The sequence below is a fragment of the Nostoc sp. 'Lobaria pulmonaria (5183) cyanobiont' genome, from assembly GCF_002949795.1.
Taxonomy (GTDB): Bacteria; Cyanobacteriota; Cyanobacteriia; order Cyanobacteriales; family Nostocaceae; genus Nostoc.
Genome location: NZ_CP026692.1, coordinates 6,742,501 through 6,830,000, shown reverse-complemented (window position 1 = coordinate 6,830,000; position 87,500 = coordinate 6,742,501). Strand labels below are relative to the sequence as shown.

The following is an 87,500-nucleotide window of genomic DNA, read 5'->3' as shown; positions in this document are numbered from 1 at the left end:
CGACAATTAATGTATTACCCAAATCGCGCAACTTAGTTAAAGTTTTGAGTAACCTATTATTATCTCGTTGATGCAAACCAATACTTGGCTCATCTAAAACATAGAGAACTCCTGTTAAACCAGAACCAATTTGCGTTGCTAGGCGAATTCGTTGGGCTTCGCCACCAGAAAGGGTCATGGCGGGACGATCGAGGGTGAGGTAATCTAAACCGACATCCAACAAAAATTGCAATCTAGCTTTGATTTCCCTTAGGACTAAATCAGCAATTTGTAACTGGCGATCGCTCAACTTGAATTGCTCAATTCTCTCTCGACAATCCCGAATTGATACTCCAGTTAATTCTAAAATTCCATATTGTCCCAACTTCACCGCCAAGGCTTCCGGTTTTAACCGTTTTCCCTGACAAACTTCACACGGTTGATCGATCAAATACTGCTCTAATTTTTGCTTAATTAACTCAGAACCACCTTCATATTGCCGTTGCAAAATTGGAATAGTACCTTTAAAATTTTGTTTTTTATCTGTTTTTGTAGTTTCTTCTTTTTCTCCATACAAAATAGTCTGCTGCTGTTCTTCTGTCAGCTTGCTCCAATTTGTCTGTAACTCAAACCCATAAATCTGTCCGACGCTATAGAGTAATTCCAAATAATAAGAATTATCTTTTTCTGACCAAGGCGCGATCGCAGCATAAACTGGCGCTTCTGGGTCAGGAACTACCAAATCTGGCGAAAATCTTCTTAAAGTCCCGATACCGTGACAATGCGGACAAGCACCATAAGGTGAGTTAAACGAGAACAATCGCGGCGACAATTCCTCCATTACTGCGCCATGTTCTGGACAAGCAAAATTTTCGGAAAATACTAATTCTTCTTCTTTTTCTTGTCCGTCGTCACCAAGCAGACTCACCAGAATGGTCGCAATACCACCCGATTGCTTGAGACAGGTAGAGAGGGAATCAACCAAACGCTCCTGGATATCAGCCTTTTTCACCAAGCGGTCAATTACCACTTCAATGGTGTGGGTAAAATTTTTATCCAATTCAATCGAATCTGACAGATCGCGCACTTCGCTATTGACACGCACGCGGACAAAACCTTGGGAAGCCAGACTTGACAAAAGCTTACGCTGTGTGCCTTTTTTACCTCGGACAACAGGTGCCAGAATTTGGAAACGAGTGCGGTCTGGTAATTCCATGATGCGATCGCACATCTCATCGATTGTCTGGGGTGCAATACAGCGATCGCATATCGGACAATGGGGTTCGCCAGCCCGACCAAATAACAGCCGCAGATAGTCGTAAATCTCTGTCACTGTACCCACAGTAGAACGGGGGTTATGAGACGTTGACTTTTGGTCAATAGAAATTGCTGGACTTAAGCCTTCAATCGCTTCCACATCCGGCTTATCCAGTTGTCCTAAAAATTGCCGTGCGTAGGCGCTGAGGGATTCTACATAGCGACGTTGCCCTTCAGCAAAAATGGTGTCAAAGGCCAGGGAAGACTTACCAGAGCCAGAAACGCCAGTGAATACGATTAGGCGATCGCGTGGCAATTCCAAGTCAATATTTTTCAGATTATGCTGCCTTGCACCCCGAATCCGAATGGTATTCTGGCTGTTGTGGCTGGGGTAGGGAAGATGTCCATTCAAGGATGCTGCTAGCTGTTGGTCTGACATATTGGGCGGCAAAGAAGGAGTTTCTGATGAAACAGTCCTTAATAATACTATCTTTAATCAGTTTATAGTAGAACAATCGTACTGTTATAGATAGTTATTACTCCAGATTCATGGCGCAGACATCCTTAAGAGTCTGCTAATTTGGAAGCATCCCGATTAAATATTCTTCTGAGGGCGAAACTATGGTATCGCAAATCCAACCGCCGACCCAGCCAAAGGTCATCTATCCAGATAGTGACGGACAACCAGTGGCTAATAATACCATACAGTTTGGCTGGATTGTAGAAATTAAGCAGAATATAGACTGGCTATTTGCTGACGATCCAAATGTATTTGTTGCGGGGGATTTGTTTTGGTATCCAGTAGAGGGACGCAATAAAATTGTTAACGCCCCAGATGTGATGGTGGTATTGGGTAGACCAAAAGGCGTAGGCGTAGCCCGTCGTAGACATCGCCTGTGCTACCAACAATGGAAAGAGCAGGGAGTTGCACCACAAATAGTGTTTGAAATTCTTTTTCCCAGCAACACCCAAACTGAAATGGACAAGAAATTACTGTTCTACGACCGCTATGGGATGGAAGAGTACTACATTTATCCCGATCGAAATAATTTGTGCGGTTGGTTGCGTGGCGAAGACGGTTTAGATGCCATCCCCCAAATAGAGGCTCCGCTACTATATAGCTACGTTTCTACGTGCGATCGCAGGCTCCGTACTCCTGCCAAAGCAATTTTAACTATGTGTGACAAATCCTTGCCTGATAGTGTAATAGAGTGAACTGTAGGCATCGCTTTTCCTGATCTACAATACTTAGGGTATTCGGAAGTTTTGCACAATTGTTAGTAATGTCAGTTTTTATGTTTGAACAGCAACCTGAAGATTTACGATTTTATATTAAACAGTTAGCAAGCGTTGCTTTATAAAAATCAGAACCATCGGCATGGTTTGAAGTGTTATATACCGAAGCTAAAGGTGATACAGCAAAAATTCCTTGGGCAAAGTTAACTCCTCACCCTTATCTACAAGAATGGTTGACGAATCATCAACCATTCGCTTCTCGGCAAAAGGCGCTAGTCATTGGTTGCGGCTTGGGTGATGATGCCGAAGCTCTAGCTCATCTGGGATTGGAAGTAACTGCCTTTGATATTTTACCGACAGCGATCGCTTTTCCTCTAAGAATTGGGGCGATCGCTGTACTGTTAATGAATTTACATTAATTACTCAAGAATCAATATCAATACAAATCACTGTAACGTATGGATTAATTACTGATTCAGGTACATCAATTGTTAATTCTCCTAACGGATTAGAATTGAAGATAGAATCAATAATTGCACAGCGAGTTGTGTAGCTTAGTGCTGTGCCGTCAGCAAGAACAAACACCGATTTTACTTGTTTGATTGGTATACCCCTAACTGATATTGTTTCGTAAGGTTTCATTAATAGGTGTAAATAAATGCGATCGCCCTTACGAGTTGAGGGGCCATAAAATTGCCACGGTTCTAATCCTGGGGTTGTATCAAGTATACTTTCAGAGTGGCTCCCCATCCAATCTGCTATATATTTGAGACGCTCTAACTGCTCAGGAGGGATTTGTCCATTACCCATTGGACTAACATTAAGCAAGAGGTTGCCCCCTTTGCCAGCTACTTCGCAAAGGGTATGAATCAATTGACGAGACGATTTGAAGTTGCAATCATCTGAATTATATCCCCAACTCTCGTTAATAGTCAGACAAGTTTCCCAAGGATGATCGGGTGGGTGAGGCGGAATAAACTGTTCAGGAGTCTCAAAATCTCCACAATTCGGAAGACGATCGTTGATGAGAATATTAGGTTGTAAATCACGAATCATTTTTGCTAATTCTTGAGCCTGCCATTGCTCAGGAGTGCGTTCCCAACTTCCGTCAAACCAAATGATGTCAATTTGACCATAGTTAGTCAATAATTCTCGTATCTGATTGAACATAAATTGGATATATCGCTCCCACTGTTGCGCTGTAGGTTGAGGTAGCTGGTCAAAGCGATAAGGTTTATCTGCTTCTGTAAAAGCTGGATAGTCTGGATGATGCCAGTCACTAAGCGAAAAATAAAGACCAATACGCAATCCTACAGAGCGCATCGCTTCGATATATTCACGCACAATATCTTTTTTATAAGGTGCAGATGCAATTGAAAAGTTTGATTCTTGCGTATGGAATAGGGCAAAACCATTATGATGTTTGGCTGTTAATATGGCATATTTCATTCCTATACTTTTTGCTAAATCTGCCCATTCTTGAGGATTGTATTGCTGTGGATTGAAAGTATTAGCTGTGTAGTGATATTTCTCAACTGGAATATCTTTGCAAAAAGGTAGACTGAATACACCCCCAACTAACGGCCAAGATAACTCACATCCTTGCTGGGAACTATGTCCCCAATGAATAAACATCCCCAATCGAGCTGTATCAAACCAGTTATTCATCATGGTGAAATTTGGCAATAATTCTGCTTAATAAAGGAGAAATAGCTCCCAAGAGCATATTAGTACATATACAGATTTTAGTTGTTATTATTTGTTGGCTGAGGTGAAAATGCGTAGGCGTAGCCCGCCGCAGGCATCGCTATAAAGCGGGGCGTAGCTCATCGCCCCCTTTTCCCCAGAACTAGAGACAAGCGCTTGCTTGGCGTGGGCATAGTCTAGGGTGTTATGTAAAGATGTATGCCTCAAAGTCTGCCGTACCAATTGCACCAAACATTACAGCAGAATTCAAGTATTTAAACCACATCTGTTGTAGAGGCGCAAGGCCTTGCGCCCCTACCGCGTGGTCTATTTACCTGAAAATAGCTGTAAGCTAGACAAAAAATTCACGAATGACACAAATAAAGATGACATAGTTTGATAAACAATATCATCTTTAAAGCTAAGTACATCAGTTGAATGGAGATCACAACGTCTGTCTGGGAATTTTGCTATTATTTGCTACTTTAAAATATATGCAAATAATTGAGATTTCTCCATTCCAAGCATTTCGCCGGAGTGTGGCAACAGTGATCTAGGTAGTTCCAAAGGAGCTATGCTATGTAACAATCCTGACATTACTGGGTGGTGCAGGCCCAGCAATCGCCATTTGGCTCAACAAAACGATCGTTGATGAAATTACCCGCTTATTGAGTACAGGGACAACGCAGAATGCCATCACCCTGATACTTTCGCAACCGCTGCTACTGTACAGCATTGCAGGTTCGCTGCTGGTGAATTTGCTCAGTGATGCGATCGCTAACATCAATGCCTTTGTGTATAGTTCTCTGCGCGATCGCATTTTCGGCTTTGTCCAAGGACAAGTGATTTAAACTGATACCATTTCTTTATGAGGCTCTGCTAAACCTTTGAAAATAATTGCCTACTCTTATACCGATCCGCTATTAGAATCTTCTCCCGATCGAGCCGATTGGGGATGGGAGGTGGATCGGGTTTATGAAGATTTGGGCAAGCCAGACTCTTCTGAACGATCGCAATTACAACAATTATTTACCGATTGTCAAACTGAACCAGCAGATTATCTCCTGATTCGTCGGTTGGAAGAATTGGGAGATACTGTAGAAGAAATTAGCCATCGCCTCAATCAACTCGAAGTCATGGGAATCGCAGTAATCGCCACTGAACAACCTTACACTTCCGAAAATTACCCTCTGGGCGCTGACTTGCTGAATTTGCTACACGCAATCCAACGTCAGCAACGTAGTCGCCGTATCCGCCAAGGACACGCCCGTAATCGTCTTGAGGTTGCACCGCCACCGGGCAAAGTTCCCTACGGCTATCGCAGAGGTAAGGGAAAATATACCATCGATCGCAGTACTTCACCAGTAGTCAAAGATTTTTTTGAACACTTTTTACTCTATGGTTCTCTGCGGGGTTCAGTGCGTTACTTGGCGAAAAAATATGGCAAGAAAATCTCTGTCACCACAGGAAGACGCTGGCTGACTAATCCAGTCTATCGCGGCAATACAGCCTACCAAAATGGTGAAATTATCTCCAATACCCATATTCCGATTATTTCTAAGGAAGAAGCTGCCCAAGTTGACCGACTTTTACGCCGTAACAGCCGTTTACCATCTCGAACTGCTAGCGCACCCCGTTCTCTGGCTGGGTTGGTTGTTTGTGCTGAATGTCAGTCGCATCTGACAGTTACCCGTGTTACTCAACGTAACCAAGATAAAGAGTATCTTTATTTACGTTCTACTAGCTGTCCCCAAAGCCCTAAGTGTAAGGCTATTTCCTACCAAGAGGTGTTGGAACATACCATTGAAACGGTTTGCCGTGATTTACCTCTGGCGGTAGCAGGAATGAATTTTCCCCAGTTGGATGCAGTCAAGAATAGTTTAGGGCAAGCGATCGCTCGTCAGCAAGAAATACTTGCTCAGTTACCCGCTTTAATTGAAACTGGAATTTTAGATGCCCAAACAGCAAAGTTAAGGGCTTACAAACTCCGCACAGAAATTTCTGCACTCGAAGCAAAGCTAGCAACTCTTCCCCCAGTTAACTTGCGTTCTGTTGCTCAAGCTGTTTCTATACCACAATTTTGGTTAGATTTATCGGAAACAGAACGACGATTTTACTTTCGAGAATTTATCAGGCAAATTGATATTACTCTTCAGGATAAAGAATTAAAACTCCAAGTTATTTTTATTTTTTGATTTAATTGAAACGCTATTTTTGAGACGGTTGATCCTTAGTATACGCAACAGGTTTTGGCCCTGCATTCCGCACATTGATAATTTTATTGAGGATATCAAACCAGAAAGGCGCACCCATAGCAATAGCAAAACCACTCACTATCCAACCGCAAATTAATTTAAAAACCTGTGAAATTCTGATATAAACTCTATTCGATTTCGTCGGATCTAATAACTCAAACTGTTGATTAATATTTTGCCATCCAATTGGTATAGAAGAATTTCCTAATAGTTTCTCAATATTCCTTCTGTCTGTTTCATTATTGATATAATCGATTCGTTGACTTGCACTTTGAGTAATGGTAGAGCGGATAACCGAATCTTCCGATAGTCTTTTAAGCAAGTGAAATGTATCAGTATTGGTTAAAAAGGCAACTGATATTCCAATTAAAATAGCAACTCCTTTGGCATTGCGCTTATAAACACCGCTTGCTCGATCCATAGAGCGATCAAACCATGTTTCTACTTCATTTTTAAATTGATTCGCTTCCTCTGTGAGATCGCCAATTTTTATTCTGCTACGTTGAGCAATTACACTAAGGCTCTTGATTAAATTATTAGGGACTTCATCAGGTAACTCATTATTAACAAAATCTATAAATTTCTGGTCAATTTCTCCATAAATTTCTTGAATTTTTGTGTAACTTGGACTCGTTGGATCGTTTATACCTTTTTTCAGTTCTTTATAAGAGGCTAATATCATGTGCAAGTTGGTTTTTGCTTCTTCACTAGGATATTTAACATGATTAATTAGCTGGGGAATTTTTAAGGTATCTAATAAAGTAGTTGCAAATGTTTCAGAAGGAAGATAGGAAGGGCCACTTTGTTTTTCTAGTATTCGTTTATCAGGGTTTTTAGTAATTTCCTGGAAATGCTTTTCTATTTTACCCTTGGCTTGATGGTTCAATGTATTAATCAAAGGATCGTTGTAAAGTTTCTGTACCAAATGGATTGCATTAATAATATCTGATTTTTCACTTTCACTACCACCTGATAAAAGTAATTCAATCGAAGTTCTTAAATGTTTAGCTCTCCATTGTAATAATGTAGCGATTAGTTCCTGGATTTCCGAAGCTAGCAAGCTCAAAATCAAGTAAATAAAAACCAAGCCAAGAGTAACATCTACAACTACAGGTAAATTCATTGACGGTCTCCAATAATTTTTTAGCTGTTTATTGTTATCAAAATTGCTTAAAAAATTGTATATCATAAATATTGCAATTCAATAATTACTTAATTAAATTTAAAACATCAAGGTTCCTTATTTAGATAATTTTATTCAACGATAATAATTTTTGATTATTAATTATTAAATAGGTTTTCAATAATAAATAATCGCATTTTTCGTAAAATTTATATTAAAAATATTATATAATTTCTTAAAGGATTCGGCACAGTATTGAATTAGTGTAGCGATCGCTTACTAAATTTGGGAAATTAGCTAGATAAAAACTAAGTAAATAAAATTGAAACCAAGCGTCCCATATAAAATAAAATACAAGTTTATTTACGGACTATCTAACAGGTAATAAATAATTTATTGCCTGTATTATTTTTATCATTTGTTGGCTTAAATGTTATTTAAATAACCAATATAAATTTTTCAAAAAACAGCGCTAATTAGAAAAATTTGAGTTAATCTGGGAAACTAGCAATTGTTAAAAACATACGTTGTTACTGGGTGGCAACATTGGAGATTCGCTAGATGTCTCTATGTAATCAAACCAGCAAGTAAAATGATTACCAGAGAATATGCAAGAAGGAAGCTTTATTTGGAGTCATCTGGAAAAACAGCATCGCACGGTTGGAAAATGGATTGATTGGGTATGGCTAATAGTATTGCTGTTGGCAGCAGTATTACTGTTTAGCATCAATCTGGGAGGGTTGCCGCTGCGAGATTGGGATGAAGGTACTGTGGCACAGGTTGCTCGTGAAATTTGGCACGCCCCAGCAGGTTCAATGCCTTGGCTTTACCCAACTCTAGGAGGCGAACCATATCATGACAAGCCACCTTTGATGCATTTGCTAATAGCTTGGGCTTATTCTCTAGGAGGCGAAAATGAGTTGACAACGCGCTTACCTGGAGCAATTTTAACAGCAACATCTGTACCTTTACTGTATTGCATTGCTCGAGAGATATTTCGCCAACGTTGGGCTGCTATTTATAGTGCCTTGATTTATCTAACAATGCTACCTGTGGTGCGTCATGGGCGGCTGGCAATGTTGGATGGGGCGATGGTAAGTTTTTTGATGGTGATGATGTTGTGCGTGTTGCGATCGCGCCGAGATTTACGTTATTGTCTTGGTGTTGGTGTTAGTTTTGGGTTTATTTGTTTAACTCAAGGACTGTTAGGCGTATTATTAGGTGCGATCGCACTTGTATTTCTGTTTTGGGATACACCACGACTGCTCACCTGTTACTATCTTTGGATAGCAATCTTAATTGGCATTCTACCTGTCGCTGCTTGGTATAGTGCCCAACTAATTCACTATGGTTATATTGTCGCTCAAATTGGCCTTGCAAACCCATCAACAGGCCGACTTGGCTCAGTTCTAGAAGGAAATTCTGAACCACCTTGGTACTATGTGATTGAACTTCTCAAATACACATGGCCGTGGTTATTATTCTTACCACAAACTGTCCGCTTAACCTGGGAAAATCGCAACCTTAGTTGGGCAAAACTAGTAATGGCGTGGAGTGGGGTTTATCTACTGGTAATTTCCTTCATGATTACCAAAGTTCCCTGGTATCTATTCCCGATTTACCCTAGTTTAGCTTTAGCGTTTGGTATCCAGTTATCAGATACGGAAAATTCGCCTTTACTCTCATCTTATCCCCGTGCTTGGGTCGCTGGTTTGGCAATACTTGCTGTGGCTGCTTCTGCTGGTAGCATTTATTTCAGTGCAGGTACAACACCAAAAACAGACTTACAACTGATTTTTGCCGCCGTAGCTTTAACTATGACCTTGGCAGCTATTTTGGCAGAACGAGGCGACGGGCAATTTCTAAAGATTTTGTTTTGGGGAAGTTATATTTCGCTGCTGCTGTTAATGAAATCTAACTACTGGGTTTGGGAATTATCTGAAGCCTATCCAGTTAAACCAGTCGCCGCCATGATTGTACGAGCAAATCCAGCGACGAGGAAGATTTACACATCTTTTCCCTACCATCGTCCCTCGTTGGATTATTATAGCGATCGCACCATCATTCCTGCTTCTGTTGGTGAACTAGAATATTATTGGCACTACAACGGCCAACCCTACTTCCTGCTTCATGCATCTGCTTTCAACAATCTTGAACTAGAGTCGATGAAGTTAGTTGACCAAGCTGAAGGTTGGAAGTTAGTCACAAAAGATACTAATCGGCTGTAAATATGGGGCATTGGGCAAAAGAGGCAGAGGAGCTGAGGGGCTGAGGGGAAAAACTTACTGTAACTTCTCCCCTGCTCCCTTGTGCCCTCGCTTTCCCTGCGATTAGGGTACTTAAGCATACTAAATACTGAGAAATTTCAATTACTTCAAAATTTTAATAGGCAATTCGACCTCAGCATTGAAGGAAACATCTGCCTGTTGAGCCATATTTACCGCTTTGGTTCGCGCTTCTATAATTTGACCTATCTCACGCCCCAAGGTTGGTTGACGTTCAATCATTAGATTTACAGCATCTGAGTAGATAACAAGAACTTGCAAATCACCAACAGCGGTGATTGATACCGGACTCGCTTCCCCAGTAAATAGTGCCATCTCGCCAAAGAACTCACCACCCAAGATAGTCATTACCTCCAAATCCATGCCAAACTCGTTCGTGACCGTGACTAGAGCCTGACCCGCAATGATAATGTACAAAGCCTTACCAGGCTCACCCTGCCGGATGACTTTCTCGCCAGCACCGAACTGTTGTAAAATAGTTCCCTTTGCGGTTGTAAAGGGTATAAAAGAAGATTTATCTTCCCTTATACCCCCCTTTTACCTGCTTAAGCCTGATGATGGAACGGACACTTAGCAGCAGCAGATTCTGTTTGCCAGGGATCACGTTGATAGAAATAATTAGGTTTCAGAAGACGATTTTCAAACTCTACGGTATACACCGGAGTCGTAGAAGCTGATATTGGTGGAATCAGCCAAATGCAATATTCCCTTCCTTAGATAGTTAGCAGTTGCAATTCCTCCTGAACGGCGGCTTGACTATCAGCAGAATCCTGCACACGCTCAAGCCATTTTTCCGCTTTCGAGTAGTTGTCATGCTGTACCTCTTTAATCGCTTCCTTGAAGTGCAGCACCACGCCCCAAACATCACTGAAAAAGCGTTTTTCTTGCTTCATTTTGTTGAAGAAACTAACAGCTTCAATATGCGATAGTCCCCCTTCCGTTTTAGCGATCGCCATAAACACTTCAAATACATCGTCTGCCATCTTGGCATCGCCACAGACATAGTAGTGACATTGCGGATGGCTGAGTATTCGCCAGAGTTCTTCAGCTTTTTCTTGCATTAAGCCTTGCACATAGACTTTCTTGTCGTTCAGACGCGAGAAGGCAACTTCTAACCCTGACAGCACGCCTTGATTCTGCCAGCTTACAAGTTGCTCTCCATAGAGGAAGTCACTGCGATCGCGACAGCCAAAGTACAAGCAAGCATCACCTAATTGTGTTTCCTGCTGCAATAGGACTTGCCGATACTGGAGGAAGGCAATCAGCGGCGATACCCCCGTACCCGGCCCAACCATCAGCATTGGCGCGAGTGGATCGGTGGGTGGACGGAAGCTAGAGGTGCGAACACTGATGCGAACCTTTGCCCCCGCTTCAAGTCCGGCAAGGTAGTTGGAGCAGAGGCCCTGACGGGTTTTACCTGCATCCGTCTTAACTTGCAACACTCCAACTGTGATTTGGATGTGCTGAGGATGAAGCAGAGGACAGGAGGAAATGGAGTAGAGGCGTGGTTTTTGCTTCGGCAACAACTCTAGCAGCACTTCTAATGTAATTTGGGCAGAAGGAAACTCATTGAACAGATCGACAACGCTGATGAAGTTGTCCGTGATCGTTTTTTTGAGCGTGATGCTGTCGGGATGCTCATCTCCTTGCCGCAGAATTTCCAACCAGGTTTCCAGGCGTTGTTTATCCTGGGGATTTTGTGCTGCTGAGTACAGGTAGGTCAGCACATCATTGAATGGTTCGCGCAAAGTCAGATCAAGGTCTTCCAAGAGAACCTGTCCGATGCTTGTGGGAACGGAAACAGGAGGTTTTTCTTCTAATTCCGTACCATCGGGCATTAGATAACGAGCTGTGAAATAGGTGTTGGGGGATACTGAGAGGCGATCGCACAACTGATTCACCAACTCTGCCGGATTGCCAGGATAAACTGCAAGATGATCACCTGTTTCATACTGCAAATCGCTACCAGAAATATCAAAGACAAGATAGCGAGTAGAACGGCTACCAGGAATCACTTCTTTGAGTAGTTCGCTATTGGCAACCAGAGGTACTTCCACACCTCTGTCTCCACTCACTTTTACTGGTGAAATATTTGCCGCTTCCGTCTCACTCAAAAACGTAACGTTTAGTTTAGGTGCGGCTTGGGCTGTTGCATCGGCGGAGGTCGCATCCTCACCCAGAATGCGGGAAACCAGTCCTAACCATTGTTTGAAGGTGTCGGCTTGTCCCTTGATTTCATCGCCTTTGTGAAGTGGCACAATACAGTTACCTCCCGCCTTGGCAAGTCCCTTATCTACCGAAATTCCGGCAGCACAGAAGTTTTCGTAAACGGTACTACCAATGCCCAGAACGGAGTAATTCAAACCGTCGAGGGAACGTGCAGGTTGTTTTTTCAACCACTGGAGGAACTTCTTGCCGTTTCCAGGTATTTCGCCATTGCCGAAGGTGGACGTGACAATGAGTAGGAGTTTCTCCGATGCCAGGGTGTCAGTGTTGTATTCATCCAGCGCCATCACCTGGGGACGGAATCGCTGGAGTTGACGAGCGGCTTTGCGCGCCAAGCCTTCAGCAGTAGCTGTTTCGGAAGCGTAGAGAATCAGGATGCGGTCTTGCTTGTTGTCGTCCTCGTCGATAGTGGTGATGAATTTTTCCAGGTCAATACCATCTTCAACTGCCCAGCGATCGGCAGCATGGTGATAGGCTGGCTCTAGGTAGAAGTCCCGCATCTGGTGGTGCCAGACCGGACAAGCACTTCCCCCCGATGCGGGTACGACCCAACCCCAATCCCCCGGACACTCGCGTCCTGCTTTCTTCTCGCGTAAGTCGTGCGCCAGGAATTGACGAGAGGCAGATTGATGGTCTACCATCGTCACCTTTGCTTTTTGGAAGGAGTACAGGATAGCAACGTTGAGTTCCAATGCGACGCGATCGCGCCACAATGTCTGTTCGGAACTGGTATCCAGTTTGAGAACTTTGGCGATGTCCTCCATCTTGTTGTAGCGGTACTCGTCCAAGAAATCCCGCATGATTTCAGTGCCCATGTACCAGCCATTGAAAGGAATGCAGGCATAATTGATGCCGCCAACGTGCATTGAGAAGTTGGTAATGGCAGGGACAGCGTACCAACGGAAGCCCAATGATTTGAATTCAGGAATCGCGGGATGCTCGATTTCCACTTCCAAAATCTCATCCCGATCCCAGTGGTACATCTTCGGTTCCATACCTGGAGCTTCAATCACTAGAGGCAAAATGTCGTACTCTGTGAGTGGTTGGGGGGGTTGCCAGCCCAATTTTATAATCGCTTTGGTGACGTCCAAGTTGGCAGGATCGCCTAGAATCCTACCATCCGGTTGCTCGTATGCTGCATAACGAGCTAATTGTGGATTCCAGATGCGTGGCCCCCAGCGTTCTTTAGGATGTTTGGGACGAAAGACGGTCATGGTAATCTGGAGGTTACCGCCGTTTGTCGCGGACTGTAAGTGTTCTTGGAGTTCACGGAACATCTCATCAGGGTCGCTAACGTGGCGGCGATCGCGGATCACCATGTTATTCCACTGAATCCGCCCCACACACTTAGAAGCATTGCGCCATGACACTTGTGCCCCATACGCCACTTCTTCATACGTGTGGGTATAGGTTCCGGTAGCGTGTACTTCCTCTTGAATTTCTGCCCAGCGTCGTGCCTTGTCCTCCGGTTCCCATGCCTGCTCTGTGGCGATTAGCTCTAGGTACTGCTTGGCTTTTTTGAGCAATCGTTCCTCATTCAGCTTGGGCAGCTTGATGACATTCACAGCGCGATCGATTAACGTCTGCCATCCCTTGCGTAACTCTGGCGTGAAATCTGGTACGTGCCGCTCAAACAAGGTAAAGATAGCATCGTTCATTGCCGGATAAGCACAGGATGGCACCCCTGCACTGGTATGCACCTGCCCTAAGAAGCGCAACTCTCGGATCATCTCATCACTGCTGCCGCTTCTTAGGGATTGGACGAGAAATTCCAATGCCTGAAACAGGTGTAGAGACAGGTAATCCATGTCTGCTCGTCCAAAAATCGGCAATACAAAGGGATATTTCTCAAACAGGATTTGATAAAACTCCATCCCCATGACTTGCTTATTCTGGCTGAACACCTGCCAGGATTCCATCATCTTTTGCAGCATTTCTGGGGGCAGAGCCGTATTGTAGCGGTGAACTGCCTCTACCATCGGCACAATTACATGGGTATTGAAGAAGCGGTAGAGGGCAGAGTTTGCGCCTTTTGCTAAATCCTGGTGATCGTACTCTTCTAGGTAAGGAATCGATGGTAGCATCCACATCCACACCTGCCGTGCCTTCAACCAGTGCTGGGGACGCATCCCGATATCGGCAAACAGCGCCCCGTAATCTTCAACCGTGTCAAACGAATCGCCTTTTTCTGGAGGTACGCCCATTAAGGGTTCTCCAATTACATTCTGAGTTTCCGGCTGAAGCTGGTGTACGCAGCAATCAAACAACTCAAAGAAAAAGTCATTGATGCTGTTAATTGCTTCCCCGAAGATGTACTCCAGTTCAGGTGACTCTAGCAACAGCCGCTTCAAGAACTTTTCCATCTGTAATTCTTTCCACGCCCGCAGCTTGTTCCAAGCGTCTTTGACAATCACTTCTTCTTGGGGCGAGAGAGGAACAGATTCTGGCATCTCGAACTCGCCCTCTGTGTGAGTCCCTTTGCTGTGAGTGCGGCGAGTACCGTTCTGATTCCCCAAGATTGTAAAGCTGCTGCTACTTCCCTCAGTGCTACTCTGAGTCAGGCGAGTTTTCAACTTCAATTGGGGTGCCTGGTTCCAAGTTGTAATCGGAAATTCTAACTCGGCGCTGCGCTCTCCATTCAGGCACTCCTGGGTGGCAAATGCAACTGTTCCAGCATCCTGCCAAGGTTGAGTAATGTCCCCTTCCCGGTAACGCAGAGTAATGGCGATCGTGCAGTCTCCCTTGTTTTTCAAATCTACCAACCAACTGGGTTGCGTACGGTTCAGCAGATCCCTTTCTAACAAGCTTTGTCCCTCTTCGGAAACTACCTGCAAATGGCATTTATACTTATAATTATTGTCAGCCGGGAAATCGAGTGCAGAAATCTCGGTTAGGTGGATAATTCGTTGATTGTCATTCATGCTTTAAAAGTCAATGAGTGAGAGGAGTGTGTAGTTAAATGTACTGAACGCCAGAAATTTTACATTTTTTTTAATTTATCCTAATTATTTAAAGGTAGATAATAAAATTTGATTTGTAAAGTAAACATAAAGACGCGGTTTGAGAGTTTAAATAATACTCAAGAGGCGATATGACAGAGTACTAGTCGCACTCTAGCTGCATAAATTATTAACTCATTACCTCTGGCAACAAGTAAGTTGGCATAATAAAACCAAACTATGTAAACAAAGATAAACTAGGCTAAAACCCTCTTCCCTCGTGGCTCCTGGCTCCTGGCTCTTAGCTTATCCCAACGACGAATTTTTACACCAACCTACTTAGTTTGTAATTCTTACTCAGGCGTCGATAGCGTCCTAACCAACCAAAAGTATATTCAACTACCCGTGTGTTGGTAAAATCTGGAACCCAATTTAAGCGATGGTGAGTGTCATCAACTCCAATAGTTGATAAACAGACACAACACATATAGATACGACTAAAAATAAATGTAAAGACGTAGCAGTGCTACATCTTTACAAGAGTTATGGATAACCCATATTTAATTTCATTAAATGTCTAATAGGCGATCGGTCTTTAAAGGGACATAATATAAAACCGTGTCCTATTTGGGGCAATAAGACACGGTTTTATAAAAGTATTTAGTTATAATATTACAAAAATCAAAGTAGAATTTGATTTATACCAAAGTAATCGATTTACTGGGATTTGTTTCCTGGTTCATTAACTTTTTCTGTTGTGGGAAGTATTTGGCGATCGTAACTTGTCTTTTCTTGGGTCAAAGCGATCGCACCAAAAAAAATGGCACTACCTACAGCCAAGGCTACCATAGGACGCTTGAGTAGGACAAAATCTCTGATAATCCTCGCTAAAGGTCGGCTTTGACGACGTAGCGAGGAAGACATCATCAATTGTCTCCAAGTAAACGGATCGCGGACATAATGACCACTTTGGCAAACTACTAGCCTTTCCTGGCAATAGGGACAGCAAAACAAGCCCATGCGCGTTTTAACTGGTTTTGGCGTAGCATTTCTTTGGCAAATTGGGCAAGTAACATAATGATTATCAAAAGTGTGTATATTCATTTACCTCGTCCGCCTAGTCCATTTCTCGCTCTATAACCATAGCTATATTGAATTGGGATCAATGTACGATCTAACATCAGGCATCAATCATACATACATTCTATTACTACCAAGGATGGCTTAATGGTCGCAACACGAGTATAGCTAGATTTAAGCAAGGATGACTCATAGTTAATGTTTACGGGTGCGTCCACCCAGCCGAAAAAACTTTGTTGTCTCTAGAAAAAATAGCGTTGGCGATCGCTCGCACCCCACTAACCGCAGCTACACCTAATTTAGGTATCACTGACCCTTAAATAATAATTCTCTCTCATTTGACCATTCTCTCCACAAAAATTTTGCACAATGACATTTTGAGCTAAAGCCTTGTAAGTTAAGCAAATAAAGTCTACTTGTCCGGTTGCTAAATAATGGCTCACAATGATAAGTAACAGATAAAAATTTAAATTTTTTCTTACATTTACCCCGCCTCTTAATGACTCTCTTGCCTCCCACTCAACTAAGGAAGGTAACGGAACAACCTGCCTTTCCTACACCTTCCGCTCATCTAGCTCACCTAATTAATCGTTTTCAACCATCCCCAGAAACAGTTGTGCTGTTTTTAGCCATGCTCATTGGCGGTGGTACTGCTATGGGTGTAGTTACCTTTCATTATTTAATTCAGCTAATTCACCAGCTGATGCTAGAAAATTTAATGGGTCAAATTGGCGTCTGGGGTGCTTGGACTTTAGCTTGCGTTCCTACCCTTGGGGGATTAATTGTTGGCTTGCTGCGTTGGCGTACTCAAGACTTTGGCCCTGGACTTTCATCTCTAATCGCCGCTTCTCAGGGAACAGAGATTAGGCGACCACTGCGACCAGTGACAAAAATGCTGGCTGCATCTGTTTCTTTGGGGAGTGGTGCTTCTTTGGGGCCAGAGGGGCCGAGTGTGGAAATTGGCGCAAATTTTGGAATGTTGTTCTCTGTGATCCTCAATGTATCTCAAGAACGACAACGTTTGCTATTGGGTGCTGGCGCGGCGGCTGGACTGGCGGCGGGATTTAATGCTCCCATCGCTGGAGTCTTTTTTGCCCTAGAGGTGGTGATAGGAGCTACATCTTTTGCTACTTCTGCTGTCAGTGTGGTGCTGCTAGCGGCGGTGGTAGCAGCATTAATTGCCCAAATTTGTTTGGGGGCACAACCTGCTTTTGATTTACCTGTTTATCAAGTTCGCAGTCCTTTGGAATTACCTCTTTATCTTGGTTTGGGTTTAGGGGCCAGCTTAGTTTCTTTAGCTTATACTCAATCAATTCGTTTAGCAAAAGCCTGCTTTGCTGGGAAGGTTCCAGGTTTTGATTTTTTGGGACGAATTCCTCAGCCAATTCATCCAATTATTGGCGGTGCAATTATTGGCGCTGTTGCTTTGCACTTCCCCCAAATTCTGGGTGTCGGTTATGAAACTGTAGAAGCAATGCTTCAAGATGTGGAGTTTCCACTCTACTTATTGGTGGTGTTGTTGGTGGTGAAGTTATTGATGACTGCAATTAGTGCGGGTAGCGGTTTCATCGGTGGTTTGTTCGCACCAGCAATGTTTTTAGGTGCTTCTTTTGGATCGGCTTACGCCAAAATGTTAGCCGTAGCATTCCCGACAATTTGCGATCAAATGGCGGCTCCTCCAGCTTACGCAATGGTGGGAATGGCAGCAGTGCTGGCTGCTAGTGTGAGAGCGCCGTTAACGTCTATTTTGATGCTGTTTGAATTAACCCGCGACTATCGAATTGTTTTACCGTTGATGGCAGCTGTAGGTTTGAGTGTTTGGTTAGTAGAAAGGATTAAACCAACTTTTAACTCTAACTCTAATCTACAACAGATTGGGCTTTCGGAATTGAAAGATGAACAAGCGGAAATTGTGCAGCAAATTTTGGTAGAAGATGCCATGTACCCTTGTCCCAAAAAGTTACCTGCAACCCTGGGAGTATTAGATGCAGCTGTGGAAATGATCCGCGATCGCGTTCGTAGTGCTTTAGTATTTGATCAAGCAGAACAATTAGTTGGTATACTTTCTTTGGAAGATATTAACCGTGCTCTTGCTATTTGGCAAACATACCCAAATTCCCTAACTGAAATTCCAGATAATTTATCTAGTCAAACCCTCATAGACATTTGTACTACTGAAATTCTCTATGCATGGCAAGATGAACTTTTATCTGAGGCATTAGACCGGATGAGTCTTCGAGGTTTACATCAATTACCAGTGGTAGCACGAGATAAACCCGATCGCATTTTAGGTTTATTAGAAAAAGAGCAAATTGCATTAACCTGTAATTTAGCAGTAACACGCAAGGCACTTCGCCACTATTACCAGTCTTACCCACTACAGATATAGTCATTAGTCATTGGTCATTGGTCATTGGTCATTAGTCATTGGTCATTATTTTTCACAAAGGACAAATGACACTTGACTAATGACTGTTTATAGTCATTGTTTTTCACAAAGGACAAAGGACAAATGACAACGGACAATTGACTAATGACCATTTATTAAGCCGTGGCTTCTATGGCTTCATCATCTTCGCGATCTTCTGGATCTACCTGTCTCAGACGAATGTGCTTTTTGCCTAAAGTGATCAGAAACTCATCTCCTGGTTTAAGATTCATCTGTTTTGTATAAGCTGAACCTATAAGTAAGTTACCATTCGATTGCACACTAATTCTATAGCTAGCACTACGTCCACCACGCCCATTAGCACTGGGTGTACTGTCTAACTGAATGCCTTCAGCATCAATTAGGGCATTTAAGAACTTCATCATATTGACGCGCTCTATACCATTTTTGGTCACGGTATAGTAGCCGCACTTCTTGGCTTTGTCTTCTTTGCTCTCGTTTTCTAGCTCTTTGACTTTTTTGAGCAGTTCTTCGCCGAGTAGGGGTTCAATTTTTTTCTGTTTAGGCATCAACTTAGGTCGAAAATGAATGTTTGAAGTGTTTGAATCGATTTTATTTTAGCTGAGGTTGAGCTAACAGGAACATAATCCTTTAGTTTTTATCTCAACCTAGCCAAGTATATTACACTCAGATGCACAATTGTTATGCCATTACCAATATTGCCAAGACAATCTATTTTAGAAAATGCTGGCAATGCTGATAACTATATATATAATTTGTGAATTACTGCTAGACTATATAAGTTTTAAGTTTTCTAAACTAACGCTCTAAAAGTTGTCTATTTCTTAAGGATGAGAACTGAGTCACAGAATGATAAGCAAAACTGATCCTTAGTCATTGGTCATTGGTAATTAGTCATTGGTTATTTAGAAACGACAAACTAAAGAAGTCTAAGAGTCGGAAGCCAACTATCAGAATTTCTTTTCAGGGAGATGCAGTGCTAACGAAGACAAAGGACAAACAACAAAGCTTGCCAAAATGAAATTAACTACCAGAGGACACTATAGTGTGAAGGCGTTGCTAGATTTGAGTTTACAACCAAGATATGGGCCTGTATCTGTGAGAACGATCGCTAAACGCCAAGATATTCCAGCTCCTTACCTCGAAAAACTACTAATAGAAATGCGTCGTGCATCTTTAGTGAAATCAATTCGTGGTAGCATCGGCGGATACCAATTGGCAAGAGAGCCTGCACAAATATCTATAGGACAAATTTTAGAAGCTGTTGGCGAAACTAGCCATTTACCTCATCACACCCCAGCACCTACACAAGCTGAAGATTGGGTAACGTTTAGCCTTTGGCAGAGACTCAACCAAAAGGTTAAAGAAGCTTTATACAGTATTACTCTGGCAGACCTTTATTACGATGCTCGAAGTTGGCAAGCTTCCCTTGGAGAAGAAGCTAGTTTTGTGGTTTAGTCAAGAGTCAATAGTCGAAATATTGACCCTTGACTTTTAACCCTTGACTCGTGATTTATGACTAATAATATCTATATCTTAATAATTGCGGCATTTTTAGATTATTTAATTGGCGATCCTTGGGATTGGCCCCATCCAGTGCAAGTTATGGGGTGGGTAATTTCTCGCCTGACCAAGTTTTTTCTCCACTTGTGTCAAAATTCTCTAACACAACGCCTAGCTGGAATTTTACTAGGTATTATCTTAATAATTGGTAGCGGTCTTGTTGGCTTTTTGATTATTCAAATTGCCAGATGGGTTCATCCACTCTTAGGAATTGCAATAGATAGCATTCTTTTGGCTAGTTGTTTTGCTGGCAGAAGTTTGCGAGCAGCAGCGGAGGCTGTTTTACAACCTTTAACAGTCGGAGATTTGGAGAAGGCTCGGAAGATTTTAAGTAATTACGTTGGTCGAGATACGCAAAACCTCTCACAAGCAGAAATTTCACGAGCCATTTTAGAAACGGTTGCAGAAAATGCCACCGATGGGGTGATGGCTCCGCTTTTTTATGCAATTGTTGGTGTCTTTATACCAGTTGTGGGGCCAACTCCCTTGGCTTTAGCATATAAAGCCAGCAGTACTCTTGATTCAATGGTGGGCTATCGGGAAGCACCCTATACTTATTTAGGATGGTTCTGTGCGCGGTTAGAAGATTGTTTGACTTGGCTACCTTGTCGGTTAACAGTGGTGACTCTGTCGCTGCTATCGGGTAAACCGATGCATATTTGGCAAATTTGTCGTCGGGATGCAATTAACGATCCTAGTCCCAATTCTGGCTGGAGTGAGTGCGCCTATGCGGCATTTTTAGGTGTGCAGATGGGGGGTACAAATTGGTATCGGGGGGTAGCTAAGTACAAACCACTGCTAGGAGATGCTATTTATGCCATTACTACAAGTTCTATTCAGAATGCTTTACAGCTGACTCGATATTGTTTTTTGCTATGGTTAGGGATAGCGATCGCTATATTCTTAATGCTCGCAAATAGGTAATTGTAAATATAAAGTTAGAGACGCGATTAATCGCGTCTGTACAGGAGTTAAGAATAAAAACTCTTAACTCTTAACTTATCACTCCTAACTTATGACTCGCTATGTCTGCCAAAGTAGTTGAAATTCTCTCATCTGAAGAAATCCGTCGTACCTTGACTCGCCTTGCCTCTCAAATTGTCGAAAGGACGCGTGATTTGTCTCAACTGGTGCTTCTTGGTATTTATACTAGGGGTGCGTTATTAGCCGAATTATTGGCGCGTCAGATTGAGACGCTCGAAGATGTAGCAGTGTCAGTTGGTGCTTTGGACATTACATTTTATCGAGATGACCTTGACAAAATTGGGTTGCGGACTCCAACGAAAAGCGAAATTCCTTTTGACCTTACCGGGAAAACGGTTGTACTCGTGGATGATGTGATTTTCAAAGGACGGACGATTCGCGCTGCTTTGAACGCAGTCAACGATTATGGTAGACCAGAGGTGATTCGTTTAGCTGTGTTAGTAGACAGAGGCCATCGAGAATTACCAATTCACCCAGATTTTATTGGCAAGAAGTTGCCTACAGCTAAAGAAGAAATTGTCAAAGTTTACTTACAAAATTGTGATGGACGAGATGCAGTAGAGTTAATTGCAGATTAGGCTATGGAGTTAGGAGTTAGAAGAATTTATACAGCAGCTTTCTTTTGCATGAAGTACAAAGTTACAGGTTTTGAGGCAGGAGGTAGAAACTCTTTGTGTCTGATACGTGAGTCCTGCATTTTGTACCTCATCTACTTGAAAACTGCTGTAAGTAATCAAGCGAACATGATATTACGGGCAAGGGTAACTGCAAGAAGTCTGTAAAACTCTGGTTAAAAAATAAAGATTGTTTGGCTATCTTGTTAGAAAACCAGAACTCCTAATGAGAAAATAAGATATTCTAACCAAGCGATCGCCATAAAATTGTTGACAAACCTGTTAATCAGATCCAATTTTTTCGAGTTTAAAGGAAATAAAAACATTATGGGACATGACCTAGAAGATTAGTGCTTCAAAATACTCCTGAAAGCCAGTCCTTATTTAATAAGGTTTGTGTAGAATTTGGTGGTGAGGTTATTTACTTGATTCTCAATTGCAGCAATCCAGGTTTCATTTATGAGTCAGTCTTTTTCTCAAAACCAAGCAAAACGAAATCGTCAACAGAGACTCTGGCAACAAAAATGGAGTTTAAAGACTAAAGCAATAGTTTGGGCACTAAGTATTAGTGTGCTGCCTGTAGTTGCAATTGGAACAGCTACTTACAACTATGGCACTAATTTAATTAATACAGAAATTCCGCAAGTAAGACTTGAGAGTACAAAAAGTTTAACAGAAAGTGAACTTGCTCTACAAAGAGAATTGTCACTCTTGTTAGCTGGTATGGGAGTGACAGCAATTTTAGCAGGTGCGATCGCTGTTTTTGTGGCAAATCGAGTTATTAATCGAGTCCGCAAGGCTGCTGCAACTTCTAATATTATCAAAAATAAGCTACGTCCAGATAGTGAGTTTACTCAATCTTTCATCGCTAGCCAAGATGAATTAGTGATGTTAGAGAGTAACATAAACTTATTCACAGAGATGATTTCGGGTTTGCTACAACAAAAAGAAGCTGAAGCTGATTACTCCCAGCTATCGATAAAAATTACCCGCTGGGTTCGAGAATCATTCAATGAAGAAGATGTTCTCAAAACTACCTCAGAAGAAATTCGTAAAGCTTTAAGCATCGATCGCGTAACCATCTTTTGCTTCAACTCCAACTGTAATGGAACCTTTATCACCGAATCAGTAGCACCTGGTTTACCGAAAATGTTAGGGGTTACAGTCTCTAACACTGGGTTTGAGGCAGGATATATAGAAAAATATCAGAATGGTTGCATCCGGGCTATTGATGATATCTATCAAGCCAATCTCAGTGATGGTGATATTGAGCTGCTAGAGCAATTTGCTGTCAAATCTAATTTAGTAGCACCGATTCTCAAAGGCAAGCAGCTATTTGGTTTATTAATTGCACATCAGTGTTCTAGAGTTCGCTTTTGGCAGCAGTCTGAGATTAATTTGTTCGCTCACATAGCTATACAAGTGGGATTTGCTCTTGACTACGCTAGGCTTCTAAAACAGGTAGATTCAAAGGCAGATCGAGCTCAGGTATTTATAGAAACTACCCGCAGCATTCGCCAATCGCTCAACGAAGAGGATGTCCTCAAAACCACCGTAGAAGAAGTTCGCAAAGTACTGAGTACTGACCGAGTGCTGGTTTATAGCTTTAACGCTAATTGGGTTGGAACTGTGATTGCCGAATCAGTGGTTCCAGGTTATCCAAAAGTTTTGCGAACCGAAATTCAAGACATCTGTTTCACTCAGGGCTATATAGAAAAGTATCAGTCTGGTCGCGTTCAAGCCACAAATAACATTTATGAAGCCGGTTTGACTGATTGTCACATTAACCTGCTCGAATCCTTTGCTGTCAAAGCAAATTTGGTCGCCCCCATTCTCAAAGATGAACACCTATTTGGCTTATTAATTGCACATCAATGCTCCAGACCCCGTGATTGGCAAAAGCCTGAGATTGATTTATTTGCCCAGATAGCGATGCAAGTGGGATTTGCTCTCGACCATGCAAGACTTCTGCAACGAATCGATGCTGAAGGTGTGCAAAGTCGGTTGCTGGCGGATACTATCGGCAGCATTCGCCAATCGCTTAACGAAGAGGATGTCCTGAAAACCACCGTAGAAGAGGTTCGTAAAGTACTGGGTACTGACCGAGTACTGGTTTATAGTTTTAACGCTGATTGGTCTGGAATTGTGATTGCCGAATCAGTTGTTCTCACTTACCCAAAAGTTTTGCAAGCTGAAATCCGAGACCCATGTTTTGGTCAAGGCTATGTAGAACAGTATCAGTCTGGTCGCGTTCTAGCCATAAACAACATTTATGAAATCGGTTTAGCTGATTGTCACATTAGCTTACTCGAATCCTTTGCTGTGAAAGCAAATTTAGTAGCCCCCATTATTAAAGATAAGCAGCTATTTGGCTTGTTAATTGCACATCAGTGCTCCAAGCCCCGTGATTGGCAACAATCTGAGATTGATTTATTTGCCCAGATAGCGATGCAAGTGGGATTTGCTCTCGACCATGCTAGGCTGCTGCAACGAATCGAAGCTGAAAGGATGCGAAGTCAGTTATTGGTGGATATTATCCGCAAAATTCGCCAATCACTTAACGAAGAGGATGTCATCAAAACCACAGTGGAAGAGGTTCGCAAAGCACTGAGTACTGACCGAGTGTTAGTTTATAGCTTTTACGCTAATTGGTTTGGAATTATCATTGCTGAATCAGTGGTTCCAGGTTATCCCAAAGTTTTGCGATCTAAAATCCATGACCCCTGTTTCACTCAAGGCTATGTAGAAAAGTACCAGTCTGGTCGCGTTATGGCAATCAACAACATTTATGAGTCTAGTTTGGCTGATTGTCACATTAAACTGCTCGAATCTTTTGGTGTGAAAGCAAATTTAGTAGCACCAATTATTAAAGATGAGCAGCTATTTGGCTTGTTAATTGCACATCAGTGTTCTGAACCCCGTGATTGGCAACAATCTGAGATTGATTTATTTACCCAGATAGCGATGCAAGTAGGATTTACTCTCGATCATGCTAGGCTCCTACAAGCGTATCAAACTGCTGAAGCTAACTCTGATGAATAGTAGAGGCGCACAGCTAGATGTGCGCCCCTACTTGATATATGTATTTTTACGACAAGCTTAGTGTAACTTTTGACGAATAAGCTGCTAGAGCGATCGCTAATGGTAAAATTCGATGTTCCTGAATTTGAATCCTGGCGTGGAGTGTTTCTGCTGTATCATCGGGCAGTACTGGTACTGCGGCTTGCATTAATATTGGCCCACTGTCCATTTCTAAACAAGCTATATGCACTGTACAACCAGTGATTTTTACCCCAGATGCCAAGGCTTGTTCTACAGCATGGATTCCCTTGAAACTAGGTAACAAACTTGGATGGATATTTATAATCCTCTCAGGAAAGGCATCAATGAAAATTGATGTTAACAATCGCATCCAACCTGCTAAAATCACCCATTCCACATCATAGCGCTGCAATGTCTGCACAATTTGCTCATCAAACTCTTCTCGGTTTTGATAGTTGCGGTGATTTAATAAGACAGTTTCTACACCTCTATTAGCTGCTCTGACGGCTGCTTTCGCCGAGGGGTTATTGTAAATTAAAACTTGAATTTGGGCATTTAGCTGCCCATCTTGGATAGCTTCGGCAACTACATCAAAATTGCTGCCATTCCCAGAAGCCATAATTCCCAGTTTTAAAGGGGCGATTTGTTGGCAAATATTGCTAATTCTAGGAGAAATTAAGCTCAGGGTAGAATCAGGGCACAGGGTCATAACAGCTAAGAGGAAAAATTATAGATGCCAAAAATATATACTAAGTCGTGGGTAAAGATTTAGCTCATAACTCGTCCAATTGATATATGTGATATTTTAATACTTGGTATGAAGGGAACAACACAGAGATTAAAACCGCACAGGATTTGATCGCAGCATAGGTGAGTTAAATGGCGAAGGTAGCGTATGAGCCGGGGCTGAACCCGTTACCCAGTGCAGTTAGAGATGTAGAGGCAGTGTGCGAGGTACTGCTGCATACTGAGATGGGCGGATTTGCTGCGTCAGATATTACCCTGCTAAAAAATCAAGATGAATTTATCTCCATTGATGAACTCCATGAATACGCCAGTCAGAAGGTACGAGAACTTCAATCGGCGATGAAGCCGGAAATTTATGCAATTCGAGAAGGCTTTAAAATTCGACTGGCAAAGGTGGCTCCAGGCGATCCTAGACAGCGATATTGTAAGGAGGTAGCGCGATTTATTCATCGAGGCGAAATTTCCCTTGTTGGTCGTCGCACATTAGATTATCAGAGGACTCGCTTGGGATTGAAGACAACTGAGGCGAAGGCGATCAAAGATGATATATTAGAACCTTACCGCAACGAGTTCCGCGAAAAACTCCAGCAGTATCAGCGGGTGTTTACTGAACTACTGGAGCAAGACGAGACAATTACCGATAGCGATCGCCACGAGCTGCAAAATCTCCAGCAAATTTTGGGGCTGCGCAATGAGGACACGATATCGATTGAGGCACTAGTGACTGCACGGTTTAAGACGCATGAGCAAAACCTGCAAATATATCAGCAGGAGTTTACAACGGCACTGCGACAGGAGTTTCCCCTGAGTACGGCAAACCCAGCAGCAATTAGAACTTATGGATGGAGATATTGCCGCGATTGAATCTCAGATTACGGCCAAGCCCTGCTCAACCTACTCAAAGGAGTGCCCAGTGATGGAAGTGCATGGATAGATAATGATAATTAAAATCGGATGCTGCGAGGCGGTTCTTGGTTCGAGATTCCTGGACTCTGCCGTTTTGCGTCCCGCCTCTTCAACGATTGGGCGGGGCGCGACGGTATCAACGGCAGTGTTGGTTTTCGTGTTGTCTGCGCGGTTGGGAGGACTCTTTAGCCCTTTATACCTAGCTCTCTTGTCCTCTGCCCTTCTTTTCTTTATCGTTTTTCAGTGTAGCGGAACGATCTAATTTTTTTCAAAAAACAGAATGGATCAAATTATGAACCAAGAGCTTACGCAAGCGATCGCCTGTGGGAAAGTGCGTAGTTTACCGCCGTAGGCATCGCACCTGCTTGGCTTTGAGATTAAGCTAGTATATTAGTAGGAATTATTTTTGCTACTAATTGGTACGAAGATGAATGTAGAAAAACTCTCTATTTCCTTGCCACCGTTTTTAGTGGAGTTTGTCGAAAACTACAAGCAAAATAAAGGATGTAAATCTCGTTCTCAAGTAATTGAAGAAGCATTAGAATTGCTGCGAAACCGAGAATTAGAGGTAGCTTACCGAGAAGCGTCTGCTGAAGTTGATAACGATTGGAATGTGACAGTAGCAGATGGTTTAACAGATGAAACGTGGTGATATTTATTACGCAAATCTTAGCCCGACGATGGGTTCAGAAATGGGTAAACGTCGTCCGGTGCTAATTGTCAGTAATGATATAAGTAATAGTGCTGCTACTACTGTGACAATTTTACCGATTACTTCTAATGTGAGCCGTGTTTATCCCTTTGAAGTTCTACTTAATCCAGAAGTTAGTGGTTTAACGAAGCCTTCAAAAGTACAGGCGCAGCAAGTGCGAACAATTTCTAAGCAACGAATTACTGGTGAAGTATTGGGTAGTTTAAACGAAGATATGATGGTACTAATTGATGCAGCGTTAAAATTGCATTTGGGATTGGTTTGAGTTTGCAGAAAAATAGCGATGTTTAAGTAAAGACTCCAACTAGAGATAATTATAAACCAAAAGCTTACCCAAGCGATCGCTAATAATAGGAGAAACCAAGCTAAGGGTAGAATCAGGGCGGAGGGTCATAACAGCTAAGAGGAAAAATTATAGATGCCAAAAATATATACTAAGTCGTGGTTGGATAACGATACAGTAGCAGCCTGGATTTTTCTCACACCAGCACTAATTTTGCTCGGTGTTTTTATCATTTGGCCGATTGCCTATTTGTTCTACCTCAGTTTCACTGCTGGTAGTTTCACTTTAAAAGGTATTTATTGGATAGGCTTAAAAAACTATTGGCGCTTACTACTCAACCCTGACTTCTGGCAAGTTCTGGGTAACACCTTTTATTTTACGGTTGCCACCATCATTCCCAGTTTAGTTATCTCCTTGGGATTGGCAGTACTATTAAACCGCTCCATTCCCTTGCGAGGCATCCTGCGAAGTGCTTATTTTTTACCCTCAATTATTTCAATTGTGGCAGCGGGTTTGGGATTTCGCTGGCTGTTTCAGACATCAGGGCCAGTTAACGGACTTTTAGTTTTTTTTGGTATTTCAGACATACCCTGGTTAGGAGATACATTTTGGGCAATGCCGATAATTATTTTAATGAGTATTTGGAAACAACTGGGTTTCAATATGGTGGTTTTTTTAGCAGGGTTGCAAACAATTCCTCCCAGTCGTTATGAAGCAGCAGATTTGGATGGAGCAAATGCTTGGCAACAATTTTGGTATATTACTTTGCCCGGATTGCGCCCGACTGTCATATTTGCAATCATCACTACCGCAATTTTTACATTGCGGAGTTTTGAGCAAATTTATGTGATGACTGGCGGCGGGCCACTGAATTCGACTAATCTGCTGGTTTACTACATTTACCAAGAGGCTTTTGGTCAATTTGATTTTGGTTATGCAGCAGCAGGAGCAACTGTGTTATTAGCAGCAACGTTGGTACTCGTTTATTTGCAACTGCAAACTTGGGGAGAGGAGTAAGGGAGACAGGGGGGAATTTTGGAAGTTGCTAAATTATATCGCAAGTATGCAATGCCAAAAAATGTTGTGCATTCAATTAGAAACAGTTAGAGTTTCTACTTTTTATATAGGCTGCGATATTCCCAAGGATTTATAAATTTAGTATCGCTCCAAACGCCGAGCCGTTGTGCCTTCGCCTCAGTTTCAGCTTTTTGAACTAAGTCTTTACTAGGACACTTGTTTAAATAGGGACGATACACTTTTGCTAAACCTTCTTGCAACAATACCTGTTGTACAAAAGTGCCATTTTTTAAACGGACTTCGGCAATTTTACGCCCATAGCGATCGCTATCGGTGATATTCAAAGTCACGCGCGAGCCTCCTTGTTGCACCAGTTGTTGCACCCGTTCTCGTGCTTTCACACCCCAAGTAAATTGATTGCGATCGCTAATGCGTTTACTCTGCTTTTCTTTATTAGTATGAGCTATCTCTGGCGCATCTACACAAGCAAAGCGCACGGTTAAATTTTTGCCGTCGGTATCTTTCACTACTAAAGTATCGCCATCACTGACTCGCTCAACTGGTTCTCCAGAATTACCGATAAAGCGATCGCAGCCGATCAAATTCAAAATTATGATAGTTGCACAAAGCCAAAATCGCACTGGTTTAGTTAATTTCTCCATCCAAACTTACCTGCATTACCTCTGTGGGATGATATTAGCAAAATACAAAGATATATTTGTTAACTGTTGGCATAGTTCCACAGGTAATTCCAAATTCCAAATGGTAATACCAATTCTGTATGAAGAATGCGCTAAACCACATTTAAGTGCAAGAAAGAAAAACGAACCGCAAAGTCCGCAAAGGACACAAAGAAAGAAAGAAAGAAGTTAAAAGGGTTTGGCGCAGCCTCACAAAGAAATGGTATAAGACCTTCTGGCGGCAACCAAATAGAAAATACGGATTAGTATAAGAATTGTAACCTTCCAATTGTCAGCGGTAATTTCTGATGAACTTCTTGACTAACCTTTTGCATCTAGCTGGTTCAAGTGTTTTTGCCTATTACTCTGCTGCTCAAATTCGTGATTCTAAAACCCGTCCCAACATCCTTGCGGGGTTTCAGTTGGCGGAATCTGGCTCTGTGCCATTTTTATCCGCACTTAGCGATCGCGCAGCTAAAGAAGGCGATACATGGTTAGCCGAAAAACTAGCAAAACATGCATCAGATGAAACTAGGCATGGTCAAATTTTTGCCCACGCCTTACAACAGCTAAATAAACAAGTTATAGATTTCAAGCATCAACCCCAAACTACATCTACAAAAAAATCACAACAGCGTAGTCCCTTTTTCGCAGCATTTTTTGAAGGCTACACCCAAGAACAGCTAAAACCGGCTGTGATTGATTGGGATGTGTTTATGGCTAGCACATACATTCTGGAGTTAGATGCTAGTAAAGACTTTGCGCGAATGGCGAAAGTATTACCTGATAATGAGCCAACCGCTCGGAATTTGAAGTTAGGAATGCTTTGTATTGCCCAAGATGAAACTGGACATGCTGCTTATCTCTACGAAGCGATGATGCGACGGATGTCTGCGACTAAGGTAGAAAAACTTGTAGATATGTGGCGAACTCGCAAGGTGAATGCCTTGTTGGGAATGATTGGCGGTATCCTCCAGCGCAACGGCGAAACGCGATCGCTAGTCCAAGATAGTGCGCCGTCGGAAATCGATTCTGAGTTGATAGCTACGTAATTAATATCGGACTCCTATTTGATTTTTGAACAAGACTACAAGATAATACGTAGGGAAATGAAAGTCTAATAAAGGACAATCATAAGCCAGCATTTACAAACTGCCACACTTGCACTCTCAGTATCGCGCCAACAGTCAACAGAGGGAATAACATTTCATGCGATCGCGGAACTACAAGATTTTATAGCTTTTAATGTGGGGAGGTTTAAGCGGCTATGTATTGGCATTTGTTTTATGTATTTCATCAACTTTTGACGTTGAGGTATTGTATCCTCTAATGCTTCATAAGGTTGCGCCAAAAATCTCGATCGGCCAGTTGGTAAAGTACTTCCGAAAAAGGATCAACCTTTTTTAATATTGTGGCAGGATAATTTTGATGGTGATGTCTCGATTAAGTTGTACGATGGGAACAAACTTATCCAAAACATTTCTTCCCGTACTGCTAGCGATGAAGTTTATGAGTGGACACCACGTATTTCCGTAAAAGAAGGCTATTTTAATTCGTATTTATAGCTGGAAAGACCGGAATATTTTCGGAGAGTTGCAATTGTAGCAAAATGGGAAAATGAAATGGATAACTAGCTAAACGCAAACCTCTCAACAAGGTTGACGGTGTGGCCGCGATCGCAATTGTTATCGTTTCTCACAGTAAACAACTAGCTTTGGGTGTGCAGGAACTCGCCGCACAGATGGTTCAAGGCCAAGTTACCATTGCTGTTGCAGCAGGTATTGAAGATCCTGAAAATCCATTGGGTACAGATCCGATTCAGGTTTATGAGGCGATCGCTTCTGTTTTTTCTGATGATGGTGTCTTGGTGTTAATGGATTTAGGTAGTGCTTTGCTGAGTGCGGAAATGGCAATCGAGTTTTTGCCAGAAGCACAGCAGGAGAAAGTGTATTTGTGTGAAGCACCTCTAGTAGAAGGCGCGATCGCTGCTGTAGTGGCGGCGGCGGCTGGTAGAGATATTCACCAAGTGATGGCGGAAGCACGCGGCGCACTCCTGGCAAAAGCAACTCAATTGGGTGTAGTTAGCAGCCCATTGTCAGTTGTCAGCCCAATAACGACCAATATAGAATCGCCAACGCCAGAAATCCGGCTGATTGTGAGCAATCGTTTAGGATTACACGCCCGCCCCGCAGCGCAGTTTGTAGCAACCGCAGCCCGGTTTCAATCCCAAATTCTGGTACGGAATTTAACGAGAAATACTGAGCTAGTCAGGGGTGACAGTATTAACCAAGTTACAACTTTAGGGGTGCGTCAAGGACACGAACTGCTGATTACTGCCACTGGTTCTGATGCAGATGAGGCGCTGGCAGCATTACAGGGATTATTCGCAAATAACTTTGGTGAAGATAATGTTGCTTTGAATTCTCCACCAGCATTTCACCATGAAGTTACACCAACAACTTACGGCGAACTTTCGGGAATTGCAGCTTCTGGTGGAGTAGCGATCGCACCTGTTGTTCATTATCAACCCACTCACGTTGCGATTACGGAATATCACGTAGACGATCCAGATGCAGAGTGGCAACGAGTACAAACAGCAATCCACACCGCCAGACAAGAAATTCAAGCAGTTTTCTCACAAGCATCTCTGCAAATTGGTGACGCTGAAGCTGCCATCTTCGATGCGCAACTACTATTTTTAGAAGATCCAGTACTGTTGTCAGCGGCTCATCAGCGCATTTTAGATAACCATATAAATGCTGAAGCAGCTTGGCAAGCTGTAGTCGATGAAGTAGCGACTTCCTACCGCGCACTTGAGGATTCTTTTCTGCAAGAGCGAGTTGACGATGTTGTAGATGTCGGACAAAGAGTGCTGCGATTACTAGCTGGGAATGCTGCGGCTAACCTGCATCTTGAAGAACCTGCGATTTTGGTGGCGACTGATTTAACCCCCTCAGATACGGCTGGACTAGATCCAACCAAAGTGTTGGGAATTTGTACTACTTCTGGTAGCGCCACCTCCCACAGTGCAATTATCGCCCGGACGTTGGGTATTCCCGCAGTTTTGGGAGTGGATGCCCAGGTGTTGCACTTGGCTGATGGTACACTAATGGCACTTGATGGTGAAAGTGGCAGAGCTTGGGTAGAACCAGGATCGGATATCCTGGATTTACTGACAGCAAAGCAATCAGCTTGGCAAACTGCCCAACAGGAAGCACGAGCTACGGCACATCAGCCAGCGATTACTCGTGATGGTCGGCAAGTTAGCGTTTTCGCCAATATTGGTAGTATAAATGATGTGCAAGTTGCTGTGGCTAGCGGTGCAGAAGGTGTGGGACTACTCCGCACTGAGTTTCTGTATTTAAACCGAACAAGCGCCCCGACTGAAGAAGAACAATTATTAGTCTATCAGGCGATCGCCCAAGTTTTAGATAATCGGCCGCTAATTATTCGTACCTTTGATGTCGGTGGTGATAAGCCACTTCCCTATATCAAAGTTGGGTTTCCAGAAGCTAACCCTTTTTTAGGTTGGCGGGGAATTCGTTTTTGTTTAGATCATCCAGAACTCTTCAAAACTCAGTTACGGGCAATTTTGAGAGCTAGTGTTGGACACCAAATTAAAATCATGTTGCCAATGATTGCGACTGTAACTGAAGTACGTGCAGCTAAGGTAATTTTGGGTGAAGTGCAGACTGAACTAAATCAAGCTGGTATTTCCTTTGATGCGGCGATGAAAGTAGGAATTATGGTGGAGGTTCCGTCAGCAGTCGCGATCGCCGATCAATTAGCTGCGGAAGTAGACTTCTTTAGTATCGGGACTAACGATCTGAGTCAGTATGTCATGGCTAGCGATCGCACTAATCCCAGCGTGGCAAATTTGGTTGATGCGCTACATCCAGCCGTATTGCGAATGGTGCAGCAAACTGTCCAAGCTGCCCATACAGCCGGGATTTCGGTAGGATTATGTGGAGAATTGGCAGCAGATACTTTAGCAACACCAATTTTATTAGGTTTAGGGCTGGATGAGTTGAGCGTAAATCCCCCAAGTATACCTGGAGTCAAGCAGGCGATCGCTAGGTTAAGTATAGTTGAGAGTGCAGCGATCGCGGCATCAGCATTACAACAAGATTCCGCAGAGCATGTTAGAGAACTAATCTCAACTTCAATTACTCCCCCTGCATAATTAGTTATCTAACCACAGTCAATACACCCCACCTCCAGCCCCTCCTGAAGAGCCTACTGTGTATATACAAGTCCTAAAAACCTAGCTTGATGAGGCTTAACTCATTCGTTATACAAAGTATGGGAACGAGAGAAATAGCATTGTCAGTCGATGCAATGCCATTGTTAGTCAATGCAATGCCATTGTTAGTCAATGCAATGCCATTGTTAGTCAATACAATACCATTGTCAGTCGATGCAATACCATTGTCAGTCGATGCAATGCCATTGTTAGTCGATGCAATACCATTGTTAGTCAATGCAATGCCATTGCAGTCCAAGAAACTTGTGTGTACACAGTAGCCCGAACGGTGAGGGGAGACAAAGCATAGCTTTGGCGGGGGTGGGGTTCTACAGGTTTAATAAGTAATTAAGCGGATATGATATTAGTTAAAATATTACACCTCTACAACGTCGATTATTAGTTTCGTTAAAAGCTAGGTTATACAATTTGCAAAAAAAATCTACAGATTCAAAGCTGAAAATCCCGATGAATCTAACCCCTCTTAATTACGAATTACTAATTACGTAGCTTACTTCTTACCTTTGGAGGGTATGACGAATTACAAATTGGTATTATTATCTCAACAATTTGCTAAACTCCAACTTCGTGGAGAGCAAATAAAAACAATTTGAGTATTGGGAATTTGGAGGGGGTTGCAGAGTGGCTGATGAACGCATAGTCAATACACAACAGATTTATCCAAAGGATTTTTCCTGGGGATTATGGCCTGTTGTGCCTCTCTACCCTTATGGTAGGCGGCAGACAATTCGTCAAGAAGTGCTTAAAGACACAATCTGGAATTTTGACCAGATTCAGGGCATTTTCTACGTTGTTGTACCGATTCGTATGACTGTTGTGAAGCTGGAAACTGGGGGTCTTCTCGTCTATGCGCCTGTTGCACCAACCCCAGAGTGTATGAGACTTGTGAATGAGTTGGTGGTAAAGCATGGCAACATTAAGTACATCATCCTGCCAACAATCTCTGGTATAGAACACAAGGTCTTCGTTGGCCCCTTCGCCAGATACTTTCCGACTGCACAGGTGTTTGTGGCTCCGCATCAGTGGAGTTTCCCGCTAAATCTCCCCCTTAGCTGGCTTGGTTTACCCTCAAAACGAACTCAAGTACTTCCAGAAGATAGCAGCAAAACTCCCTTTGCTGACGAGTTTGATTATGCAATGCTAGGCCCCATCGGACTTGGCCCCGGTAGGTTTGCGGAAGTTGCTTTTTTCCACAAGCGATCGCATACTCTTTTAGTCACAGATTCTGTGCTTTCGATCCCAGAAGATCCACCTGCGATCGTTCTCTTAGATCGATATCCTTTATTATTCCATGCCAAGGATGATGCTTCTGATCTTGTTGTAGATAGTCAGGCAAATCGCTGTAAGGGTTGGCAGCGCATCTGTCTATTTGCTTTGTACTTTCAACCAAGGGCATTAGATATACGCCGATGGGGTCAGGTATTACAAGATTCCTTGAAAGCCCCAGAACGCTCAAGGAAAGCTTATTTTGGATTGTATCCCTTTAAATGGCAGTCAGATTGGCAGCGATCGTTTGATGCCCTGCGAGGGAATGGGCGTTTGTTTGTCGCACCAATTTTACAGACACTGATTCTCAACCGCGCCCCGAAGGAAACCATTGACTGGGCTGATAAAGTTGCAAGTTGGGACTTTGAGTGGATTATTTCTTGCCACTTTGATTCACCGATTAAAGCGCAAGCGCATCAGTTTCGCCAAGCTTTCTCTTTTTTGGAAAAGCAGCCTGTCAGTGGAGGTTTGTTCAGCAGTAGCAGCTATCCTTTACCAGAGGAAGATTTTAAAGCACTTAGAGAAATCGATACAGGTTTAAATAAGTTTGGCATTGTGCCAGCAGCAAAAGAGAAGGTGTAGGAGAGTGGTATGCAACCCATGCTTTGGTAGTATGGCTGGCTGTGCTACCCTATGAGTTTTTCACAAATGATTAAGGGACTTTGCAAAAAATAAATTATCCCAAATTATTTCTAGATTTGTAGGGGCGCAAGGCCTTGCGCCTCTAAGTTCGCGGAGCGTCCCGCATGGATGGGATATTTGTTTAACTTGGAAGTCCCTAAGTAAAGTTATGTCCACCGTAGAATAATAAATAAACTAGCTCAGGTAAACCTAGAAACCTATGCCACAGGCAATTCTTAATCAAATCCTCAATCAGCTTGAAATTTTAGAGCCAGAGGAGTTACAGCAGTTGAATCAGGTTATCCAGAGATATATTGTTGAGCAAGAACAAGTTACTCAACGGACAACATTTCACAAAGTGCTGTTAACTTCTGGGTTGGTAAAACAACTCAAGCAGCCAGTTTATATTCAGCAAACTAAACAACGACTGATTCAGGTACAGGGTAAAACTGTTTCTGAAACAATCATTGAGGAACGCTGCTAAACTGCGTCCACGTTGAAAACCGTAATTCTGTATGAATAGAAAAACCCTCATCCCCCAGCCCCTTCTCCCAATATTGGGAGAAGGGGAGCCGGAAAGAAGTCCCTCTCCCTACTTGGGAGAGGGATTTAGGGTGAGGGCAAAAACTACGGTTCTCAACATAGATGAGGTTTAGATGGCAGCTTATTATTTAGATAGCAGTGCGCTGGTCAAACGCTACGTCAGTGAGATAGGTTCAGCATGGGTTTTGAGTTTATTTGAGCCGCGACTAAAAAATGATCTACTGATTGCTGCTATTACTAGTGTTGAAATTGTCGCTGCCATTACACGGCGATCGCGTGGTGGAAGTATCATTGCTACTGATGCGATCGCAGTATGTAATCAGTTTAAAAGCGATCTCCGGTCTGAATACCAAGTCATCGAAATCACAGAAAGCCTCATCAACTCTGCAATGGTATTAGCTGAAGCATACGGGTTACGAGGCTACGATGCAGTTCAGTTAGGGGCTGGTTGTACGGTAAATGCCCTCTGCATAGCTAACACTTTGCCTCTAGTGACATTTGTATCTGCCGATTCCGAATTGAATGCAGCCGCAGCAAGTGAAGGTCTACTTGTGGAAAACCCCAACAACTACCCCTAAGGTTTGATTCCCTTAAACCGTTCTTGCGCCGCCTGAAATGCTTCTTGCATCACCAACTGAATTTTCTCTCTATCGGGTTTCTTACCTCCCATTAAATCGCCAAAGTAAACACAGGCTGCTTCCCCTAGTGCCCAAGTGTAGGCGGCTGCCCAAGAGGCGGCGATCGCACTACCAATACCTGGTATAAATTTAATTAACTCCCGCGCAATTGCCTGTGCTAAAAAACCACCTGCGATCGCACTCACAACGCCTCCCGCCTGAGATGGCGTAAGTGTCTGCCCATATAATTTACCCAACAGACCCACCATTGATACTTGCAAGGCAGTGAGTACGGGCATTGTAGTAAATGGCAGAGGTACAGCGGCCAGAGTTGCAGACATAATCGCAAATGGCAAAATGTAACGGCGGGCAGCATCTCGGTAAAGGTTGCCAAGTTGCTTCCCAGATTCTTCTCGATCTAATAGCTGATAAATCGCCTGAGCTTCTGCTTGTGGGAGTAGTTCTGCCAAGGAATCTCGTAGTGCTTCTAAGCCATAAAATACCGGAGTGTAGCCATCTTCTTCTAAGGTAAAGTCAATGAGTACAGAGCGATCTGTTATTTTTGCAAAAGCTTGTTGCATGGCGGTAAATGCACGATTGACTTCCTGATAATCTGGCGGATAAATGGGATGATCGACCGTATCGTTAGGATAAACTTCGTGCAAGCAAGTCACTACCAGCAGACAGGGAATGTCTGGATACTTCTGGCGCAGCTGTTGAGCAATTTGTCGCAGCGTGTCAGTTGCAAAATCATTGATTTTAACCGTCAAAAGCAGGATTCTGGCGGAACGAGTTTCCTGTTGTAAATCGCCAATTAACTCCTGAATAATTGTTTGAGTATCTTGTTTGACATCGCCCAGCCCCACTGTATCAGTAAAAATCAGTAACGGCAGGTCATTGGAAGGATAGGCATAGCGCTGGGTGTGTTGCGTGTGTGGGCGAAATCCTTGACCGACAATCTCGGCAGAAACTCCCGTCAATCCCCGGACAATTGAACTTTTTCCGGCTTGGGGTTTACCAATCACCAGCGCTTCTGTAGTTGGTAGTTCAGCTCGGATTTTCTCTAAAATCTCTGCAACCTGAGTTTCGCTGACACTAAACCATTCGACAACTGTCTGTGCCAGTTGTTCTACGGGTAGGATTTGCGTTAGACGTGTTGTTGCTTTGTTCCAGACACCAGCAATCTGATTTGTCCAGGAATTATCGACCGACTGGGTAATCGTTTTGTCGGTCGGTTCGCTCAATTGCTGAGAATCAGTTGACGGTGAGTCAGCATCACGTTGCTCAGTCATTTTCATCCAAACATAGAAGACCCTTTTAGTCATCTTATAGCGATTCTCAAAGGGATAACTAGTACCGCAAGGCGGAAGTCAAAAGTCAAAAGTCAAAAGTCAAAAGTATTATGAAATAAGCTCTTTAGGGCTTTTCAATGGTCTGCTTATTTACGCCGTGCTGTACTAGTACCTTTAGTAGTGTTCCTGAGCGATCGCGTTTTGCGGGCTGACAATGCGATTGTTTCGACTGACAATGCGATTGTTTCGACTGACAATGCGATTGCATCGACTGACAATGCGATTGTTTCGACTGACAATGCGATTGCATCGACTGACAATGCGATTGCATCGACTAACAATGTGATTGTATCGGCTAACAATATTGATAATACAAAACTAAAGTTATGGAAAGCCTCTCAGACGCTTATTTATATCAGCTTGGTTGAATCAAATCAGCGATCGCTTGCACCAGTACATCTGGATCTATTGGTTTGGAGATATGCATTTGAAATCCTGCTGCTAGCGCTTGCTGTTGATTCATTTCCCCTGCATAAGCTGTCAGAGCGATCGCTGGTACGTTTCCTCCTTGCCCTGGCGATCGCGATCGCACTTCACGCATCAGCATATAACCGTCTGTTTTTGGCATTCCAATATCGCTAATTAAAACATCTGGTATCGACTCAGCCAGTGCGTGTAGTGCTTCCTGTGCTGATGATACGGCGGTTACTTGGACACCGTAGTCTTGCAAAATAAAGGTAAGTAAATCGCGAATATCTGGTTCATCATCCACTACCAAAACTTGAGTGTCCGCAAGCAGCGAGGATACCGGCTCCGAATATGAAGACTGATTCTCTTCACCCCGAACCTGTTCGCTTCTAACCAAAAGCGGTAACTCGACAGTGAAGCTTGCACCCAATCCTTCTCCAAGACTTTCGGCTTGAACATTTCCCCCATGCATTTCTACAACCCTACGCACGATCGCTAGTCCTAAACCTAGTCCACCAAATGTCCGGGTAGTTGTGCCATCAGCTTGGCGAAAGTAATCGAATACATAAGGCAAAAAATCTAGGCTAATTCCCTTACCTGTATCACTAACCTGAATTTGAGCCTGATTACCAGCTTCCATGAGTCGAATTTCTACTCGTCCTCCTGTTGGTGTAAATTTTACTGCATTTGAAAGCAAGTTCCACACAACTTGTTGCAGCCGATTTGGGTCGCCCATCACTTGTCCCAAATTGGCATCAAATATGGTCTGAATTTGAATTGACTTGGCTTGTGCTGCTAGTTGTACCGTTTGTAGTGTTGCTTCAACTACCATTACCAAGCTGACAGGACAGGTATTCAAGTTTAATTTTCCTTGCAGGATGCGCGACACATCCAACAAATCTTCAATTAGCTGGGTTTGTAACTTAGCGTTGCGTTCAATGGTTTCTAAGGCGTGGTGAGTAGTTTTTTCATCAAACTTGCGAGTCCGCAGCATTTTCGACCATCCCAGAACGGAATTGAGTGGGGTTCGTAGTTCATGGGAGAGAACCGCCAGAAATTCATCTTTAACTTTGTTGGCGATTTCTGCTTGTTGTCGTGCTGTCCTTTCGCAATCGAGTAGGCGATCGCATTCTTGTTGAGCCAATTTGCGCTCGGTAATATCCAGTACAAAAGCAACACCATGTTCTTGGGAGTCATTCAGCAAAGCCATTCCCAAAACAATCGGTACTCGCTTACCGTTGCGGTGGATGTATTCTTTTTCGTAAATTTTGGAAACTCCAGTGGTTTGCACCTCCAAGAGGATGCGATCGTCTAAATGCTGATACTCAACAGGAGTAAGTTCTCTCCAATTAAATCTACCTAAAGTAGCAAACTCATCACGAGTGTAGCCAGCTAGTTGCAGAAAGGCATCATTGGCATCAAGGATGAAACCATCCACAGTCCAAAAAGCGACCCCAATCAGATTAGATTCAAACAAACGCCGAAATCGTGCTTCGCTTTCACGTAATGATTTTTCTGCCCGCTTGTGTGCGGTAATATCGCGAGCAACAGTGATTACGCCTTCAATAGTTTGGTTTAAATTCCGTAATGGTGTAAGGATGTATTCATAATAATGCAACGCATCGGCAGTAAAATATTTACACTCATCCTTAATCGGCTGCCCACTTCTCATGACAGCTTGTCGTTGACGATCTACTTGCATTATTAAGTCTGCGGGTAAATCCATTTCTGGCAAACTTTTACCGATAATATCTTCGGGATTTAAACCTAGTAATGTTGCTCCATCACGGCTAACATACTGATAACAACCTTGGCGATTAAAGATGTAAATATGATCGACTGAGGCAGTTAGGATGGCATTTAAAATATTTGCCTGTTCTTGTACTTGTGTCGTCAGTTCGCGAGTACTTTCTTTTGCCTGCTGACACACAGTAGTTTCCATACAAACCCCAATCATTCGCACCGCTTGTCCCCGCTCGTCGTAGATAAATTTTCCCTTGGCAGAAATCCAATGCGTGCTTTGGTCTGAGCGAACTATGCGAAATTCATCATTGTAGTCAGTCTTTTGTGTTAAAGCGTGGGCGATCGCTTGCATTACAGATTGGCTATCTTCAGGATGAACGCACTTTTGAAACGTCTCATAAGGGCTGTCAAAACTACTTGGAAGTAGACCAAAAAGCAGTTGATAATTTTCCGACCAGATGACTTGATTGGTAACAAGATTCCAATCCCACAAGCCCATTTGGGATACATCTAGAGCTAGTCTCAACCGTTCTTCAGTCTCTCTGATAACTACTTCTATCTGCTGTCGCGCTGCGATTTCTTGTTGGAGTTGCTGTAAAATTACTGTCATATCTGTTGGCAAATTGAGATTTACAGAGGTTTCGTTCTCAATCTGCCAATCAACAACTTTAAGATGAGAATTTTCAACTTCTAGCGGCAGCTTTATTTTTAGTTCTGTTAATTGTTTCTCAAGCGCTGTTTGCCTTTTTTGATAAAATATCTCTGATTGCTCTAACTCAGCTACACGCTGCCGCAAAACTGCTAATTCATCAGTGAGTTTAATGTTAATTTTATCAATATTTTGCATTTTATACACCGCTAATCTTTAATAATATCGACTTGAAGAGTAGGTATCCCTAGTTCGATCTATGAATTTTTCAACTATCTAATGTAATCTATCAAAAGTTAGATAAAAAATCAAAAGATTATTGCAGTAATTATTTTTTTTATATATATAATTTATTAGGTAGAAACATTTTATGAATTTCATCCAAAAGGTATATATGAGTTTTGATGATTGTAGGGTAAGGACTGCTAAAAATATTAAAATCCAAATTGAGCTTTTTGACATTCACTCTACAAAATAGCTCAATAGCTAAATAAAATTTATCTCTTCAATCGGATGAAAGCTCCACCAATTAATAATCCCACAAATTGCCCTAAGAAGACAACACCCGATTGATTTACGCCGACAGGAGGAATATTTAAACTACCTATACCATAAAATAATTGTTGCACAAACCACCAAAATATATAGAAAAAGGCTGGAAGTTGAATGGGGATATACAAGATTATTAGCGGCAAAACAGTGTCAATTTTAGCTTTAGGAAATTTCATCACATAAGCTCCTAAAATAGCTGCGATCGCACCATTTGCGCCAATCAACGGAACTGTCAAACTCGGTTCAGCCAGAATTTGTATTACCCCTGTTATCACGCCAGCAACCAGATAAAATCCTAAATAGCGTCTGTGTCCCAGAATATTTTCTACAGTTTTCCCAAAAACCCACAAAAATAGTAAATTTCCTAATATTTGACTAAAACTGCCGTGCAGAAATATGCCAAAAAATAGGGTAAATACCCGCCAAATGACAACTATCCAAGCAGCAGAGTTGAAAAAAAGAGCATTGGTAACTGCTTCACTAATCTGTGCTGGTATCACACCCCAACTATTGACAAAATAGCCTAATTGACCGCTAAACTCTAGTTTAAGTTCCCATAAAAATACAGCTAAGTTAATGCCAATCAACCAGAAATTAATAATTGGCTTACTTCGACAACGAATATTATCACTAATAGGAATCATATATATTTGTCATTTGTCATTGGTCATTGGTCATTGGTGGTTAATTATTAGTTTTCTCCCCCTGCCTCATCTGGCTCCTCTACTCCTTCACTCCTCCTTAACCTGTGGCAAGATTGAAATCAGATCGCATCGCACTTAACTAGGCAAACGAGATGCTAGGAAACACACTTGTAGGAAGATACCAAATTATTAGTAACTTGGGAGGTGGGGGTTTTGGTGAAACTTTTGTGGCTTGTGATACCCAATTACCCGGTTCACCTCTATGTGTCGTTAAGAAACTCAAACCCCAGGCAAGCGATCCAGTAACTTTGGAAACAGCTAGGCGTTTATTTGATACAGAAGCGCAAGTTCTGTATAGATTAGGAACTCACGATCGCATTCCTCAACTTTTAGCTTACTTTGAGGAAAATGCCGAATTCTATCTTGTACAGGAACTGATCGAAGGTCACGATCTGAGTCAAGAATTAACATCAGGTAAAATCCTCAGTCAAGAAGAAGTTATTTCACTTTTACAAGAACTTTTGGCAATCTTAGAATTCGTCCATCAACAGAATGTAATTCATCGTGATGTCAATCCCCACAATATTCTTAGACGCCAACCAGATGGCAAATTAATTTTAATTGATTTTGGTGCAGTGAAACAAATTGCTACTCAAGTTATTACTCCCCAAGGTCAAACTTTAGCAACAGTAGCTATTGGTACGCCTGGATATATTCCTGGCGAACAAGCTCATGGTACGCCAAAATTAAGCAGTGATATCTATGCTGTGGGAATAATTGCTATTCAAGCTTTGACTGGATTATCACCAGAAGAAATAGTAAAAGATGCTGATACTAATGAAATTATCTGGCATGATAAAGCTACAGTAACACCAGAATTTGCTCAATTCTTAGATAAAATGGTGTGCTACGACTTTCGGCAACGCTATCCTTCGGCAACTGTGGCATTACAAGCGCTGAAAGAGTTAAGACAACCACCTGTTCAGACAATAGCGTTAACTCCTCCTCCACCAAAAAATATCAACAAACCTCAACCTAAAAAAGGTATATTAGGTAAAATTTTACTAACAATATTTTTCTTGACTATTGGCACAGTAGCATCAATATTTATTTGGAGTTACATTAATTCAAATAATGCCATAGAATTATCTAAACAAGGAAATACGTTTTTTGATTTGCAACGTTATCAAGACGCGCTAGAAGTATATGAAAAAGCCGTTAATCTTAGACCAGATTATGCTCAAGCTTGGAATGGTCAAGGCAAAACGCTAAATAAATTAAGAAAATACAAAGAAGCATTAGTGGCCTATGACAAAGCAATTCAAATTCAGCCGGATTATTTAGATGCTTGGATTGGACGTGGCACTGTATTGGGAAATTTACAGCGATATCAAGAAGCGATCGCCTCTTTTGACAAAGCCTTAGAATTAAAGAATGACAACTCAGAAGTCTGGAATGCTAAGGGTGAAGCCTTCAGTAATTTAAACCAATATGACCAGGCAATTAAATCTTATGAAAAGGCGATTGAACTCAAACCAGATAATTATGAAGCTTGGTATAAAAAAGGATTAGCTTTGCAGAATTCTAAACGATATGAAGAAGCGATCGCAGCCTATCAAAAAGTCGTTGATTTAAAACCAGACTACGAGCAAGCCTGGTATAATTTGGGAAACGTACTAGTCAATTTAAAACGCTATCAAGATGCATTTACAGCTTATGATCAATCGGTGCAATATCAGCCAGATTATTACCAAGCTTGGTTATCTAGAGGTAATATACTGCTGAATTTACGGCGTTATCCAGATGCGATTGAATCTTTTAATCAAGTAATTAAATACAGTCCCAGAAACTATCAAGCCTGGTATAATTTGGGATGGTCGCTGCATCAAAACCAACGCTATGAAGAAGCAATAAAAGTTTATAATAAAGCGGCAACGATTAAGCAAAATGACTATCAACTCTGGTATAATTTAGGTAATTCGCAATACATATTGCAAAAATATGAAGATGCGATCGCGTCTTATAATAAGGCAGTTCGTTATAAACCAGACCATTCTGAAAGCTGGTTTAGCAGAGGCAATGCTCTATTAAATTTGAAACGGTATCAGGATGCGATCGCTTCTTACGATCGAGCAATAAAATACAAGTCTAATTACCAACAAGCAATAGACGGTCGCAATCAAGCCCAAATTCAACTGCAAGGCGAAAAACCAAAGCCTGTAATTGTACCAACTCTTCCATTTCCTAATTCCACCAATCCACCGCAGACGACACCCTAAGCAACCTATCAAATTGACGGGTTAGGATTGAGAAGCTGTTACGCATTTAAGTTGTATATTTACTCGTGTACCCCTCTGGGGAAGCAAGCTACGTGCAGCGTCTCCTTCAGAAGAGGGTTGTCATTAGTCATACCTTGCGGGAAGGCAAAGTGCCTATGTCATTAGTTATTTGTATTTCAAAGGACAAATGACCAATGACAAAGGACAATCTTAAAGGCTTAGTGAATGAAACAGCCTTGCTCCTCATTCAATAGGGATTTGAATCAATCCGTCCCCTTTTAACACTCCTGAGATAGTACCCAGAAGTTGGTCTGTTTCTCAAGTTGAAGGTGTCGCCACTGCGAACTTTCCAAATTTTGTAATTGGAAAAGGTCAAAGGCTTTCGGGGTTCGCATACTTCCGGCAGATGATTGCCAAGTACAAAGTATACCGCACCCCTACCCATAACTTTCACCAAACCGTTTTTATCCACAAGAACCGATGTACTTTCACTAACCGCTATACCTAAAACACTGCTAGATACACCGTCCTTAATTTGACGAGCAATGAAAGTCATAATTCGACCCATTCGTTCTCGTCTATCGAAGTGCGTATCTACGATAGTTCCCTTCAAATTACTCCAATTGAAAAAGTTGTAAGTAAAAGTAATGTCTCGGTAGGGATCTTCGAGTGCGTCTCTAGTTTCAATGCCTTTTTCGGAAGAAGCGCAAGCATCATAGACACAATCACTTTGGATCATTGCACCCGCACTAGTGCCACCAACACCACCTCCCTTAAGGTAAACTGACTTAACAGCAGCCTCAAGCTTGGTATCTTTCCAGTTGCGGATGTATTGACATTGATCCCCGCCAGCAAAGAAAACTACATCAGCATTTCGGATTTTTTCATAAATCTCAGCTTTGTTTGCTTCTTGTCTATCCCTAACCAGAAGAGTTTCCACAAAATTTACGCCCTTCATGGCATAAATTAGCCGATTGTAATCGTGATTACCATTAGTGCGGAGAACTACAACATTAACTTTAATGCTGGAGTTACTACCTCCTCTAACTTGGTTAATCATCCACTGGATAGCATCATCGACATCGGGGCCTCCCCCACCCAAACTCAGGACCGGGCCCGCTAAGGAGGAACGGACATCAAAGGAGGGAGTGGAGGGGCGAACATCAACAGTGTCACCCAGGAAGAAGCGTTTCCAGCTTTCAATAAAACGGGTTATTAGGAAGGTTCCCATCTTCAACAACTTGATTCCTGTACTTTTCAAGCGCCTTGCTTTGCTTGGGAATGCCTTTGTCATACTAAACTTCTGGAGCAAACTGCAATTATTGCTAGGCTGTTACGCATTTTAATTACTTATTTATTCGTGAAGTTTGTCCTTTGTCATTAGTCATTTATCAGTTGTTGTGAATAATCAATGACAAATGACAGTCTTGACGAAAAATGTGCAATTTAGATGCGCACTAGCTTAACTGTGGCACTAGATAGGGTAGAATTTCCAGCGTACAGGGCTTGTACTGTTTGTTAACGCAAAATAACGCAGAGTAATCATTAATTCTCTGCGCTACTGTGCGAAAATCTCTACATTGCTTGTAGCGTTTAATTCTGGCCAGATGAAATTTAAAATAGATTAGGTATTGGTTATTACTGTCCAGATACTTCCGTAGTTGCTGGGAATAGTTACCCAATATTCTAAATAATTGGGAACGCCGATTAAATTGTTTTCACCATTGATTTCTTCTTGATAATTGCCTTGTTTCAATCCCCTAGTTTTAACTATGAGTTATACTCAGCACTCAGTACTCAGCACTCAGTACTCAGCACTACTGAAGTTCTGCTAGTGGTAAGGCCATGTTGTTAGCAAATCCCCATTTGCCTTGGTCAGACTTATGTTTATGGTATGAAGCGCAAATGACTGCTCCAGGGTTTGATGCCTATGGAGCCGCACTTGTGGGCATTCCCATGTTAGCGATCGCCTTCAATAATAATTTAGGCTGGACTCATCCCTCTTCTAAAAAACCTGATTATTTAGGCTTAAACTCTGTATACTTGCCTCCTAAACCTTCTACAATCGTGCGTGTATTGGCAATCAACATTCCTTGGTAAGTCTCACCCTCTGTCCCCTTTTCTCCCAAACCATCAGCAAACAATTCTCGGTCTGAAACCTTAACTTTTGCCTCTTTTGCCACCGCCTGTATGAGTTTAGGGTTAATCGTCGTCTCTGCAAAAATTGTCGGTACACCCTCCTTTTTTATATCCTTTGATAATTCACCTACCCGCGCAGGAGTCGGTGCTTCTTCCGTACTAATACCACCTAGCGCCCCTTCAATAGGAATTCCATAAGCTTTGGAATAGTAACCGAAAGCATCATGGGTGGTAACTAATTTGCGTTGCTTGGGTGGAATTGTGGCTACTTCTGATTTAATCCAGGTATCTATCTGACTGATTTCACTAGTTAGTTTTTGCGTGTTGCTAGTATAAGTCGCAGCATTATTTGGGGCTAATTTCCCTAACTCTTGAGAAATCGTCATGCGGGTGCTGTTGCCCAACTATCCTAAAATTATTGATAATGATTTTTTTGCGGCAATTCGGTAAGCAAAGCTATACGTCAGGTTTATTACCTATACTTGTAACTCAAATCCAGGTAATATATCTTCTCCAGAAATAATCGCTGGCATTTGAATAACTTCTACAGCTTTCAAAAGTTGGTAAATTTCCACTTGCTGATCTTGAGGATTAATTAGCCAACCCAAACTCAAACCATTTTCTATATATTCCTTCATTTTCGCTTGGATAGGTGCAAGCCGGTCTGTCTCGGAACGCAGTTCAATTGCAAAATCGGGTACAAGTGGCGGAAATTTTTTTCGCTGTTCTAGTGTTAAAGCTTCCCACCGTTCCAACTTTACCCAAGCCGCATCAGGGGAACGTTTTGCACCATTTGGAAGTATAAAGATAGTTGAAGAACTAAAAACTTTCCCTAACTTAGCTTGACGATTCCAGATTTCTAAATCAGTAATCAGTCCAGCTTCTTGATTTCCGCTTTCTCCTCCTACTGGTGGCATAATAATTAATTCTCCGGCTGCATTCATTTCCAGGCTTAAATCGCTATTGGCAATACACAATTGATAAAATTGCTCATCGGTCAAATGAGCAATCGGTTCTAGATTAAGCACAACAGTATTCATTGAATCTTTCCTCGTGCCTTTGTTGCTAAGATTCCGTTATACCAATTCTGTATGAAGATGCATATAACAAGACCCCTCTGTAGTTCCCTCGAAGTTCCCCTGATGCCTTGGGAAATGTAGTCGGGGGGGGTAAATATATACAGCTTCACAAAGAAATAGTATTACCTTTATTTAAAAGTTTAGCAGGAGGAAATTAACGTGAGTTCTCATTGCCAACATCAAAGTTATTTTCCTCTGATTTTTGCTGAGAATACTGCGGCAGATAAGGATTTATGATGAACTACCAAACTCATATCTGGCATTTCCTGCCGACAATCGACACAAAACCAGTAAATTTTACCACTACGAATGTGTCGCAGTAGTGTTCCATTACAGCAAGGACATTCACTCATATTTAAATTAATTATCGATGTTGTTGAATTTAAGAATGAAATATTCTTTGTACCTACCTTTCACTTAAGAAAACTGTCTCTAAATCCCGATAGCCACTGACAATACGTACAACTTCTACACCGCCATCAATAGGGCTATATCCTAACCAAAAGGAGTTGGAACAAAGTTAAAATAATTCGTAATTGATAATACTAGCCTGTAGCGAGTATTACGAATGACGAATGACAAATGACAAATGACAAATTAGTTAATTCGCCGCTGTTTGGGCTTCTTGATAAATTATTTCTTGAAACTGGATCATATCTTTTTGTGGATCGGCGTGGCTAACTTTCACCACTATCTGTTCGCCCAAGTTCACAGAACGTTTGAAAGCCATTGGCAACTGCAAGCCCAAATCTTCTAACAAAATTAGGGCTAAATTACTGTCTTCTCGCAGCCACATCAACACTGTTACATCCCAAGTTTCCTCTGGATGACGGCGTAAATACTCTAGTGCATAATATCTATTAGTTTGTCGTTCCACCATCGTCACCTCTTGGGTGATGCTGGTGACAGTCATCATCACTTCTTTAAGTTGATCTGCGGAAAATGGCAGAACTTCACCCCGCAAATGGGCTTTCAGTTGGAAATGGGTGAGTAAGTCACTGTAGCGGCGGATGGGAGAGGTTGCTTGGGTGTAGGTATCCAAGCCCAAACCAGCATGACGCAAAGGCGTAATACTCATTTCACTTTTGGGCATACAACGACGCATGGCGCAAGCGCGAACGAATCCGGCTGGAAGTAGCAGCAATTCCTCATCTGGAGGTAATTCTGGTTGCGGTTGACCGCGAAAGGGCAAAGGTATGTTATGAGTTTTACCATAACGAGCCGCAACTTCACCGGCAACAATCATCATTTCTGCTACCAGTTGCCGCGATGGGGAATCGTCCAAAATATCAATGTGGATCTCCTCACCTTTAACTTTGATCGTCGCTTCCGGCATGGTGATGCTAATTGCCCCTTGAGCGTAACGCCAAGCTTTTCGCCGCTGTGCCCAAGTTGCGATCGCCGCAATTTCTGGTTCTGCTTGTACCCGTAATTGCAGCATTTCATCTACATCTTCGTAGGTGAGGCGATAAGTCGGCTTAATCAAGCTGGTGTGAATGCTGTAATCTTCTACTGCCCCAGTTGTACCTAAAATAATCCCGAAACTGAGGGCGCAACAAACCTTTCCCTGGATCAGACTCATTGGCCCAGTTGCCAACACCTCTGGAAACATGGGAATCATTCCCGTCGGTAAATAGACTGTGCTACCGCGCTTTCTGGCTTCCAAATCTAATTCATCTTCCGGTACTAACCATCTAGTAGGATCGGCGATATGCACCCACAAGCGTTCCCGTCCATCGGGCAGTACTTCCCAACTTAGACCATCGTCGATCTCTGTGGTAGTTTCATCATCAATGGTGTAAACCTTCAGGTGAGTCAGATCAAGGCGGTTTGTGTCTGAGTCAATCGGCGGGAAATCCAAACGCTGTTGCGCCACTTCTAATACCTTATGAGGAAATTGAATTGGAATTGAAGAACGACGCAGGAACAAGTTTTCATAAGGACTCCAGCAACCCAAATCCACCAATAGTTGAAAGGCTCCTTGGGGTGTTGTGGGTCGTCCCAGCATGGTCATAGTTTCTAATACCGCAGCGCTGGGCGGATAAGCACGAGCCAAGGAGTCATAATTAACCCCCGTCCGCACGGTGTCAGCTATTAGCGCTGCATATTTTTCTAGTCCTTCTAAGCGCTGGCGATCGTGGCGCTGCCACTCTACTGCTTCACCTTTGAGCGCCTGCTCTACACGAGCTAAAAATTCCTGCTGTCCTTTAGCTTTTAGTGCCTCTACTTCCAGTTGGTGCTGGCGTTCTGCCACTTGAGCAGCAGTTCTCGGCTCGTAAGCGTCTCCTTTTTGCTTGAAATAAAGTTTGTCGTCTGATAACAAGCAATAGGCGGCATAACAAGGAGGTGCGGCTGATTCTGAAAATAGCAGATTCGCCATTTGGTCTGGAGTAACTATTTCCCCATCTTCAACCAGTAATTCCCAAGCCACTTCTAAGCTAGATGGGTCTAAATAAGGCTTGATCTGCTCCAAAAAGCTAGCAATCTCAGAAGGCTTGTAAGTCTGTCCGGTAACTGTATAAGTTATTTGTCTAGGCGCGAGGCTGTGGGATTGACCGCGTTCGTCTACCACAAACCAGCGGGTTTTTCCGTCTGGACGTTCTACGATGCCCAGACGGCGATCGCCTTGAACCCTAAATTCAACTAGCGTCCCCTTCTCCACAACTCTCGCACTCTAATTTGGTGAACAGTTTAAATAGTTTTAAGTTAAAAGCTAGGAGTTAGGAGTTTTGATTTTTAACTCCTGTACAGACGCGATTAATCGCGTCTCTACTCATAACTCATCACTCTTTTTAGCCTTCCGCATTGATAAATGGCAACAAAGCCACAATCCGCGAACGTTTAATTGCTAATGTCAACTCTCGCTGTTGCTGAGACGTAAGCCCGGTAATCCGACGTGGCAGTATCTTTCCCCGCTCGGTGACAAACTTACGCAATAAATCAACATCTTTATAATCGATTGGTTCTCCTGGCTTGATCGGAGAAAGGCGACGGCGGAAATAACTCATCTTTTTTACTTAATTTCCTTGTGAACAGTATGTTTGTTGCAGTGGGTGCAGAACTTTTTCAGTTCTAGCCTGTTAGTGGTGTTACGGCGATTCTTGGTACTGGTATAACGTGTAACACCAGCAGAACGCTTATCTGGATTTGTCCGGCACTCAGTACACTCTAGTGTGATAATAATGCGGGCACCTTTACTCTTAGCCATAATCTTACAAACAGTGAAGCCTGAAGAGAATTAACACAAATGACTATCTTCTCACATTCCGCCGCATATTTTCAACTAATCTTTTAATTTTTATATCGAGCGAGTAGCCACGACGCGACGAAACGATGAAAGTTCCACAATAGCGATCGTGTAAAGCCTGCCGCATCTGGGTATCAGAGAAAGCAGTCCCACAATCAATTGCTAGGGGAATTACTAGCAGTATAGCAGTGGGATTGGCTGTAATATTGCTCAGGGCAATTGACACTAATAAAGCACCCAAGCCGATAATCGCTTCTCGCTTCACTAGTGAGAGCAAATCTGGAATTCTGCCCACTACTTCTCCATCTTCAACTGACAACACCTTTAAATCGAACGCCCAACGCCCTAAACTTTGCCCTTGATTGTTGTATACCACCAGCACCCGCAAAACCAGCCAAAGTATTACGAAAACTAAGATTTCAACAAATTGAATCCCGATATTGCTGCCTCCCAGTAGGGAACTGACTAACCAGACACCAAGGAAATCAAGTCCTAATGCCATACCTCGTCGCCCAATCTCAGCCTTGGGATAGTGTTTTTGGGGAACTCGTTCGATTGTCATACAAAATAGGTATTTTTATTTAGGGGTTGGGAAATAGCGATCGCTCCTGTTTTTAATATTAAGATGATGACTCGGTTAGTTGCTGCGCCATAAAAGAACAAAAACCAGTCAACCAAAATTTGTGCAACTAACAACTGCATAATTCAAAAATCGGATTAAGCTTCTATGGCATTTTTGATACTTTTCTGGTACTTAATAAGCATCTCACAAAGTAACCGTTACACCTCATGGATGCAACACACAGTAGGGTTGTACATCTGTATTGTATTGTTGTAGAAACTTAATTTTAATTAATTTCAAGGTTGCATTGATGACACATCTATTTACTAGAACAGCTATTAGTCTGGTGACGACTACTGCTTTAGCGTTAGCGATCGCCATAACCACCAACAACCTAGCTCATGCTGCTGAGTTCAAATTTAACTGGAAAGGAGACACTGGTTATTCAGCTAAAGGTTCATTTAACTACGATACAACAACTGCTCCCAGCGTCATTTCTGAAACAGGCTCGAAACCTACGAAGAACTTGCAATCTCTCTCAATTTCCTTTTTTGATCCCTTGAGTAATCTCATCAATAGTTTCACTCCAGTAGTTAGTGGGATATCTAACTACGACTATTTTAGATTCAACTTTGATAGCACTACCCAGAAAATTTTTGGCCCCTTTGATGTTGGCAAGGATAATAAGTCTCTTGGCGACACATGGCTTAATAATAATCTTGCACTCATGGATGAAGGTTTTAGCAATCAGGTTCTAGCTAAAAAATTTCATTTGAACAAGAGAGATGCAGCAGGCACAGAGCAGATATTAGATTTAAGCAACAATTCGGTTCAGGTATCCAAAGTCCCCGAAGGAAGCATAATTATCGGTTTACTAGCAGTGTGTAGTTTGGGATTTACTGCTTATAGAAATCTAGACAAAGCTACTCAAGAATAAAAGAAAAGTTGGAGGCGATCGCTATGTTATCAGTCAGCGATGCAGAAGCAATTATTTTAAATTTGGTGCAGCCGTTGGATCGTCAACGGGATACAGAAGTTGTAGATTTATTGACAGCAGATAGTCGCATTTTGGCAACGCCTATCACCAGTCAGCTAGATTTTCCTCATTGGGATAATTCGGCAATGGATGGCTACGCAGTTCGCTATGAAGATGTACAGCACTCTAGCACCGAACAACCAGCCATTTTAGAAATTGTTGAAGAGATTCCAGCTGGGTATCAGCCCAAGTCTACGATTCAACCAGGGCAAGCCGCACGAATTTTCACGGGTGCGGTGATTCCAGCAGGTGCGGATACTATAGTCATGCAAGAGAAGACACGCCGCGAGGAAAACCGCGTATTTATTCTAGCTGCACCAAAACCGCAAGAATTTGTCAGACACCAAGCATCTTTTTATCAAGCTGGAACACAACTACTACCAGCAGGAATTAAGTTAAATGCCTCAGAAATTGGCGTATTGGCAGCAGCACAGTGTCCGCAATTAAGTGTTTATCGCCGTCCACGTGTGGCAATTTTTTCTACTGGTGATGAGTTGATGACAATCGATCGACCGTTGCAACCAGGGCAAATTGTGGATTCTAATCAGTATGCGCTGGCAGCTTTGGTAAAGCAAAGTGGCGCAGAACCGTTAATTTTAGGAATTGTTAAGGACGATCAAGTTGCTCTGGAGAAAGTTATTGCCCACGCCATTGCGATCGCTGATATAGTTCTCTCTTCTGGTGGTGTCTCAGTGGGAGATTATGACTATGTTGACAAAATTCTAGAATCACTAAAAGCAAAAATCCACATTCGGGCTGTGGAAATCAGTCCAGGAAAACCCCTCACTGTCGCCACTTTCCCCAGTACAGACGCGATTAATCGCGTCTCTCCCCACTCAGCACTATACTTTGGTTTACCAGGGAACCCTGCTGCTGTATTGGTGACATTTTGGCGGTTTGTGCTACCAGCAATCAAGAAACTTTCGGGAATTACTGAAGGTTGGGAACCAGTATTTTTGAAAGTGCGATCGCATGATGAATTGCGAGCAAACGGCAAGCGTGAAACTTACCTTTGGGGTAAATTGCATTTAATTGATGGTGTTTATGAGTTTCACAAAGCTGGTGGTAGTCATAGTTCCGGCAATTTAATTAATTTAGCTCAAACCAATGCCTTAGCTGTTCTCCCAGTGGGTAAAACATTAATTTCTCCACAAGAAGAAGTGCAAGTTTTGCAGCTTAATAATGGGTAATGGGGATAAAATAATTCGTAATTCGTAATTAAAAACAGTTGTATAAAGGGATTTAGACCCTATGTCAAACAAAACCACCTATAGATGAGCGCGTAGCGTCTTTGCAAGAGAGGAGGAATTCAACCGCCATTGCTTGGCTTTAAGATATGTAGGGGGAGCATGAGATGAAAAAAAGGCTTAACCCAAGCATCTTGAATTAAACCCGATAATTACGAATTACGAATTACGAATTAGTTAAAATATCTGCTCAAAAGCCTCAATCAAGTTGTTAACTTCCTCAAGGGTGTTGTAATGCACCATACTTACCCGGACTATTCCACCTTGGGACGCTAACCCTAAGTATTCAATGAGCCGTTTAGCATAAAAGTCCCCATAGCGAATTCCAATATAATGTTGGTCAACTTTTACCGGAATAGTTGAGCTATTTATTCCATCAACGACAAAAGATATAGTTGGTACACGGGTTTGACGGTCAGCCTTTGATTGACCAATAACTCGCACATTCGGCTTACTGTTGAGGTAATTTAGGAGGCGATCGCTAATATGTTCTTCATGTATGCTAATTAAATCAAATGCTTGTACCATTTGATTTCTCAAATCAGGTGCAGTTTCATCCCCGTAGTGGAATTGTGCTAATTCACTTAAATAATCACATAAACCTAACATTCCATAACTTAATTCAAAATTCACATTCCCTAACTGAAATTTATAAGGTATGTCTGTCTGGTCAATAAAATAATGGTTAAGACCAGGCAATCTTAATAAATGTTCTTCTTTACCATAAAGTAAGGCATGATGCGGCCCATAGACTTTATAAAAACTCAAAGTATAGAAATCAACATCTAAATCTTGGACATCAACTAATCTGTGAGGTGCATAAGCTACACCATCTACACAAATCATGGCGTTGCGATTGTGTACAAATGCAGCAATTTCTTTGATTGGATTAATGCTTCCCAGAACATTAGAAGCATGAGTCAAGGCTACCAGTTTTGTGCGCTGACTCATCAATGGTTCTAAATCTGCTAAATGAAGTTCCAAAGTCTCTGGACGAACTTGCCACACTTTTACCTTCATTCCTTGTTTTTCAAGAGCTAACCAAGCACCAATATTGGCCTCATGGTCACAATTAGTAACAATAACCTCATCACCAGGTGTAAAGGTTTGACCCAGACACATTGAGAGAACTTTCAACATCATTGTAGTAGATGGCCCCATAACCACTTCTTTAGAAGAATTGGCATTAATGAAAGTAGCCATTCCCTTAGTTGCTAGAGCCAATCGTTCTCCAGCAAGTTGAGAAATTGCATAAGACGCTCCTAACTGAACATCAGAACTTAGGAGAAATTCGCTAATTCTATCTACTACTTTTTTCAAGGTTTGTGATCCACCAGCGTTATCAAAAAAAGTCCATTCACCAGCTAGAGCCGGAAAATATTGACGAACTTTATCAAGATTCAAGATCATAGTATAAGTAAGTTTTCTAGAGAATGTTCTTTACCCTAGCCTACCTTCTGACAAGTCGCCCAGAGAACATTTACATTCTCTTTTGATGTTTGCAGCTTGTTGTGCCAGCCTTCTTACTCTAGACATCTGGTGAAAAAGAATGTAGAAAGATGTAGCAGTACTATGTCTCTACAAGGGTTCTAGATAATGCATATTATTTAATTTCTGAAGATGTCTTCTGCAAGAACCTATCTAAAGAGGGTATACTTAAACCCATAAAGAGTATTTTACTATTTGTAACTATACAAGTTACATCCCTCTGCCTACTTGTTTTCATAGCGGGAACGCTAAGAGCGAACAAGTCAGTCGGGACGACCAACGTAGTGGCAACCCTTATAAAGGGGAAAGTAGTTGGGTATTTCTGTATCTCATGTTGGTGTAGCTTCTGTCTCCGACACGCTGTTCGCTTTCGTAGAGAAGTTGAAATCTCCTGTATTTAACTTCCAGGAACTATTAATGTCTTGATTCTTCACAATTCTCGCCAATTTTATTTGATAAGTTTAAGGTAGAGTCAAAGCAACTATTGTTTTGAGTCTTAATTCCTTGATTGAAAATAAAGGAACGACTTATGAACACTACGGTTAAATATGACATCAACGTTATCAAGCAAGAAGCACTTCAACTTGTTAAAAAGAGACTTGTTAACCGCCAGCAGCCAATTTATACCCTTTGTAAATATATTCCTCATCGTGACTGGGTTAATTTTGAACTGGAGTTAGAAAAAAATGAATTTCTATTCAGAGATAGAATTATCGATTTACTGAATCACGAATCTTGGGAAGATGATTGACGCTGCATAAAGCTAAATCACTATTAGCTGCATCCCAATAAAATCAAAATTACAAATTCATTTTTCAACATTAAAAACTCTCGAATTAATCGGGGGCTATAAGCAAGAGATTATTAAAGTAAGCAATAAATATTGATGGATGGCTGAGGTGCTTGAAAAGATAAGAGAACCATCGCTAGCGTAGCAATAGTTCTCTGTTAAGCAAGTTGGCACAATAAAAACAAGCTGTGTGAAGAAAAGTAAACAAGGCTCAAACCCTTTTTCTCCCTTCTTTATCCCAACAATAATTATTGACACCGAGCTACGGTGTACACACAAGTTTTTTAGAGTTGTCCTACAAACTTACCATTGTCCTCTTGTTCGCTTACTCTGCATGGGAATGGTTAGACATTTTGCCACAATCATACTAGAAAACCATAACTAGAAAATATTGACTGCCAGTAATTGTAAATTAATTTTGAATTTTTAATTGTTAATTATGGTGTGATGTTCTACTAGCGATCGCTCCAATTTTGCTTTAGTACTTAATCGGGAATAGTGTTTTATACCTGATTATAGAAAGAAACTTGTTCAATAATTTTCCCTTGTCTGCCTTCCTCTTTCCTCTACTTATCATCCCATAGATTTGAAGTTTTCACAGTCTTTCATCCCAGAGTTAGACGCGAAGATTTTTATAGTAACTTATCATCGTTTGGGGAATATACCTCATCAAACCGAAAACTGGAAAGAAAAATGAGGTTGTTACCTAGCTAAATTTCTGGAATTCGTCATCATGTATGAACTATTTCAAGCTCTCTCCAACGGTGATGAAAAAACTGCTCTACATCAGTTGATTTGTGCATTGAGTGCTTCAGGTAAGCATTACTTCCTAAGAAATGAGATTTTGCTTTTCTTTGCCGACTACTGTCATCAATCCCAAAAGCCAGCCTATTTTTACCACTCTTCTTCTGTTGGCAAACTAATACAATACACCCACGAAATAATTCTCGAAGAGGAAAGTATTTGGTTCGTGACTCGACCGAAGATTGCGAATCAAGAAGTTTGGCAACTGACAGCCGATTTTAGCAGCTTCGAGCAGATGACGCCTCAAGCACTGTTAGATGTGAGAGATCGTCTAGTCAATCGCTACCAACCCCATATCCTGGAAATCGACCTCCACCCCTTCTATGAGAGTTCTCCAAGAATTGACGACGCTAGAAATATTGGTCAAGGTTTAGCCTTTCTCAACCGTTACCTATGCAATCAATTGTTGACTGACCCCGGATATTGGGTAGAAATGTTGTTTCAAGCATTACATAGGCTGCAATACGATGGTACTCCCCTGTTGTTGAGCGATCGCATTCCCTCCGGTATTCAGTTAGCCAAACAAATTAAGCAAGCGCTCAAAATTCTGAGTGAGCGATCGCCTGATGAACCTTATGAAAAATTCCGCTTTCACCTCCAAGAACTCGGCTTTGAGCCGGGTTGGGGTAACACTGCGGCGCGAGTCTCCGAAACTTTACAACTCCTCGACCGACTCATTTACTCCCCAGAACCTGGCATCTTAGAAACATTTGTAGCCCGTGTCCCCGCTGTCTTTCGCGTCGTCCTCATCTCTATCCACGGCTGGGTGGGACAGGAGGATGTTTTGGGAAGAGATGAAACACTCGGTCAAGTTATCTACGTCCTCGAACAAGCTCGCAGCTTAGAAAACGAGCTGCGCGAACAAATCAAACTCGCTGGACTCGACCAGCTAGGCATTAAGCCCCATGTAATTATTCTCACTCGACTAATTCCTAACTGTGAAGGCACATTTTGTAACCTCCGCTTAGAAAAAGTTCAAGATACTGAGAATGCTTGGATATTGCGTGTTCCTTTTGGTGAATTCAATCCAGAAATCACCAATAATTGGATTTCTAAATTTGAAATTTGGCCTTATTTAGAACAATTTGCGCTTGATGCAGAAAGAGAATTACTAGCTCAATTCCAAGGTAAACCTAGTCTGATTGTTGGCAATTACAGTGACGGTAACTTAGTAGCCTTTCTTTTATCTCGCCGAATGAAAGTTACCCAGTGCAACATTGCCCATTCTTTGGAAAAACCTAAACATCTATTTAGCAATTTATATTGGCAAGATTTAGAAGACCAATATCACTTCTCAGTACAATTCACTGCCGATTTGATTAGCATGAATGCAGCCGACTTCATCATTACATCGTCCTATCAAGAAATTGTTGGCACACCCGACACCATAGGTCAATACGAGTCGTACAAGTGGTTTACAATGCCGCAGTTGTATCATGTGGTTGATGGCATTGATTTGTTTAGTCCTAAATTCAACTTAGTGCCACCGGGAATAAATGAAAATATTTTCTTTCCCTATAGCCACAAAGAAGACCGAGATATTAACCTTGGCAGCAAAATTCACGACTTACTCTTTATCCGCGAAGATCCCCAAATATTAGGTCACTTAGAGAACTTTAATAAGCGACCAATCTTTGCTGCTGCTTCCGTCACTTCAATCAAAAATCTCACTGGGTTAGCTGAATGCTTTGGTCAAAGTCAGCTGTTGCAAGAGCATTGTAACCTGATCCTCTTAAGTGGGAAACTGCATCCACATGAAGCTACAAACCCAGAAGAAGCAGAAGAAATCCAAAAACTTCACGACATCATTGATCAATATCATCTCTATGGTAATATTCGCTGGATAGGGATGCGTATCCCGACTTGCGACCTCGGCGAAGCTTACCGGGTAGTTGCAGACTCTCAGGGAATTTATGTCCATTTTGCCCTCTTTGAATCCTTCGGGCGGAGCATTTTGGAAGCGATGATTTCCGGCTTGCCAACTTTCGCCACTCAATTTGGTGGCTCTTTAGAAATAATCGAGAACCAAGAGAATGGATTTAATGTTAATCCTACAGATTTAGAAGGAACAGCAAAGAAAATTTTAGACTTCGTTGAGCAATGCGATACTCATCCTGAACATTGGCACGAAGTCTCAGAACGGATGAGTCAGCGAATTCATAATAGATATAATTGGCATTTACATAGCAATCAATTACTATTGCTAGCTAAAATGTTTAGTTTCTGGAACTTTGTTGCTCCTGAAAATAACGAAGCCAGAGATCGCTATATGGAAGCTTTATTTCATCTCATTTATAAACCCAGAGCCGAAAAGATTTTGGAAAAGGATAAGGGAGCGTAAAGGATGAGGATATCTGACTTTTCACAGTATTGCGAAAACCTCTCTCTAAATCTCTCTCCTAAAAGGAGAGAGACTTTGAATTTTCCCCCTTCCCGCGTCGGGAAGGGAGTTAGGGGGTTAGGTTTTTCGTGGATTCCAGATAATGTGAATTGTCAAGAGGGGACAAGGAGAATTAGAGACTCGTTCATCCACCTCGGAACTGGATTCATCCACCTCAGAACTCCATTCATCCACCTCGGAACTCCGTTCATCGACCTTGGAACTCCGTTCATCGACCTTGGAACTCCGTTCATCCAGCTTGGAACTGGATTCATCCACCTCAGAACTCCGTTCATCCACCTCGGAACTCCGTTCATCGACCTTGGAACTCCGTTCATCGACCTCGGAACTCCGTTCATCCACCTCGGAACTCCGTTCATCCACTTCAGAACTCCGTTCATCCACCTCAGATACTCGTTCATCTAGCTCAAAGACTCAAAATCCCCACTCCCAACTTATGCAAACAAAAGGTCGTTCTCGCCATTTTATCTACACAGACTGGATATTAATCGAAACCCAGTTTGACCCTGAGCAATTGCACTCCAAAGAAACCGTCTTTACAATCGGCAATGGATACCTGGGAACAAGAGGCAGTTTTGAGGAAGGGCATCCTCATGCATTGCCAGCTACTTTCATCAACGGTGTCTATGACGATGTGCCAGTAGTGTACACTGAACTGGTAAATTGCCCGGACTGGCTACCCTTGATAGTGATTGTGAATGGCGATCGCTTCCGTCTCGATCAAGGTGAGATATTGAGCTACGATCGCCAGCTTGATTTACGCCAAGGATTACTGATTCGTGCTGTGCGTTGGCGCTCTCCCAGTGGAAATACCATAGACATCAGCTTTCAACGCTTTGCGAGTCTTGCAGATCCGCACGTGTTGGCGTTACGCTGCGATGTAACGCCAGTAGATTTTGAAGGGTTAATCGAAATTCAAGCTAGTATCAACGGCTATCCCGAAAATCAGGGTTTTAATCACTGGGAAGAATTAGACCAGGGCAAGATTAACCAAGGAATCTGGTTGCAACGCCGCACCCGCAGTTCCCGAATTGAACTCGGTATGGCAGCTAAGATGACAATATTAGGCACTGAAGCATCTTTGCAAGTCAATACCGCACCTGGTTATCCTACCTTGAGTACGACCTTTTTCGCTAAAAGGCAGCAGACCATTACGGTGGAAAAACTCGTGACAGTTTTTACTTCGCGGGACATTGAAACACCAGTTTCAGCAGCTCAAGAAAAACTCACACACTTGCCAGACTACGCAACATTACTAAAAGCTCAGAGCCAGGCATGGGATGAGGTTTGGCAGCAAAGTGACATCCTGATTGAGGGGGATAGCACAGCTACTTTTGCTGTTCGCTACAATCTGTTTCAGTTGCTGATTGCTGCCCCACGCCATGATGACAAGGTGAGTATTCCTGCTAAAACCCTTTCCGGGTTTGGCTATCGCGGTCATATCTTTTGGGATACAGAAATTTTTATACAGCCCCTATTTCTGTTTACTCAACCAGCGATCGCCCGCAATTTACTCAGTTACCGTTGGCACACTTTACCAGGAGCTAGACGCAAAGCAGCTCATTACGGTTATAAAGGGGCAATGTTTGCTTGGGAAAGTGCTGATTCTGGAGATGAAGTGACACCACGTTGGGCTATCGGTAGTGATTTTTATGGTGAAGACGTGCGGATTTGGTGTCGCGATCGCGAAATTCATATCAATGCAGATATCCCCTACGCAGTCTGGAACTACTGGCGAGCGACTGGTGATGATGACTGGATGCAAAGCTACGGCGCAGAGACGATTTTGGATGCCGCGATTTTTTGGGGTAGCCGGGTGGAATTCAATTCTGAGCAGGAACGGTATGAAATTCGGGGAGTAATCGGAGCGGATGAATACCATGAATTAGTCCACAACAACGCCTTTACCAACCGGATGGCGCAATGGCATCTAGAAAAAGCGATCGCAGTTTATGATTGGTTGGCTCACAAATTCCCCGAACGAGCCACCGAACTAGAACAGAAGCTAAAGCTGACCCCAGAGGAGCGATCGCACTGGCAAGATATCATCGCCAAAATGTTGTTTTTCTATGACCCATCAACAGAACTAATCGAGCAGTGCGAGGGATTTTTCCAATTTGAAGATATCAACTTAGCAGATTATGAACCACGCGATCGCTCCATGCAACCGATCTTGGGTATGGAGAAAACCAACAAATCTCAAGTACTCAAGCAACCAGACGTATTAATGCTCCTATATTTAATGCGGGAATCAGCAGATTTTCCTTACAACGAAAAAGCATTGCAGACAAACTGGGACTACTACGCACCCCGCACTGATATTACTTATGGTTCGTCTCTTGGCCCAGCAGTTCAAGCGATTTTAGCTTCCGATTTGGGCAAATCAACTGAAGCTTACAAACAGTTTATGCAGGCGTTAATGGTGGATCTTGAAGATAACCGAGGTAACACCAGTGATGGAATTCACGGCGCTAGTGCAGGTGGCATTTGGCAAGCTGTAATTTTTGGATTCGGCGGCATCCAATTAACTGAAAATGGCCCTGTAGCCAACCCTCACTTACCGCCTGGCTGGACGCGCTTAAAGTTTAAACTGCACTGGCGCGGGAAATGGCACGACTTCGATCTACATCAGGGACAAGTCGCCCAAGACATAACTCGTCAACTAGAATTTCTCCAACTTTCTCTCTCCCCCGATCCCCCAAATTCCAACTCACAAGCTTCTGAAGACCAGACTTCTCCCCCTGCTTCCCCTGCTCCCTCATCCTCCCCACTCGCCAGTACAGACGCGATTAATCGCGTCTCTACCCACAACCCCAACATCCAAGGATTCATCTTCGATTTAGATGGTGTACTAACAGATACAGCAGAACTTCACTATTTAGGTTGGCAAAAGCTAGCAGATGAAGAGGGTATACCGTTTAATCGGGAAGCTAACGAAGCCTTGCGGGGTGTATCTCGTCGTGCATCCTTGATGCTGATTCTGAGAGATAGACCGTATTCGGAAGCACAAATCGAGGAGATGATGGAGCGCAAGAATCGCTATTATGTCGAATTGCTCCAAAAGATGACACCAGAGGATTTGTTGCCAGGTGCGATCGCCTTGTTGGATGAACTGCGGCAAGCTGGTATTAAGATCGGTATTGGTTCAGGGAGTAAAAATGCCCGCCCAGTGCTAGAGCAATTGGGCATTATGGACAAAGTAGATGCGATCGCAGATGGTTACAGCGTACAAGAACCCAAGCCAGCACCCGACCTATTTCTGTACGCAGCCAAGCAGCTAGGAATCGAACCAGAGCAATCTGTAGTTGTAGAAGATGCCGCAGCAGGTGTTGAAGCCGCTCTAGCTGCTGGTATGTGGGCAATAGGACTCGGCCCCGTTGAACGAGTTGGAGCCGCTCATATTGTTTTACCCAGCCTAGCAGGTATAAAATGGGCAGACCTACGAGAGCAATTGAGTAACATTTCCAGACAAAAACAGTGAACAAATGAGAACCGCTTGATTACTTACAGCAGATTTCAAGTCAGGTGAAATACACAACGATTTGTCTTCAAGCCAGGTAGAAAGAGTGTTTTACTTCTGAATTCTGCTGTATTCAGTCCTAATCACCCCAAAGAACTAAAACTACACTGAAATTACCAATAACTACTAAACTTCAAAAGTTAAGATCATCTAAGTAGGTAATCTAAAATAAAACCCAACTTTAGCAATTAGGAGTAAGAGCGTGAATTTGGACGATTTAGCTTTGCAGATAGAGAATATGCGTAAGCGCGTCGCCCTCTTGCAACGCCAGAGTGAACAGCAAAAAGCACAGGCAGATATTGAACTCGTCACCGCAGTATCCAAAGAAGTTTACCTAGCTTTGGAAGAACTACAACTAGTAAATGAAGATTTAAAGCAGCAGAATGAAGAATTATCCAACACTCAACAGGCCTTGGTAGCACAAGGTCAGCGCTACCAAGAATTATTTGAGGAAGTACCAGACGCTTATTTTGTAACTGATATAAAAGGGACAATTCAAGAAGCTAACTCAGCCGCCACCACTCTGCTCAACATTTCTAAAAGTTCGTTATTGGGCAAATTCATCGGGATTTTTGTAATTGAAAAAGAAATAATTGCTTTTCATTTAAAACTAAATCATCTGCGCGATCGCACCCAATGCCCAGACTGGAAAATGCAAGAGTGGGAAGTAAACCTGCGACCGCGTGATAAAACACCTATTATGGCTGCGGTTAAGGTGGTTGCTATCCGTAATCAATCTAGTGAGTTAGTTGGTCTGTGCTGGCTATTGCGCGATATTAGCGAAAGCAAGCGAACCCAAGCCAAGCTGCAATGGGCAGAAGAGGCAATGCGACAAGCGCTTGCCAAAGAAAGGCAGTTTAGCGAACTTAAATCCCGCTTGCTTACCATCACTTCCCATGAGTTTCGCACCCCTTTGGCTACCATCCACTCTTCTGCGGAACTACTAGAACATTATCGCCACCTCTGGAGCGAAGAGCGACAACATACCCACCTGCGCCGCATTCAAACATCAGTGATGCATCTAACCCAGTTATTGAATGATGTATTGGTACTGAGTCAGGATGAAACAGGCAAGTTAGAGTTTAATCCAACACCCATAAATTTAGTGGAATTTTGCCGCGATTTATTAGAAGAATTACAACAGAGCGATCGCTCACAACATGCGATCGTTTTTAGCAGTGAGTGCCAAAGCACAAAAGCTAACTTAGACGCCAAACTACTGCGCCAAATCTTGAGTAATTTATTCTCGAATTGTCTAAAATACTCTCCCCTTGGTAGTACGGTTAAGTTTTCTGTCACCAGTGCTAACGATCAAGCTATATTCCAGACTCAAGACTCTGGTATTGGCATTCCCCCTTCTGACATTGAACACATCTTTGAACCCTTCCATCGTGCCAGTAATACAGCCAATATCCCAGGCATGGGATTGGGGATGTCCATCGTCAAGCAAGCTGTAGATTTACACGGCGGCGAGATTACTGTCGAAAGTGCGATCGCTGCGGGAACTACCTTTACAGTCATTCTCCCATTTTCGAGAAATTTCCATGTATAGCGGCTTGCACTCAGAATTTTGCCGCGCTCCCATTTGATATTCAAATTTCAAAGTCCCTCTCCCAAGCTTGGAAGAGGGATTTAGGGTGAGGATCTTTGATTCATGTAATAATTACTGACACAATTGGGTTGAAAACTAGACAGTCTAAACTTTTAAGTCAGTTTTCCCTGAGAAATACTGTGCATTATAGCGCTTCTCGTTTGCGTTAGGTACACCCGTAGGGGCACGGCACTGCCGTGCCCCTACGCCCCGCGATATAATGTTGTACCGCGTCTGAATGGGAACCGCTATAATCAATCACTTTTATTTATCGAATTTAAAAAAAAAAGTAATTGCTTGTATGCTAAAAGGTCTTTAAAGTAGAGTTAGCCGGTCAACAATAGGTTGATTGTAAAGTTTTTCTTCGCAGTAGCTTAGGAAAACAAACTCAAAAACTTTGTATCTTTAAATATGAGCTTAAAATATTGCGCCTGTGGTAATCTCTAACAAATCAGAATATGCACTACTAGCCCTGTTAGAGTTGACAACCTGCTACCCTAACGGTGAAGCCCTACAAATTCGAGAGATAGCGGCATTGCAAGATATCCCGAACCGCTATTTGGAACAACTCCTGGCAACATTAAGACGTGGAGGTTTGATTAAGAGTATACGCGGAGCCAAAGGTGGCTATGTTCTGGCACGAGATCCCGGAAAGATTACAGTGTTGGATGCTTTTAGCTGCATGGAAGGGTCAGATATTGTTGTCTCTCCTTGTGAGCCGACTCCCAACACGGTAGAAGGTGAGCTAATTCAGGAAGTTTGGCAAGAAGCACGTCAGGCTGCTAACTCCGTTTTGGAAAAATATACACTCCAAGACCTTTGTGAACGAAGATCAATCCGAAAGCAGAAGGAACTCATGTATTACATTTAGAAAGGATGAAGTGGGATAATTTTCATCCTTAGTATAAAAGTAATAACGAGATAACCTCTGAGGCTGTTATATGCTTGAAGTCAATTCTCAACAGCCCATAAATAGTGCCGCTACTCTTGTGGAGAGTTATGCAGTAGGAAAACGGGACTTTAGTAAAGCAGAACTGGGTAATGCTGATTTGCAAAGCATTAACTTGAAAGGTTCTGACCTGAGTTATGCTGACTTGAGTGAAGCTAACCTGAGTGGCGCAAATTTGAGGGGAACTGACCTGAGCAATGCCTTTCTTAATCAAGCTAATCTGAAAAATGCCGATCTTAGGGGAGCATTGTTGATGTCAGCTAATCTCCGCCAAGCCGATCTCAAAGGAGCGAACCTAGAAAAAGCAGACTACGATCGCAGCACCCATTTTCCTCAAGATTTCGACCCAGTGAAAGCGGGTATGCAGATTAAATTTGAAAATTGATTAATTTAAGTTAATGATCATATATACCTCAAGATAGAAGATTTTTCTCCCAAAAGATGTTGTATTTTGGTAAGAAAGCCTATCTATGAGGTTGACAATGGAGGCAAAAAGTGAAACCTTCTACCGACGCGCACCGCTAATTAGTGCTGGAATTTGTCTTGGTGTGGGTCTTGGAGGATTTCTTGATGGAATTTTACTGCATCAGCTCCTCCAGTGGCATCATATGCTCAGTAGCATTCGACCTCTGACAAACATAGCGAATATAGATTTGAACATGGTATGGGATGGGTTATTTCATGCCTTGGATTGGGTATTCACCGTGGTAGGACTTGTGTTGCTATGGCGTGCCGGAGGGCGTGATGATGTTCCTTGGTCATCACAGACCTTTATTGGGTCACTAACGATTGGAACTGGGTTGTTTGACTTCGTTGAAGGTTTAATTGACCACCAAATTCTCGGTATCCATCATGTGAAAGCAGGCCCAAATCAGTTAGTTTGGGATCTAGGATTTCTTGCATTCGGTGCGTTACTTATTGTTATCGGCTCGATAGTGATAAAAAAAGAGTCAACAGTCAATAGTCAATAGCATGGGGCATTGAAAAGAGGCAGAGGTGCAAAGGGGCACAGGGGAAAAATCTTACTGCAACTCACTTCTTTGCTGCTCCCCTGCTCCTCTGCTCCCCTGCTCCCCCACTCCCCACTCCCCCTTATGCCTACAGATACTTTTGAAAAAACTAGCTGGAGTTGGCAGCTTTCTCAATTCCAACAACAAGCGGGTGAATGGTGGGAATACCAGTTTTACCGCTTTGAACACGCTTTACCAGAATTGCCTACTGGATGGTCAATTAGCCCCTGGCTAGGTGAATTGCTGAAATTCCTGTTTTGGCTGGTACTAGGTTTATTTATAGCGTGGGTGGGTTGGCGATTATGGCGAGAATTCAGCCCATATATTTATTCCTGGCTAAATGGAAGTGGCAATATCACTGATTTTCGCAAAAAAACTCGCTCCAATGAGTCATCGATAGCCCTTTTGTTGGAGCGATCGCAAGAATTTTATCGTCAAGGTAACTATCGTGAAGCTTGCCGTTGTGTTTATTTAGCAATGTTGCAGCAGTTGGATCAAAATGCGATCGCACCCCACAAACTCAGCCGCACAGATGGAGAATATCTGCAATTGCTGCGATCGTCTGTGACTCCCATACAGCCCTATGAAACTTTAATTACCACTCACGAGCAATTATGTTTTGGTAATGCCGAGATTTTGCCAGACAATTATCAGCAGTGTCGGCAAGCTTATCGAGAAATTTCCCCGGAATGAAAAAGAGACGTTGCAATGCAACGTCTCTACACAAAACAAACAATATTCTATTTGGTAAGAATAGCGATCGCTCGATCCACAGCTTCCAAAGCAGTGTTGACTTCCGCCTCTGTGACAATAAGTGGTGGCACAAATCGGACTACTTTTGGCCCGGCTGGTACTAGCAATACGCCCTCTTTGATGGCAGTATTGACGATATCTGCTGCGGTTATTTGAATATCGGCTCGCAATTCCAAACCGTTGATTAAACCCCAACCCCGAACTTCGCTAATGTGCTGAGGATATTTTGCTGCGATCGCCTTTAATCCAGATCGCAACTGTTCACCCCTGTCTTGCACATTCTGCAAAATATTTTCCCGTTCCAATGTCTGGCAAACACTGAGTGCTACACCACACACGAAAGGATTGCCGCCAAAGGTGCTGGCGTGTTCTCCTGGTTGAAAAACATCGCAGAATTTCTTGCTGATCATTGCACCGATGGGGATACCACCACCTAAGCCTTTAGCACTGGTGAAAATATCCGGTTCAACGCCGAGATGTTCGTAAGCCCATAATTTGCCACTGCGCCCCATACCAACTTGCACTTCATCAAAAATCAATAAAATGCCAGTTTCATCGCAAATCTGCCGGAGCTTTTTGAAATAGGCAACATCTCCCGGACGTACACCACCTTCTCCTTGTAATGGCTCAATCAGAATCGCCGCTACCCGATAATCGCCTTCATCCAACTCGCTAATCGCCACTTCCACAGCGTTAATATCATTGTAATTTACGTAGTGGAACCCAGGAACCAAAGGATCAAAGTACTTTTGATACTTCGGTTGGGCTGTAGCGGTAATCGTTGCCAAAGTCCGCCCGTGAAAACTGGCATTGGCGGTTAAAATAATCGGTTTTTCAATGTCTAATACTGTGTGGGCGTATTTCCGCGCCAGTTTAATTGCGGCTTCGTTAGCTTCAGCTCCAGAGTTGCAGAAAAATACGCGATCGGCACAGGAATGATCGACAAGCCATTTTGCCAATTCACCTTGCTCAGGAATGTAATACAAATTAGAGACGTGGTGCAGCTTTTGGATTTGGCGTGTTACCGCTTCTACCATCGCTGGGTGGGCATGTCCTAAAGTACAAGTAGCAATTCCCGCTACAAAGTCCAGATATTCCCGTCCCTGCGTATCCCAAACCCGGCATCCAGCACCCCGTTCTAGGGCTAAGGGAAACCGAGCGTAGGTAGACATGACAGCTTCATTAAAGCTATCTCTATCAAAGGGACTAGATGCTACAGACCCTGATGGGGGGATGGTGGCTTGGTCAACGAGAGTTTGTAGGCTCACTACCGCTCCTCCTGAAAGTTTTTCATTATATAGTTATTTACTAGTTTCCTAGAAATCCCTAAAAAATACTTTTTATTTAGCACAACTCGTACTTCTTCTTAAACTAACGCTTATATGACCTCAAAGGCCTGGCGGTGGTGGAAAAAAATTTTTGTACTCAACGCTTGAGCAAGAGTATGAGCGACAGGCAATTTCCATACACTCACCCTGTCCAAGTCTTGGGTAGAGTCTAGGGGTTTTTTCACTGATATCCAAGCCTGACTCGTCAAATACTAGCCTACGCTTTTGACGCTGCTAGGACATATAACCGCTTCGGAGTAGTGACCTGTCATAACTACATAACTTGTAGTTTAAAGGTACTAAAAAGCACGAATGCGATAAAGTTAGTAGAAAACTAGAAAAAGTAGGCTAAAAGTACCATTTTTACCTCATTCTCAACACTTGAGCAAAAATATCAACGTATCCAAAAGGAGTTGATGGCTGGGGCGATCGCTCTTGGCGGTGTTTTCTTCATTGGCACTTTGTGGTACTGGCTAGTGGAGGGTTGGTCATGGGAAGATGCAGCTTACATGACAGTCATCACTTTAGCGACTGTGGGATATGGAGAGATCCACCCACTAGGTAGCCGAGGACGATTGTTTACAATTGCTCTGATTTTGTTGGGTGTAATGAATATCGGTTACATTGTCAACAGATTTACAGAAGCGATCATTCAAGGCTACTTTCAAGAAGGAATTCGGCTACAACAACAGAGGCGGTTAATGGAATCCCTGTCAGAACATTACATCATCTGTGGATTTAGTCGGACTGGTCGTCAAATTGCCAAGGAATTTCGGGCAGAAGGTGTACTTTTTGTGGTGATTGATTCGGAGATGGAATCTATACAAAGGGCGCAGATGGAAGGTTACACGGCATACCAAGGTGACGCTACCCTAGATGATACACTCCTGAAAGTTGGTATTGAAAGAGCGACTTGTATCGTTGCAGCACTTCCTTCAGATGCCGAAAATTTATATATTGTTTTATCAGCAAAAACACTGAATACGGGAATTCGAGCGATCGCCCGCGCAAGTACAGAAGAAGCTTTGCAGAAGTTACAACGCGGTGGTGCAGATGAGGTGATATCCCCCTATATTACTGGTGGTAAGCGCATGGCTGCTGCGGCTCTCAGACCCCAAGTATTGGATTTTGTAGACGGAATTTTGACAGGTGCAGACCGCCAATTGTATATGGAAGAATTTTTACTCGATCCGATTTTTTGTCCTTTTGTCGGTCAAACTTTACAAAAAGCGAGATTGCGATCGCAAACTGGGGCATTAGTTCTGGCAATTCGCCGCCTTGATGGCACTTTAATCGGTGGCCCCACTGGTGATACAGTTTTAATGTCAGGAGATCGGCTAATTGGTATGGGTACAGAAGAACAGTTGCGTAGCCTTAACCAACTTCTTGGCCCGATTGGTTCCAAGCAACTGCGGCGACCGAAAAATAGCTGATTTTATTTTTCCTCAATTACTTTTTTATCTCAAGATTTTCTAGTGTAATTGCTTAATTATATAGTATAATATCATGCAACAAAACTTACTTTAGCGATCGCCTTTTCAAAAATTGTAAAATATGCTACCAACAAATGCCTGAAATTAGAAATTAAGGCTTTACCCACCAATGGAGAAAGGGTGAGATGAGCGATCGCATATTCTTGGGCTTACATCTTACCAATCCGACGAAGCATGACCCCACGATTTCGCCTCACAGAACCCGCAATTCAAGATATCAAGTAAATTGCGGATTACATTGCTAGACAATCTGGCTTGGCTCAGTCTGAGATTTTTTGAGTAAGCTTGATGCGAAATTTTAGACTTTCCCAAACCGCCGTTCCCGTTGCTGGTAAGCACACAAGGCGCGGTGAAATTCAGCCCGGTCAAAATCGGGCCAAAGAGCATCGGTGATGTAAATTTCTCCATAAGCCATTTGCCAGAGCAGGAAATTTGAGAGGCGCATTTCTCCACTGGTGCGAATTAATAAATCTGGGTCAGTAATTCCCGCTGTGTACAAGTGGCTCTCAAATACCTGTTCATCAATTTCATCAGGTTGTAACACACCTTGTTGAACTTGTTTTGCGATCGCCTGACAAGCTTGTAAAATTTCTTGCCGTCCGCCATAATTAGTTGCTACCGAAAACCGGATACCGCGATTATCCTTAGTTTCTTCCATTGACCGGGAAATTTCTTGTTGGAGCGATCGCGGTAGGTCTTGCAAATTCCCTACAAACTTAATTTGAACATTCTCTTCTACCATTTCCCGCAGTTCTTGGCGCAAAACTCTTTGAAATAGAGTCATCAAAAAATCTACTTCTTCCTGCGGTCTTTTCCAATTCTCCGTTGAAAAAGCATAAGCTGTCAGTGCCTGAATTCCCCAATCCTGACAACAGCGAAGTAAATCCTTAAGAGCATCTACTCCTCGCTTATGACCCATAATTCGGGGTAGACCCTGACGTTTAGCCCATCGACCATTACCATCCATAATCACCGCCACGTGCTGCGGCAATAGTTCTCGTTTTAAATCAGTAGGTAAATCTTGCAGTTTAGTTTGTTGTGCTGTCATTTTTTATCTCGAGAAGCGGTCGATGGTAATCTGAGTAAACGTGAAACTAGTGCTAGTGTCTTCCCACCTATCCGACGAACAAAACTCAACAGACCAGGAGCAACTGCTTCCCTATCTACAGATGGAGACAAAACAGCCTCTAATGACTCTTTCAGTTTCCTAATCGTCAGCGGTCTATTTAGGGTTCCCCGTTCCGCTAAGGAAATAGAACCCGTTTCTTCAGAGACAACGACACAAATGCAATTTTCGACCCGCTCAGTAATTCCCATTGCTGCCCGGTGGCGTGTTCCCAACTGGCGCGAGGCTGTGCGTCCCGAAAGTGGTAAAATTATACCTGATGACACGATCCGTGAGCCACGAATCAATGTCGCTCCATCGTGTAACAAAGTTTTCGGCTGAAAAATTGTCTGGATTAGTTCTTTAGAAACTTCTGCATTTAGCTTTACCCCTGGCACAGAAAAATCTCGCTCATCAATTGGCCCTGTGGTTTCCACAATTAGTAAAGCTCCAATGCGGTTTTTTGACAATTCTTTAACAGCCTCAACAATTTCATCAATTACACTATCAGATTTGGGGATTGCCAGACGGTCGGGTTGAAACAGCTGGCGGAATTCGCCACGCCCCAATTGCTCCAAAAACCGCCGAAACTCAGACTGTAGAGCAACTGCCATCGCCACAGCACAACCAATCACCAACTTTTCTAGTACAAAACTTAGCAGAGGTAGTCCGAATCTGCCACTTAGTCCTGAGGCTAGCATTAAGATAATGAATCCCCGCACCATCCATAGTGTCCGGCGCTCACTAATAATAACTAGTATCATGTACGTCAGCGCCAGCACTAAGACAATATCCAGAGTCCCAAGTAGCAAGGACTGTGACCACCCCAGGTTTGTCAGCCATTGCTTCCACCAATCTCTCATGACATCTGGATTAAACTTTTGCCTCTAATTTACAGTTGGTCATTAGTCATTGGTCATTAGTTATTAGTTATTAGTTTCTGGCTAATGACCAATGACCAACAGAGAAGTCTGAGCAGCGGTTTCCGGCGATCAGAACTTCAAGGACAAATGACTATTTTTTTAGTCTTTCTGGTAGGCGATCTTGTCGAATTAAATCTTCATAAGTTTCACGTTGCAAAATTAAATTTGCTTCGCCATTCGCCACTACGACTGCTGCCGGTCGAGGCAAGCGGTTGTAGTTAGATGCCATACTGTAATTGTACGCACCAGTTCCCATAACTACGAGAATATCCCCTGGTTCAGTTTTTGGGAGTAGAGCATTTTTAATCAGAATATCTCCTGATTCACAATGTTTACCAGCAATTGTGACTGTTTGGCTTAGGGGAGAAGACATTTTATTGGCAACGACTGCCCGATAAACTGATTGGTAAGTAATCGGGCGGGGATTGTCAGACATTCCGCCATCAATTGCCACGTAGGTACGAATTTCTGGGATGACTTTGGATGAACCAACAGTATAAGCAGTAATGCAAGCTGTGGCAATTAGCGATCGCCCCGGTTCGCTAAGTAATTTCGGCAAAGGCAGATTTTCGGCTGCACAAGCTGCTTGGATTACTTCACAAATCGCCTTTACCCACTCTTCAATGCTAGGGGGATCGTCTGATTCTGTGTATTTAATCCCCAAACCGCCACCAACATTTAACTCTGTAATATTTAAACCATACTTCCCGGCATCCCGCAGCCATTGCACCATGACAGCAGCCAAATCTTGATGCGGTTGACGCTCAAAAATCTGGGAACCAATATGAGCGTGTACCCCTACGCAATTAAGGGTCGGTTGTTGACTGACAAAGGTAAAGACTTCATCTAAATCGTTGGGATCAAAGCCAAATTTACTATCTAAGTGTCCCGTGCGAATATATTCGTGGGTATGACACTCGATACCGGGAGTTAGCCGTAGCATGATGCGAATTGGTTGAGCAGGTTGGGCGATTTCGACAAGGGTATGCAATTCATACCAGTTATCCGCCACAATGGTGACACCAGACTCGATCGCTAAAACTAATTCTTCACGAGATTTATTATTTCCGTGGAGGTAGATTTTCTGAGGACTAACACCCGCTTGCAAGGCGGTGTAAAGTTCTCCCCCGGAAACTACATCGATTCCCAAACCAACAGATGCGGCGATCGCACAAACTGCTAAACAATTCCAAGCTTTTGAGGCGTACAATACTTGAGATTCACCCTTGTAGTATTGCTTGAAAGCATCTCGGTATTGCTGGCAAGCCGAACGTAGGGTTTCTTCATCTAAAATATATAAAGGTGAACCAAACTGCTCAACTAGGGTCGTGACATCACACCCACCAATTTCCAAGAGGTCATGATCATGAACTCTGGCAGTCAAGGGTAAAAGTTCTTGATTAGGCGATGGATTTGCCCTGGTGTCGTGCCTTTGAGGTAAATATTGACTTCCAGAATGTTGAACCCCAGTGGGGTGAGTCGATACCATAACTATAAAAGTTTTCCTTGTTCAAATTACGGGCTTTGAGTTCGTCTCCCGATTCCCAGTTTACAAAGGGTTTGTAACGTTATTCAATAAATGTGATTTCATTAGACTTAGAAATTAAATTACTCACCCCAGAACATCTGAGTGCATTATTGGAACTAGATCGAGCCTGTTTTGGTGGTCTATGGACAATGGAGGGCTACCAACGAGAGTTGGACAGTCCCAACAGTGATTTACTGGGTTTATTTTCCCCTGTCTCTAATTCGAGACTACTAGGAATGGGTTGCTTTTGGTCAATTTTAGAGGAAGCCCATATTACAATTTTGGCGGTTCATCCCGAATATCACCGTCAAGGAATGGGTGCGGCTTTATTATATTCACTCATTAAGACAGCTTGCGATCGCAAAATGGAGCGAGCTACCCTCGAAGTGCGAGCTTCCAACTTGGGGGCTATATCTTTATATCAAAAATTTGGCTTCAAAACAGCGGGGCGGCGGCGGCGTTACTACCAAGATAACGATGAAGACGCTTTAATCCTTTGGCTTCCCGATTTACAACACCCCAAATTTCAAGCAACTTTAGACCAGTGGTATTCCATTGTCAGCGATCGCCTAGACAAATCCTCTTGGCACTTGCTTTTTAAGTAGTTGGGCATTATTAATTTTGAATTAGGAACTTCCAACAAATAAATTATCCAATCTTGTAGGGGTATTTTTTTTGTCAGTCCCTTATTGGGGCTGGCGATCGGCCTCAGCAAAAAAATGCAACTTTGCTACGCCAACTTCTATTTAAATATTCTATCTAAAAATTTTATGCTATAAGTAAATTTTATGTTTATTTTTTTTGCTTGATATTAATAAATATATATGTTAAATATAAATGTTTGGGATTGAGTCAAGAAACCCTTAATCTAAACAGTCAGCTATTTGTAATAAATCCCAAAAACGCTAGTGAACTAAAGCTCCTCAGTACACTAGCCAGATAAGAGTAGTCAATAGTTAACAATTAGCCCATCAACTAAAGTCATAGCTTCAGGATGTCTATAATCTGTTATACAGGCATCCAAAAGCTTTGCCTGTGCTAAAATCAGCATACCGGCACGACCGCAGATGATGGGATAAAGCCATGTTTGAGCGCTTCACAGAAAAAGCCATTAAGGTAATCATGCTGGCCCAAGAAGAGGCCCGCCGTTTAGGTCACAACTTTGTCGGAACCGAGCAGATCCTCTTGGGTCTGATTGGCGAAGGCACTGGAGTGGCTGCCAAGGTGCTGAAATCAATGGGCGTCAATCTCAAAGATGCCCGAATTGAAGTTGAAAAAATTATAGGACGGGGATCAGGCTTTGTTGCCGTGGAAATTCCGTTTACGCCACGGGCAAAGCGAGTTCTAGAACTCTCCTTGGAAGAAGCACGCCAACTGGGGCATAACTACATTGGCACCGAGCATCTGCTGTTGGGCCTAATCCGCGAAGGGGAAGGCGTAGCAGCCAGGGTGCTAGAAAACCTCGGTGTGGATCTATCTAAGGTAAGAACCCAAGTCATCCGCATGTTGGGAGAAACTGCCGAAGTTTCACCAGGCGGTTCATCCGGGCGCACAAAAACCCCGACTCTGGATGAATTTGGCTCAAACCTGACCCAGATGGCAATAGACAATAAGCTCGATCCGGTGGTGGGACGGGCCAAGGAAATTGAGCGGGTGATTCAGATATTGGGTCGCCGAACTAAAAATAACCCAGTGCTGATTGGGGAACCAGGGGTTGGTAAAACTGCGATCGCTGAAGGTTTAGCTTCACGCATTGCTACTAAAGATATCCCTGACATCCTCGAAGATAAACGCGTCGTCACGCTGGATATTGGTTTGCTCGTAGCAGGAACCAAGTATCGGGGTGAATTTGAAGAACGCTTGAAAAAAATCATGGATGAAATCCGCTCTGCGGGTAATGTCATTCTCGTGATTGATGAGGTACACACCTTAATTGGTGCAGGTGCGGCAGAAGGTGCTATTGACGCAGCTAATATCCTCAAGCCAGCTTTGGCAAGAGGTGAGTTGCAGTGCATCGGAGCTACAACCCTAGATGAATACCGGAAGCACATCGAGCGAGATGCAGCACTAGAGCGGCGTTTCCAACCAGTGATGGTTGGTGAACCTACAGTTGATGAAACAATTGAAATTTTGTATGGTCTGCGCGAACGCTACGAGCAACACCACAAACTGAAAATCTCCGACGAAGCATTGGTGGCGGCGGCGAAGCTATCAGACCGTTACATTAGCGATCGCTACCTCCCAGACAAAGCCATCGACTTAGTTGATGAAGCTGGTTCTAGGGTGCGCTTGATTAACTCCCAACTGCCACCCGCAGCCAAGGAGTTAGACAAAGAACTGCGTCAGATATTAAAAGAAAAAGATGACGCGGTGCGCTCCCAAGACTTTGACAAAGCTGGAGAACTGCGCGATCGCGAGATGGAAATCAAAGCCGAAATCCGGGCGATCGCTCAAAGCAAGACCAATGCAACTGGCACTGAAGGTGAAGAACCTGTAGTTACAGAAGAAGACATTGCCCACATTGTCGCTTCTTGGACTGGGGTACCGGTGAACAAACTCACCGAATCGGAATCTGAAAAGCTGCTGCACATGGAAGACACCTTGCATCAGCGTTTAATTGGTCAGGATGAAGCTGTGAGGGCAGTTTCACGAGCAATTCGTCGCGCTCGTGTCGGTTTGAAAAATCCCAATCGACCCATAGCTAGCTTTGTCTTCTCTGGGCCTACTGGTGTTGGTAAAACCGAGTTGGCGAAGTCTTTGGCTGCTTACTTCTTCGGTTCCGAAGAAGCAATGATTCGCTTAGATATGTCCGAATACATGGAGCGTCACACCGTCAGCAAGCTGATTGGTTCGCCTCCAGGTTATGTTGGTTATAACGAAGGTGGTCAGCTGACCGAAGCCGTGCGGCGGCGTCCTTACACCGTGGTGTTGTTCGACGAAATCGAGAAAGCACACCCCGATGTATTCAATATGCTGCTGCAAATTTTGGAAGACGGTCGGTTAACTGATGCAAAAGGTCGCACGGTGGACTTCAAGAACACCTTGCTGATTTTAACTTCCAATATTGGTTCTAAGGTAATTGAAAAAGGCGGTAGCGGTATCGGCTTTGAATTCTCCGAAGATGCCAGCGAGTCAACTTACAACCGGATTCGCTCTTTGGTGAACGAAGAACTCAAGCAGTACTTCCGTCCAGAGTTCCTCAATCGACTCGATGAAATTATCGTCTTCCGTCAGTTGAACAAGCCTGAAGTGACCCAAATCGCCGAAATTATGCTCAAGGAAGTATTTGGTCGTCTGACTGAAAAGGGTATCACCTTAGAAGTCACAGACCGCTTCAAGGATCGTTTGATCCAAGAAGGTTACAGTCCCAGCTACGGCGCGAGGCCATTACGTCGGGCAATTATGCGTCTGTTAGAAGATAGCCTAGCAGAAGAAATTCTGTCTGGTCGCATTAAGGATGGCGATACTGCCCTTGTTGATGTGGATGAAAATGGCGTTGTGCAAGTTAGTTCTCAACAGCGTCGGGAATTGTTACCCCAAGGTGTTGAGTAAGATTTAGAATTTGGGATTTGAATCTCAAATAGAAAATTAGAAAACGGTAGAGTATTTATTGCTCTACCGTTTTTTCGGTCTGCGGTAGTATATCGTTCACTAAATTGTTACCATGTTACATTGATCGGACAAGCACTAAAAGGTGTTCTAGATTATGACCTTCAGTGATGTAGTTGAAGCAATTAAAAGTCTTTCCAGCGAAGAAAAGTTAGAAATTCAACTGTTATTGCAGCAATATCTACGAGAAGAAAGGCGTGAAGAGATTTATCAAAATTTTCAGGCGGCGCAAGTAGAACAGCAAAATAATGAACTAAAGTTTTCCTCGAATATCGATGAACTGAGACAATTGATAGAAGAGTGATGTTAAAAGTAAGTTTCAATTCTTCATTTAAACGTGCTTTTAAAAAGCGAATTCAAAGGAATGTAGATTTAGAAACACGGTTTTGGCAAAAGTTGGAGCAGTTTACAGCAGATCCATTTGAACAGGGTTTGAAAACTCACAAATTGTCAGGTAAGCTTAAAGACTTATGGAGTTTTAGTATAGATTATGACGAAAGAGTAGTTTTTTACTTTACAGATGATGGGGATGCTGTGTTTGTAGATATTGGTAGTCACGATGATGTTTACTAGGTAAAATCTATTAATACGCAGATAAAAATCAATATTCAAAAAACGGTAGAAGACAAAACTTATCTACCGTTTTTTTGTTGTCTATCAATACGACAAAAACAGAAACAGCAGATGAATCTAACCTTATCCTTTCTATAATTTCTGCTTCGCTGTTAATTATGCTCTGTCTGCGGGAAAACTGAGAATAGGTGCTTAAGTCGCTGCAAACAGTTGAGTAAGAGTAAAGCAGAGAGAGTATGGATAATAATTTACAGATTGACAATGTTCAAAGCTTTGTCAAAGCAATTGGCGATAACGATAAATTTTGGAGACTGCTGCATAAAAAAGAAGTTAGTCGCCTTAAAAAAGAAGTTAAATATAAAGATCAAAAACGAAACATAGCAGGAGTGAAATATTATACTCAAGGAAAAGTTTACGCAGTACATGAACTAGAAACATCAGAAATGTCAATCGAGATAGAATACAGAGATGGATTAATTTTTAGATATAAAAAAGAACAATTTCTTAGGAAATTTAGCAATATCTCACCACCTATTTCTCGTCAAGAAATTTTTGAATTAGTCCGAAGTGAGCAAGAAGCAAAGGATGCACAAAAACGGAAAGCAGAAAAATATGTTTTACTTGAAAAAGTAAAAAACCAGTTTGAGCAAGATTTTCTTAATGTTGATAAGTTCTATCAAGCTCAATGTACTGAATACATATTATTTCAAGAGTACCAAGCTGAAAAGTTAAGTTATGTGCAATCTTGGGTACAAAGCAACTTGAATTCCTCACCTGACCTTGAGCAAGCAACAGCAATTGGTGCTGTGGAAGGTCATATACAAGTAGTAGCACGGGCTGGAAGTGGCAAAACTTCAACTTTGGTCAATCGAGCTTTATTTTTACAAAAACATTGCGGTGTTGCACCCAATGAAATATTAATTTTAGCTTTCAATCGCAAGGCTGCGGAAGAAATACGAGAGCGCCTTACTCTACAATTACAAAACTCTATTCCTCATGTAATGACTTTCCATGCATTAGCTTATGCTTTAGTTCATCCAGAAGAAAGTATTCTTTTTAATGAACGAGATGGACAACAGAACAAAGCCCAAGTTTTACAGACTGTAATTGACGAGTATCGCCGCAAGCCAGATGTTTATGATAAAAATTCGCGTTTTGATGATGGCACACTTTCGTGAAGATTGGGAGCGCATTGTTTGGGGTGGTTATGATAAAAGTCCTGAAGAAATGTTGCGTTACCGTCGCTCATTGCCAAGAGAAGGGCTTGATGGAAAGCACTACAAATCTTTTGGTGAGAAAGTAATTGCGAATTTTTTATTGGAACACAATATTACATACAAATACGAGCGTAACTTTTGGTGGAATAACATTAATTATCGCCCTGACTTTACGATTGCTACTGGAGAAAATCAGGGGATAGTTATTGAATATTTTGGACTAGAAGGTGATCCATATTACGATATCATGTCGGATGAAAAGCGAGAATATTGGCGAAATTATCCTAATTTGGATTTTGTGGAATTATCACCAAGAACCCTACAGGATGAGAAAGTAGAAGATTTTTGTGCTTTACTCAAGCGATGTATTGAAAGTTATGGTGTGAAGTGCGATCGCTTGAGTGAAGACAAGATTTGGAATAAAATTAGACTTAGAGCTATAGACCGTTTTACCAAAGTAGTAGAAGGATTTATCCAGCGTTGTCGTAAACTGTCCCTCACTTCAGAAAAATTAGCCTCACTCGTTGATAATCATAAGTGTGCTAGTGATGTCGAGCAGCGTTTTTTGGAGCTTGCACAAAAGTTTTATCAGTCCTATTTGCAATACCTTCAGGCAACAGGCGAGGATGATTTTGATGGACTAATGCAAAAAGCTGCCGCAGTTATCGCATCAGGACAAACCGTATTTCGTCGCAAATCTGGCACTGGCGATTTAAAGTGTCTTCGATACATAATGATTGATGAATATCAAGACTTTTCAGAACTTTTCCACCATTTAATAGAAGCAATTAAAAAACAAAATCCTCAAGCACAATTTTTCTGTGTAGGTGATGACTGGCAAGCAATTAATGGTTTTGCTGGTTCTGATCTTCGCTTTTACCAGAATTTCGCGCAGTTTTTCCAGCCCTCGCAAAAACTCAATATAGCTACTAATTACCGTTCAGCTACTTCAATTGTCAATATCGGTAATACATTGATGCATGGATTGGGTACTTCTGCTCGCGCCCACAAAACCATATTTGGAATGGTTGAAATTGCTGATATAGGACAATTTAATCCAAATCTAAATGAGCAAGAAGATCATCCGGGAGACAACATAACACCTGCTATATTACGCTTACTAGACAAGATTATCAAAGATGGAAAAAATGTAGTTTTACTCAGCCGAAAGAATAGTTTGCCTTGGTATGTAAATTATGGTAAACGTAAATCAAGAGATGGCGGACTCGACAACTTCTTAAATTTGGTTCACTCCTACCTTCCTGAAAAATCAAGAAAGGCTGTAACTATATCAACTGCTCACAAGTATAAAGGTCTTCAGAATGATGTAGTTATAATACTTGATGCTGTCCCTCGTTGTTACCCATTAATACACCCTGATTTGATGTTTAGCCGTGTTTTTGGTGATAGCATTGAGCAAGTAGTTAATGAAGAACGTCGTCTTTTTTACGTTGCCTTAACTCGTGCGGTAGAGCATTTATTTATTCTTACAGAAACCAAAAATTTCTCACCTTTCCTTGAGGAATTAAAAAGTAGGAAAAAAACTAATTTACTTGATTGGTTAGATTATCCGCCTTTTCTTGGAACCATAGAGCGCATTACTGTTAAAGTGGGTAATCAGTCTAGAAAAGGTGGAAACGGCACTTACGCAATCAGAGACTTGCTCAACGCTGATGGCTATAACTGGAAACATAAAAAGGGGGTTTGGTGTTGTACCTATCCTGCACAGGATTTCTCAATACAACAATATTTTGATAACGCTCAGTGGATTTATCATGCTTCTGGTATTGAGGTGCGATTTTATGACGATTTAGAGAATATGCTGGCGAAGTATCATGTTGACTCTGGACAATTTATTCCAGTGATTAATAATATTTCTTAAGTCGGTTTAGATATAAACTATTGGTAAAAGTTGGAGTATTTTATTGAGAGTTCAAATCACTAGTAAAGATGCGAAAAGCGATCGCATCTGATTTCAGGTATTGTTCACCGGAATGATTCGAGGATATGACCGTTATGGGATGTTTTTTGATGAACCAATAGGTTATAGAATCAGTCCAGATGGTAGCCGTATTCTACTTTACTATGGGGAGATAAAAATCAATGCAGACGACCAATACCACGTCATCCCCCGCACAAGACCGAGTGAAGAATAACTGGGAATTTACAGAAGTATGGATACATCCAATGTTATCCCCTCCATATATTCTTTTATTGCTTTGCAACAGTGAAGATAACTGTCAAGTTTATGATCCGGCGCAGGGTTATAAAGTTGTATTTTCTAGCAATGACTATAATGCAGCCAAGTTATGGTTACTAGAAGATGAGTATGAACCAATTGAAGGTAGGCTTTTAGCTGCGGAATTAGTCTGAGTTACTAGAGACTTTTTAGAAAATATGATTGAGAAGACTTGCCGTAAATCACAAGCGCCGACTAAGGTCAGTAGCTACTCGTCAATTAGCCATTCACGCTCTATGCCGTGTTCAATTGTGCCAGTCCAGCCCATTTTCAGACGCTAGTGCTATGCTGTGAATATTTGACATAGCTTAAATGCTAAAACTATGAAAACTTTCACTGCAATTGTTGAGCGAGATTCTGATACAAAGCTTTATGTTGGCTATGTTCCCGGATTTCCTGGCGCACACTCCCAAGCAGAAACATTGGATGAATTACAAGAGAATCTGCGTGAAGTAATTGAGATGCTTCTGGAGGATGAAAATTTAGCATTTAATACAGAGTTTGTTGGTATACAACAAATCGTAATCCAGTAGATTATGAGCAAAATCCCGATTTTGAAACCACAAGAGGTTATTCGGATACTAGAAAGCCTTGGGTTTGTAGAGGTGCGTCAGAAAGGTTCACATAAGCAATTTCGCCACGAAGATGGTCGAGGAACAACCGTACCTTTTCATAAGGGACGTGATATTTCACCTAGATTGCTACGGCAAATTGCAAGTGACATTGGTTTGACTGTTGAAGAAATGTTGGGGTAGCAGTCAAACTAATACTTATTTCTAACAGATAGCGGAAACTTCTGGTGCTGAGTCTAGCGACAGTATGAAAATGTTCTTTGTTTTTATCCTTAGCTCAACTGCATTGCAGTATACCTTAGTAGTAGAATTAGTATACAACATGAACAAAGGAGCAAGGATGTGCAAAGCATACTTTTAAGCCGCGAAGAAGTTGGACGACGTGCGAAAGAATTATATGAAAATAGCATTCGTCAACAAGTGGAACGAGAAGAAAACATCGGTAAAATGGTGATTATTGATATAGAAACAGGTGAATACGCCGTTGATAAAACAGGCTTAGAATCGGCGCGATATTTACGTAATAAAAACCCATTTTCTCGACTTTTTGGCATTCGCATTGGTTACAAAGTTGCTGTTTCCTTCAGTGGTGAGATGGAGCGTGATTATCGGTGATTTCTGGTATTGTCAAGAACGGACGCGCAACCGTTAATATCATATTTCGACTGCCAAATAAACCAGACTTTACTATTGAATTTGTTATTGATACAGGTTTTACAGAGTTTCTTTCCTTACCTACAGCAGCAGTTACTCTGTTGGGTTTTCCTTTTGTGTATGATATGTATGCAAATTTAGCTGACAATAGTAATGTAATCTTGCCAGTACATCAAGCTAACATTATTTGGAATGAGGAAGAACGGCAAGTGAATGTACTTGCTACAGGACAGCTACCTTTATTGGGTACAGGTTTACTTGATGAACATGAACTTGTCATACAGTTTATCGAGGGCGGTTTAGTAACAATTGACGAATTGTAGTTGCGTGATAGTTGCTAAGTGGACGATTGACGAATATCACCGCATGATAGACGCTGGCATTTTGAGCGATTTTAATTTCACCAGATATCTAATAATCATTCTCAAGATATTTGATGCAGAGACACGATTTTACTCGCATCTCTACAATGTCTTTTAATGAATTTTATTCTGCGTTCACAAATTCCAAATATCCATTGCTAAGTTCTTTAACTGCCAAATCATAAAATTGCTTACCATGTTCTGGTGTTGCTAAAGCCGGATTTGATCCCATACGTCCATCTGGATAACGCACTCGAAAGTCAGCAGCGCTATAAATCCTATGTCCGCTTGCAACTTCTGGTGAAAGGGGTGCTTGCTTAATCGCTTCTGGATAAACGTACTGGGTGAGGGCTACTTCGCTTGGCGTTGCATGAGAACCTTCTTGATCCCCATATAATTCTTTAGCTAGCTTATATACAGAACCACACATAAACCAGTTTGCCACTTGACATTGCACCTGTTGAGCATTGGCAATCTGCAAATCTTCTAAATGAGCATAAGTTTCAGAGAAAGCAGCTTTGAGGGTAGCAATATTACCGCCGTGTCCGTTAATAAAGTAGAATTTGCTAAAACCAGCTTTTGCTAAACAAGTTACATAATCTCGCACTACTTGAATTAAAGTGCTGGGACGTAAACTGATTGACCCAGGAAAAGCAGTATGGTGCAGTGCCATCCCTACATTGATTGTAGGCCCAACGATCGCTTGGGTTGCATCACCCACACCGGCTGCGATCGCTTCTGCACAAATAGCATCAGTACCAATTAACCCTGTTGGCCCATGTTGTTCTGTGGAACCAATAGGGAAAATAATCCCCTTTGAATGCTGTAAATAAGCTTCGACTTCTTGCCAAGTACTTAAATGCAGTAACATTGTTAATGATTTTCCTCTATAAAATTGCGGTGGAATGAAACCTTTTGCTGCTAAACAGCATCTTCTGTAACTAAAGTCCCACTAATACGATTATGAACTCTCTGGATTTTCTCTGCTGGCGATCGCACAAGATCCCCGACTTCGCAAAAGTTGTCGGGGATCTTTATTTACTGCCAAATTTGGAGAGAATGAGACGAGCTATTTCTATGAATATTGTTTAGGGAATGGAGTTGCAACAAGTTTCCACAGAGATGGATATAAGCAATTTACCGATTCTGCCATTTTATCCTACGATATTCGCCGGGAGCCTTCCGATAATAGAAATCAAAATTGATTTATGAAATGTTGTTTTTCTGGATAATCAAGAAAAAAAGTCGATCGATTTTGATTTTTGATTACTCAAAGTAATAATGCTTCTTTACGTCCCTTGTAATTTTCCATGTACAGGACATACCAGCGGGAAAAATCACTAAATCGCCCTTACCCATTTCCACTGGTTCTCCGCCATCAGAAGTAACAAGTACGTCACCTTCTCAAAAATAGCAAGTTTCTTGAGAATCATAAGTCCAAGGGAATTTTGAAACTTCCTTTTTCCAAATTTCCCATTTAAATACACCTAATTCATTAAGATATTCTTGTGTGGGTTGATGCTCAATTTTAATTTCCATATTATGTTTTATCTAGTTATATTCAGCAGTAAGATTGAATATCCTCTCCACATTTATCTACTAGATAACACAAAGCGCGAAAACGTAAGTAGACAAGTTCGTTATAAAGCGGATTCAGCTTGCACATTGGCGGAATATGTCCTATTTTACGACCAAAAAGCATGATATCACGCTCGAATGGACACTGGGCAGGAATTAGTTTAGCAATAAATTTAGCTAATTTCCGATTTTGAATCTCAATTTTGTCGAGCCATTGACGTAATGGTTGCAGTAAATCTAATTTCGGTTCAGTAAATTGCTTTTTACTACCTATTTGATTCTTTTCTTCTAAAGGTTTAATAAAAGCAGGCAGAAAAATGCGCCGATTCTGTGTTTTAAGCATAATTGTGGGCAAGGTTTTCCTTGTGAATATGAACTATTTGCCGATTGAGAATATCACCATGTAATATGTTTAGTCAATTTGCACTGTGCTTGGAGATTAAGAAGCAAAGTAAGCATAATGCAAACAATTTACATGCATCTTTGGGAAGAGAAATGGTTTAACTAATTGTTATTTAAGCCCACCAAATCATGAAGAACTGTCCCGTTAAATACAAAATAACAAAGAAAATATAAAAATGGCATTTCTTTAACTTATGGATTTCTAATCTTAAAAATAGCAATCTTATATATTAAATATAAATGCCTGGTTCGGAAACTAACTAGTATCTAGAGATGTAGTTTATGGCACAAAAACACAGTTTTGTTCTGACTCCACATACATTTCGCTAGGATTAGCCCCTAATATCTTTCGATTTTAGGGTATTGAATATCTATAATTTTGTCTGATATGCTACACAAGCTACCCTAGATATTATCTAACAAGTAGTAATAAATCGATTGATAAGTCAAAACTAATATAAGGACTTACACAAGAGCAAGGGGCACTTATACTGAGTAATTCTACAGTTTTTATCATCAGCTTTGTCCAACTACTCACTGTGAGATTTTGCCGTTAGCACAGCCTCTTGTAGAAAAGTATTGGTTATTCTCCTCAGTCCTCACTCCCTGATGATGAAAAACTTAATTATTTAAAATATCTTAACCCAGTATTAGCCTGATATTTGCTGATATATTCTACATTCTGTTGCTCTAATTTTGACAGCAATTTAGGTGGAAATGTCTTTGGTGAATATATAGGACGATACCAAGGTTGGTTATTAAAGTAATTTTGCAATTCAGTATTATCAAAACGGCGACCATGACTGGCAAAAATCGAATTTCGCATAATATCGAGTTCAAAACCGCTTTTACCATCTAAATCTGCATCAGTTACAAGTCTTTGAGAAAGCCAGAAATAATTGTTGAGAGTTGTGGTATCAGCTGGTGGTACTGATGTAGTTGAGGAAGGTGATTGAGTTGGAACAGATGGGGTAGTTGGGGTAAATGTGGGAGTTTCTATCACTGGGCTTGTAACATTTGACGGTGTTTCTGAAGGTAGTACTGTTTTGTCTGCTGTAGATTGAGAAGATTTGGGTAACACTTGACTAATAATCACAGATGCACCAATTAACCCACCTGCAATCAAACTACCCATGAGGATATTATTCTGACTATTACTATTTTGAGTGTTAGGTTGTGGTTTGACAGGCACTGTCTGAGGTGGCGGTGCAGAGACTACAGTCGGTTGAGTCAACAGGGGTTGTGTCGGTGGAATTGGATTTGCTATGCTCTGCAAAGTATCCAGCATTGCTCTAGCTGTGGGATAGCGATCGCGTGGATGATAAGCGATCGCCCGATCGATTACTCTTGCCATAATTGGGCTAACATGACTTGCATAATGTCGCCAGACAATTTCACCCGTTTGAGAATCGGTTTCTAGTTGTTGCGCCTGTTTACCAGTCAGCAAATAAATTACCGTCATTCCTAAACTGTATAAATCACTAGAAAAAACTGGTCTACCTGCGGCTTGTTCGCTTGGCATATAGCCAGGTGTACCAATCACAATCGAACTAGTAGGATTGCCTTGAGAATTTACTACTGTTCCCATTGACTCCCGCACAGCACCAAAATCAATCAGCACTGGTTTAGCATCCCGATGACGCACAATAATGTTATCCGGCTTAATATCGCGGTGAACGATATGCTTCGAGTGAACGTAATCCAGGACAGGTAATAAATTTATGAATAATTCCTGGACAGCGCTTTCACTAAATAGCCCCTGCTTCTGGACTTTTCCAGTTAAAGTATCGCCTTCAACCCATTCTTGAACTAAGTAAAATTGTCCACCTGAAGAGAAGTAGGCATATAATGCCGGAATTTGGTCATTTGCCCCACCAAGTTCTTCTAAAATAGCTGCTTCGCGTTGAAACCTCTCTTGCACTAACTGGTAAATTTGGGGATTGTTGTGAATCGGTCTTAGCTGTTTAACCACACAAGGACGCTTTGAAGGCATATAGGTATCTTCAGCTAGATAGGTTTCACCAAACCCACCAGCGCCCAGTGTGCGGATAACTTGATAGCGATCGTTCAGCAGCTGTATTGTCATGGGAGATTACAAGCAATATTCATAAGATAGTTTTCCCCAAAACTACCTTCATTTCAAATCTAGTAAACCTTCTTCTTTCAATTTAGGATTGAAGCGAATCTGCATTTGCAAACCACGGACTTCTAACAATTGCGTTGAAATTTCTGCTTCTACTCTCCGTGCCACATTTTTAAGAACTTTTATTTGTGCTAATTCATCATTAGCTGGATTTTGATAATTTGCTTGTTCTTCAGGTGTCATTACAACTTTGACATCAATGGGATGAGTCCATTTTTCCTTGTTATCCCCATTACCCCAGGGCACACTGCCATTTTCAGCAATCCAATTATTTTCAGTAGTTTCTAAAATTGTGCGACTAGGGCGTTCAATAGTTTGAACTTTTACCCAATAGCATTGCTGTGGCTGACGGACTAAATGCTGCTTGAGGCTAAGATAAACATCACGGGAGTATCCTACAAATTGAAGTGCTTTTTCTTGGTCAAAGATAGCATATACACCGATTTTACCCTGAAATTGTTCGGGTAGTTGGCCGCGATCGTCAATGTAAGGAATGTATTCCAGAGTTGCCAAAGAAGAAAGATTTGTTTCAGAAGCCATACATCAAATATCAAACTTATTATTTGCCTTCAGAATTGAAAATTACGAATTAGAGAATAAATTATCTTGAAAATTATTCATTACCCAATTTTTGATAAATTGCACAAAGGCGGCTGGGTTTAAAAATCTTGGCACTGAACATGAAATTTGGTGGTACATTGACGATGATATACTCATCAGATTCATAATATTTTTCAAATTCTGCTGGCATTCCTTTAGTGGTAGTTAAGCTGTAAGGAACTGGCTGGAAAAGTAATTCTGTAAATTTAAGTTGCTCACACCCCAATAATTGTTGGCAAACTTGGTTCAAGAAAGCAACGCTTGTCAATAAATTGAATAGAGTTTCTTGAGCTTGTGCTTCAAGAGTGAAACTGCCATCAAAGCTATGAACGATTTTAAGTGACATTTTCTGTATTAAGAGCTAGTTATTAATGACTAAGTAATGATAGAGGATAGGGAATATGTTACACATGGTCATCCAAAAGTGTTAAGCAACAAAGTTTACTTTTTTTGCAGATGTGTTTGGTAAAAAATTATAACTTTAAAGTTCTGCCTATTAGATTGTAGGACTTCTGTCAGCTACACAAGGAAGCGGGCATAGTTAATAATCATGAAGTTTAGCAAGTTTTCAATCAAGTATAGGTGATTTCTATTTA

78 protein-coding genes and 4 pseudogenes (1 of these 82 running past the window's edge) are annotated in these 87,500 nt (G+C 42.2%); 45 read left to right on the top strand and 37 right to left on the bottom strand.

Annotation, left to right across the window (positions count from 1 at the left end; genetic code table 11):
- Nucleotides 1-1,675, bottom strand: partial view of an excinuclease ABC subunit UvrA gene (uvrA, locus tag NLP_RS30220; protein ID WP_104909542.1) — the 5' portion only. Its footprint begins 1,211 nt before the window's first position; only the first 1,675 of its 2,886 coding nucleotides appear in the window; its start codon is at nt 1,673-1,675; the stop codon falls past the left edge of the window.
- 182 nt (nt 1,676-1,857) lie between these two features.
- On the opposite strand from uvrA, the gene NLP_RS30215 reads away from it, so the two are divergent.
- On the top strand, nt 1,858-2,451 hold the full coding sequence (locus tag NLP_RS30215; protein ID WP_104909541.1) for a Uma2 family endonuclease: 594 nt from the start codon (nt 1,858-1,860) through the stop codon (nt 2,449-2,451).
- A gap of 173 nt (nt 2,452-2,624) precedes the next feature.
- Nucleotides 2,625-2,891, top strand: a complete 267-nt coding sequence (locus tag NLP_RS30210; protein WP_234017123.1) for a hypothetical protein — start codon at nt 2,625-2,627, stop codon at nt 2,889-2,891.
- A gap of 4 nt (nt 2,892-2,895) precedes the next feature.
- Here NLP_RS30210 and NLP_RS30205 read toward each other — a convergent pair whose 3' ends face one another.
- Together NLP_RS30205 and NLP_RS33815 are read right to left on the bottom strand one after the other, a co-directional pair.
- Nucleotides 2,896-4,143 carry an alpha-L-fucosidase gene (locus NLP_RS30205; RefSeq protein WP_104909540.1) on the bottom strand — a complete coding sequence of 416 codons (1,248 nt, stop codon included), beginning with the start codon at nt 4,141-4,143 and terminating at the stop codon, nt 2,896-2,898.
- An 84-nt stretch (nt 4,144-4,227) separates the two neighbouring features.
- A complete protein-coding gene (locus NLP_RS33815; RefSeq protein WP_234017122.1) occupies nt 4,228-4,410 on the bottom strand; it encodes a hypothetical protein in 183 nt (60 codons plus the stop codon).
- A 416-nt stretch (nt 4,411-4,826) separates the two neighbouring features.
- Between NLP_RS33815 and NLP_RS30200 the strand changes: the two genes are divergently transcribed.
- Nucleotides 4,827-5,009: a hypothetical protein gene (locus NLP_RS30200; RefSeq protein ID WP_104909539.1), complete on the top strand. Its 183-nt coding sequence runs from the start codon at nt 4,827-4,829 to the stop codon at nt 5,007-5,009.
- Between the two features lie 36 nt (nt 5,010-5,045).
- Complete coding sequence (locus NLP_RS30195) at nt 5,046-6,353, top strand: recombinase family protein (RefSeq protein ID WP_104909538.1); 1,308 nt, start codon at nt 5,046-5,048, stop codon at nt 6,351-6,353.
- 13 nt (nt 6,354-6,366) lie between these two features.
- Here NLP_RS30195 and NLP_RS30190 read toward each other — a convergent pair whose 3' ends face one another.
- Entirely contained in the window at nt 6,367-7,536 is a 1,170-nt protein-coding gene (locus tag NLP_RS30190) for a hypothetical protein (RefSeq protein WP_104909537.1), read from the bottom strand.
- A 608-nt stretch (nt 7,537-8,144) separates the two neighbouring features.
- Between NLP_RS30190 and NLP_RS30185 the strand changes: the two genes are divergently transcribed.
- Entirely contained in the window at nt 8,145-9,764 is a 1,620-nt protein-coding gene (locus NLP_RS30185; protein ID WP_104909536.1) for an ArnT family glycosyltransferase, read from the top strand.
- A gap of 141 nt (nt 9,765-9,905) precedes the next feature.
- Here the strand turns inward: NLP_RS30185 and NLP_RS30180 are convergent, their stop codons facing one another.
- The 5 genes and pseudogenes from NLP_RS30180 to NLP_RS30165 form a co-directional block, all read right to left on the bottom strand.
- Nucleotides 9,906-10,298 carry a Crp/Fnr family transcriptional regulator gene (locus NLP_RS30180; protein WP_267894954.1) on the bottom strand — a complete coding sequence of 131 codons (393 nt, stop codon included), beginning with the start codon at nt 10,296-10,298 and terminating at the stop codon, nt 9,906-9,908.
- Nucleotides 10,299-10,366: 68 nt separating this feature from the next.
- The gene (locus tag NLP_RS30175; RefSeq protein ID WP_267894953.1) at nt 10,367-10,510 is read right to left on the bottom strand and encodes a nitric oxide synthase oxygenase; all 144 of its coding nucleotides are present in this window, start codon (nt 10,508-10,510) and stop codon (nt 10,367-10,369) included.
- Nucleotides 10,511-10,534: 24 nt separating this feature from the next.
- On the bottom strand, nt 10,535-14,968 hold the full coding sequence (locus NLP_RS30170; protein ID WP_104909534.1) for a nitric oxide synthase oxygenase: 4,434 nt from the start codon (nt 14,966-14,968) through the stop codon (nt 10,535-10,537).
- Nucleotides 14,969-15,329: 361 nt separating this feature from the next.
- Nucleotides 15,330-15,415 (bottom strand): annotated as a pseudogene (locus NLP_RS36290) (IS5/IS1182 family transposase); the annotation flags it as partial.
- A gap of 288 nt (nt 15,416-15,703) precedes the next feature.
- Nucleotides 15,704-16,090 carry a hypothetical protein gene (locus NLP_RS30165; protein WP_104909533.1) on the bottom strand — a complete coding sequence of 129 codons (387 nt, stop codon included), beginning with the start codon at nt 16,088-16,090 and terminating at the stop codon, nt 15,704-15,706.
- A gap of 475 nt (nt 16,091-16,565) precedes the next feature.
- Here NLP_RS30165 and NLP_RS30160 point away from each other — a divergent pair.
- Nucleotides 16,566-18,490 (top strand): annotated as a pseudogene (locus NLP_RS30160) (chloride channel protein).
- Nucleotides 18,491-18,610: 120 nt separating this feature from the next.
- Here NLP_RS30160 and NLP_RS30155 read toward each other — a convergent pair.
- A complete protein-coding gene (locus NLP_RS30155; RefSeq protein WP_104909531.1) occupies nt 18,611-19,024 on the bottom strand; it encodes an AbrB family transcriptional regulator in 414 nt (137 codons plus the stop codon).
- 469 nt (nt 19,025-19,493) lie between these two features.
- Here NLP_RS30155 and NLP_RS30150 point away from each other — a divergent pair, with 469 nt between their 5' ends.
- The 4 genes from NLP_RS30150 to NLP_RS30135 all read left to right on the top strand — a co-directional run bounded on the left by NLP_RS30150 (nt 19,494) and on the right by NLP_RS30135 (nt 24,679).
- The gene (locus tag NLP_RS30150) at nt 19,494-19,934 is read left to right on the top strand and encodes an Rrf2 family transcriptional regulator (protein WP_104909530.1); all 441 of its coding nucleotides are present in this window, start codon (nt 19,494-19,496) and stop codon (nt 19,932-19,934) included.
- A 57-nt stretch (nt 19,935-19,991) separates the two neighbouring features.
- Nucleotides 19,992-20,963 (top strand): adenosylcobinamide-phosphate synthase CbiB, encoded by a 972-nt coding sequence (cbiB, locus tag NLP_RS30145; protein WP_104909529.1) that lies wholly within the window; start codon nt 19,992-19,994, stop codon nt 20,961-20,963.
- Between the two features lie 101 nt (nt 20,964-21,064).
- Nucleotides 21,065-21,601, top strand: coding sequence for a bifunctional pyr operon transcriptional regulator/uracil phosphoribosyltransferase PyrR (gene pyrR / locus NLP_RS30140; protein ID WP_104909528.1), 537 nt, complete (start codon nt 21,065-21,067; stop codon nt 21,599-21,601).
- 495 nt (nt 21,602-22,096) lie between these two features.
- Nucleotides 22,097-24,679 carry a GAF domain-containing protein gene (locus tag NLP_RS30135; RefSeq protein ID WP_104909527.1) on the top strand — a complete coding sequence of 861 codons (2,583 nt, stop codon included), beginning with the start codon at nt 22,097-22,099 and terminating at the stop codon, nt 24,677-24,679.
- 46 nt (nt 24,680-24,725) lie between these two features.
- Here NLP_RS30135 and purN read toward each other — a convergent pair whose 3' ends face one another.
- Nucleotides 24,726-25,388 carry a phosphoribosylglycinamide formyltransferase gene (gene purN / locus NLP_RS30130; RefSeq protein ID WP_104909526.1) on the bottom strand — a complete coding sequence of 221 codons (663 nt, stop codon included), beginning with the start codon at nt 25,386-25,388 and terminating at the stop codon, nt 24,726-24,728.
- Between the two features lie 170 nt (nt 25,389-25,558).
- On the opposite strand from purN, the gene NLP_RS30125 reads away from it, so the two are divergent.
- The 4 genes from NLP_RS30125 to NLP_RS30110 all read left to right on the top strand — a co-directional run bounded on the left by NLP_RS30125 (nt 25,559) and on the right by NLP_RS30110 (nt 28,344).
- Nucleotides 25,559-26,290 carry a hypothetical protein gene (locus NLP_RS30125; RefSeq protein ID WP_104909525.1) on the top strand — a complete coding sequence of 244 codons (732 nt, stop codon included), beginning with the start codon at nt 25,559-25,561 and terminating at the stop codon, nt 26,288-26,290.
- Between the two features lie 469 nt (nt 26,291-26,759).
- A complete protein-coding gene (locus NLP_RS30120) occupies nt 26,760-26,984 on the top strand; it encodes a ribbon-helix-helix domain-containing protein (RefSeq protein ID WP_104909524.1) in 225 nt (74 codons plus the stop codon).
- A complete protein-coding gene (locus NLP_RS30115; RefSeq protein WP_104909523.1) occupies nt 26,971-27,309 on the top strand; it encodes a type II toxin-antitoxin system PemK/MazF family toxin in 339 nt (112 codons plus the stop codon). The genes NLP_RS30120 and NLP_RS30115 overlap by 14 nt, the downstream gene beginning before the upstream one ends.
- Before the next feature lie 153 nt (nt 27,310-27,462).
- A complete protein-coding gene (locus NLP_RS30110) occupies nt 27,463-28,344 on the top strand; it encodes a carbohydrate ABC transporter permease (protein WP_104909522.1) in 882 nt (293 codons plus the stop codon).
- Nucleotides 28,345-28,439: 95 nt separating this feature from the next.
- Here the strand turns inward: NLP_RS30110 and NLP_RS30105 are convergent, their stop codons facing one another.
- Nucleotides 28,440-29,006: a thermonuclease family protein gene (locus tag NLP_RS30105; protein WP_104909521.1), complete on the bottom strand. Its 567-nt coding sequence runs from the start codon at nt 29,004-29,006 to the stop codon at nt 28,440-28,442.
- A gap of 326 nt (nt 29,007-29,332) precedes the next feature.
- Between NLP_RS30105 and NLP_RS30100 the strand changes: the two genes are divergently transcribed.
- The 6 genes from NLP_RS30100 (at nt 29,333) to NLP_RS30075 (ending at nt 36,296) form a co-directional block, all read left to right on the top strand.
- Nucleotides 29,333-30,076, top strand: coding sequence for a rubrerythrin family protein (locus NLP_RS30100; protein ID WP_104909520.1), 744 nt, complete (start codon nt 29,333-29,335; stop codon nt 30,074-30,076).
- A gap of 614 nt (nt 30,077-30,690) precedes the next feature.
- On the top strand, nt 30,691-33,207 hold the full coding sequence (gene ptsP, locus NLP_RS30095; protein ID WP_104909519.1) for a phosphoenolpyruvate--protein phosphotransferase: 2,517 nt from the start codon (nt 30,691-30,693) through the stop codon (nt 33,205-33,207).
- 140 nt (nt 33,208-33,347) lie between these two features.
- Nucleotides 33,348-33,548 carry a hypothetical protein gene (locus NLP_RS33810; RefSeq protein WP_234017119.1) on the top strand — a complete coding sequence of 67 codons (201 nt, stop codon included), beginning with the start codon at nt 33,348-33,350 and terminating at the stop codon, nt 33,546-33,548.
- Nucleotides 33,549-33,909: 361 nt separating this feature from the next.
- Complete coding sequence (locus NLP_RS30085; RefSeq protein WP_104909517.1) at nt 33,910-35,136, top strand: DUF4336 domain-containing protein; 1,227 nt, start codon at nt 33,910-33,912, stop codon at nt 35,134-35,136.
- 259 nt (nt 35,137-35,395) lie between these two features.
- The gene (locus NLP_RS30080) at nt 35,396-35,659 is read left to right on the top strand and encodes a hypothetical protein (RefSeq protein WP_104909516.1); all 264 of its coding nucleotides are present in this window, start codon (nt 35,396-35,398) and stop codon (nt 35,657-35,659) included.
- A 172-nt stretch (nt 35,660-35,831) separates the two neighbouring features.
- Nucleotides 35,832-36,296 (top strand): type II toxin-antitoxin system VapC family toxin, encoded by a 465-nt coding sequence (locus NLP_RS30075; protein WP_104909515.1) that lies wholly within the window; start codon nt 35,832-35,834, stop codon nt 36,294-36,296.
- On the opposite strand, the gene NLP_RS30070 is transcribed toward NLP_RS30075, so the two are convergent.
- The 4 genes from NLP_RS30070 to NLP_RS30055 form a co-directional block, all read right to left on the bottom strand.
- A complete protein-coding gene (locus tag NLP_RS30070; RefSeq protein WP_104910097.1) occupies nt 36,293-37,627 on the bottom strand; it encodes a GTPase family protein in 1,335 nt (444 codons plus the stop codon). The genes NLP_RS30075 and NLP_RS30070 overlap by 4 nt on opposite strands.
- Before the next feature lie 174 nt (nt 37,628-37,801).
- Complete coding sequence (locus NLP_RS30065; protein ID WP_442946678.1) at nt 37,802-37,948, bottom strand: hypothetical protein; 147 nt, start codon at nt 37,946-37,948, stop codon at nt 37,802-37,804.
- 94 nt (nt 37,949-38,042) lie between these two features.
- Nucleotides 38,043-40,685, bottom strand: a complete 2,643-nt coding sequence (locus NLP_RS30060; RefSeq protein ID WP_104909513.1) for a PAS domain-containing hybrid sensor histidine kinase/response regulator — start codon at nt 40,683-40,685, stop codon at nt 38,043-38,045.
- Between the two features lie 299 nt (nt 40,686-40,984).
- Nucleotides 40,985-41,683, bottom strand: a complete 699-nt coding sequence (locus tag NLP_RS30055; protein WP_104909512.1) for a rhomboid family intramembrane serine protease — start codon at nt 41,681-41,683, stop codon at nt 40,985-40,987.
- A gap of 152 nt (nt 41,684-41,835) precedes the next feature.
- On the opposite strand from NLP_RS30055, the gene NLP_RS30050 reads away from it, so the two are divergent.
- On the top strand, nt 41,836-43,962 hold the full coding sequence (locus NLP_RS30050) for a serine/threonine-protein kinase (protein WP_104909511.1): 2,127 nt from the start codon (nt 41,836-41,838) through the stop codon (nt 43,960-43,962).
- Between the two features lie 247 nt (nt 43,963-44,209).
- On the opposite strand, the gene NLP_RS30045 is transcribed toward NLP_RS30050, so the two are convergent.
- Entirely contained in the window at nt 44,210-45,256 is a 1,047-nt protein-coding gene (locus NLP_RS30045; RefSeq protein WP_199784723.1) for a cyanophycinase, read from the bottom strand.
- Between the two features lie 330 nt (nt 45,257-45,586).
- Nucleotides 45,587-45,718, bottom strand: coding sequence for a hypothetical protein (locus NLP_RS35700; RefSeq protein WP_267894898.1), 132 nt, complete (start codon nt 45,716-45,718; stop codon nt 45,587-45,589).
- A 71-nt stretch (nt 45,719-45,789) separates the two neighbouring features.
- Here NLP_RS35700 and NLP_RS36285 point away from each other — a divergent pair.
- Nucleotides 45,790-45,960: pseudogene (locus tag NLP_RS36285) on the top strand (penicillin acylase family protein); the annotation flags it as partial.
- Between the two features lie 20 nt (nt 45,961-45,980).
- Here the strand turns inward: NLP_RS36285 and NLP_RS30035 are convergent.
- The 7 genes from NLP_RS30035 to NLP_RS33805 form a co-directional block, all read right to left on the bottom strand.
- A complete protein-coding gene (locus tag NLP_RS30035; RefSeq protein ID WP_104909510.1) occupies nt 45,981-46,487 on the bottom strand; it encodes a metal ABC transporter solute-binding protein, Zn/Mn family in 507 nt (168 codons plus the stop codon).
- 90 nt (nt 46,488-46,577) lie between these two features.
- A complete protein-coding gene (locus NLP_RS30030) occupies nt 46,578-47,141 on the bottom strand; it encodes a Uma2 family endonuclease (RefSeq protein WP_104909509.1) in 564 nt (187 codons plus the stop codon).
- 640 nt (nt 47,142-47,781) lie between these two features.
- Complete coding sequence (locus NLP_RS30025; protein ID WP_104909508.1) at nt 47,782-49,842, bottom strand: ribonuclease catalytic domain-containing protein; 2,061 nt, start codon at nt 49,840-49,842, stop codon at nt 47,782-47,784.
- 130 nt (nt 49,843-49,972) lie between these two features.
- Nucleotides 49,973-50,188: a 30S ribosomal protein S18 gene (rpsR, locus tag NLP_RS30020; protein ID WP_012411240.1), complete on the bottom strand. Its 216-nt coding sequence runs from the start codon at nt 50,186-50,188 to the stop codon at nt 49,973-49,975.
- Nucleotides 50,189-50,193: 5 nt separating this feature from the next.
- Nucleotides 50,194-50,388: a 50S ribosomal protein L33 gene (rpmG, locus tag NLP_RS30015; RefSeq protein WP_099100649.1), complete on the bottom strand. Its 195-nt coding sequence runs from the start codon at nt 50,386-50,388 to the stop codon at nt 50,194-50,196.
- Nucleotides 50,389-50,431: 43 nt separating this feature from the next.
- On the bottom strand, nt 50,432-50,989 hold the full coding sequence (locus NLP_RS30010; RefSeq protein WP_104909507.1) for an RDD family protein: 558 nt from the start codon (nt 50,987-50,989) through the stop codon (nt 50,432-50,434).
- Entirely contained in the window at nt 50,986-51,129 is a 144-nt protein-coding gene (locus NLP_RS33805; RefSeq protein ID WP_158680592.1) for a hypothetical protein, read from the bottom strand. The genes NLP_RS30010 and NLP_RS33805 overlap by 4 nt, the downstream gene beginning before the upstream one ends.
- 170 nt (nt 51,130-51,299) lie before the next feature.
- Here NLP_RS33805 and NLP_RS30005 point away from each other — a divergent pair, with 170 nt between their 5' ends.
- Together NLP_RS30005 and NLP_RS30000 are read left to right on the top strand one after the other, a co-directional pair.
- Nucleotides 51,300-51,926, top strand: coding sequence for a PEP-CTERM sorting domain-containing protein (locus NLP_RS30005; RefSeq protein WP_104909506.1), 627 nt, complete (start codon nt 51,300-51,302; stop codon nt 51,924-51,926).
- Between the two features lie 23 nt (nt 51,927-51,949).
- Entirely contained in the window at nt 51,950-53,215 is a 1,266-nt protein-coding gene (locus NLP_RS30000) for a molybdopterin molybdotransferase MoeA (protein WP_104909505.1), read from the top strand.
- 234 nt (nt 53,216-53,449) lie between these two features.
- Here the strand turns inward: NLP_RS30000 and NLP_RS29995 are convergent, their stop codons facing one another.
- Entirely contained in the window at nt 53,450-54,682 is a 1,233-nt protein-coding gene (locus NLP_RS29995; RefSeq protein ID WP_104909504.1) for a cysteine desulfurase-like protein, read from the bottom strand.
- Nucleotides 54,683-55,289: 607 nt separating this feature from the next.
- Here NLP_RS29995 and NLP_RS29990 point away from each other — a divergent pair.
- Nucleotides 55,290-55,511 (top strand): DUF4327 family protein, encoded by a 222-nt coding sequence (locus NLP_RS29990; protein WP_104909503.1) that lies wholly within the window; start codon nt 55,290-55,292, stop codon nt 55,509-55,511.
- A gap of 772 nt (nt 55,512-56,283) precedes the next feature.
- A complete protein-coding gene (locus NLP_RS29985) occupies nt 56,284-58,695 on the top strand; it encodes a sucrose synthase (protein ID WP_104909502.1) in 2,412 nt (803 codons plus the stop codon).
- A 117-nt stretch (nt 58,696-58,812) separates the two neighbouring features.
- Here NLP_RS29985 and NLP_RS33800 read toward each other — a convergent pair whose 3' ends face one another.
- Nucleotides 58,813-59,139 (bottom strand): hypothetical protein, encoded by a 327-nt coding sequence (locus NLP_RS33800; protein WP_158680590.1) that lies wholly within the window; start codon nt 59,137-59,139, stop codon nt 58,813-58,815.
- 52 nt (nt 59,140-59,191) lie between these two features.
- Between NLP_RS33800 and pgmB the strand changes: the two genes are divergently transcribed.
- The 6 genes from pgmB to NLP_RS29950 all read left to right on the top strand — a co-directional run bounded on the left by pgmB (nt 59,192) and on the right by NLP_RS29950 (nt 66,518).
- Nucleotides 59,192-62,236, top strand: a complete 3,045-nt coding sequence (pgmB, locus tag NLP_RS29975) for a beta-phosphoglucomutase (protein WP_104909500.1) — start codon at nt 59,192-59,194, stop codon at nt 62,234-62,236.
- Nucleotides 62,237-62,477: 241 nt separating this feature from the next.
- Complete coding sequence (locus NLP_RS29970) at nt 62,478-63,827, top strand: PAS domain-containing sensor histidine kinase (RefSeq protein WP_104909499.1); 1,350 nt, start codon at nt 62,478-62,480, stop codon at nt 63,825-63,827.
- Between the two features lie 472 nt (nt 63,828-64,299).
- Nucleotides 64,300-64,737, top strand: a complete 438-nt coding sequence (locus NLP_RS29965; protein ID WP_104909498.1) for an RrF2 family transcriptional regulator — start codon at nt 64,300-64,302, stop codon at nt 64,735-64,737.
- 70 nt (nt 64,738-64,807) lie between these two features.
- Nucleotides 64,808-65,200, top strand: a complete 393-nt coding sequence (locus tag NLP_RS29960) for a pentapeptide repeat-containing protein (protein ID WP_104909497.1) — start codon at nt 64,808-64,810, stop codon at nt 65,198-65,200.
- 97 nt (nt 65,201-65,297) lie between these two features.
- Nucleotides 65,298-65,786, top strand: coding sequence for a DUF2243 domain-containing protein (locus tag NLP_RS29955; protein ID WP_104909496.1), 489 nt, complete (start codon nt 65,298-65,300; stop codon nt 65,784-65,786).
- Between the two features lie 123 nt (nt 65,787-65,909).
- On the top strand, nt 65,910-66,518 hold the full coding sequence (locus NLP_RS29950; RefSeq protein ID WP_104909495.1) for a DUF4129 domain-containing protein: 609 nt from the start codon (nt 65,910-65,912) through the stop codon (nt 66,516-66,518).
- 47 nt (nt 66,519-66,565) lie between these two features.
- Here NLP_RS29950 and NLP_RS29945 read toward each other — a convergent pair whose 3' ends face one another.
- On the bottom strand, nt 66,566-67,846 hold the full coding sequence (locus NLP_RS29945; RefSeq protein WP_104909494.1) for an aspartate aminotransferase family protein: 1,281 nt from the start codon (nt 67,844-67,846) through the stop codon (nt 66,566-66,568).
- Between the two features lie 476 nt (nt 67,847-68,322).
- On the opposite strand from NLP_RS29945, the gene NLP_RS29940 reads away from it, so the two are divergent.
- Nucleotides 68,323-69,339 carry a potassium channel family protein gene (locus tag NLP_RS29940; RefSeq protein ID WP_104909493.1) on the top strand — a complete coding sequence of 339 codons (1,017 nt, stop codon included), beginning with the start codon at nt 68,323-68,325 and terminating at the stop codon, nt 69,337-69,339.
- A gap of 358 nt (nt 69,340-69,697) precedes the next feature.
- Here NLP_RS29940 and NLP_RS29935 read toward each other — a convergent pair whose 3' ends face one another.
- From NLP_RS29935 to lysA, 3 genes are all read right to left on the bottom strand, one after another.
- Nucleotides 69,698-70,447 (bottom strand): isoprenyl transferase, encoded by a 750-nt coding sequence (locus tag NLP_RS29935; protein ID WP_104909492.1) that lies wholly within the window; start codon nt 70,445-70,447, stop codon nt 69,698-69,700.
- Entirely contained in the window at nt 70,444-71,367 is a 924-nt protein-coding gene (gene cdaA, locus NLP_RS29930) for a diadenylate cyclase CdaA (protein ID WP_104909491.1), read from the bottom strand. Before cdaA ends, NLP_RS29935 begins: the two co-directional genes overlap by 4 nt.
- 151 nt (nt 71,368-71,518) lie before the next feature.
- Nucleotides 71,519-72,916 (bottom strand): diaminopimelate decarboxylase, encoded by a 1,398-nt coding sequence (gene lysA / locus NLP_RS29925; protein WP_104909490.1) that lies wholly within the window; start codon nt 72,914-72,916, stop codon nt 71,519-71,521.
- A gap of 92 nt (nt 72,917-73,008) precedes the next feature.
- Here lysA and rimI point away from each other — a divergent pair, with 92 nt between their 5' ends.
- From rimI to NLP_RS29870, 12 genes are all read left to right on the top strand, one after another.
- Nucleotides 73,009-73,560 (top strand): ribosomal protein S18-alanine N-acetyltransferase, encoded by a 552-nt coding sequence (gene rimI / locus NLP_RS29920; RefSeq protein WP_104909489.1) that lies wholly within the window; start codon nt 73,009-73,011, stop codon nt 73,558-73,560.
- 478 nt (nt 73,561-74,038) lie between these two features.
- Entirely contained in the window at nt 74,039-76,507 is a 2,469-nt protein-coding gene (locus tag NLP_RS29915) for an ATP-dependent Clp protease ATP-binding subunit (RefSeq protein WP_104909488.1), read from the top strand.
- Nucleotides 76,508-76,661: 154 nt separating this feature from the next.
- Nucleotides 76,662-76,868, top strand: a complete 207-nt coding sequence (locus tag NLP_RS29910) for a hypothetical protein (protein WP_104909487.1) — start codon at nt 76,662-76,664, stop codon at nt 76,866-76,868.
- Nucleotides 76,868-77,137, top strand: a complete 270-nt coding sequence (locus tag NLP_RS29905) for a type II toxin-antitoxin system RelE/ParE family toxin (RefSeq protein WP_104909486.1) — start codon at nt 76,868-76,870, stop codon at nt 77,135-77,137. Before NLP_RS29910 ends, NLP_RS29905 begins: the two co-directional genes overlap by 1 nt.
- Before the next feature lie 236 nt (nt 77,138-77,373).
- Nucleotides 77,374-78,315: a UvrD-helicase domain-containing protein gene (locus NLP_RS29900; RefSeq protein WP_104909485.1), complete on the top strand. Its 942-nt coding sequence runs from the start codon at nt 77,374-77,376 to the stop codon at nt 78,313-78,315.
- Nucleotides 78,275-80,236 carry a UvrD-helicase domain-containing protein gene (locus NLP_RS29895; protein WP_158680588.1) on the top strand — a complete coding sequence of 654 codons (1,962 nt, stop codon included), beginning with the start codon at nt 78,275-78,277 and terminating at the stop codon, nt 80,234-80,236. Before NLP_RS29900 ends, NLP_RS29895 begins: the two co-directional genes overlap by 41 nt.
- A 112-nt stretch (nt 80,237-80,348) precedes the next feature.
- Complete coding sequence (locus tag NLP_RS36280) at nt 80,349-80,510, top strand: DUF6972 family protein (protein ID WP_442946636.1); 162 nt, start codon at nt 80,349-80,351, stop codon at nt 80,508-80,510.
- On the top strand, nt 80,458-80,727 hold the full coding sequence (locus tag NLP_RS29890) for a hypothetical protein (RefSeq protein ID WP_104909483.1): 270 nt from the start codon (nt 80,458-80,460) through the stop codon (nt 80,725-80,727). Before NLP_RS36280 ends, NLP_RS29890 begins: the two co-directional genes overlap by 53 nt.
- Nucleotides 80,728-80,916: 189 nt before the next feature.
- The gene (locus NLP_RS29885) at nt 80,917-81,126 is read left to right on the top strand and encodes a type II toxin-antitoxin system HicB family antitoxin (RefSeq protein WP_104909482.1); all 210 of its coding nucleotides are present in this window, start codon (nt 80,917-80,919) and stop codon (nt 81,124-81,126) included.
- A 3-nt stretch (nt 81,127-81,129) separates the two neighbouring features.
- The gene (locus NLP_RS29880; protein ID WP_104909481.1) at nt 81,130-81,348 is read left to right on the top strand and encodes a type II toxin-antitoxin system HicA family toxin; all 219 of its coding nucleotides are present in this window, start codon (nt 81,130-81,132) and stop codon (nt 81,346-81,348) included.
- A gap of 159 nt (nt 81,349-81,507) precedes the next feature.
- On the top strand, nt 81,508-81,780 hold the full coding sequence (locus tag NLP_RS29875; protein ID WP_104909480.1) for a hypothetical protein: 273 nt from the start codon (nt 81,508-81,510) through the stop codon (nt 81,778-81,780).
- On the top strand, nt 81,777-82,142 hold the full coding sequence (locus NLP_RS29870; protein ID WP_104909479.1) for a clan AA aspartic protease: 366 nt from the start codon (nt 81,777-81,779) through the stop codon (nt 82,140-82,142). The genes NLP_RS29875 and NLP_RS29870 overlap by 4 nt, the downstream gene beginning before the upstream one ends.
- A 163-nt stretch (nt 82,143-82,305) precedes the next feature.
- On the opposite strand, the gene NLP_RS29865 is transcribed toward NLP_RS29870, so the two are convergent.
- From NLP_RS29865 to NLP_RS29840, 6 genes and pseudogenes are all read right to left on the bottom strand, one after another.
- On the bottom strand, nt 82,306-83,052 hold the full coding sequence (locus NLP_RS29865) for a creatininase family protein (RefSeq protein ID WP_104909478.1): 747 nt from the start codon (nt 83,050-83,052) through the stop codon (nt 82,306-82,308).
- Nucleotides 83,053-83,447: 395 nt separating this feature from the next.
- Nucleotides 83,448-83,720, bottom strand: a pseudogene (locus tag NLP_RS29860) (cupin domain-containing protein).
- 22 nt (nt 83,721-83,742) lie between these two features.
- Nucleotides 83,743-84,102 (bottom strand): Mo-dependent nitrogenase C-terminal domain-containing protein, encoded by a 360-nt coding sequence (locus tag NLP_RS29855; protein WP_104909477.1) that lies wholly within the window; start codon nt 84,100-84,102, stop codon nt 83,743-83,745.
- Nucleotides 84,103-84,786: 684 nt separating this feature from the next.
- On the bottom strand, nt 84,787-86,247 hold the full coding sequence (locus NLP_RS29850; RefSeq protein ID WP_104909476.1) for a protein kinase domain-containing protein: 1,461 nt from the start codon (nt 86,245-86,247) through the stop codon (nt 84,787-84,789).
- Between the two features lie 48 nt (nt 86,248-86,295).
- Nucleotides 86,296-86,844 (bottom strand): GIY-YIG nuclease family protein, encoded by a 549-nt coding sequence (locus NLP_RS29845; protein ID WP_104909475.1) that lies wholly within the window; start codon nt 86,842-86,844, stop codon nt 86,296-86,298.
- Nucleotides 86,845-86,917: 73 nt separating this feature from the next.
- Complete coding sequence (locus NLP_RS29840) at nt 86,918-87,250, bottom strand: hypothetical protein (RefSeq protein WP_104909474.1); 333 nt, start codon at nt 87,248-87,250, stop codon at nt 86,918-86,920.
- Nucleotides 87,251-87,500: the final 250 nt, after the last annotated feature.

Bases quoted from the DNA above. Each gene is read 5' to 3' on its own strand.
- NLP_RS30215 (WP_104909541.1), top strand. From the start codon at position 1,858: ATGGTATCGCAAATCCAACCGCCGACCCAGCCAAAGGTCATCTATCCA.
- NLP_RS30205 (WP_104909540.1), bottom strand. From the start codon at position 4,143: ATGATGAATAACTGGTTTGATACAGCTCGATTGGGGATGTTTATTCAT.
- NLP_RS30190 (WP_104909537.1), bottom strand. From the start codon at position 7,536: ATGAATTTACCTGTAGTTGTAGATGTTACTCTTGGCTTGGTTTTTATT.
- NLP_RS30185 (WP_104909536.1), top strand. From the start codon at position 8,145: ATGCAAGAAGGAAGCTTTATTTGGAGTCATCTGGAAAAACAGCATCGC.
- NLP_RS30170 (WP_104909534.1), bottom strand. From the start codon at position 14,968: ATGAATGACAATCAACGAATTATCCACCTAACCGAGATTTCTGCACTC.
- NLP_RS30165 (WP_104909533.1), bottom strand. From the start codon at position 16,090: ATGAATATACACACTTTTGATAATCATTATGTTACTTGCCCAATTTGC.
- NLP_RS30155 (WP_104909531.1), bottom strand. From the start codon at position 19,024: ATGCCTAAACAGAAAAAAATTGAACCCCTACTCGGCGAAGAACTGCTC.
- NLP_RS30150 (WP_104909530.1), top strand. From the start codon at position 19,494: ATGAAATTAACTACCAGAGGACACTATAGTGTGAAGGCGTTGCTAGAT.
- cbiB (WP_104909529.1), top strand. From the start codon at position 19,992: ATGACTAATAATATCTATATCTTAATAATTGCGGCATTTTTAGATTAT.
- pyrR (WP_104909528.1), top strand. From the start codon at position 21,065: ATGTCTGCCAAAGTAGTTGAAATTCTCTCATCTGAAGAAATCCGTCGT.
- NLP_RS30135 (WP_104909527.1), top strand. From the start codon at position 22,097: ATGAGTCAGTCTTTTTCTCAAAACCAAGCAAAACGAAATCGTCAACAG.
- purN (WP_104909526.1), bottom strand. From the start codon at position 25,388: ATGACCCTGTGCCCTGATTCTACCCTGAGCTTAATTTCTCCTAGAATT.
- NLP_RS30125 (WP_104909525.1), top strand. From the start codon at position 25,559: ATGGCGAAGGTAGCGTATGAGCCGGGGCTGAACCCGTTACCCAGTGCA.
- NLP_RS30120 (WP_104909524.1), top strand. From the start codon at position 26,760: ATGAATGTAGAAAAACTCTCTATTTCCTTGCCACCGTTTTTAGTGGAG.
- NLP_RS30115 (WP_104909523.1), top strand. From the start codon at position 26,971: ATGAAACGTGGTGATATTTATTACGCAAATCTTAGCCCGACGATGGGT.
- NLP_RS30110 (WP_104909522.1), top strand. From the start codon at position 27,463: ATGCCAAAAATATATACTAAGTCGTGGTTGGATAACGATACAGTAGCA.
- NLP_RS30105 (WP_104909521.1), bottom strand. From the start codon at position 29,006: ATGGAGAAATTAACTAAACCAGTGCGATTTTGGCTTTGTGCAACTATC.
- NLP_RS30100 (WP_104909520.1), top strand. From the start codon at position 29,333: ATGAACTTCTTGACTAACCTTTTGCATCTAGCTGGTTCAAGTGTTTTT.
- NLP_RS30080 (WP_104909516.1), top strand. From the start codon at position 35,396: ATGCCACAGGCAATTCTTAATCAAATCCTCAATCAGCTTGAAATTTTA.
- NLP_RS30075 (WP_104909515.1), top strand. From the start codon at position 35,832: ATGGCAGCTTATTATTTAGATAGCAGTGCGCTGGTCAAACGCTACGTC.
- NLP_RS30070 (WP_104910097.1), bottom strand. From the start codon at position 37,627: ATGACTGAGCAACGTGATGCTGACTCACCGTCAACTGATTCTCAGCAA.
- NLP_RS30060 (WP_104909513.1), bottom strand. From the start codon at position 40,685: ATGCAAAATATTGATAAAATTAACATTAAACTCACTGATGAATTAGCA.
- NLP_RS30055 (WP_104909512.1), bottom strand. From the start codon at position 41,683: ATGATTCCTATTAGTGATAATATTCGTTGTCGAAGTAAGCCAATTATT.
- NLP_RS30050 (WP_104909511.1), top strand. From the start codon at position 41,836: ATGCTAGGAAACACACTTGTAGGAAGATACCAAATTATTAGTAACTTG.
- NLP_RS30045 (WP_199784723.1), bottom strand. From the start codon at position 45,256: ATGACAAAGGCATTCCCAAGCAAAGCAAGGCGCTTGAAAAGTACAGGA.
- NLP_RS30035 (WP_104909510.1), bottom strand. From the start codon at position 46,487: ATGACGATTTCTCAAGAGTTAGGGAAATTAGCCCCAAATAATGCTGCG.
- NLP_RS30030 (WP_104909509.1), bottom strand. From the start codon at position 47,141: ATGAATACTGTTGTGCTTAATCTAGAACCGATTGCTCATTTGACCGAT.
- rpsR (WP_012411240.1), bottom strand. From the start codon at position 50,188: ATGAGTTATTTCCGCCGTCGCCTTTCTCCGATCAAGCCAGGAGAACCA.
- rpmG (WP_099100649.1), bottom strand. From the start codon at position 50,388: ATGGCTAAGAGTAAAGGTGCCCGCATTATTATCACACTAGAGTGTACT.
- NLP_RS30010 (WP_104909507.1), bottom strand. From the start codon at position 50,989: ATGACAATCGAACGAGTTCCCCAAAAACACTATCCCAAGGCTGAGATT.
- NLP_RS33805 (WP_158680592.1), bottom strand. From the start codon at position 51,129: ATGCAGTTGTTAGTTGCACAAATTTTGGTTGACTGGTTTTTGTTCTTT.
- NLP_RS30005 (WP_104909506.1), top strand. From the start codon at position 51,300: ATGACACATCTATTTACTAGAACAGCTATTAGTCTGGTGACGACTACT.
- NLP_RS30000 (WP_104909505.1), top strand. From the start codon at position 51,950: ATGTTATCAGTCAGCGATGCAGAAGCAATTATTTTAAATTTGGTGCAG.
- NLP_RS29995 (WP_104909504.1), bottom strand. From the start codon at position 54,682: ATGATCTTGAATCTTGATAAAGTTCGTCAATATTTTCCGGCTCTAGCT.
- NLP_RS29990 (WP_104909503.1), top strand. From the start codon at position 55,290: ATGAACACTACGGTTAAATATGACATCAACGTTATCAAGCAAGAAGCA.
- NLP_RS29985 (WP_104909502.1), top strand. From the start codon at position 56,284: ATGTATGAACTATTTCAAGCTCTCTCCAACGGTGATGAAAAAACTGCT.
- pgmB (WP_104909500.1), top strand. From the start codon at position 59,192: ATGCAAACAAAAGGTCGTTCTCGCCATTTTATCTACACAGACTGGATA.
- NLP_RS29960 (WP_104909497.1), top strand. From the start codon at position 64,808: ATGCTTGAAGTCAATTCTCAACAGCCCATAAATAGTGCCGCTACTCTT.
- NLP_RS29955 (WP_104909496.1), top strand. From the start codon at position 65,298: ATGGAGGCAAAAAGTGAAACCTTCTACCGACGCGCACCGCTAATTAGT.
- NLP_RS29950 (WP_104909495.1), top strand. From the start codon at position 65,910: ATGCCTACAGATACTTTTGAAAAAACTAGCTGGAGTTGGCAGCTTTCT.
- NLP_RS29940 (WP_104909493.1), top strand. From the start codon at position 68,323: ATGGCTGGGGCGATCGCTCTTGGCGGTGTTTTCTTCATTGGCACTTTG.
- NLP_RS29935 (WP_104909492.1), bottom strand. From the start codon at position 70,447: ATGACAGCACAACAAACTAAACTGCAAGATTTACCTACTGATTTAAAA.
- cdaA (WP_104909491.1), bottom strand. From the start codon at position 71,367: ATGAGAGATTGGTGGAAGCAATGGCTGACAAACCTGGGGTGGTCACAG.
- lysA (WP_104909490.1), bottom strand. From the start codon at position 72,916: ATGGTATCGACTCACCCCACTGGGGTTCAACATTCTGGAAGTCAATAT.
- NLP_RS29915 (WP_104909488.1), top strand. From the start codon at position 74,039: ATGTTTGAGCGCTTCACAGAAAAAGCCATTAAGGTAATCATGCTGGCC.
- NLP_RS29910 (WP_104909487.1), top strand. From the start codon at position 76,662: ATGACCTTCAGTGATGTAGTTGAAGCAATTAAAAGTCTTTCCAGCGAA.
- NLP_RS29905 (WP_104909486.1), top strand. From the start codon at position 76,868: ATGTTAAAAGTAAGTTTCAATTCTTCATTTAAACGTGCTTTTAAAAAG.
- NLP_RS29900 (WP_104909485.1), top strand. From the start codon at position 77,374: ATGGATAATAATTTACAGATTGACAATGTTCAAAGCTTTGTCAAAGCA.
- NLP_RS29895 (WP_158680588.1), top strand. From the start codon at position 78,275: ATGATAAAAATTCGCGTTTTGATGATGGCACACTTTCGTGAAGATTGG.
- NLP_RS36280 (WP_442946636.1), top strand. From the start codon at position 80,349: ATGATTCGAGGATATGACCGTTATGGGATGTTTTTTGATGAACCAATA.
- NLP_RS29890 (WP_104909483.1), top strand. From the start codon at position 80,458: ATGCAGACGACCAATACCACGTCATCCCCCGCACAAGACCGAGTGAAG.
- NLP_RS29885 (WP_104909482.1), top strand. From the start codon at position 80,917: ATGAAAACTTTCACTGCAATTGTTGAGCGAGATTCTGATACAAAGCTT.
- NLP_RS29880 (WP_104909481.1), top strand. From the start codon at position 81,130: ATGAGCAAAATCCCGATTTTGAAACCACAAGAGGTTATTCGGATACTA.
- NLP_RS29865 (WP_104909478.1), bottom strand. From the start codon at position 83,052: ATGTTACTGCATTTAAGTACTTGGCAAGAAGTCGAAGCTTATTTACAG.
- NLP_RS29855 (WP_104909477.1), bottom strand. From the start codon at position 84,102: ATGCTTAAAACACAGAATCGGCGCATTTTTCTGCCTGCTTTTATTAAA.
- NLP_RS29850 (WP_104909476.1), bottom strand. From the start codon at position 86,247: ATGACAATACAGCTGCTGAACGATCGCTATCAAGTTATCCGCACACTG.
- NLP_RS29845 (WP_104909475.1), bottom strand. From the start codon at position 86,844: ATGGCTTCTGAAACAAATCTTTCTTCTTTGGCAACTCTGGAATACATT.
- NLP_RS29840 (WP_104909474.1), bottom strand. From the start codon at position 87,250: ATGTCACTTAAAATCGTTCATAGCTTTGATGGCAGTTTCACTCTTGAA.